We start from the raw sequence: 115,343 nt of genomic DNA on the forward strand, positions 1-115,343 counted from the left end.
GTAATCCCTTCTTTTTTTCTTGTGCTCATTATGTGCAGGGGCTTGTAAGAAGTTTCCTAGGAAAGCCCGTTCTTGCAGCCGGCCCAGCCAAGGCGGGGCTTTCAGCCATGTCGCTCAAGATCCTGAAATACTACGCGCTCAACTGTTTCAAATAACTACAAAAACTTAAGTGTTAGCATTTCAGCGTCTATTAATTAATGAAGAGTGATCGTGCGTCCGCCATTCGTGGCCGCGCGATATAAAACCTTTGATACCGGGTGAAGTACTGATGAGCACGATCCATGATCAAGCAATGAATTATGTCTACCAGCAAGTTTTGCAACGCCTGCTGAGTTTTTTTTCCCGAGCCGAGCGCACGGCTTTGCAACTATTGATACAGCGACTGGCGGTGGCTGCCGGCGGTATGGACCGCATCGGCGAATTCAAGGTCATGGTGACTCAATCCGGCACACGTGACTGTTGCTACAGCCTGGCCCTGTTGCGTGCGGCGCAATTGAGCATCGCAGGACGCGCTCCGGCCACTTTCCAGTTGCGTGTCGCCACCCTGCGCTGGAGCGGCGCACCGACGTCGGCGCTGCACAACATGCATCGTAGCTTCGGCGCACTGTTCCTGTATGACGATCCAAGGGTGGAGCTACTGATGGTGGATCATCGCGAGGTTCTGCCCTTCAACCATGAGGTTTGCGTCAGCGAAGAAGGGCGCGAGTCCGGTCGCCTCAACCTGCTGATGCTGGGGCATCGTCGCACATGGAATGAGAGCCTGGCATTGTGGGATGAGTTGTACCTGAGCACAGCCGAGTTCTACGGTCAGGTTGCACGTTGGGGCAATGGTGTCGATGCGTTGATAGCCAGTGACAGCGTGTACCAGCAGGAGCAATTCATCGCAGGCCTGGATCGGGCGGCGCGCAAGGCAAGCATCGGCGCGTTGCCACGAACGGCCGGTGGATTCGCCGATTTGTTCCGTCTGCTCGACAACATGGGCGGCGATTATTACCGCGAACTCTACCCCGAAAAGGAACTGACTCAGTGGCGGCCGCTTGGCGAGTTTGAAGCCTGTCGGCGAACCAGCTACATCGGCATCGACGATATGGTCGTTGGCAAGATGGAGGAGCGATGGCCGTTGCTCAGCGATTTCCTGGGCTTTCAGGCCGACGAGCTGATGTTCGAACCACGCCCCGGTGAATGTGCCGATCCTTTGGTCGGCGCTTATCTGAGCGGGCTGCAGGCCAGCTACGTAGAAGGTCGCAACTACGAGGTCGGTGTCACGGAATACCTGCAGCAGTGCCTGGCAACGATGCGTCGCAAAGGTACCCCCGAGCAGCTTTGTGACCGTTTCCTTTCGACATTCGGCAATCTGTCCAACCTCACCGAGCAGCGCGCGCACGCTACCTCTTCCCTGCAGCGGAACTTTGGCCTCAGTGAGGCGCAATTGATATGCCTGATATTTGCCCCTTTCATCGATGGAGCCGCTGGTCTTGAGCGGTTTTTGCGCACCTGCCACCCCGGCATGCTGGTCGCGATGCCGGAGTTGCACCGGGCGATGCAGGGACTGCACGCTCCGGAGCAGGTTCTGCAATGGATGACCGATGTCAGTGGACTGCCCGTAAGACTGATCAACCGATTGTATGCAATGGATGGCATCCGGATGGACGAACAGGCAGCGAGTACCGCTGAAGTATCAGGTCATGAGACTTCACATGTTGACCGCAAGGCGGAAGGCTGAGTGTGAACGTATTGCCCGGACAAGGAAAAATGCCTGCGGACCCTGGCTCATGAGTGCATCACGAGAATCGGGTTTCGCCTATCAGGCTGTCTATCGTTATCTGACTCAGTTGATCGATGAACCAGGCAATCAAGGAGCGATCAGGTTGCCGTCACTAAGGCAGTTGTCCGAGCGACTGAACGTGTCCATCTCGACCATTCAGTACGCTTATGCCTTGCTGGAGAAGGAAGGCCGGGTCTACTCCGTAGCCAAATCAGGTTATTTTGCACAAGCAACGCCATCGTTCATGCCGCCGGGAGGTGGCAACGATCTGCTGGAAACGGTCTGCGTAAGTGCCAGGTGCAACGGCATGCGCGTATTGAGCGGTGATGACCCGGCGGCGGCCCAGCCTCTGGACAGCCCGTTGTTGATGGTGGAGCGAGAACTGTTGCGTCAGTATCCACGGTATCTGCAGACAGCCGCGCAGCCTTGCGGCGAGCTGGAACTGCGCACGCTTCTGGCTGCCCGCTATACCGCCTCGGCGACACATTGCTGGCATCCCGAAGACGTCTACATCGGCGCCGACTTGCGGGGGGTGCTGGAAATCCTGATTGCAGTTCTTGAACTGCGACATGCAACGGTGCTGATCGAATCCCCCTGCAACTGGGCGGTCCTGCGTCTGCTTCAGTCTTTTGACGTACAAGTCATTGAACTGCCACTGCAGCCTGATGGCACATTTGATACAGAGCAACTTGAAACACTGCTCAAGATCGAACCTGTTCGGCTGATCCTGTTGTCTTCCAGATTGAGCATGCCCCACGGCAGCCGTTTTCCTCAGGACAACCGGCATGCTGTCGCGCAGTTGCTCATCGGTCATGGCATCTGGGTACTGGAAAACGACTGTCATGGCGAGTTGCTGGACGATGCTGGAGGTCAACCTCTGCGCGAGTTGCTGGATCCCGACCGCTTGTTGGTGTTTTCCAGCTTCGAAAAACACATTGGTGTCGAAGCCCCCTATGGTTTTGTGCTGTCACGCCAATGGCGCAATGCTCTGCAGCGTCACTTCCTGCTGCGTTCGTTCCGGCTCTCGCCGATCCGCCAGAAAGCCATTGCGCGTCTCTATGCCAGCGGTCGAGTCGATCAGCATCTGGTGATACTGAAACGACTGCTCAGGGAGCGGCGTTCGCAATGGGTGCAGCTCATTCGCGAGCGCCTGGGCGATGTGCTGGATGTCGTCGAGCCACAGGGCGGCGCAACGATCTGGTTGCAATCCCGGCATGCGGTAGCGATGGACGCCGTGTTTCAACGGCTGCTGAAACAAAACGTATTGATTGCACCTGGGGAGTTGTTCAGTATCCAGGGCCTGCATGCGCAGAACCTGCGTCTCGGCGTGATCGGCGGGGACGAGGAGGCGTTGTTAATACTTGTCGGACTGCTCGGGGATGCGTTACGACTGGCTCCGCGCACGAATTCACCCAAACACTCGGTTTGTACCGGATAGCCCCCATCGCACTCTGGTCAAACTGCCAGTAAACTCCGCTGTAATTTCCTGAACCACTCTATTTCAGAGGTTTTGCATGACACTCAGTCCTTTTGCGGGCAAACCGGCACCGGCAGAACTGTTGGTCGACATCCCGCGACTGGTTACGGCGTATTACACCGGTCAACCCGACGCCTCGGTTTCCACCCAGCGCGTGGCGTTCGGCACCTCCGGGCACCGGGGCAGTTCCTTTGATTTGAGTTTCAACGAGTGGCACGTTCTGGCTATCAGCCAGGCGATCTGCCTGTATCGCGAAGCCCAGGGCATCACCGGGCCGCTGTTCGTCGGCATCGACACCCATGCGTTGTCGACCCCGGCCGGGGCGAGCGCCCTGGAAGTGCTGGCGGCCAACGGCGTGACCGTGATGATCGCCGAAGGCGACGAATACACCCCGACACCGGCCGTGTCCCACGCCATTCTTTGCTACAACCGTGGTCGCACCACGGGCCTTGCCGACGGCATCGTGATTACCCCGTCGCACAATCCGCCTCAAAGCGGCGGCTACAAGTACAACCCAACCAACGGCGGCCCGGCCGACACCCACATCACCAAGTGGATCGAAGCCAAGGCCAACGAACTGCTGGCCAACAAACTGGCCGGCGTCAAACGCATCAGCTACGAGCAGGCGCTCAAGGCCGAAACCACCCACCGTCACGACTACGTCAACACATACGTCGCTGACCTGATCAACGTCATCGATTTCGATGCCATCCGCGGTGCCAAACTGCGCCTGGGCGTCGATCCGCTGGGCGGAGCAGGGGTGCGCTACTGGTCGGCGATTGCCGAGCACTATCGTCTGGACCTGGACGTGGTGAACAAGGAAGTCGATTCGACGTTCCGCTTCATGACCGTCGACTGGGACGGGCAGATCCGCATGGACCCATCGTCCAGCCATGCCATGCAAGGTCTGATCGGCCTGAAAGAACGCTTTGACGTGGCCTTCGCCTGCGACCCGGATCATGACCGTCACGGTATCGTCACGCCGTCCGGTGGCCTGCTGGCACCGAACAACTACCTGGCGGTGTCGATCGACTACCTGTTCCAGAACCGTCCGCAATGGCGTGCCGACGCGGCCGTGGGTAAAACCGTGGTCAGCAGCGGTCTGATCGATCGCGTGGCCAAGCGTCTGGGCCGTCGCCTGTACGAAGTGCCGGTCGGCTTCAAATGGTTTGCCGATGGTCTGTTCGACGGCTCACTGGGTTTTGGCGGCGAAGAAAGCGCCGGCGCCTCGTTCCTGCGCAAGGACGGCGGTGTCTGGAGCACCGACAAGGACGGTCTGATTCCGGCCCTGTTGGCTGCTGAAATGACTGCCCGTACCGGCCGCGACCCAAGTCAGGCCTACCGCGCGCTGACCGACGAACTGGGCGAACCGTTCTCGGTGCGTGTCGACGCCAAGGCCAATCCTGAGCAGAAAGCCCTGCTGAGCAAGCTGTCGCCGGAACAGGTCACCTCGACCGAACTGGCGGGCGAGAAGATCGAGAGTATCCTCAGCAAGGCGCCGGGCAACGATCAGGCCATTGGCGGTCTGAAAGTAATGACCGAAAACGGCTGGTTTGCTGCACGTCCGTCGGGCACCGAAGACATCTACAAAATCTACGCCGAAAGCTTCATCGGCGACGACCACCTCAAGCAACTGGTGGCTGAAGCGCAAACACTGGTAGACGGTGCGATCAGCATCCAGTAAATCCAGGCAACGGAAAAGGGCGACCCTGAGGCCGCCCTTTTTTGTACCCGCGATTCGCCGATCAGGCCAGATCCACCAACACGATTTCACTGTCTTCCAGCGCAGTGACGGTCAACACCTGTTCATCGGCCACCGCCACACCGTCTCGAGCTTGTGCGCGCAAGCCGTTGACTTCAATGACACCCGTAGCGGGAACCAGATACGCCCGACGTCCGGCATCGAGACGGTATTCAGCGGTTTCCCCGGCCTTGATATTGGCCGCCACCAAACGTGCGTCGGCGCGGATGCGCAGGCTTTGATCGTCACCGTCCTTGCCGCTGGCGAGGGTCACGAAACCTTCGCGGTTGCCTTTCGGGAACGGTTTGGCGCCCCAGGACGGCGGTGCGCCGGTTTCGGTCGGCAGAATCCAGATCTGGAAGATCTTGGTGTCCGTGGCTTCCAGGTTGTATTCGCTGTGGGCGATTCCGGTGCCGGCGCTCATGACCTGCACGTCGCCAGCCTCGGTGCGGCCCTTGTTGCCCAGGTTGTCCTGGTGGCTGATCGCACCTTCACGCACGTACGTGATGATTTCCATGTCGCGGTGCGGGTGAGTAGGGAAGCCCGTGCCGGCGGCAATGATGTCGTCGTTCCACACGCGCAGGTTGCCCCAGCTCATGCGTTGCGGATCGTAGTACTCGGCGAACGAAAAATGGTGATGGGCATCCAACCAGCCGTGATGGGCGCCGCCCAGCGAGCTGAAGGGTCTGAGTTCAAGCATGATCGTCTCCTCAAAAGGTTCGTCATGGGGCGCGATGCCTGAGCCACGAAGCGAGACCGGTGATTGATGGCAGCCATCATCTATCAGTCAACCATCGAGAAAAAGCGTAAAAACTGCGGCATTCCAATCGAATCGGTTGATATGAAAAAGGCTCGAAACCGTCTCATCCCACCTTCAATTCATCGCCTAAACCAATGACCTGTAAGCATTTCGCTAGAACAAAAAAGCAAATGCAGACACCATAGCTCTCAACAGCCTCACATCCGGAGTCCGTCAGCGTGGCGCAACACACCCCCGATCTTCCTCCCGAACTTCGTCCCTTGGCCGAGATGCCCTGGTTCAAACGCCTGGCGGCGCGTTTCCTTGGTCACGGTCTGACGCAACTGCGCGCCCAGCACCGGGCTTCGTGGTTGCACGGCCAGGCCGACGGCTTTCGCAGCGGGCATACCGCCGGCGTGGATTACGGGTACAAGGAAGGCAAGGCTGACGGCCTGGAAGAGGGTCGTCAGGTTTTGTTGATCCGCGACAGTCGCAATACCGAGCATCGCCCGCCGGGTATCGATAATCACTTGTTCGACGACTGGCGTCTGCCGCTCAGCGCAGAACTGAAGAAGCGCATGAAAGCCGATGTCGCGCGCCTGCTGCCAGCCCACGCCCAGCCAAGCGTGGCGCAATGGAAAATGATTTTCAGCGATACCCCGTCAACCTCGGTGATTGCCGGCGCCGGAGCCGGCAAGTCCACCACGCTGGTGCTGCGGATCCTGCTGCTGACTCACTACCTGGGCTTCGAGCTCGATTCGATGACCGTGGTGACCTTCACCCGCGAGTCGCGCAAGGACTTCATCAACAAACTGATCGAACTGTTCGCATTGTGGGGCCGGGCACTGAGTCAGAAAGACGCGCGGGATCTGGTGCGCACCTTCCACTCGCGGATCTTGCCGATGGTTCGCAGCCTGCCGGGGTTCGAGCGCTTGCAGGCATTCGAAAACCTCAGCCACCGCGCGCCGGGTGCGGATGAAGACGTCGACAGCAATCCGTTCGATCTGCGCATCAACGACGCGCAGCGCCAGCAGCTCAACGCCTGTTACCACCGTCTCTACAAAGAAGACCCGCGCTTTGCGCAACTGATCCAGCCGCTGTCCCGGCACGCCTTGCAGCTCAAGGAGCTGGAACGCGATCACCCGGACGTGCAAAAGCGCGTCGCTGTAACGGAGCTGGCGGCTCGCCGCGATGAAGAGCTGTGCGACATGATCGAGGACATGTGGCTCCGCGCCGGTGCCTGGCCGATCAAGGGTATCGAACCGAGTCGCCAGGCATTCGAAATCAATGGCGCATCTTTCCATGGCCACGGCTACATTCCGAGCCTGGACGCCTGGGTGGTATTGGGTTTCGACCCTCGGGAAAACCCGCAGGTCTGCCGTCCCAACGCCAAGCTGACGGTGCGTGCAGAGTGGGCAGTCAAGCGCACCTTGTTTCAAGCTTTCTGTCGTAAGCCACTGATTTGGCTGGATAGTTACGAATCGTCAAAACGTTTATTGGCCACGCTGGCAGGCGATGTCAGCGCCGGTCCCGGCTTCGATTACAAGGTCAAGGGCGAGCTGGCTTCCGCGCCGTTGCTCGACTGTTTTGTCGCCGCCGCCGGCTTCATCGAAAATCTGGGGCTGGATGTGCCGGACGCTGTTGGCCGCATGAGTTTCGCCAAGGATGATCCGGACCGGTTTTTCTTCGAGGCTTTAAGTCTGTTCTGGCGCGCGCTGGAAGATCATCTGCTGGATCAGAAGCCGCCGGTCATGACCTACAACCGCATGTTTGCACTGTTCAGCGAGCACTCACCGGAAAACTTCAAACTGCTCAGTGATGAGCTGTTGCGGCCGATGTCGCACCTGATGATCGATGAGTTTCAGGACGTTTCACCGCAGATCGTCTCGTGGATTCGCGCCAGCCTCTCGGAAATCCGCAGTCGCGGCCCCGCGATGCACGTTGGACGAGGCGCACAGCGATCGTCGCTGCTTTGCGTAGGCGATGACTGGCAATCGATCTACGGCTGGCGCGGCAGTTCGCCGAGCTACTTCATGGAATTCAACAAGGAATTCCCGTCGCCGAGTACGACCCGGGTGATGCTCAGCGATAACTATCGCAGCCATCAGCACATCATCGACGCGGCGGAACACATCGTCCGGGCAGCGCCGGCGATCCCGGGCAAGAAGGCCAAGGCCAGCGGCGAGGAGAGGCCGTTGCAGCCAGTCAACGTGCTGGAGCGCGACGATCAGGCACTCGGCCAGCGCCTGTCGGAACACTATCGAAACGGCGATTCGATCCTGATGCTCTATCGAAAAAGCAGCGATAAGTTATTGATAGAACAGCATATTCAGCATGTAGTTAATGTGGATTCGAGCTTGCCTTATGAGTCCCGTCGCCTGAAACAGCTGACCTATCACAGTGCCAAAGGTCTGCAGGCCGACGCGGTGTTCCTGCTGGGCGATTGCCAGCACCTGACCAGTTCGCCATACAAGAATCAGGTGTATCGCATGGCCGGACTGGGCAAGGCCGGCGACAGCGAGCCTTATGACAGTGCGCAAAAAGACGAAATCCTGCGCCTGGCCTACGTCGGCATCACTCGCGCAGTCAGCCATTGCTACTGGTACGTCGAGCCGCAAGACACCCAGGCAGTCAATATGCCTCGAGCTTCCGACCGGGTTGCCAAAGGCAAACCGTTCTTCGTCGATCATCGTCCGGAAAAGAAAACGGCCTGAATCCAATGCCCATGAAAAAGCCCGCACAAAGCGGGCTTTTTATTTTAAATCAGCTAGTTACGCATAACTCTTGAGGGATTCAGGAGGAATGAATGCCTCCAGCTCGTCCTCAACGGCTTCGATTATTCGCTCCACATCCGCCGCGTTCATCACTGTGGCACAGGGGATGCCGGCGATCGCGATCAGGGTTTCGCCGCTGGCCCGATCGAACAGACGCGCGACCAGACTGCCCGGCGCATCCATGGTCGCCTCGAAACCCATGGGATGAAAATGCCAGCGCATCAGCTGGCAGGCATTGGGAAACGTGACCTTGCTTGACCCTTTATTCATGTGTTGCCCGCCTTCTTCATCGAGCGCTTCCGTTCGCTCATGGTAGGTGGGAAGAGCCGTCATTGGCCCAACCGTTGATTGCCTTTAAAAGTAGCATCTGGATGTGAAGTTCCCGTGAGAATTTTCAGTCGATTTAGCGATTGCCGAGATTTTTTTGATGTAAGTCACTGTCCATCGCGACCTTCGGCAAAGTGCTATCACTGTCGGTTGTTGAAGCAACACCAGAAGTTGGGCAAGCTCGATTCTTTTTCCATGAGTCTCTTATGCACGCCGACGATGACGGCCCGGAACAGAGCCGGGCCACGGCCGAAACGGTCATGCGCTATCACCTGTGCTGGAAACACCGGGACCTGGATGGCGTGATGGCGCTGTACCACCCGGACATCCAGTACAACGATTTCTTCCAGAATCGTGTGCTCGGCCTCGACGAGTTGCGCGAGTACGTCCGGGTCAGCATGCCGCGCGAGTCCGACGAAGCGCTGGAGCATTGCGACCGCATCCGTATCGACGGCAACACCGCCTTCATTCAATACGAAGTGACGTTGCGCGGCGGTAACGGCCTGGTGTCGTTTCGCTCCAGTGAAGCGATCACGGTCAAGGAAGGACAGATCTGGCGGGTCAACGAATATGCTTCGCTGGTGCGCGAACAGGCCGATAGCTTGACGGCAACCCGCCAGCGACCGGCGACGAGTCGCCTGGGCCTGTCGCCCCGTCAGCTGAGTTTCATGGCCGATGACTTGCAACAATACTTCCAGCGTCAGCAACCTTATCTCGATCCGGAGCTCGATCTGCAACGGGTGGCGAAGGAGTGCGGGTACAGCCGTAACCAGATTTCCTACCTGTTGAATCAGGTGCTGGGGCAAAGCTTCTACCGCTACGTCAATCAGGCGCGCCTGCAACATCTGTTGCAGTCGCTGGATAACGCCACGTCGCCGTTGCGCATCGATGAACTGGCCTTCGCCGCCGGGTTCAATTCGCTGTCGGCTTTCTATAGCTGCTTTCGCCAGCACACTGGCCAGTCGCCCAAGGCCTATGCGAAGCAAATTTCTTTGCGGACACGCGCGCAAGACAATCCCTGAGTTCTGCCTCTAGGATCGACGCCATCGAAACCTGGATTGGCGGAGTCTTGCATGCCGGCGTGGCGCACTATCAGTTTGTGGATGGATCAACTCGACGAGCCGCTGACCGCGCGCCCGTCGCTTGCGCAGGACCTGGACGTCGACGTGGCGATCATCGGCGCCGGTTATACCGGGCTGTGGACTGCGTACTACCTGAAGCAACAGGCGCCGAGCCTTAACATCGCGATCATCGAAGCGCAAACCGCCGGGTTCGGCGCTTCCGGTCGCAATGGCGGCTGGTTGATGGGCAATCTGCTGGGTGAGGATCGCCTGCTGGCGGGCCTGTCCGCACAACAACGTCGCGCTTCGTTCGATCTGTTGCACAGCATTCCTGATGAAGTAGAAGTCGTCCTCGAACGCGAAGGCATCGACTGTGATTACCGCAAAGGCGGGGTGCTGTACTGCGCCGCGCGCTATCCCGAGCAGGAAGTCAGTCTTCGCGACTACCTGAAAAAACTCCACGCCCAGGGACTGACCGACGACGATTACCGCTGGCTAAGCCCGGAGCAACTGGCGCAGCAGTTGCGCATCGCCAAACCCTACGGGGGCATCTTCGCCCCGCATGTGGCGACCATTCACCCGGCGAAACTGGTGCGCGGCCTGGCGCGAACCGTCGAAAGCATGGGGGTGAAGATTTACGAAAACAGCCCGGTGACCCATTGGCAGGCCGGCAGCCTGCGTACCGACAAGGCCGGCGTGCGTAGCCGCTGGATTGTCCCGGCCATCGAAGGTTATTCCGTCACGCTGCCACCGCTGGGGCGTTATCAATTACCGGTGCAGAGCCTGATCGTCGCCACCGAGCCGTTGTCCGCCGCGACCTGGGACACAATCGGCCTCAGTCGAGGCCAGGCTTTCAGCGAATTCAGCCGTCAGGTCACTTACGGCCAGCGCAGCGCCGACAACCGGCTGATTTTCGGCGCCCGTGGCGGTTATCAGTTCGCCGGCAAGCTGCGCCACAACTTCGACCTGACCCGCGATGAAGTCGAGCTGCGCCGCTACCTGTTCGGCGAATTGTTCCCGCAACTGAAAAACGTCCAGATCACCCACGCCTGGGGCGGGAATCTCGGCATGTCCCGGCATTTCAAACCGCACATGCTCTGTGACCGGGCCAACGGCATCGCGCTGTCCGGCGGCTATGGCGGGGAGGGTGTCGGCGCTTCCAATCTGGGTGGGCGCACGCTTGCGGATCTGATTCTCGAGCGCAACACCGAGCTGACGCATCAGCCGTGGGTGCTGCCCGACGGCGGGATCCACGCGCTGCGGGCCTGGGAGCCGGAACCGTGCCGCTGGCTCGGCTACAACGCGATCATCAAGAGCTTCGTCCACGAAGACCAGACCCTGGCTAACCCGGCGACCGCGCCCTGGCGGCGCAAGCTTGCCAGCCAGGTCGCCGGGTTCATGGAAGGTTTCATGCACTAAACGTTTGTTTACTACGAGACAGGTAACGCCATGAGCATCACCCAATTCAAGAACACCGCCACGTTGCAACTGGATGAGTCCAACCCGGTGGCCGTGCCGCTCGGCACGCCGGTGGCGATTGCCTCGACCACCAGCGTCGAGCGCGACGACGGCGTCGAAACCGGCGTCTGGGAATGCACCCCCGGTCGCTGGCGCCGGCAGATCACCGCTCAGGAGTTCTGCCATTTCATTTCCGGTCGCTGCACGTTCACCCCGGACGACGGCGGCGAAACCCTGCACATACAAGGTGGCGACGCACTGATGTTGCCGGCCAATACGCTCGGAATCTGGGACATCGAAGAAACCGTGCGCAAGACCTATGTCCTGATTTTCTGACGTTTTGATCCTTTTGATTGCCTGCCAACAACAATAGCCAATACAGGAATCGATCCATGATCCGAAAGACCCTCGCGCTCGCACCCTTGATGCTCGCCGTCTCCTTCGCTCAGGCGGCGGATACGGTCAAGGTTTACAACTGGTCCGACTACATCGCGCCGGACACCGCCAAGAACTTCGAAAAGGCCAGCGGCATCGGCGTCACCTATGACGTCTACGACAGCAACGAAACCCTCGACGGCAAGCTGATGACCGGCAAATCCGGTTACGACGTGGTGTTTCCCTCCAACCACTTCATGGCGCGGCAGATCGAGGGCGGGGCACTGAAGAAACTCGACAAGAGCCAGTTGCCGAACTGGAAGAACCTCAACCCGGTATTGCTCAAGGCCTTGCAGACCAACGATCCGGGTAACGAACACGGTTTTCCGTACCTGTGGGGCAGCACTGGCATCGGCTACAACGTCGCCAAGGTCAAGGCCGTGCTGGGTGACAACGCGCCGGTGGATTCCTGGGATCTGATCTTCAAACCCGAATACATGGAAAAACTGCAGAAGTGCGGCGTGGCCATCCTCGACAACGGCCCGGAACTGCTGCCGGCGGCGCTCAACTACCTGGGTTTGCCGCATCACAGCAAGAACCCCGAGGACTACAAGAAAGCTGAAGCACTGCTGATGAAAGTGCGGCCGTACGTCAGCTATTTCCATTCCTCGAAGTACACCAGCGATCTGGCCAATGGCGACATTTGCGTGGCCGTCGGTTTCTCCGGCGACATCCTGCAAGCGGAAAACCGCGCCAAAGAAGCGAAGAACGGCATCGACATCGGCTACGAGATTCCCAAGGAAGGCGCCGCCATCTGGTTCGACATGGTCGCCATGCCGGCCGACGCGCCGGACGAGAAGGCCGGCTACGCGTTCATGAACTACCTGCTGCAGCCCGACGTGATGGCCGGCATCAGCAACTACGTGCATTACGCCAATGGCAACGAACAGGCTGACAGCCTGATCGACCCGGCGATCAAGAACGACACCAAGGTGTATCCGAGCCCGGAAATGATGGGCAAGCTGTTCGCACTGGAAGCGATGCCGCTGAACATCGACCGGATCCGCACGCGGGTGTGGAACAAGATTCGTACTGGCAGCTGAAGAAAAACAGGCGAGGGCGGCACCACAGCCTTCGCCTGATTATGTTCTGTCGGAATTACTTGATATCAATACACTGGCATCGCACTGATAAAGTGCAGCAAAGTGAGACGTTGCTAACAAAAAACAACTTACCGATATTTAATATTTAAATAAGAAATCGTCAGACAATTAGGCAGGCTCACCAAACTTACAACATTCTTTCGGCGGCACGCGCTTTGTTTACGGGAGTTTCCCGGAACAGTTCAATTTGATCTCGAAAAAACGCTAGACGACAGATTTCAAATTGTGTCAGGTTTCTTACGCCTTCATTGGGCGAGTGATAGGACAATCTCGCCAGAGGTTGTCGCTATCGGACAAAAACTGTTCCATTGCTAAACAAGGAAGTGTGTTTATGTCGAAAGTAAAAGCTAATGCTGTTGATACCGCCGAGCAGGCTTTCCAGCTGAACGCGGCTCCCCTGGCTGCGTCGAGCTCGGCGTTCAACCAGATCAACAGCTTCAGCCATCAGTACGATCGTGGCGGCAACCTCACGGTCAATGGCAAACCCTCCTTTTCCGTCGACCAGGCCGCCACCCAGTTGCTGCGCGACGGCGCTGCCTACCAGGACAAGGATGGCAGCGGCAAGATCGAACTCACCTACACGTTCCTGACTTCGGCATCGTCCAGCACGATGTACAAACACGGGATCAGCGGGTTCAGTCAGTTCAGTACCCAACAAAAAGCCCAGGCCGTGCTCGCCATGCAATCCTGGGCCGATGTGGCCAATGTGACCTTCACCGAGAAAGCCTCGGGCGGTGACGGCCACATGACCTTCGGCAACTACAGCGGCGGCCAGGACGGCGCGGCAGCGTTCGCTTATCTGCCAGGCACCGGCGCCGGTTACGACGGCACGTCGTGGTACCTGATCAACAGTGGCTACACGCAAAACAAAAACCCGGATCTGAACAACTACGGTCGTCAGACCCTGACCCACGAAATCGGCCACACCCTTGGCCTGGCGCACCCGGGCGACTACAACGCCGGCAACGGCAACCCGACCTACAACGACGCCACCTACGGGCAAGACACCCGCGGCTACAGCGTCATGAGCTACTGGAGCGAAAGCAACACCAGTCAGAACTTCAGCAAGGGTGGCGTGGAAGCTTATTCCTCCGGCCCGCTGATGGATGACATCGCGGCGATCCAGAAGCTCTACGGCGCCAACCTGACCACCCGTACCGGTGACACCACCTACGGCTTCAACTCCAACGCCGGTCGCGATTTCCTCAGCGCCTCGTCGTCGGCCGACAAGCTGGTGTTCTCGGTATGGGATGCGGGCGGCAAGGACACCTTCGACTTCTCGGGTTTCACCCAGAACCAGAAGATCAACCTCAATGAAGCCTCGTTCTCCGACGTTGGCGGCCTGGTGGGCAACGTGTCCATCGCCAAGGGCGTCACCATCGAGAACGCCATCGGCGGTTCGGGCAACGACCTGCTGATCGGCAACAGCGCGGCCAACGAGCTCAAGGGCGGTGCCGGCAACGACATCATCTGGGGCGCAGGCGGTGCTGACAAGCTGTGGGGCGGCGCGGGTTCGGACACCTTTGTGTTCGCGGCCAGCTCCGACTCCAAACCGGGTGCGATCGATCAGATCCTCGATTTCGTCAGCGGTCTGGACAAAATCGACCTGACCGGCATCACCAACGGTGCAGGCCTGCACTTCGTCAGTGCCTTCACCGGCGCAGCGGGTGACGCGGTTCTGACGTCATCGGGCGGCAACAGCCTGTTGTCGGTGGACTTCTCCGGACACGGCGTGGCTGATTTCCAGGTCAGCACCGTTGGCCAGGCAGCCACCAGCGACATCGTGGCGTGATGTAACACGGGAAGCGGCGCGTGATGCGCCGCTTTCTTCACTTGCATCGCCATGGCCGGTAAGCAAGGCTACGTGCCGGAGTGAAATTTCCTATGATCCAATTCGCTATTACCCGCAAAGCGGCGGCGTATCTGTTGCCGATGCTGATGATGATTTCTGGAGAAACAACCATGGCAAGCAGCCTCAGACTCGAAGACCCATCGGTATTTGCCGGGCAGTGGCAGGCGACCCTGAGCGCCCGCAGTGACAGCCCCGAAGCGCAAGCCCTGCAAGACAAGCCGTCGAACACCTGCCAGATCGACCTCGAGGCGAACCAGACCTTGGGCAAGGGCGCCGATTGCCTGAGCGCGTGGTTGCAGGACGCCGCCATCGGCTGGTTTCCCGATCCGGACGGTCTGTCGATCACCGGCAAGGAAGGCTCAAGAATCCAGTTTTTCAGCCGACAACGTGACGGGCTTTATCTGAGCACTTTGAAGTCGGGCCTGGTGATTACACTCAAGCGTTCCTCGCAGCAGCCGTAATGACCGGAACCGACTGACCGTTTAAATATAAAGCGCCCCGTTACAGTTATAAGCGACAGTGCAATAACTTGCAGTCCGGTTTTAATCGCCGAAGTTGTTGTTGAAGTGTAAGTAGGTACTGGCGGTGGATGTCCCGCACGCCATGCGGACAATTAATTGAATTCTCGCCAAGCAGGGCGGGAAATATCATTTCAGGAATAATCAATGAAGATGGCGAAGGCCCCAGCCACCGCTCCCTTATTCAAGGCATTAGGTGACTATAAAAGCATTCTGATCAGCGTCGGATGCTTTACCGCACTGATTAACGTGCTGATGCTGGTGCCCTCCATATATATGCTTCAGGTCTACGACCGGGTGCTGTCTTCGCAAAACGAAACCACCCTGGCGATGCTGTCGCTGATGGTCGTCGGTTTCTTCGCCTTCATTGGTCTGCTGGAGGTGGTGCGCAGCTTTATCGTGATCCGCATCGGCAGCCAGCTCGAGCGCCGTTTCAATCTGCGGGTCTATCAGGCGGCGTTCGAGCGCAACCTGTTCAAGGGCGAGGGTAACGCCGGGCAGTCCCTGGGTGACCTGACCCACATTCGCCAATTCGTCACCGGGCCTGCGCTGTTCGCATTCTTCGATGCACCGTGGTTTCCGGTTTATCTGTTCGTGATTTACCTGTTCAACGTCTGGCTCGGCGTGCTGGCCACGGCGGGAGCGCTGCTGCTGATCGCGCTGGCATGCCTGAACGAATACATGACCAAGAAGCCACTGGGCGAAGCCGCCGGCTTCTCGCAGAAATCCAGCCAATTGGCCACCAGCCACCTGCACAACGCCGAAACCATTCAAGCCATGGGCATGCTCGGCGCCTTGCGCAAGCGTTGGTTCCAGGTGCATTCGCGCTTTCTCGGCCTGCAAAATCAGGCCAGCGACACCGGCGCGGTGATCAGCTCGCTGAGCAAGACCCTGCGTCTATGCCTGCAATCGTTGGTGTTGGGCCTCGGCGCACTGCTGGTGATCAAGGGCGACATGACCGCCGGGATGATGATCGCCGGCTCCATCCTGATGGGCCGGGTGCTGAGCCCGATCGATCAGTTGATTGCCGTGTGGAAGCAGTGGAGCGGGGCGAAGCTGGCTTACCGTCGCCTCGATGCGTTGCTGCAAGCCTTCCCGCCGAGCGATGACGCCATGGCGCTGCCGGCGCCGAAAGGCCAGATCACCTTTGAACAAGTCAGCGCCGGCCCTCCGGGTCAGCGTGCCGCGACCTTGCATATGGTCAACTTCAACCTGGCGGCCGGTGAAGTGCTCGGCGTGCTCGGAGCTTCCGGCTCCGGCAAATCGACCCTGGCACGTGTGTTGGTCGGCGTATGGCCGGCCCTTGGCGGCACGGTGCGTCTGGACGGCGCCGACATCCACCGTTGGAACCGCGATCAGCTCGGCCCGTACATCGGCTACCTGCCGCAGGACATCGAACTGTTCAGCGGCAGCATCGCCGAGAACATCGCCCGCTTCAGTGAAGCCGATCCGCAAAAGGTCGTGGCTGCCGCGCAACAGGCCGGCGTGCACGAACTGATCCTGCGCATGCCGCAAGGCTACGACACGCAATTGGGCGAGGACGGCAGCGGTTTGTCCGGCGGCCAGAAACAGCGCGTGGCACTGGCCCGTGCGTTGTACGGCAACCCGAGCCTGGTGGTGCTGGATGAACCTAACTCCAACCTCGACACCGTCGGCGAAGCCGCGCTGTCCAGCGCGATCGTGCAGCTCAAGGCCCAAGGCACGACTGTAGTGCTGGTGACCCACCGTTCTTCGGTGCTGGCCCAGGCCGACAAGCTGCTGGTGCTCAACGACGGTCGCCTGCAAGCCTTCGGCCCGAGCCACGATGTGCTCAAGGCACTGTCCGGCAATCAGCCCGGCAACCAGCCACAACAAAATGAAAAACCTGCGCAAGCACCGGCCGGGCTCAGCATGAGCCGCCAGTATCAGCCGACGACAAGGAATTCGGGTGTATGAGCAGCGCGAGCATGAACACGCAAAACGAAGCCACGATGGAAAACGACTACATCACCGAACGCCCGGAGCGCGATGCGAAGTTCTTCGCCCGCATGGGCTGGATTCTGGCGCTGGTCGGTGCCGGCAGTTTCTTTACCTGGGCGGCATTGGCGCCGCTGGATCAAGGCATTCCGGTGCAAGGCACGGTGGTGGTGTCGGGCAAGCGCAAGGCCGTGCAGTCGATGAGCAGCGGCGTGGTCAGCCGGATTCTGGTGCGCGAAGGCGAAATCGTGAAGCAGGGCCAGCCGCTGTTCCGCCTCGACCAGACTCAGGTCGCCGCCGACGTGCAGTCGTTGCAGGCGCAATACCGCATGGCCTGGGCCAGCCTGGCGCGCTGGCAGGCCGAGCGTGACAACCTCAAGCAAGTGACCTTTCCGGCAGAACTGAGCGATAACGCCGATCCGCGCCTGGCGCTGGTGCTGGAAGGCCAGCGGCAACTGTTCAGCAGCCGCCGTGAAGCGTTTTCCCGCGAGCAGGCCGCCCTGCGTGCCAGCATCGAAGGTGCCACTGCGCAACTGGCGGGCATGCGCCGCGCCCGTACTGACCTCAACGCGCAGGCCGACTCGCTGCAACAGCAGTTGAGCAATCTGCAACCGCTGGCCGACAACGGCTACATCCCGCGCAACCGCTTGATGGAATACCAGCGTCAGCTGTCGCAGGTTCAGCAGCAACTGGCCGAGAACACGGGCGAAAGTGGCCGGGTAGAGCAGGGCATTCTCGAGTCCCGCCTGAAGCTGCAACAGCACGGCGAGGAGTACCAGAAGGAAGTCCGCACTCAACTGGCCGACGCGCAACTGAAAAGCGTCACGCTGTCGGAGCAACTCACCTCCGCCGGTTTCGACCTGCAACACAGCGAAATCCTTGCCACCGCCGACGGCGTGGCAGTCAACCTCGGCGTACACACCGAAGGCGCCGTGGTGCGTCAGGGCGAAACCCTGCTGGAAATCGTCCCGCAAGGCACGCGCCTGGAAGTCGAAGGCCACCTGCCGATCAACCTGATCGACAAGGTCGGCACGCACTTGCCGGTCGACATCCTGTTCACCGCCTTCAACCAGAGCAAGACGCCACGGGTGCCCGGCGAAGTCAGCCTGATTTCCGCCGACCAGATGGTCGACGAGAAAACCGGCGTGCCGTACTACGTGTTGCGCAGCAGCGTCAGCGATCAGGCCATGGAAAAGCTCAATGGCCTGGTGATCAAACCCGGCATGCCGGCGGAAATGTTCGTGCGCACTGGCGAACGTTCACTCCTCAACTACCTGTTCAAGCCGCTGCTCGACCGCGCCGGTTCCGCGTTGACCGAAGAATAAGGATGTTCGGCTGTATGAATAAGCTTTCCATGCTGGCTGCAGCGCTCGCGCTGCTTGCGGGCAACAGTGCAGTGGCGGCCATGGGGCCGTTCGAGATCTACGAACAGGCGTTGCGCAATGACCCGGTGTTCCTCGGCGCGATCAAGGAGCGCGACGCCGGCCTTGAAAACCGCGCCATCGGCCGCGCCGGCCTGTTGCCGAAACTGGGTTACAACTACAACAAGGGTCGCAACTCGTCGAAGGCCACGTCCCTCGACGAACGCGCGCGCAATCGCACCGATGAGCGTAATTACAACAGCTACGGCTCGAGCCTGACCCTGCAACAACCGTTGCTCGACTACGAAGCCTACGCGGCCTATCGCAAGGGCGTGGCCCAGTCACTGTTTGCCGACGAAAACTTTCGCGGCAAGAGCCAGGAGCTTCTGGTTCGAGTACTGGATAACTACACCAAGGCCTTGTTTGCCCAGGATCAGATCGACATCGCGCAGGCCAAGAAGAAAGCGTACGAGCAGCAGTTCCAGCAGAACGAGCACATGTTCAAGCAGGGCGAGGGTACTCGTACGGACATCCTTGAAGCCGAGTCGCGTTACGAACTGGCGACCGCCGAGGAAATCGAGGCCCGCGACGAGCAGGATGCCGCGCTACGGGAGCTGGGCGCATTGGTAGGCGTGCCGGCGATGGACATCAGTGACCTGGCCCCGTTGGATCAGAACTTCCAGACCTTTGCCTTGATGCCGGCCAACTACGACACCTGGCACGAGCTGGCGGTCAGCAATAACCCGAACCTTGCGTCCCAGCGTCAGGCGGTTGAAGTGGCGCGGTACGAAGTCGAGCGCAACCGCGCCGGGCACCTGCCGAAAGTCAGCGCTTACGCCACGATGCGCCAGAACGAGTCGGAAAGCGGCAACACCTACAACCAGCGTTACGAAACCAACACCATCGGTTTCGAAGTCAGCGTGCCGTTGTATGCCGGTGGCGGCGTGTCGGCTTCGACCCGTCAGGCCAGCCGCACCATGGAACAGGCCGAATACGAACTGGACGGCAAGACCCGCGAGACGCTGATCGAATTGCGCCGGCAGTTCAGTGCGTGCCTGTCCGGGGTCAATAAATTGCGCGCCTATCAAAAGGCCCTGGCCTCGGCCGAAGCGCTGGTGGTGTCGACCAAACAGAGCATTCTCGGCGGCGAGCGCACCAACCTCGACGCCCTGAACGCCGAACAACAGCTGTTTACCACCCGCCGTGATCTGGCCCAGGCCCGCTACGACTACCTTATGGCTTGGACCAAATTGCATTACTACGCGGGCACCTTGAGCGAACAGGATTTGGCGCGGGTGGATGAGGCGTTCGGACAGGGTCCACGGATGCAATAACACCGTAGCTTCAACGCAAAAAGCTTCGACCCAAAACAACAAAAAGAGTGGTGAACATGGACGTACGCATCAAGCCGATTTCGGTCGGCACCCTGCTGCTTGTGATTTCTGCAACCCAGGCTCAGGCCCAATACCTCGAAACCGGCAAACCCGGCGATCCCGCCAGTTGGCGCAGCGCTGAATTTCTGCGGGACTGGGGCCTGGACCGGATGCAGGCCGATCAGGCCTATGCCGCCGGCATCACCGGCAAAGGCGTGAAAATCGGCGCGCTGGACTCCGGTTTCGACGCCGCCCATCCCGAGTTCGCCCATGACCGTTATCACCCGGTACTGGCCAGCGGCAGTTACATCGACGGCTCGCTGTTCAACGTCAATGGCACCCTCAACCCGAACAACGATTCCCACGGCACCCACGTGGTCGGCACCATGGGCGCGTCTCGCGATGGCACCGGCATGCATGGTGTCGCGTACAACGCGCAGATCTACGTCGGCAACACCAACAAGAACGACAGTTTCCTGTTCGGCCCCAATCCTGACCCGCGCTACTTCAAAGCGGTGTACGACGCCCTGGCCGATGCCGGTGTGCGAGCGATCAACAACAGCTGGGGCAGCCAGCCGCCGGATGTCAGCTACCGAACCCTCGCGGATCTGCACGCCGCGTACGCCCAGCACTGGAACAAAGGCACCTGGCTGGATGCGGCGGCGGAGGTCTCCCGTCGTGGCGTGATCAACGTGTTCAGCGCCGGCAACAGCGGCTACCCGAATGCCAGCGTGCGTTCGGCGCTGCCGTACTTCCAGCCGGATCTGGAAGGCCATTGGCTGGCGGTTTCCGGACTCGACCAAAGCAATCAGCAGAAGTACAACCAGTGCGGCATCGCCAAATACTGGTGCATCACCACGCCCGGGGCGAAGATCGACAGCACCATTCCCGACGGCGGTTACGCGATCAAATCCGGCACCTCGATGGCCGCCCCGCACGCCACCGGCGCACTGGCGTTGGTGATGGAGCGCTATCCGTACATGAACAACCAGCAGGCTCTCGAAGTGCTGCTGACCACCGCCACTCAACTCGACGGCTCGGTGACCGACGCGCCGACCGAGCGAGTCGGCTGGGGCGTGGCCAACCTGTACCGGGCGATGCGCGGGCCGGGGCAGTTGCTCGGGGCGTTCGACGCCCATCTGGCGGCCGGACAGAGCGATGTCTGGAGCAATGACATCAGCGACAAAGCACTGATCCAGCGCCAGAGCGAAGACCTTGCCGAGCACAACGCCTGGCAGCAAACCCTGCAGAACAGGGGCTGGCAGAACGGCGTGCCGGCCGGTGCCAGCCAGCAGGATCAGACCGATTACGCCGTGGGCATGGCTCGCGATGCAGCGGCGGCCGGTCGGGTTTATCAAGGCAGTCTGATCAAGTCCGGTGACGGTCGACTGATTTTGACCGGTGAAAACACTTATCGCGGGCCGACCACGGTCAATGGCGGTCTGCTGACGGTGAACGGTTCGCTGACCTCGACCGTGACCGTCAATGACGGTGGTACCCTCGGCGGCTCCGGACGGATCGGCGCACTGACCGCCAACAGCGGCGGCCGCGTGGCGCCGGGCAATTCCATCGGCACCTTGAATGTCGCCGGTGACGTGACCTTCGCGTCGGGCTCGACCTACGCCGTGGAGTTGTCTCCCACCAGCAGCGACCGCATCGTCGCCGGCGGTACCGCCTCCATCAACGGCGCCACCGTGAGCCTGTCGCTGGAAAACAGCCCGACGTTGCTCAGCACCACCGAGGCCAGAAGTCTGCTCGGCCAGCAGTACGACATTCTGCAAGCGGCAGGCGGCATTCAGGGCCGGTTCGGTGCGGTGCTGCCGGATTATCTGTTCATCGGTGGCAGCCTGGCCTACAGCGACAACGGCATTGGTCTCAATGTCGAGCGCAACGCAACATCCCTCGCCAGCGTCGGCCAGACCCCGAATCAGCGCTCCGTGGCCACTGCCGTCGAAGGTCTGGGCGTGGGCAGTTCGGTTTACGAAAGCCTGCTGTTGTCGGCCACCGCCAGTGATGCGCAACAAGCCTTTCAACAGTTGAACGGTGAAATCTACCCGGCCCTCGGCTCGGTGCTGATCAACGACAGCCGGCAACTGCGCGATGCCATCGGCGAACGCCTGCATGACGCCCAAGCCACGCAAAGCAATGGCTGGATCAAGGCCCTCGGCGCCTGGGGCACAACCGACTCGCGCCACGACACCGCCGGTTACAGCACCTCCATCGGTGGCTTGCTGGCCGGTGTCGACGGCGCGGTCGACGAGCAGACCCGCATCGGTCTGGTCACCGGTTACAGCGACAGCTCGCTGAGCATGGGGTCAGGCACGCATTCCTCGGCCAAGGTCGACAGCTATCACCTCGGCGCCTACGCCGGTCACGAGATTGGTGCCTGGCGCCTGAGCACCGGCGCGGCCTACAGCTGGCATCGCGCCGATGTGAAACGCGATTTGCAGTATGGCAACGTCAGCGCCAAGCAGAAAGCCAAAGTCGATGCCGCCACCACCCAGGTGTTCGGCGAAGCGGCTTATCGACTGAACCTGCAACCACTGGCTCTGGAGCCGTTCGCCAACCTGGCCTACGTGCACCTCGACACCGACGGTTTCACCGAGAAGGGCGACGCCGCCGCGCTGAAAAGTGGTGACGACCAGCGCGACGCGGTGTTGAGCACCCTCGGCGCGCGGGCGATCAAGACCTTCGACCTGCCGTCCGCACAGAAGCTGGAAGTGAGCGGACACCTGGGCTGGCAGCACAGCCTGACCGACATCGACTCCGAACAGCATTTGCGTTTCGCCAGCGGCAGCGCGCCGTACACAGTCGAAAGCTCGCCACTGGTGCGCGACGCTGCGCTGGTCGGCGTGCAGGCCAGTCTGGCACTGGCCCGCGACGTGCGGGTGAACCTCGATTACACCGGACAACTGGCCAGCCGCGAGAAGCAGCACGGCGTGGGCCTGAGCCTGAACTGGCAGTTCTGACTGATCGTTCCCACGCTCTCGCGTGGGAACACCTCAATAGACGGATTTTTCGCAACATCACTAAGGAAGGTCGCTGGATGAAAAACAACAATACCCCCGCGCAATCGGGTGGAGGCTTTCGCCTGAAAACTCTCAACGTCGCCTTGCTCTGCGCGATGGCCACCTGGGGCAGCGCGCACGCGGCGCCCTACGTGGAAAGCGGCCGGGCAGGAGATCCGGGCAGTTGGCGCAGCGCCGAATTCCAGGCTGACTGGGGCCTGGGCGCCATCGGTGCGGATCACGCCTACGCCGCCGGTTACACCGGCAAGGGCGTGAAGCTCGGGATCTTCGACCAGCCGGTCTACGCCGCGCACCCGGAGTTTTCCGGCAGCAACAAGGTCATCACCCTGGTGACTTCGGGGATCCGCGAATACACCGACCCGTACATCCCGGTCAAAGCCGGGGACGCATTCCGTTATGACGGTTCGCCCTCGGTCGGTTCCGACGGCAAGCTCGGCGCCCACGGCACTCACGTTGGCGGTATCGCCGCCGGCAGTCGTGACGGCGGGCCGATGCACGGCGTGGCGTTCGGCGCGCAGATCATCAGCGCCGACAACGGCGACCCAGGCCCGGAAGACGGCATCGTGCGCGGCAACGACGGCGCGGTGTACAAGGCCGGCTGGGATGCGCTGATCGCCAGCGGCGCGCGGATCATCAACAACAGCTGGGGCATCGGCATCACCGACCGTTTTGACCTCGGCGGCCGTGACCCTGCGTACCCGCACTTCACCGTCAACGACGCGCAATTGCAGTTCAACGAAATCCGCACACTGCTGGGCACCAAACCCGGCGGCGCCTACGATGGCGCAATCGCCGCTGCACGTAGCGGGATCGTGACGATCTTCGCGGCGGGTAACGACTACAACCTGAACAACCCGGATGCCATCGCCGGCCTCGGTTACTTCGTCCCGGACATCGCGCCGAACTGGATCACCGTTGCCGCCCTGCAAAAGAACCCGGATCTGGCCAGCGCCAATCCGTACATCATGAGTACGTTCTCTTCGCGCTGCGGCTACACCGCGAGTTTCTGCGTCTCGGCACCGGGCACGAAAATCTTCAGTTCGATCATCGAAGGCACCAACGCCGACAACCTGACCACGGGTTACAAGAACTACAACGGCACCTCGATGGCCGCACCGCACGTGGCCGGCTCCATGGCAGTACTGATGGAGCGCTTCCCGTACATGACCGGCGATCAGGTCGCCAGCGTGTTGCGCACCTCTGCCACCGACCTCGGCGCACCGGGCATCGACGCCCTGTACGGCTGGGGCATGATCAACCTGCGCAAGGGCATCGACGGCCCGGCGATGTTCGTCACCGAGCAGGACATTCCCGAAGAGTTCCGCATCCAGGGCGCCTACGGCTCCGGCCAGTTCGTGGCCGATCTACCTGGCATCGGTGCGATCATCGATGCGGGAAAACCCACCGAGCGCGTGTGCAACGACATCACCTGCGGGCTCGACACCTGGCGCAACGACATTTCCGGCCATGGCGGTTTGACCAAGCAGGGCATCGGCACCCTGGTGCTGACCGGTAACAACACCTACAGCGGCCCGACCCTGGTCAATCAGGGGCGACTGGCAATCAATGGCTCGCTGCAATCGGCGGTGACAGTCAATGACGGTGGCATCCTCGGCGGTAACGGCCGGATCGCGGCGCTGACCGCCAACCGCGGCGGTACCGTGGCACCGGGCAACTCCATCGGCACCTTGAATGTGGCCGGTGACGTGACCTTCGCACCGGGTTCGACCTATGCGGTGGAAGTGTCCCCGACCAGCAGCGACCGGATCGTCGCCGGCGGCAAAGCGCTGATCGAAGGCGCAACCGTGACCCTGTCGCTGGAAAACAGCCCGACGCTGCTGACCACGGGCGAAGTGAAAAGCTTGCTCGGCACCCAGTTCAACATCTTGCAGGCAGCGGGCGGCATTGAAGGGCAGTTCGGCCAAGTGCTGCCCGACTACGCGTTCCTCGGCGGCACCCTGGCGTACTCGGCAAGCGGTGTGCAACTGGACGTCGGCCGTAATGGCGCCTCGTTCGCCAGTGTCGGCCTGACCCCGAACCAGCGCGCGGTCGGCACTGCTGCCGAACGTCTCGGCGCCGGCAATGCGTTGTTCGAAACCCTGTTGCTGTCGCCGTCGGCCGCCGCTGCGCAGGATGCCTTCCAGCAACTGTCCGGCGAGATTCACCCGGCCATCGGCACGCTGCTGATCAACGACAGCCGCTACCTGCGCGATGCCGTGGGCGAGCGTCTGCGTGAGCGCGATCTGTTCGATGCCGGCGCGCCGACCGATGACCGCAGCAACGCCTGGCTCAAAGTGTTGGGCGCCTGGGGCAAGAGCGATGGCGGGTCGAAATACGCCGATTCCACCAGTTCCATCGGCGGCCTGCTGGCCGGGGTCGACGGCTTGATCGCTGAAGATACCCGTCTGGGTTTCGTTACCGGTTATAGCGACAGCTCGTTGAGCATGGGCGAGGGGACGCATTCGTCCGCCTCGATCGACAGCTATCACCTGGGCGCCTACCTGGGGCATCAGATAGATGCACTGCGTCTGACCGCCGGTGCGGCTTACAGCTGGCATCGCATCGACGTCAAACGCGACCTGCAGTTCGGTGGCGTCAGCGGCAAACAGAAAACCAAGCGCGATGCGACCACCGCGCAACTGTTCACCGAAGCGGCCTACGACCTGGGCCTGCAACCGATGAACCTGGAGCCGTTCGCCAATCTGGCCTACGTGCACCTCAACAGCGACAGCTTCACCGAGAAGGGTGATGCCGCCGCGCTGAAGGGCGGTGAAGACAACCGCGATGTGGTGTTGTCGACCCTCGGTGTGCGGGCCAAACGCACGTTTGCCCTGTCGGAGAAACACCAGCTGGAACTGGGCGCAAGCCTGGGCTGGCAGCACAATCTGAGCAGCGTGGATTCTGACAGTCACCTGGCGTTCGCCAATGGCAATAGTGCATTCACCGTGCAAAGTGTGTCGATGGATCGAGATGCAGCGGTGGTCGGCGTGCGCGCCGGGCTGGCGCTCAATCGCGATGTCCGGGTCAACCTGGACTACAACGGGCTGATCGGTTCCAACGAAAAGGACCACGGTGTGGGCTTGACGCTGGACTGGCAGTTCTAAGGGGTAACGGCAGTTCTTTCGAGAACTGCCGTTTTTAAAAGGAAGAGAGAGCACAACATGGGACTGTTCGATTACAAAAATGCCGACGGCAAAGCGCTGTACAGCGATGCCATCGCCCTGACGCTGTATGCCTACACGCCGACCGGGCAGGCCTTGCCCGGCACTGGCTGGAAGCCGATCGGCGCCACGGCGCTGGGCTATCAGGGCAAGGTCGGGGTGCAGGGCACGTTCTTCGGCGAGAAGGACGGCTTCACCAGCGCCGAAGCCGAAGTGCTCGGCAAGTACGACGCCGCGGGTAAGCTGATCGGCATCGGCGTGGCCTTCCGCGGCACCGGCGGGCTGGGTTACAGCGACACCTTCGGCGACATGAAAAACAACCTGCTGGCTGCCATTGGCCCGTCGGACTACGCCACTCAGTACGCGAAAAACGCCTTCGACAACCTGCTCAAATCGGTGGCCGCGTTCGCTGTCGCCCACGGCATTGCGGCCAAGGACGTACTTGTCAGCGGCCACAGCCTCGGCGGTCTCGGGGTCAACAGCGTGGCGGAGTTGAGCGCGAGCAACTGGGGCGGGTTTTTCAAGGACGCCAACTACATTTCGTTCGCCTCGCCGACCCAGAGCAGCACCGGCACGAACGTGCTGAACATCGGCTACGAAAACGACCCGGTGTTCCGCGTGCTCGACGGCACCACGTTCAGTACCGCGTCGATGGGCAAGCACGACAAACCGCACGATTCGACCACTGACAACATCGTCAACTTCAACGACAACTACGCGTCCACCGCGCAGAATCTGGTGCCGTTCAGCATCGCCAACCCGCTGAACTGGTCGGCCCACAGCTCGCTGGGGTATGCCGACGGCCTGAATCGGGTGATCGCGTCGAAGTTCTACGGCCTGACGCACAAGGACTCGACGATCATCGTCTCCAACCTTGAGGACGCGTCGCGGGGCAAGACCTGGGTCGAGGATCTGGGCCGCAGCGGCGAGCCGCACACCGGCAGCACGTTCATCATCGGCACCGACAGCGGCGACTGGCTCAAGGGCGGGGCGGGCAACGACTTCCTCGAAGGCCTGGGCGGCGATGACCGTTTCCGTGATGACGGCGGTTTCAACATCCTGCTCGGTGGCCAGGGCCACAATACCTTCGAGCTGCAAAAGCCGTTGCAGAACTTCAGCTTCGCCAACGACGGCGACGGCACGCTGTACGTGCGTGACGCCTACGGCGGCATCAGCATGACCCGCGACATCGGCGCGCTAGTGAGCAAGGAGTCGGGTTCGTGGTGGGGCAGCAAGGAAATCACCTGGACCGTCACCGCCAAAGGCCTGGCCAACGGTGCCGAACTGACCCAGTACAACCATTCGCTCAGCGGCGGCGCCATGGGCGACACCCTCAAAGCCACCGCCGACGGCGACTGGCTGTTCGGCCTGGGCGGTAACGATCACCTGCAAAGCGACAAGGCCCACGTGACCTTCGTCGGCGGTGCCGGCAATGACGTGATGAGCGCGGTGGGTGGCAACAACACCTTCCTGTTCAGCGGCGCCTTCGGTTTTGACGCGATCAATGGCTACCAGGGCAGCGACAAACTGGTGTTCATGGGCGTCGAAGGCGCGGGGCAGGGCTACGACTACAAGCAACACGCGTCGCAGTCCGGAAGCGATACCGTGCTGAAGATTGGCGACTTTGCCGTGACGCTGATCGGGGTCGGTGTGGCTAACCTGTCGGATTCGAGTTTCGTCTTCGCCTGACAAACGAAAGTTGTACTGAAATGCTCCGGGGCGCCTCGGGAGGGGCGTTCTGGTTGTGAGCTATCTCTGAACAATTCCAACAAAAAGAGAGGCAACAGCAATGGGTGTGTATGACTACAAGAACTTCGGTACGGCGGAATCCAAGGCGCTGTTCAGCGATGCCATGGCCATTACGCTGTATTCCTACCACAACCTCGATAACGGCTTTGCCGTCGGTTATCAGCACAACGGCTTCGGCCTCGGTTTGCCGGCCACGCTGGTGACCGCGCTGATCGGCGGTACGGATTCCCAGGGGGTGATCCCCGGCATTCCGTGGAACCCCGATTCGGAAAAAGCCGCACTCGACGCGGTGAAAAAAGCCGGCTGGACCCCGATCACCGCCGCGCAACTGGGTTACGAGGGCAAGACCGATGCGCGCGGCACCTTTTTCGGCGAAAAAGCCGGCTACACCAGCGCTCAGGTAGAAATCCTCGGCAAATACGACGCTCAGGGCCATCTGACGGAAATCGGCATTGCCTTTCGCGGCACCAGTGGCCCACGGGAAATCCTGATTGGCGACTCCATCGGTGACGTGATCAACGACTTGCTCGCCGCATTCGGGCCCAAGGATTACGCCAAGAACTACGTCGGCGAGGCCTTTGGCAACCTGATGAACGATGTGGTGGCGTTCGCCAAGGCCAACGGCCTGAGCGGCAAGGACGTGCTGGTCAGCGGTCACAGCCTCGGCGGGCTGGCGGTCAACAGCATGGCGGACTTGAGCACCAGCAAATGGAGCGGGTTCTTCCAGGATTCCAACTACATCGCCTACGCCTCGCCGACCCAGAGCAGCACCGACAAGGTGCTCAACGTCGGCTATGAAAACGATCCGGTGTTCCGCGCCCTCGACGGCTCGAACTTCACCGGCGCCTCGCTCGGTGTGCACGACGCGCCGAAGGAGTCGGCGACCGACAACATCGTCAGCTTCAACGACCACTACGCCTCGGCGGCGTGGAACGTGCTGCCGTTCTCGATCGTCAACATTCCGACCTGGATCTCGCATCTGCCGACCGCTTATGGCGAAGGCATGAACCGGGTGATCGAGTCGAAGTTCTACGACCTGACCAGCAAGGATTCGACGATCATCGTCGCCAACCTGTCGGATCCGGCGCGGGCCAACACCTGGGTGCAGGACCTGAACCGCAACGCCGAAACCCACAAGGGCAGCACGTTCATCATCGGCAGCGACGGCAACGACTTGATCCAGGGCGGCAGCGGCAACGATTATCTGGAGGGCCGCGCCGGCAACGACACGTTCCGCGACGGTGGGGGCTACAACATCCTGCTCGGCGGCTCGGGCAACAACACCCTGGAGTTGCAGAAGTCGGTCAATAGCTTCGACTTCGCCAACGACGGCGCCGGCAACCTGTACATCCGCGATGCCAACGGCGGAATCAGCATCACCCGCGACATCGGCAGCATCGTCACCAAGGAGCCGGGCTTTCTCTGGGGCCTGTTCAAGGACGACGTGACCCACAGCGTCACAGCGACCGGTTTGAAGGTCGGCAACAACGTCACTCAGTACGAATCGAGCGTGAAGGGCACCGGCGGCGCCGACACGCTCAAGGCCAAGGCCAGCGGTGACTGGCTGTTCGGGCTGGACGGCAACGACCATCTGATCGGCGGGGCGGGCAACGACGTGTTCGTCGGCGGCGCCGGCAATGATCTGATGGAGTCGGGCGGCGGGGCGGATACCTTCCTGTTCAACGGCGCATTCGGCCAGGATCGCGTGGTGGGTTACACCGCCAACGACAAACTGGTGTTCCTCGGCGTGCAGGGGGTGTTGCCGGGCGACGACTTGCGCGCACACGCCACGGCGGTGGGGCAGGATACGGTGCTGAAGTTTGGCGCTGATTCGGTAACGCTGGTCGGGGTTGCCTTGAACAGCCTGAGTGCCGACGGGATCGTGATCGCCTGACGACAAGGGTGGGGAGGGAGCGTATTCCCTCCCCATAGCAAAAGTGACTCACCAGCCATTCCCTGACTCCAATCCCTGCACCAACAGGAAATGCGGCCTAAAGCCATGACGGCAACGTTCGTCATCTAAAGGTCGCCAACGAGTACAGGAGATTCACACGTGAAAGGTTTCAAGGGGTATATCGGTGTTGCGGGGCTTGTGCTGCTGTCGGCCAATGCCTGGGCCGATCTGCCTCACAGCTCGATTCTGAGCCGCTATGGCGTGACACCCGATCAACTGCCAGAGCCGGCCAAAAGCGAAGACGCCAAACCCGTCGAAAAAAAAAGCCGCTTTCATATCCAGCCCGAACAACCGTTCGTGACCGTTCGCATCGGCGAAGACAAAACGCCGGAGATGACCGGCAACCTGAGCATCGACCGCATGGCGCAGCAGGAGCGACAGCGTTGCCAGCGCTTGCAGGAAGAACTGGTTCGTCGGGGCGAGCGGCCCTTCAGTTGCGACGACTCCCTCCCGGGCATGGCATTACCCCGCTGATGAATGCAAAAAAGGCTGCGATCCCATAGGGTCGCAGCCTTTTTTGATGTTTTATCCGTCAGTCTTCTTTGCGCACCGTGGCCACTTCGTCGGCACGTACGCGGACTTTGGCGCCGGAAATATCCTTGAACTCGTAGAAGCCGTCCTCGTTTTTGGTATCGGGCATGTCTTCGGTCAGGTACTGGGTGCCGTTCTGCAGGGTGACCACCGTCGGGGTCGAGCAACCGGCCAGGGTCAGCAGCGCCGCAACAGCCAACGGGATCCCGAGAGTCTTGATTTTCATAAGCAGCATTCCTGTTCATTTCGACCATTGTCGGCCTCTAACGCGGTTGGTGCCATTACGCCGGGAAAAGTTCGATGGCCACCTGAAAAAAACCGCATTCAAGGTGCCATTGATCTTTTTCCGTTTGCGCCCGCCGGGGCGGGCTGGTATCTGTACGCATAACCAGTACTCGCTTGCCATGGCCCCGAAACCACCGTGACTGCCAATCCCCTCGACGACCCGTTCTATTACCTCAACAACTTCCGCCAGGTGCTTGATTGGCTTGAGCTTCGTTACGCCGATGTCATGAGCGAAGCGGAGCACGCCTTCATCCGCGACTTCAAGACACTGCCGCGCGGATCCCAGGGATTGCTGGTGCGGATGGTGATGCGCAAGGGCGTGCATTTTCGCGCCGGCAAGCTGAATTATCCGGAAATCGGCGACATCGCCGAGGCGGCGCAACCGCTGCTGGATCACGGCTGGCTCGATGAACAGGCGCCGTTGTCGATGGCGGATCTGTTCGAGGTGTTGCTCAAGGCCGAGATCCTGCAAGCCTTCGGCCCGGCCATCGACCAGCCCCGAGGCAAGAAAGTCGACTGGCTGCCGCTGCTGCACGACCGATTTCCCGAGCCCCGCAGTTTCCGGCAATGGTGCCCGGCGCTGGCGGACCGGCTGCTCAGCCTGACATTGATGGACCTGTGCGATCGTTTTCGCCTGATGTTCTTCGGCAACCTCTATCAGGACTGGTCGGAGTTCGTGCTCGCCGATCTCGGCATCTTCACTTATGAGAAAGTCGAATTCAGCGCCGATTCCCGGGGCTTGCGCAGCCGCGCGGACGTCGACGCCTGCCTGTTTCTGCACGACTGCCAGCTGTATTTCGAAGCCGGCGAGCCGCTGGAGCCGATCGTCGAACAGGTCGCGGCGCTGCATTTCGACAACCCGTGGCTGCAACGCCGGCGCGGCAAGCTGTTGTTCCAGATCGGCCAATACTGCGAGCGCCTCGGCGAATTCGCCCTGGCCCTGAAGATCTATCGCGACTGCGCCTATCCCGGCGCTCGATTGCGGATGATCCGCGTGCTGGAGCGCAGCGCCGAATATGCGCTTGCCCTGGAACTGGCGTTCATTGCCGAACAGGCGCCGGAAACCGCCACCGAACAGCAAGGCTTGCAACGGATATTGCCGCGTTTGCGGCGCAAGCTCGGGGGGCCGCCGATCAAACGTACGGCGCCGGGCATGGTGGAACGACTGGATCTGCACCTGCCGCGTCTCGATCCGGCATTGTCGGTGGAATATCACGTTCAGGCGCACCTGCACGAAGAAACGGGGCCGGTGCATTACGTGGAAAACAGCCTGATCAATTCACTGTTCGGCCTGCTGTGCTGGCCGGCGATCTTCGCGCCATTGCCGGGCGCGTTCTTTCACCCGTTCCAGCGCGGACCAGTGGATCTGCTCAATGAAGACTTCCAGCCGCGCCGCGCCGAGCTGTTCCAGGCCTGTCTGGCCGAACTTGACGATGGCCGTTATGCCGACACCATCCGCGCGCGGTTCGCCGCCAAATGGGGCGTGCAGTCGCCGTTCGTCTTCTGGGGCGCGCTCAATGAAGAACTGCTGGAGCAGGCTTTGGCCTGCCTGCCGGCCGAACACCTCAAGCACTGGTTCAGCCGTCTGCTGCTGGACATCAAGGCCAATCGCGCCGGCATGCCCGACCTGATCCAGTTCTGGCCGCAGCACAAGACCTACCGGATGATCGAAGTCAAAGGCCCGGGCGATCGGCTGCAAGACAATCAATTGCGCTGGCTGGAGTTCTGCCACACGCACCGGATGCCGATCGCCGTATGTTACGTGCAATGGGCGGAGCAGGGCGCTTGAGCTACAGCATCGCGGTGCGGGCGCTGTGCGAATTCACCGCGAAAACCGGTGACCTCGACCTGCGCTTCACCCCGTCACCGACTGCGCTGGAGGGCATCGCCGGGCATCGCACCGTGGCGTCCCGGCGCAACGAGGCCTACCAAAGCGAAGTGGCGCTGGAGGGCGCATTCGGGCCATTGAAGGTCAAGGGTAGGGCGGATGGCTACGACCCGAAGCAGAACTGCCTGGAAGAAGTCAAAACCTACCGCGGCGACCTGAGCAAGCAACCGGCCAATCACCGTTCGTTGCATTGGGCCCAGGCAAAAATTTACGGCTGGTTGATGTGCTGTCGATTGCAGCTTGAGCAGATCAATCTGGCGCTGGTGTATTTCGACATCGTCACGGAAAAGGAAACCTGTCTGGTCGAAGCGTTCAGCGCCGAAGCGCTGCGGCAGTTCTTCGAACAACAGTGCGGTTTGTTCCTGGCGTGGGCCGAACAGGAAATGGCCCACCGCGAAACGCGCAACCGGGCGGCGCAGCAGCTGGGTTTTCCTCATGCTGCCTTTCGCCCCGGCCAGCGTCACCTCGCCGAATCGGTGTTCAAGGCCGTCAGCACCGGCCGCTGCCTGATGGCCCAAGCTCCCACCGGCATCGGCAAGACCCTCGGCACCCTGTTTCCGATGCTCAAGGCGATGGCGCCGCAGCAACTGGACAAGGTCTACTTCCTCACCGCCAAGACACCCGGACGCAAACTGGCGCTGGATGCGGCGCAAGTGCTGTTCGATCACAGCGAAACCTTGCCCCTGCGGGTGCTGGAAATGGTCGCCCGGGACAAGGCCTGCGAACACCCGGAAAAGGCCTGTCACGGCGAATCCTGCCCGTTGGCCCAGGGCTTTTACGACCGTTTGCCCGCTGCCCGCGAAGCCGCCAGCCAATTGCGCCTGCTGAATCAGGCCGCGCTGCGTGAGGTCGCCTTGCAACATGCGGTATGTCCGTATTACCTGAGCCAGGAAATGGCCCGCTGGGCCGACGTGGTGGTGGCGGACTATAACTATTACTTCGATTTCAGCGCGCTGCTGTTCGGTCTGGCCCAGTTCAATCAATGGAACGTTGCGGTGCTGGTGGACGAGTCGCACAACCTGGTCGAGCGCGGGCGGCAGATGTACAGCGCCACCCTCGATCAGGCGACATTGGGCAGCGTGCGCAAAACCGCGCCCGACGTCCTGAAAAAGTCGTTGCAACGGGTCAATCGTGAATGGAACGCGCTGCACAATGACCAGTTGGCGCCGTATCAGGCCTACGACAAGGCGCCGGAAAAACTGCTGCAGGCGCTCTCATCCTGCACGGCGAGCATCGGCGACTACCTCAACGATCACCCGCAAGGGCTCGACAGCGGATTGCAGAACTTCTACTTCGAGATGCTGCAGTTCGGTCGGGTGGCGGAACTGTTCGACGCGCATTACCTGTTCGACATCAGCAAACGCGATCTCGAACGCAAACGCCCGCTATCGCAACTGTGTCTGCGCAACGTGGTGCCGGCGGCGTTCATCGGCCCGCGCCTGACCGCGGCGCGTGGCAGCGTGCTGTTTTCCGCCACCCTCAGTCCGCGCCACTATTACGCGGATTTGCTCGGCACGCCGGCCGACACGGTCTGGATCGACGTCGAGTCGCCGTTCAGCGCCGAACAATTGCAGGTGCAGATCGTCAGCCGGATTTCCACGCGTTTCACGCACCGGCAAGCATCGCTGGAACCGATTGTCGAGCTGATCGCCCGCCAGTTCAGTGAACGTCCGGGCAACTACCTGGCGTTCTTCAGCAGTTTCGATTACCTGCAACAGGTCGCGCAGTTGCTGGCCGAGCGCCACCCTCACATCACCCGGTGGCAGCAATCCCGGGGCATGGACGAAGGGGCGCGTCAGGCGTTTCTCGATCAATTCACCGCCGACAGCCAGGGCGTCGGTTTTGCCGTGCTCGGCGGCGCATTCGGTGAAGGCATCGATCTGCCCGGCGCACGGCTGATCGGCGCGTTCATCGCCACCCTCGGACTGGCCCAGCTCAACCCGGTCAATGAACAGATGAAGCGGCGCATGGCCGCAATTTTTGGAGCCGGCTACGACTACACCTACCTGTTCCCCGGCGTGCAGAAAGTGGTGCAGGCCGCCGGACGTGTGATCCGTACCCAGCAGGATCGCGGCGTGGTGATGCTGATCGATGATCGCTTTGCCGAAAGCCGGATCAAACAACTGCTGCCGCGCTGGTGGCAAATCGATCAAGCAGAAGCGGCTGTCCATTCCACCGGTTTGACGCATACTCCTGTCATTGAGAATTTGCTTTGAGCCAAGCCTGATGAGCGAGAACAAGAAGTCCGCTGCAATCGAAGACATGCGTTTTCGTTTGCTGATCGATGCGGTGGTCGATTATGCGATCTACATGATCGACCCCGAGGGGATCATTACCAGCTGGAACTCCGGCGCCAAGCGCTTCAAGGGATATGAAGAGGCGGAGATCCTCGGCGAACACTTTTCCCGGTTCTACACCGATGAAGACCGTGCCAACGGTTTGCCACAGCGGGCACTCGACACGGCAATTCGTGAAGGCCGGTTCGAGGGGGAAGGCTGGCGGGTACGCAAGGACGGCACGCATTTCTGGTGCCACGTGGTGATCGACCCGATTTTCAGCCCGAGCGGGCAACTGCTCGGGTTTGCCAAGATTACCCGCGACCTGACCGACCGCAAGATGGCCGAAGAAACCCTCAAACAGAGCGAACAGCAGTTTCGCCTGCTGGTGCAGGGCGTCACCGACTATGCGATCTACATGCTGAGCCCCGAAGGCCGGGTGACCAACTGGAACCCCGGCGCGCAGCGGATCAAGGGTTACAAGCCGGATGAGGTCATCGGCCAGCACTTCTCGATGTTCTACACCCCGGAAGACCGTGAGGCCGGTGAGCCCCAACGGGCCCTGGAAACCGCGGTGCGTGAGGGCCGTTTCGAGAACAAGAGCTGGCGCCTGCGCAAGGACGGTACGCGGTTTCTGGCGCATGTGGTGGTCGATGCGATCCGTGGCGAGACCGGCACCTTGCTGGGTTTCGCCAAGATCACCAGGGACGTGACCGAAGCCACCGAGGCGCAACAGGCACTGGAGAAAACCCGTGAAGCGCTGTTCCAGGCGCAGAAAATGCAGGCTATCGGCCAACTCAGCGGCGGCATTGCTCACGACTTCAACAATTTGCTGACGGTGATCCTCGGTAATCTGGAGATCGTGCGCAAACGCGTAGGCGACGACCCGAAAGTCAGCCGTCTGCTGGAGAACGCCACCCAGGGCGCATTGCGCGGCGTGTCGCTGACCCAACGCATGCTGGCCTTCGCCCGGCGTCAGGAGCTCAAGACCGAACCGATCGAAATCCCGAAACTGGTGCAGGGCATCACCGGGCTGCTGCGCAGCTCACTGGGGCCGGGGATCCGCATCGAAACGCAGTTTCCCGAAGACCTGCAAGCGGTGCTGGCCGACAGCAATCAGCTGGAGCTTGCGGTACTCAATCTGGCGACCAATGCCCGTGATGCCATGCCCGAAGGAGGCAACGTCACGATCAGTGCCGAACCCGAAGTGGTGCTCGAACAGAACGACACAAGCCTGGCGGCTGGGCGCTACGTGTGCCTGAGGGTCACCGATACCGGTGAAGGCATGGACGCCGCCACTCTGGCGTCGGCGAGCGATCCGTTTTTCACCACCAAAGGCTTGGGCAAGGGCACCGGGCTGGGGTTGTCGATGGTCCATGGCTTCATCGAACAACTGGGCGGCCGCTTCATTCTGAAAAGTACAAAGGGGCAGGGCACCACCGCTGAACTGTGGTTGCCGGTGGCCGTCGACGGTGTTGTCGCCAAACCGCTTGGTCCGATGGTGTCCACCGATACGGTGCCGCGCCTCAGCGTGTTGGTGGTGGACGATGACAGTCTGGTGCGCACCAGCACGGTCCTGCTGCTGGAAGACCTCGGCCACCGGGTGGTCAGCGCCACCTCCGGTGCTCAGGCGCTTGAGCTGTTCGATCAGGGCGAGGTCATCGACCTGATGATCACCGACATGGCCATGCCGCAGATGAGCGGTGCACAACTGGCTCACGCCGTGCGCCTGCTCAAGCCGGATCTGCCGATCATCCTCGCCACCGGCTATGCCGAACGCCTCGAGGGTTTTGCAGCAGGGCTGCCGAGACTGTCGAAACCGTTCAATCAGCTGAATCTGGTGGAGATAATCGCCCAGTCGATGAAGTGAACCAGGGGGCACAATCGGTCTGAACTTGTCCGGGGCGTGGCGCCTCCAAACGCTTTGTTTACGGAGCGTTTCCCGTGCCACGCATACTGACCCAACCGACCGCCGAAGAAGTCTTGACCGAGCACAACGCCAAGATGTTCGGTTCTCCCAAAGAACGGCTGGATTTCTACCGACGGGAAATCCAGTACGAAACCAGTATCCTGGCCAACCGCACCGACGCTTACCTGGCGGCGCAATCGTTTCTGGTGATTGCCTTCGCGTCCTGCATGGCCAACCTCAACCCCGAGTGGGGCAAGCTGTTCACCCTGGTGGTGCCACCGTTCCTGGCCTTGCTCGGCCTGCTCAGTTCGCTCAATGCCTGGCCGGGGATACGTGCCGCCTATGACATCATTGATCATTGGCATTTCAAGCAGAGTGAATTGCTGCGCAGCGAACCCCTGATGGGCCTGGCTTATGACGAATCGCCGCTGTTCAGCGAAATGGAGTCGAGCCACAAGGGGTATCGCAAGTCACTGCTGTTTTCCATTCGTACGCCGTGGATCTTTGCCACGTTCTGGATGTTGCTCGGCAGTTATGCCTTCTACATTCAGGTGACCAACCCGGGAAGCTGAAGCACCACCGTGCTCAAAGGTGGTCGTGTTTGGGTTTGCCCGGTTTTTTACGCCGCTCGTAGCGGGCGAGAATCGGCTGGGTGCTGACGCCGTGCAGCAGAATGCTCAGCGCCACCACCGACAGGGTCAGGTCGGTACACAGCGTACCCACGCTGTCGCCCAGCCCATGGTTCAGCGCATAAAAGAGGTAGAACAGACTGCCGATACCACGAATGCCGAACCAGCCGATCAGCAATCTTTGGCGTCCCGCCAATGGCGATCCCCACGGCATCAACGCCACGCACACGGGACGAATGACACAGAACAGCACGCCGCCGACCAGCAACGCCCGCCAGTCCCAGTGACTGACCAGCACCACACCCAGCAGCGTGACCAGAAACACTTCCATCGCCCGCTCGACCAGACCGCCGAAGGCGAGCATGTCGCCCATCATGATGCCGGCCGCCACCTGGCTGTCTTCCAGTCGTTCGGTATCGCCGTGCACCGCCTGCTGCGGCTCGACGTTCTGATGACCGACAACCGGTTGCACCATGTGCTCGGCGGGCGGCTGGTGGGCGCCGGTGGATTTGACTTCCTCCTGCCGCAACCCCAGGCCGGCGGCGAACACCGACAGAAATCCGTAGCCACCGATGGATTCAGCCACCACATACGCCAGCGCAATCAACGCCAGGGCCAGATAGTCGTTCGGGCTCAGGGTGCTGTCATCGTTGCGGATACGCAGCGAGAGGGTCAGTCGACCAATGCCACGGCCCATCCAGTAGCCGCAAAGCAACCCGGTCGGAACCGCCCACAAAAGGCTGTGCAGTACCCAATCCGGCCACTCGGTGGCAAAACCTTCACCGTGCAGCAGCAACAGACCGAGGATCACGAAGGGAAAGGCAATCCCGTCATTGAGCCCGGCCTCGCCGGACAGGCCAAAACGCACGCTGTCGACGTCCCGCGCATCGTTGACCTGCACCAGCGCCGCCAGCACCGGGTCTGTAGGCGCCAGAATCGCGCCGATCAACAGCGAAGGGCCCCAATTCAGGTTCAGGCCAAAATGCAGCAACAGGCAAACGCCAATGATCGTCAGCACCATCACCGGGCCCGCCAGACCGAATGCAATCCGCCAGCGTTTGTCGCGCAACGGCAACCGCAACTTCAAACCGCAGACGAACAGGGAAAACAGCACCGCGACTTCGGTCAGGTGCTCCATCCACAACGAGGCTTCATTCAACGGCAGTTTCAGCAGATCGAGCCCTGCCGGCCCGATGCCGACGCCCAGCAGCAGGCAAACAGCCGAGGTAGTCACCGGCATCCAGCGCAGGTACGACGATGTCAGCGCCAGGGTCAGCAGCACGGCACCGAGCACCGCCACCCAGATGATGAAGCTCATGACGCGCGGCCCGTAAGGTCAGTTCGATGCCGCCCCGACATGATCGGCCTAACCTGCAGTCGTGCGCAGGTATTCCGGCGTCAGCACGTTGAACCACAGCAGAATCATCGACACCAACAGCGTCACCAGCACCAGCAGCCCGACACCCCAGACACTGGCCGAGTACAACAGGCCCTGTTCCTTGCGCTCGTGCATGAAGGTCGGCAGGCCGACGAACAGCAGAAACGTCGAATAGATCGAAGCTGCGCCAAGCACCAGCACCGCCAGCCAGCGGCTGGGGTACAGGCCGGCGAGACCGGCGATGAAAAACGGGGTGACTGTATATGCCGCGAAACCGATGCACTGGTTGAGTGTCGGCCGAGCATCGAAGGTACGCGACATCCAGCGGATGAAACCACCGATGATCGCCACGCCAACGACGATGGTGATGTAAAGCAAGATACTCAGCTGCAAGGCGCTGGCACTGCTGAGCCTGACCGTTTCACCCACCGCCAGGCTCCAGCCGACGTAGGTGGTGCCGATGAACAGGCACACCGCCGGGACAAGGGCCAGCAACAGCAAGTGGGCCAGGTAATGACGCGGATGCGCCTCTTCTTCGCGGCGGATGTCGGTCCAGGCGAAGTTCGGCTGATTGAAGAGTTTGACGATAGGTGCGGACATGACGACCTCCTGATCTCTCGCAACCCGAACGGGCCATGAAGGTATGGAGAGGTCGCCTTGTCCAGCGGTTCACTTTTTTCGGCGGATGGTTCAGAGCATCGGCTTGCCGCCGGTCACACCATAGCGCTGGCCGGTGATGTAGCTGGCTTCGTCAGACGCCAGCAGCACGTAGATCGGCGCGACTTCCACCGGTTGGCCGGGCCGCCCGAGTGGTGTTTGCTCGCCAAAGTTCTGCACCTCTTCATCGGGCATGGTCGAGACGATCAGGGGCGTCCAGATCGGCCCCGGTGCCACGCAATTCACGCGGATCTCCCTCGGACCGAGCATTTGCGCCAGTCCGCCGGTGAAATTGGCGATGGCGCCTTTTGTGGTGGCGTAGGCGAGCAGGGTGGGCTTGGGCATGTCCGAGTTGATCGAACTGGTGTTGATGATGGAGGAGCCAGGTCCCATGTGTTTGATGGCGGCCTGACACAGACGGAAGATCGCGGTGATGTTGACGTCGAAGGTCATCACCCATTCGTCATCGGGAATCTCTTCAAAGGTTTCGTGGGTCATCTGGAAAGCCGCGTTGTTGACCAGCACGTCGATGCGGCCGAAGCGCTCAACGGTTTGATCCACCAACGCCTGGCACTGGGCCTTCTGCGCAATGTCACCGGGCAGCAACAGGCACTGGCGACCGGCCTGTTCGACCCAGCGCGCGGTTTCCTTGGCATCTTCATGTTCATTTAGATAGGCGACCGCTACATCGGCACCTTCGCGGGCGAAGGCAATGGCCACCGCACGGCCGATGCCACTGTCGGCACCGGTGATCAGGGCGATCTTGCCGGCCAACCGGCCGGAGCCGGTGTAGCTCTGTTCGCCGCAATCAGGATACGGCTCCATTTTGCGCTGCGAACCGGGAACCGGCTGCGCCTGTTTAGGGAACGGGGGTTTTGGATAGTCGGTCATCGTCAATCTCCGGGTCTCATGGCAGGTAGGCCGGTTGACCCGACCCGTTTGCGCTGAGTTCGATCGGATTGACGCTTGGGTTTGCCCTGACTTGATTACCGGGACTTGAGGGCTCGCTCCATCCGGGCAATGCCTTCTTCCAGCATCGAACGCGGGCAGCCGAAGTTCAGGCGCACGAATTGCTGGCTGTGGTCGCCAAAGTCCAGACCCGGGCTGAGGCCGACACGAGCGTGGTCCAGGAAGAACTTCTGCGGATCGTCCAGATCCAGCGCCGAGCAATCGAGCCAGGCCAGGTACGTGCCTTGCGGCACATTGATGGTCACGCCAGGCAAGCGGTTGCGCACGGCGTCCACCAGCCAGTCACGATTGGCTTGCAGGTACTGCTTGAGTTCTTTGAGCCACGGACCGGCTTCGCTGTAGGCCACGCGGGTGGCTTCCATGCCCAACGGATTGACGCTGTCGACCATGCCGCAACGGGCGTGGTTGACGCGTTCGCGCAGGGCGGCGTCCTGGATGATCATGAACGAAGTCTTGAGACCGGCGATGTTGTAGGCCTTGCTCGCCGACATCAGGGTGATGGTGCGGCGGGCGATTTCCGGGCTCAGGGAGGCGGTCGGAATGTGTACGCGACCGTCGTAGCACAGCTCGGCGTGGATTTCGTCGGAGATGATCCAGGCGTCCTGGGCCACGCAGATGTCCGCCACCGCTTGCAGTTCTTCACGGCCGAAGACCTTGCCGATCGGGTTGTGCGGGTTGCTCAGGAGCAGGGCGCCGCCGCCGTGCAGGGATTCACGCAGTGCGTCCAGCGGGGTGGCGTAGGTGCCGTCGGCCTGGGCGTTGAATTCCAGCTCGACCTTGTTCAGGCCCCAATGGCCCGGTGCATGGCGCAGCGGTGGGTAGTTCGGGGTTTGCACCACGACGTTCTGCTGCGGTTGCACCAGCGCCTTGAGCGCCATGTTGAAACCCGACTCCACACCCGGCAGGAAGATCAGCTCTTGCGGTTTGACCCGCCAGGCGAACTTGTTCCAGAGGTCGGCGACGATCGCCTCACGCAAATTGTCCTGGGCCACGCTGTAGCCCACCAATGGGTGCAGCAGGCGTTGTTGCAGCGCCTCGATGACCACCGGCGGCGCGGCGAAATCCATGTCAGCGACCCACATCGGCAACACGTCGGCCGGATAGCGGCTCCACTTGGTGCTGCCGGTGTCGTGGCGGTCGAATACCTGATCAAAATCGAAAGTCATGCGCGGTCTCTGAAGGCGGAGATGGGTCGTGCCGGCGATGATAAACCCCCATCCCCTGTGGGCGCGAACTTGTGACCGATGAATGGCCGACGGTCGGTTTTCACACAGGCGGCGGGGGCGTTGTCTACAGTGAAAAAGTCGGCACTCGTGTGCCGCCACCGTGATTGTCCAGAACAAACCCGGCACCAGTACCGGGTTCCACCTGATCAGGAGTGCACGATGGATCTCAGCCGTCGTCAGTTCTTCAAGGTCGCCGGTATCGGCCTTGCAGGCTCTAGCCTGGGCGCGTTGGGCATGGCCCCGACGCTGGCCTTCGCCGAGCAGGTGCGCCACTTCAAGCTTGCCCACACCCATGAAACCCGCAACACCTGCCCGTATTGCTCGGTCGGTTGCGGCTTGATCATGTACAGCCAGGGCGATGCCGCGAAGAATGTTGCGCAAAACATCATCCATATCGAGGGCGACGCCGACCACCCGGTCAACCGCGGCACCCTGTGCCCCAAAGGCGCCGGCCTGCTGGATTTCATTCACAGCCCCGGCCGCTTGCAGTACCCGCAGGTGCGCAAGCCCGGCAGCAGCGAATGGACCCGGATCACCTGGGACGAAGCCCTCGACCGCGTCGCCGACCTGATGAAGGCCGACCGCGATGCCAATTTCGTCGAGCAGAACGCCCAGGGCCAAACGGTCAATCGCTGGCTGACCACCGGATTCCTCGCGGCGTCGGCGGCGTCCAACGAAGCGGGTTACATCACCCACAAGGTGGTGCGCAGTCTCGGCATGCTGGGGTTCGATAACCAGGCGCGTGTCTGACACGGCCCGACGGTGGCAAGTCTTGCCCCGACGTACGGCCGTGGAGCCATGACCAACACCTGGACCGATATCGCCAATGCGAATCTGATCCTGGTGATGGGCGGCAACGCAGCAGAAGCCCACCCTTGTGGCTTCAAATGGGTGACCGAAGCCAAGGCGCACAACGCCGCGCGGCTGATTGTGGTCGATCCGAGGTTTACCCGGACCGCATCCGTGGCCGATTACTACGCGCCGATTCGCACCGGCAGCGACATCGCGTTCATGGGCGGGCTGATCAATTACCTGCTGACCGAGGACAAGATCCAGCACGAATACGTGCGCAACTACACCGACGTATCGTTCATTGTCAGAGCCGGATTCGGCTTCGAGGACGGGCTGTTCACCGGTTACGACGCGGCCAAGCGCAGCTACACCGACAAATCCACCTGGGGTTACGAACTGGGCGAGGACGGCTTCGTCAAAGTCGACCCGACCCTGCAGGACCCGCGCTGCGTCTATCAACTGATGAAGCAGCATTACAGCCGCTACAACATCGACCTGGCGAGCCAGATCTGCGGCATGCCGGTCGATGCGATGAAAAAGATCTGGGAGGAAATCGCCACTTGCTCGGCGCCGGGCAAGACCATGACGATTCTTTATGCACTGGGCTGGACCCAGCACTCGATCGGCTCGCAGATCATTCGCAGCGCGGCGATGGTGCAACTGCTGCTGGGTAACGTCGGCATGCCCGGCGGCGGGGTCAATGCTTTGCGCGGGCACTCGAACATTCAGGGCCTGACCGACCTTGGTCTGCTGTCCAACGCGCTGCCGGGTTACCTGACCTTGCCGACCGACGCCGAGCAGGATTACGCGGCCTTCATCCATAAACGCACGCAAGTCCCGCTGCGGCCGGGGCAATTGTCCTACTGGCAGAACTACAGCAAATTCCACGTCAGCCTGATGAAAGCCTGGTACGGCGCCAATGCCACCGCCGAGAATCAGTGGGCCTACCACTACTTGCCGAAACTCGACATCCCCAACTACGACATCCTCAAGGTGTTCGACCTGATGGGGCAGGGCAAGGTCAACGGCTACATGTGTCAGGGCTTCAACCCGATTGCCGCGCTGCCGGACAAGAACCGGGTGATGGCGGCACTGGCCAAACTGAAATGGCTGGTGGTGATGGACCCGCTGGCCACCGAAACTTCGCAGTTCTGGGAACACGTCGGGCCATTCAACGATGTGAAGAGCGCCGACATCCAGACCGAAGTCATCCGCCTGCCAACCACCTGTTTTGCCGAAGAGGACGGCTCGCTGGTCAACAGCAGCCGCTGGCTGCAATGGCATTGGAAAGGCGCCGACGGCCCCGGCGAGGCGCGCACCGACGTGCAAATCATGAGTGCGCTGTTCCTGCGTCTGCGTGAGCGATATCAGGCGGAGGGCGGCAAATTCGCCGACCCGCTGTTGAAACTGTCGTGGCCGTACAAGATCGCCGAAGAACCCTCGCCGGAAGAGATCGCCAAAGAGGTCAACGGCTACGCCACCACCGATTTCACCGACGCCACGGGTGCGGCGATCAAGGGCAATTCGCAACTGGCCGGGTTCGCCCAGCTCAAGGATGACGGCAGTACCGCGTCCGGCTGCTGGATTTTCTGCGGCAGCTGGACCGAAGCCGGCAACCAGATGGCCCGCCGCGACAACAACGACCCTTACGGCATGCATCAGCATCAAGGCTGGGCATGGGCCTGGCCGGCCAACCGGCGGATTCTCTATAACCGCGCTTCGGCGGACGTCGCCGGCAAGCCGTGGGATCCGAAAAAGCGCCTGGTCTGGTGGAACGGCAAGGCCTGGGGCGGCACCGATGTGCCGGATTACAAGGCCGACGTGCCGCCGGAAGCCGGGATGAACCCGTTCATCATGAACCCCGAAGGCGTGGCGCGGTTCTTCGCCGTCGACAAGATGAACGAAGGGCCATTTCCCGAGCATTACGAGCCGTTCGAAACGCCGATCGGCATCAACCCGCTGCACCCGGACAACAAGAAAGCCACCAGCAACCCGGCGGCACGGATCTTCGATTCGGTGTGGGACAGCCTCGGCGTGGCCAAGGATTACCCGTACGCCGCCACCAGCTACCGGTTGACCGAGCACTTCCACTTCTGGAGCAAGCACTGCAAGTTGAACGCGATTGCTCAACCCGAGCAATTCGTGGAAATCGGCGAGGTGTTGGCCAAGGAGAAGGGCATCGCTGCCGGCGACCGGGTGCGGGTCAGCAGCAAGCGCGGGTTCATTGAAGCGGTGGCGGTGGTGACCAAAAGGATCCGGCCGTTGCAGGTCAACAACCAGGTGGTGCACCAGATCGGCATTCCGCTGCACTGGGGTTTCACCGGCCTGACTCGCCACGGTTACCTGACCAACACCCTGGTGCCGTTTCTCGGCGATGGCAATACACAGACCCCGGAATCCAAGTCATTCCTGGTCAACGTGGAGAAGCTCTGATGGAGAATCTTTAGATGGCCAGCCAAGACATCATTGCCCGCTCGGCCACCACCACGCCGGCGCCTTCGATACGCGGCCAGGAACAGGTGGCCAAGCTGATCGACACCACCAAATGCATCGGCTGCAAGGCCTGCCAGGTCGCGTGCTCGGAATGGAACGAGCTGCGCGACGAGGTCGGCCATAACCACGGCACCTACGACAATCCGCAGGATCTGAGCGCCGATTCATGGACGCTAATGCGCTTCACCGAGCACGAAACCGACGCCGGCAACCTCGAATGGCTGATCCGCAAAGACGGCTGCATGCACTGCGCCGAGCCCGGATGCCTGGCGGCGTGCCCCAGCCCTGGGGCGATCATCAAGCACGCCAACGGCATCGTCGATTTCGATCAGGACCACTGCATCGGCTGCGGTTATTGCATCACCGGTTGTCCGTTCAATATCCCGCGCATTTCGCAGAAGGATCACAAGGCCTACAAATGCACGCTGTGTTCGGACCGGGTGGCGGTAGGGCTGGAACCGGCCTGCGTGAAAACCTGCCCGACCGGCGCCATCGTGTTCGGCACCAAGGACGACATGAAGACCCACGCCGCCGAGCGCATCGTCGACCTGAAAAGCCGTGGCTTCGACAACGCCGGCCTGTATGACCCGCAAGGCGTCGGCGGCACCCACGTCATGTACGTGCTGCACCACGCCGACACCCCGAAAATCTACGCCGGCCTGCCGGACAACCCGGCCATCAGCCCGTTGGTGGGCCTGTGGAAGGGCATCAGCAAACCCTTGGGCCTGCTGGCCATGGGCGCGGCGGTGCTGGCCGGGTTCTTCCATTACGTGCGGATCGGCCCGAACCGGGTCGAGGAAGATGAACATCCCGAGCCGCCCGACAACTCGGTGCACGTCGTCGATCCGGCGGTGCACACCTTCGACCCACGCGGGGAGGGCCGGCCATGAGCAACAAGACGATCCTGCGCTACACCGCCAACCAGCGCACCAATCACTGGCTGGTGGCGATCCTGTTCTTCATGGCCGGCCTGTCGGGGCTGGCGCTGTTTCATCCGTCGATGTTCTGGCTGACCCATCTGTTCGGCGGCGGGCCGTGGACGCGGATCCTGCACCCGTTCATGGGCGTGCTGATGTTCGTGTTCTTCCTGGGCCTGGTGTTTCGCTTCTGGCACACGAACTTTTTCATCGACAACGACTGGAAATGGCTGCGGCGCATCGACCGGGTGCTGGTCAACGACGAGGAAACCGTGCCGGCGGTGGGCAAATACAACGCCGGGCAAAAGCTGCTGTTCTGGACTTTACTGCTGTGCATGCTCGGATTGCTGTTCACGGGGCTGGTGATCTGGCGCGCGTATTTCAGTCATTACTTCGGCATCACCACGATCCGCTGGGCGATGCTGCTGCACGCTCTGGCGGGGTTTGTGCTGATCCTGAGCATCATCGTGCACATCTACGCCGGAATCTGGATCAAGGGTTCGGTGGACGCGATGATGCACGGCTGGGTCAGCCGCGCCTGGGCCAGGAAACACCATGCACTCTGGTATCGCGAGGTGGAGAGCAAGGATCCGCCAGAGCGACCGGTCTCAAAAAAGGGCTGACAGTTGCCAACCATCCTTGAACCCGGAGAAATCGAAGCGGCGGCCAGTTCGCCGCCGTTTCTGCACCTGCCGCCGCACAACCTGTTCATGTTGCGGGCCCAGCGTCTTGAGCGTTTGGCCGACGGGCATCCGCTGGCCGAATACTTGCATTTGATTGCTGGTTTGTGCCGTGTCCAGCAGCAGATCCTCGACGCCCCTCCGTCGACCGCGCCCCTTGATGAACAGCGGCTGGAGGTCTGCCGACAACACGGCATGCCGCCGTTCGCCGCCGACACCTTGGTTCGCGAAGACAGCTGGCAGCTGTATCTCGAGGCCTTGCTCCGGCGTTATGTCGCCCCCGAGCAACCGGCCGTGATCGAAGCCGTGACCACGCTGCGCATCGCCAGTCCCGGCCAGTTGCGCGCCTGGGCGGTGGCGCTGGTCAGCGGCCAGTATTCGCTGGTGCCGGCGGCGTTGGTGCCGTTTCTCGGGGCGGCGCTGCAAGCGGCGTGGAGTCATTGGTTGCTCAGTGCGCAAAATCTGCAACTGACGCCCGGCGACAGCCTCAGCCAGTGCCCGGCCTGTGGCTCCCCGGCCATGGCCGGGGTGATCCGCCATCGCGGCAAGCACAACGGCCTGCGTTATCTGGTGTGTTCGCTGTGCGCCTGCGAATGGCATGTGGTGCGGGTCAAGTGCGTGTATTGCGAGCAGAGCAAAGGGCTTGAATACCTGAGCCTCGAGGATGACCGCCACGCCGCCAATCAGGCGCCGTTGCGCGCCGAGGTCTGTCCGGGCTGCAACAGCTATTTGAAGTTGCTGTATCTGGAGAACGACGGGGAGGGCGAGGCGCTGTCGGCGGACCTGGCCAGTCTGCTGCTCGACATGCGCCTGGCTCAGGACGGTTATCAGCGCCTGGCGCCGAATCTGTTGCTGGCGCCCGGCGACGAATAAGCCTCAGCGATGCGGCAATTCAACCCGGGCGCGTAAGCCGCCGCTGCGGCGGTTACGCAAACTGAGTTCGCCACCCTGTTCACGAATGATTCCCCGTGCCGCCGAAAGACCGAGCCCGACCCCGCCGGTGTCGCGGTTGCGCGAGGTCTCGAGTCGGAAGAACGGATCGAATACCCGCTCCAGTGCGTCCTCAGGAATTCCCGGCCCCTCGTCTATCACCTCGATGCGGATCGACGTGTCATCGCTGCTCAGCGCCACGCTGGGGCGCTGTGCGTATTTCACCGCGTTATCCAACAGATTGACGATGACCCGTTTGATGCCCAGCGGCCGGCCGTCGTACACCACATGTGCCGGACCGCTGAAGTCGATGTCGATGTGCTGATCGCGGTAGTCATCGACGATGGTTTGCAGCAACTCCGACAGATCGAACGCGGTGGATTGCTCCAGGTGGGTGTCTTCCCGGAAGAACGCCAGGGCGGCGTTGATCATCGATTGCATTTCCTCGATGTCGCGGATCAGTTTGCCCTGATGGTCCAGATCCTCCATGAACTCGCTGCGCAGGCGCATCCGGGTCAGCGGGGCGCGCAAGTCGTGGGAGATGGCGGCGAGCATGTGGGTGCGCTCGCCGATGAAATGCTGGATCTGCGCCTGCATCGTGTTGAACGCGACGATGGCCTGACGGATTTCGTGCGGGCCTTCGAGATGAATCGGCGGCGCTTTCAGATCCCCGCCGAAACGCCGCGCCGCATGGGCAAAGCGCTGCAACGGCTGAGCCAGTTGCCGTGTGGCGAGCCAGGCGACCAACAGGGTGGCGACCAGCCCCAGGGCAACGATGACGGCAATCCGCACGTTCAGGCTCAAGCCCCAACTGCGCTCCGGCGGCGTGAACGACAGCCAGCTGTCATCGGCCAGCCGTACCAGCGCCATGTAGTGCGCGCGAGGGCTACCGGCTGGCCAGTCATCGGGGTTGAACACGTCGATCTGCCGGTCATCGCCGAGCAATTGCCGCAGCGCCGGCACTTTTCCGGCCTCGACCTGTTCGCCTTCCCCCGGCAGGCCGAAGTCGACCCGACGAGGTTTCCACAGCACTTCAAGCATCGGGCTGCTGGCGGCACTGGCCAGTTGCGGGCGCAAGGTCGCCGGCGCTGCCTCGATCACTCGGGTGGTGGCGGCGATCTGTTCCAGCAGCCCGGTGCGCTCGATCGGCGGTCGGGCCCAGATCCCCGCGACCTGAACGAACAGCGCATTGAGCAGCAGCGAAGCGAGCATCGCCGCGACGATTGTCAGGGCAATCCGCCGGCTGAGGGTGTCGCGCCGCAGCATCCGGCCGATCATGAGCGGCTGACCTTGGCGGTGAACATGTAGCCGCCGTTGCGCACCGTGCGGATCAGGTCCGGGCGTTTGCTGTCCGGTTCGATCTTGCGCCGCAGCCGGCTGATCTGCACGTCGATGCTGCGGTCATAGGCGTCGTGGCCCTGGCCGTGGGTCAGGTCGATCAGTTGTTCGCGGGTCAGGATGCGTTGCGGATGTTCAAGCAACACCAGCAGCAGGTCGAATTCGCCGGCGGACATCGGAATCATCACGCCTTCGGGCGAGCGCAGTTCGCGGCAGGTGATGTCCAGATGCCAACCGGCGAAGGCCATGACCGGCCGTGAAGGCTCGGCGCCGGACGGAGCGTTCTCACCGACCCGACGTTGCAGCGCGCGCACCCGGGCCAGCAATTCCTGCGGGGCAAAGGGTTTGGTCAGGTAGTCGTCGGCGCCCAGTTCCAGGCCGACAATGCGGTCGCTCAACTCTGCCATCGCCGTGAGCATGATGATCGGAATGCCCATCTGCGCCCGGACCTTCTGGCACAGGCTCAGGCCGCCCTCGCCGGGCAGCATCAGGTCGAGGATGATCGTGTCCGGCCGCGCCTGGGCAATGGCCGCCCACATGGCCTCGCCATGGGCGGCGACATCGACCTGATAGCCGTGCTGAACGAAGAACTTCTTCAGCAAGGACAGAATTTCCCCGTCGTCATCGACGATCAGCAATCTGCTCACGTTTGCGCAATCCATGAACCTAAAAGAAGCGCATCTAAAACCATTTCGATGCGCCGGTCATATATTTCAATCCTGCAACATTCCTTCAGCGCGGACATCAGCCGGACATCGTCGGGCAAACATCCGCAGGCACTCTGCAGGCCTTCCAACCAAGGGGGCTCAACATGAAGGACATGAACAGCGGCTACATCACCCGGGACCATGGCGCCGTGCGCCCGTTGATCCTGACCCAGCGCACCACCGCACCGGGCCCGGACACGCCGATCCTGTTCCAGGAGACGTGCCTGGGGCTGGCCAACGATCAGAGTCAGTTGATCCTGCGCCGCTATTTCGAACGGTTCAGCCCGACCGAGGCCCATTGGGTCGAATACCTGCACACGATTCCTACCGCCGAATTCATTCAATGGATCATGACTCACGGCCAGTTGCGCATCGAGTGCTCCGACAACACCCCGCACAGCCACGTCCACGCTTGAACAAGGAAACACCATTGATGAGTAGCCATCGCTCACTGGCCGTGTTGTTTGCCGCCACCCTCAGCCTGTCGGGGTGCAGCAGCAAGAAGCTTCCGACCGAGCCGCAGGCCGGGTTTTTACGGGATTACAGCGTGCTCAAGGAAGGGCAGACCGCTTCGGGGCAGACGATCCTGAGCTGGGTCAGCCCGGCATTGGCGAGGGGCCGTTACACCCGGGTTTACCTGGCGCCGAGCGAGTTTTATCCACGGCCCCAGCCTTCGCCGCGCATTCCCCAAAGTACTTTGTCGGGCGTAACCCATTATTACGACGCAGCCCTCAGGCTGGAGCTGGGCAAAGTGCTGCCGCTGGCGTCGAAACCCGGCCCGAACACACTGATCGTCAAACCGGCCATCACCCAGGTCGCGGCCAGCACTCAGGGCCTGCGTTTTTATGAATGGCTGCCGGTGACGCTGGTTGCGGCCGGCGTGAGCAGCGCCACCGGCATTCGTGACCGCGACAGTGAAATCGCCACGGAAGTGTCCTTCGAGGACGGCTCGACCGGGGAAGTCGTGGCCGAAGTGGTGCGCAAGGGCAAGGGCGTGCCGCTGGAAAACGACAAACAGGTCATGACGCCCGATAACGTGAAAGCCGTCCTCGATGGCTGGGCCACGGACTTGAGTCAAACCTATGTGCCGATTCAGCGGGCCGCGCTGCGCTAGAAGCAGGGTGGTCTAACATCATCAGGCGTAGTTCGATTTCGGGAGTGCCTGATGTCCGTGAGTGTTGCCCTGCGGTTACCGTCGATTGACAGCCTGTTACGCCACCCCGCGTGCCAGCCATTGGCCGAGCGTTACGGACGCGAGGCGCTGTTGACGGGGTTTCGCCAGTTACTGGATGACTTGCGCGAAGCGGTGGTGGCGGGGCAACTGACCGCCGTTGAAATCAGCCCTGAAGCGCTGGCCGGAAGAGTTGCCGAACGTCTGGCATTGAAGCAGCGCAGCCAGGTGCGCCGGGTGTTCAACCTGACCGGCACCGTGCTGCACACCAACCTCGGCCGGGCTTTGTTGCCCGAAGAAGCCATTGACGCCGTGCAACTGGCGGCGCGCTATCCCTTGAACCTGGAATTCGATCTGGCCAGCGGCAAGCGCGGTGACCGCGACGACTTGATCGAAGGCCTGATCCGCGAGCTGACCGGCGCCGAAGCCGTGACCGTGGTCAACAACAATGCCGCCGCCGTGCTGCTGACGCTCAACAGCCTCGGCGCTCGCAAGGAAGGCATCATTTCCCGGGGCGAGCTGATCGAGATCGGCGGCGCGTTTCGCATTCCCGACATCATGAGCCGCGCCGGCGTGCGCCTGCACGAGGTCGGCACCACCAATCGCACCCATGCCCGCGACTACGAGGCGGCAATCAGCCCACGCAGCGGCCTGATCATGCGCGTGCACGCGAGCAACTACAGCATCGAAGGCTTCACCGCCCGGGTGCCGACCTCCGAACTGGCGGCGTTGGCCCATCGGCATGACCTGCCGCTGCTGGAAGATCTTGGGAGCGGCAGTCTGCTGGACCTGACCCGCTGGGGTTTGCCGGCGGAACCGACGGTGCGTCAAGCGTTGCTTGATGGCGCCGACATCGTCACCTTCAGCGGCGACAAACTGCTTGGCGGGCCGCAGGCGGGGGTGATCGTCGGGCGCAAGGACCTGATCGCGAAGATCAAGAAGAACCCGCTGAAACGCGCGTTGCGGGTCGACAAACTGACGCTGGCCGCACTCGAAGCGGTACTCGGGCTCTATCGCGACCCGGATCGTCTGGCCGAGCGTTTGCCGAGCCTGCGCCTGTTGACCCGACCGCAAGCCGACATTCTGGCCCAGGCCGAACGCCTGCAACCGGCCTTGGCCGAACTGCTGGGCGAGGGCTGGATCGTCACGGCGCAGCCAGCGCTGGGCATGATCGGTAGCGGCAGCCAACCGGTGGCGCGCCTGCCGAGCGCAGCGCTGTGTCTGCGCCCACAGGTATCGAAACGCCTGCGCGGACGTTGCCTGTTGAATCTGGAAGCCGCGCTGCGCGCCTTGCCGATCCCGGTGCTCGGGCGCATCGATGACGACGCGCTGTGGCTGGATCTGCGGCAGCTCGACGATGAACCGGCGTGGCTGGCACAACTCGGGCAGTTGCAAACGTGATCGTCGGCACGGCAGGGCACATCGACCACGGCAAGACGTCACTGCTGCAAGCGCTGACCGGGCAAACCGGCGACCGCCGCCCGCAGGAACGTGAGCGCGGGATGACCATCGACCTCGGTTATCTGTACGCAGAACTGGCGCCCGACGCGGGGCTGACCGGTTTCATCGACGTACCGGGGCACGAGAAATTCACCCACAACATGCTCGCCGGCGCGCAGGGCATCGATCTGGTGTTGCTGGTGGTGGCGGCGGATGACGGCGTGATGCCGCAGACCCGCGAGCATCTGGCGATCGTCGAACTGCTGGGCATTCCACGGGCGCTGGTGGCGATCACCAAGTGCGACCGGGTCGAGGCGGGCAGAGTGGAGGAAGTTCGCCGACAGGTTGAAAGCCTGCTAGCAACCGGGCCCTATGCCGAAGCGCCACTGCTGACGGTTTCCAGCGTGACAGGTGAGGGCGTCGATGCGCTGCGCGAAGCGTTGCGGCAGATAGAAGGCGAGGAGCGCAGTCGCGAAGGCGGTTTTCGCCTGGCCATCGACCGGGCGTTCAGTGTCGCCGGCGCCGGGATCGTGGTGACGGGGACGGCGCTTTCGGGCTCGGTCGCCGTGGGTGACAAGCTGAGTCTCGGGCCGGCGTGCAAAACCGTGCGGGTCAGGGGCCTGCACGCGCAGAATCAAGCCGCCGAACAAGCCTTCGCCGGCCAGCGCGTGGCCCTGAACATCAGCGCGGATCGTCTGGAACTCGGGCAGATCCATCGCGGCCAATGGTTGCTCGCCGAATGGCTGCACGCACCGACCCAGCGGCTGGATATCGAATTCCGGTTGTTGCCGGGCGAGCGGGTTTTCGAGCATTTCCAGCCGGTGCATCTGCATCTCGGCACTCAGGACGTGATCGCCCGAGTCGCCTTGCTGGAGGGTTCAAGCCTGTCGCCTGGCGAGCGCATGTTTGCACAACTGCTGACGAACGTCCCGGTGCACGGCGTCCACGGTGATCCGCTGATCCTGCGTGACGCCAGCGCCCAGCGCACGCTCGGTGGCGGGCGCGTCCTTGATCCCTTCGCCCCGGCCCGCCAGCGGCGCAGCCCGGAACGGCTGGCGCAACTGCGTGTGCTGGCGATCAGCTGCGAGCTGGAACAGGCCTTGCCGACGTTGCTGGAATACAGCGCAAGCGGCCTCGACCCGCAACGCCTGGAACGTCAGTTCAATCGTCCGCGTGACGGCTGGACGCTGCCGGACAACGTCCGCCTGATCGAAACCCGTCAGGGGCCGGTGCTGTTCAATGCGCAGCGCTGGGGGATGCTCAAGTTCAACTTGCTGGAACAACTGGCGCGCTTTCATGAACTGGAACCCGATCAGATGGGCCCGGATCGTGACCGTCTGCGGCGTTTCAGCGGTTTGAGCCTCGAACGCGCAACGTTTATCAGCCTGCTGGAAGAACTGCTCGGCGCCGGTTCACTGGTCGCCAGTGGCCCGTGGCTGCATTTGCCCGACCATCAAGTGCGCCTGAGTGCCGACGACGAAACCCTGTGGCAGGCGCTGCAGCCATTGTTCGAGCAGGCCGGTTTCGATCCTCCGTGGGTTCGTGACGTGGCGAAAGTCGTCGGTCAGGAAGACGCGACCGTGCGTTTGCTGCTGCGCAAACTGGCGCGCCTCGGCGTGATGCATCAAGTGGTGCGCGACCTGTTTGTCAGCGACATCACGCTGCGGCAAATGGTGGCGGTGCTGCTGCGTCTGGCCGAAGAAAATCCGCAGATCGAAGTCACGGCCTTCCGCGATGCGCTAGGCTTGGGACGCAAGCGCAGTATTCAGATCCTCGAATACTTCGACCGGCTGGGCCTGACCCGGCGCGTCGGCGAAGGCCGGCAAATCCGCACCGACAGTGCGCTGGCCAACCCCGGCGCGGACTGAGTTCAAGGAAGGCAATCGCGCCCGGTGGCGCGGCCGGGCTTCAAACCCGGTTGGGGACGGCATCCGTTCCCGGGCAGGTTCGACTCCGGCTGCCTTCCGCCAATTTCCCTCAAAAGCCCAACGGGTACTGGATCACCACATAGATCCGGTCAATGTCATCCCCGGCCTGGGCGCTGTTGGCCCGGTGCGAAACGTGAGACAGCTGCACCGACAGATCCTTGGCCGCGCCGGACTGGACGATGTAGCGCAGATCGATGTCGCGTTCCCAGTGTTTGCCGCCGTCCCCTTGCTGAGGCTGATATTCACCGGAGTCCGCGTCGAACGGGTTGTAGGCGCCGCCCTTGGGCGCGTGAGTGCCGTCGATTTGGCTGCCGGAAACGTAACGGGTCATGAAGTTCAGCCCGGGAATGCCGAAGGCGCCGAGATCCAAGTCATAACGCGCTTGCCAGGAGCGCTCGTGAGCGCCGTTGAAGTCGGCGTATTTGATCGAGTTGGCCAGGTAGATGGAATCGCCACCGACAAAATCGAACGGCGTGTCGCCATTGATGCGTTGCCAGCCGAGCATCACCGCGTGGGCGCCGAAGGTGTATTTGCCCGAGAGGCTGAACGCGGTGTTGTCGATGTCGCCGGCCAGTGCCTGCCCGGTGTCGCGGGTGTGGTAGACGTTGGCGTCGAGCAATAGACCGGACTGTTTGAAATGCAGGTTGGCGTAGTACTGGCGCCAAGTGTCGCTCAGATCGGACGCATACAGCGCGCCGCCGACCGGGCTGTCGCTGAACAGATCGGTGCCGACAAAACTGATGCTTTCGCCTTGGGTGCTGGCGCCATAGCCTTGAAAGTCGCCTTTGCCGGAGGAACGGTCCTGGTTCTTGAACGCCGTGAAGCGCCCGGCCACGACGCGTGCGTTTTCGATCTCGTGGCTGTCGAGCAGCAACCCCGTGGCGTATTCCGGTTGCAGGCGTTTGTCCGAGGTGTCGAAGACCGGCGTTTCCACGGTCATTTCACCGAAGGCGAGGGTGGTTTTCGAAGTCTTCAACTTCAGCGCACCACCGGCGCTGGAGTATTCGCTTTCGCTACGGCCATCACTGTCCACCGGCAAAAGTCCGGTGCCGGAGTGCCCCTTGCCGCCATCGAGTTTCAGCCCATAAAAGGCGTGGGCATCGAGACCAACCCCGACGATTCCTTCAGTGAAACCGGATGCGAAAGTGCCGATAAACCCCTGAGCCCACTCCTGTTTGTAGTTTTTCCCGGCGGGTGAGGGCGAGCGGTAGTCGTTGCTCAGGTAGAAGTTGCGGCTGAGCACTTCGGCCTTGGCGTCGTCGAGAAATCCGCTGGCAAATGCCGAGTCGGCCATTGCGCAATACAACAGTGCCAGGGCGAAACGCGGTTGCATGAAACCTTTCATGTGTCAGTGACCGGCCGTGATGGAAGTTGCCGGATACTGAAGCAAACCGTCGTGCTGCGATTGAGCGGATGTGCTGAGTCAGCGTCCTCAGGTCACCCGGCCTTTTCGTTGCCTGGAAGGATCGACAGCGGCGGCTCTTGATGCCTGCAAAAGACTGGCGAAGGCCGCCCTGTCGATCGGGCGACTCATGTAATAACCCTGGACTTCGTTGCATTGATCCTTGCCCAGAATGTCCAGTTGTTCCTCGGTTTCAACGCCTTCAGCGGTCACGGTCAGCCCCATCGCTTTACCCAGTCCGATGATGGCCTGCACCACCGCCCGATCATTGGCGCCGGTGCTGATTGAAGCAATGAAACGTTTGTCGATCTTGATGCCATCGAACGGGTAGGCACGCAGATAGCCAAGGGAGGAATAACCGGTGCCGAAGTCATCCATGTTCAGGCGCACGCCCAGTTCCTTGAGCGCGGTCATGGTGGTCAACGCGCCGTCCGTGTCGTTGAGCATTACGTTCTCGGTGATTTCCAGCTCCAGCCGGCTGGCCGGGAAGCGAGTACCCACCAGCACTTCGCGTACATCTTCGACCACATCGCTGATCGCAAACTGCGCAGGTGACAGGTTGACCGACAGGAGAATATCCGCCGGCCAGGTCAGTGCCGTTTCACAAGCCTCACGCAGGACCCAGCGACCGAGGGGAACAATCAGGTCGGTCTGTTCGGCCAGCGGAATGAATAAATCCGGTCCGAGCAACCCTTTTACCGGATGCTGCCAGCGCACCAGAGCCTCGACCGAAACGATTTCCTTGCCATCGACCTTGTATCGGGGTTGAAAGTGCAGCACGAACTCATTGTTCGTCAGGGCCCTTCGAAGGTCGTCCTCCATCTGCCGACGGGTTTGGATCTGATCGCTCATGTGCGCTTCGAAATAGCACCAGGTGTTTTTGCCTTCGGATTTGGCCTGGTACAGCGCAATGTCTGCGCAACGGATCAGCTCACTGGCGACGTACCCGTGACGCCGGCTCAGAGCGATGCCGACACTGGCGCCGATGTGCAACGGTTGCTGTTCGAAGAGGATGGGTTGATGCAGGCTGCCGATCAGGCGTGTGCAGAACCTGTCGATCTCCTGATGCGTGTCCATGCCGCAGAGCACCACGACGAACTCGTCACCGCCCAGACGGGCGACGATATCGTGGTCGCGCGTGCATTCGCGCAGTCGGCCGGCAACCTCTTGCAACACAGCATCGCCGGCGGGGTGCCCGAGCGAATCGTTGATCGGCTTGAAATTGTCCAGGTCAATCATCAGCACCGATAAAGGCGGGGCGTGCTCCTTGAGCAGCAGAGCGTCGTCCAGATAGCGCGACAGTTTGTTGCGGTTGGGCAGGCCCGTCAGCGCGTCATGCAAGGACAGGTGCTGGATCTGCGCATGGGCGGCGACCTCATCGGTGATGTCGCTGGCCGTGCCGCGATAGCCGACCACTGCCGTACTTTCCACGATCGGCCTGGCCGAGAGACGGCAGTGGCGCTGTTGCCCCTCGCGGTCACGGTAGGTGCAACGCAGGTCGCTGGCGTTGCTTTCCTCATCGAGTTTCTTCAGCCACAGATCCAGCGGAGTGGTGTCGCAGACAAGCAAGTGTCCGATGTGTTTCCCGATCCACTGGGCCTGCGGATAACCGGTGACAGCACTGAACCGGGTCGACAGATAGGTGATGGACAACGCTTCATCCACCTCCCAGATCCAGTCGGACGCCGCTTCGGCCACCGCCCGAAAGCGCTCCTCGCTGGCTTCCAGTGCGCGGTTGGACGCCAGCAATGCCTGATTCGACGCCTGCATCGCTTCAAAACTGTCGTCGACATACCGCGAGGAACGTAACGCATGGCGAAAGAACCAGACCGTCAGGGCCATCAACACGAGCAAAGCGGGGCCGAGCGTTGGCAGCAACGACCAGAGCAGATGCTGGCCCGGTCGCTCCAGATCGGCAACGAGGCTGTATCCGGTGCTGTCCAGCGGGACGCGAGGCTGGCCCGGGTCGATGGTGCCGTCCGGTGCCAGCGACAGATTGTTCAGCCCATACCCGCTGCCGATCTTGCGCAACTTGGTGGGTGTCAGATTGTCGACGAATACCAGTACCGAAGTCTTTTGTGGATCGCCTACCGGGCGCTCATCGTTGGGAAGGATCGCCGCCGCGGTGACCAGCGCCGGCCAGTCTTCGAACAATGAATAAGTACTGACGGGCCTGGTCAGGTCAGGCTGACTCTGCACTTGCTCCACCAGACTGTTCGCCGAAAGCTGAAGGAACTGGGGCAGTTGCGCATCGAGCATTTGCCCGCGAACGACGGCGTATTTGGTGCGTTCTCGATCCAGCACGAACAGACCGTCATAGCCGTCGCTGGTAAACAGGGTCTTGCCCATGTTCTGCTCGGTGTAGGCCCAGTTCGTGTCGACCGTACCGCTCAAACGCTCATAGGCTGTCGTCCAGTAGGCGTAACTAGTGATGTAGTTCTTCGATGCCGTGATTCGGTTCTCCAGCGCCCGGGCCGAATAGAACCGGACGTCATTGACGTCATCCTCATCCAGTTGAGTGGCAATGCCGAGCAACGCAGCGGTCGCCGCCATCACTCCGGCAATGAACAGCGCACCCACCGCGACGGCCAGACGCCGGGTGACAGAGCCCTGCAGGGTGGGTAACGACGTCGCACGGCTGGAGATGTCCATTTGCTCGTCCTTGATCCGGTATTTCTTCAATCTAGAACATCTTCGGCTTCGAGATGTTCAGAAGTTGCGCCAAGCGTGTCTGCCCGCTCAGGTCCCCTTGCGCAAAAGCACAAGACTTCACGCTCAAAAGCCGGATAATGGCGGCCAATTTGTTTAGCCCGCTATTCTGGTAACCCGCATGGAAATCAAGGTCAATTTTCTCGACAACCTCCGACTCGAAGCCAAGTTCGATGACTTCACGGTGGTGGCCGACCAACCGATCCGTTACAAGGGCGATGGCTCTGCTCCGGGTCCGTTCGACTATTTCCTGGCGTCTTCGGCCTTGTGCGCGGCTTACTTCGTAAAGTTGTACTGCAGCACCCGCAATATCCCGACCGAAAACATTCGTCTGTCGCAGAACAACATTGTCGATCCGGAAAACCGCTACAACCAGATCTTCAAAATCCAGGTCGAGCTGCCGGCGGACATTTCCGAAAAGGATCGCCAGGGCATCCTGCGCTCGATCGACCGTTGCACGGTGAAGAAGGTGGTGCAGGCCGGGCCGGAGTTCGTGATCGAGGAAGTCGAGAACCTCGACGCCGATGCCCAGGCCCTGCTGATGCCGGCTTCCACGTCCGGCGCGGGCACCTGCATTGCCGGCAAGGACCTGCCGCTGGAACAGACCATCGCCAATATGTCGGGGATTCTGGCCGACCTGGGCATGAAGATCGAAATCGCTTCGTGGCGCAACATCGTGCCCAACGTCTGGTCGCTGCACATCCGCGATGCGCAGTCGCCGATGTGCTTCACCAACGGCAAGGGTGCGACCAAAGAGGGCGCGCTGGCCTCGGCGCTGGGCGAGTTCATCGAGCGGCTGAACTGCAACTTCTTCTACAACGATCAGTTCTGGGGCGAAGAGATCGCCAATGCCGAGTTCGTGCATTACCCGGACGAGCGCTGGTTCAAGCCCGGCGCCAAAGACGAGTTGCCTGCGGAAATCCTCGACGAATATTGCCTGGGCATTTACAACCGCGACGGCGAACTGCGCGGCTCGCACCTGTACGACACCAACTCCGGCAACACCCAGCGCGGTATCTGCTCGCTGCCGTTCGTGCGTCAGTCTGACGGCGAGGTGGTGTACTTTCCGTCCAACCTGATCGAAAACCTGTTTCTCAGCAACGGCATGAGCGCCGGCAACACCCTGGCTGAAGCCCAGGTGCAGTGCCTGTCGGAAATCTTCGAGCGGGCGGTCAAACGCGAAATCCTCGAAGGCGAAATGGCCCTGCCGGATGTACCGCAAGAGGTGCTGGCGAAGTACCCGGGCATCCTCGCCGGGATCAAGGCGCTGGAAGAGCAGGGTTTCCCGGTGCTGGTCAAGGACGCGTCGCTGGGCGGTGAGTTCCCGGTGATGTGCGTGACGCTGATGAACCCGCGCACCGGCGGCGTGTTCGCCTCGTTCGGCGCCCATCCGAGCTTCGAAGTGGCGCTGGAACGCAGCCTCACCGAGTTGCTGCAGGGCCGCAGCTTCGAAGGCCTCAACGATCTGCCACAGCCGACCTTCTCGGGCCAGGCTGTGACGGAGCCGAACAACTTCGTGGAGCACTTCATCGATTCCAGCGGCGTGGTGTCGTGGCGCTTCTTCAGCGCCAAAGCCGACTTCGAATTCGTCGAGTGGGACTTCTCCGGCAACGGCGAAAACTCCAACGCCGAAGAGGCCGCGACGTTGTTCGGCATCCTTGAAGACATGGGCAAGGAAGTCTACATGGCGGTCTACGAGCACATCGGCGCCAAGGCGTGCCGCATTCTGGTGCCGGACTATTCGGAGATCTATCCGGTAGAAGACCTGATCTGGGACAACACCAACAAAGCGCTGCAATTCCGTGCGGATATCCTCAACCTGCACAACCTGAGCAAAGTCGGCCTGCGCAACCTCGCCAAAGGCCTGGAACACAGTGAACTGGACGATTACACCGACATCACCACGCTGATCGGCATCGAGTTTGACGACAACACCCCATGGGGCAAGTTGACCATTCTCGAACTGCGCCTGCTGATCTACCTCGCCTTGCAGAAGTACGAGCAGGCCAAGGATCTGGTCGAAGCCTTCCTGCAATACAACGACAACACCGTCGAGCGCGGCTTGTTCTATCAAGCGGTCAACGTTGTGCTGGAAATGGAGCTGGACGAGGATCTGCAGTTGGAAGACTACGAAGCCAACTTCCGCCGCATGTTCGGCGACGAGCGCATGGATGCGGCGATCGGTTCGGTCAATGGTAGCGTGCGCTTCTACGGTCTGACGCCGACCAGCATGAAGCTGGAAGGGCTGGATCGGCACCTGCGCCTGATCGAGAGCTACAAGAAACTGCACGCGGCGCGGGCCAACTTCGCGGGTTGATTCGGTTGGCGGCACGTACAAAAAAAGCACCTTTGCGGGTGCTTTTTTTGTGGTCGGCAAAGGATGCTGTCAGAGCGCGGCTTTCACCTGCAATCCAAACACCAATGCATTGTCGATGTCCTGCCCGGAGAACGCGCCTGGCTCGATGATGTACTGCACATTCGGACGCAGCGTCAGCCATGGAGTGGCTTGATAGCCGTAGCCGAGTTCGATCAATTGCTCGGCGCTGTCCAGATTGGGGAACGCGGCGCCATTGGCAGTGGCGGTGTCCTGCAGCACATCGCGGCTGCGCGGGTTCGGCACTGCGCGGCCGTAACCGAGCGCCACGGTGTCGCGAGGGCGGCCTTCAAAGGGTTTGTACAGAACCAGGCCGGTGCCGTACCACTTGCTGAATGGCGAGGCCGCTTCGCTGGCCGCCGAGTATTGGCCGAAGGCGTGCAGGCTGCGGCCTTCGGAGACGTCCGAAGCCCACACGGCCTGGTCGATCAGGACGTAATGGCCGCCGCGCCCGGACACTTCCTTGTCACTGCCGATGCGTTTGACGTCGGAGCTGTCGTAGTAATAACCGAGCTTGTACTCGCCGGGCAGTTTGCCGGCCTGCTTGTAGACCAGCTCAATCGGCACCACGGTACCGGTGGTGTGTTTCGGGCCCAAGTGCCAGGCACGGCTGGAGTTGCCGTTACTTTCCGGATCGACATTGAACGCGGCTACGCGTAGTTGCCAGGCCGGGGAGAGGTCATATTTCACCCGCACACCGAGGTGGGCGTTGGGGTAGTTGGTCCAGCCGCTGCCACCGGACATGTTCAGCGGATGGCCGCAGAAGCCGGCGTTCATGAAATTGCAGAGAATGCCGCTGTCGAGGCCGCCGAGGTCGTTGCCCATGGCCATGTAGCCGAGTTTGACGTTCAGCGCCGGGGTAAACAGGCTGCGCTCGTAGCTCAGCTCGGTCAGGCGGGTGTAGAGGCCGCCGTAGTTTTCCTGGATGGGCAAACGGTTGCCGACCAGATCTTCAGAAGCACTGTTGCCGCGACGGTCGTTGATGGTCAGTTGGATCTTGCCGGCGTTATCGACGCCGTACAGTTTGCTCAGGTCGAACTGCGCGCCGAGCTTGATGTTCTGCGAATAGCGCGCCGAGCGATGCAGACCGCCGTCGGCGTTGTAGGCGGTTTCGCCGGTGTAATCGCCGGTGAACTTGATGCCGTCTTTATCGAGCTGGTGGCGCAGGCCGCCCCAGTCGCCGGTCAGGGTATTGCGGGTGAACACGTTCGAATCGGTATCGGCGAGAGCGGGCAGGGCAGCGCCGCAGGTGAGACCGAACAGCATGCCGGTGAAGACCCCGGCGTGGGAAAAGCGAACAGCCAATGACATTGCTGAAATCCAGAGCGAAGGACATGAAACGACGCGGCACCCGAAGGTGCCGCGCACAAGTGAAGTGAAGGAGGGCGCTGCGGTTTACGGCAGGGCGTACGCCATCACGTAGTCGCCACGGTCGGTCGACTGGCGAGCACCACCGGCGGTGATGACCACGTATTGCTTGCCGGTTTTCGGCGACACATACGTCATCGGGCCGCCCTGGCTGCCGACCGGCAGACGCGCTTTCCAGATTTCTTCACCGTTGCCGCTGTTGAACGCGCGCAGGTAGAAGTCCTGGGTGCCGGCGATGAAGATCAGGCCACCTTGGGTCGACAGGGTGCCGCCGAGGGTTGGCAGACCGATCTTGATCGGCAGGTGCATGCGGATGCCCAGGGGACCTGTGTCTTCAACGGTGCCGACCGGAACTTGCCAGGCGACTTTCTGGGTTTTCATGTCGATGGCGGTCAGCGTACCGAACGGTGGGGCCTGGCACGGAATGCCGGCAACCGACAGGAAGCGGTTCTTGTTCACTGCGTAAGGCGTGCCTTTCAGCGGAACGGCGCCCATGCCGGTGTTCAACGCTTCGCCACCGGAAGTTGCCTGGCCTTTGTTCTGCGACGGAATCATCTGAATCCACAGGCCCAGACGCATGTCGTTGACGAAGATGAAGCCGTGCACCGGGTCAGTGGAGATGCTGCCCCAGTTCATGCCGCCCAGCGAACCCGGGAAGCTCAGGGATTTGTCAGTGCCCGGCGCGGTGTACAAGCCGTCGTAACGCATCGACTTGAAATCGATCCGGCACAGCAGCTGGTCGTAAGGCGTGGCGCCCCACATGTCCGATTCGGTCAGGTGCTGGGCACCGATTTGCGGCATACCGACCGATTTAGGCTGGGTAGGCGAGTACGGCTCGTTGGGGATATTGGCTGCCTTGACCGGCACTTCTTTTACTTCGGTCAACGGTTTGCCGGTGGCGCGGTCGAGCACGTAAATCTGCCCGGCCTTGGTGCCGATGACCAGCGCCGGCACGGTTTTACCGTCCTTGGTGAAGTCGATCAAGCTTGGCTGCATCGGCAGGTCGAAGTCCCAGAGGTCGTTGTGGACGGTCTGGTAGACCCACTTTTCTTCGCCACTGTTGGCGTCCAGCGCCAGGATGGAGGCACCGTAGGTGTGATCGAGTTTGCTGCGCTCGACACCATAGATGTCGGTGGACGAACTGCCCATCGGCAGGAATACGGTGTTGGTCGCCGGGTCGTAGGACATCGGCGCCCAGCTGTTCGGCGTGCTGCGCACATAAGTGCTGCCGTCTGCGGGTGCCTTGCGATCGGTTGGATTGCCCGGGTCGAATGCCCAGCGCATGGCACCGGTCATCACGTCGAAACCACGGATCACGCCGCCCGGCATGTCGGTCTGCACGTTGTCGGCCACACGACCGCCAACCACCACAGTGGTGCCGGCCATCAGCGGCGCGGAGGACAGTTGATAGTAGCTGTCCGGAACATCACCCAGACCGGCCTTCAGATCCACTTGGCCGTTGTTGCCGAAACCCCGGCAGAACTCGCCGGTGTCCGCATCGACCGCGATCAGGCGGGCGTCGATAGTGTTGGTGAGCAAGCGACGTGTGCAGTTGGCGATTGGAGCGGTCGGGGTTTCGCTCACTGGCGCGCTGGCCGGTTTGGCGACGGCGGTGCTGGCGTCGAAATACGCCATGCCCCGGCAGCGCTGCCAGACTTTGGACTGAGCGTTGATCGCGTTTTTCCAGAGTTCTTTACCGGTGTCGGCATCCAGCGCAATCAGGTTGTTGTGCGGGGTGCAGATGAAGACTTTATTGCCGATCTGCAGCGGAGTCAGCTGGTCTTCGGCACCATTGCCATCGCTCTCGGCGATGTCGCCGGTGTGGTAGGTCCACGCGACTTTCAATTTGTCGACGTTGCTGCGGTTGATCTGGTCCAGCGCGGCGAAGCGGCTGCCACCCTCGGTATTACCGTAGTGGGCCCAGTCTTTCTGCGCCTTTTCCGGCTCGACCGGCGTCAGGCCCGGGCCAGTGCCGGTAGGGGCGACGGTCGGGTGCGCGACGAACATGTTGCCGGCAGCTACCGCGAGTCCAACCGCCAGAACAGCCGCAACGCCGTAAGCGCCGCGACCTGCAACGTCACCATTGGCGCGTTTGAGCAGCGGATAGACCAGCGCAACCACCAGACCCACGGCGCTGAACATGAACAGGCGCGAGAACACCGGCCAGAACACCAGCCCTGCATCGATCACGGCCCAGATAGCGGTTCCAACCAGAAACGCCGCGAACAGCCAGGCACCGGCAGGCTTGCGCCGCGCGATCAGCAGACCGGAGACGGCCATCACCAGACCACCCACCAGGAAGTACCAGGAGCCTCCCAGGCTGACCAATTTCACACCGCCAGCGGCCAGTGCCAGGCCGAGCAGGGCGATGATCACGCCCAGCCCGACCAGAATGAATGTTGATATGCCCGAGAGGCGCTGACTCTGCTTCACGTTGAATGTCCCGTTGAAATGAGGCGAGCATTATATAGTTAGGTAACTACCTAGTTAAATCACTAAATCAGAATGAAGTGTAGTTTGCTGCTCAGCGGAGCGTCGGATCAGAGAACGGTTTGCGCCTGTTAGGCTGCAAGCGATATTGAAATGCGGTTGAAAGTCGCTTTTCTGTCAGGGGAAGTGGGATTTGTGACAGGCATGGCTCGCGCAGTGATTACGCCGGTGCCTGGGCTGATTAGACTAATGGCTAACAGCCCCGACGTCTGAGCGACGGCTGGGCAATGATCATTTTTCTTATTACGCTGAAAAACTTCGTCCGCACCCTACAGAATTTCGTGATCGTGAAGAAAATAGTCCGCGTAGATGACCTTCAGGTATTCGTCACCACGGCTGCGGCCGGCAGTTTCTCCGCCGCTGCCCGATTGCTGGACATTTCTCCAGCCTTGGCCAGCGGAGCGGTTCAGCGTCTTGAGGGCAGTCTTGGAGCAAGGTTGTTCGTTCGCTCGACCCGGCGCTTGAGATTATCGGACGATGGCGAACGCTACCTTTCCCATGCCCGGCAGGCACTCGAAGCGCTTGAAAATGGCGAGATCGCACTAAGTGAAGGTCGCGATGAAAGCCGGCACGATTCGCTTGTCGATACCGTCGGATATCGGCCGAAACGTGCTGTTGCGATGGCTCGACGAGTTTCAGCAACTGCATCCGAAGGTGCTGTTGCAGTTACGGGTCAGCGATCAGATTGCCGACCTGGTCGGCGAGCAACTGGATGCCAGTATCCGCTATGGTTTGCTGGCCGATTCCAGCCTCGTCTCTCTGGCCCTGGCGCCGACGAACAGAAGAACGGTCTGCGCCTCGCCGGACTATCTGGCCCGCCACGGCCGGCCTGCCGCACCGGAAGAATTGGGCAACCATAATTGCCTTCGGTTTGTGATGGGGGAGCAGACCTACGAACGCTGGAGCTTTCATTCGGCCGACGGTGTCAGGACCGTTCAGGTGACGGGCGACCGGGTCAGTGATGATGCCGATATCGTCCGGCGCTGGGCGGTTGCCGGTTTCGGAATCGTCTACAGGTCGAAAATCGATGTGCTGGATGACTTGCGCAGCGGTCGACTGGTGGAGCTTTTCCCGGCAGACGTCGGACAGCCGGCGCCGCTTCAGCTCGTGTGTCCCCATCGCACCTCACTCACACCGGCTGTACAGGCCTTGAGAACTTTCCTGGCGCAACGATTCGAACGTTACGTAGCTGAATGAGAACCTGACGAGGCTGGGGCGCCGCGTCAGGTTCAGGCCTTTGAGCCAGACCTCAATGCTCTGACGTTTCTCTAGTACGTCGCTGCAGGCTTGGCGCCGATCTTCACACGCATCAGGCTGTACGGTTTGACGCGTTTGTCCTGACCGTCATTAAAACCTGCCGAGCGATGAAGCTGGTTGGCGGTGAAATACAGGTAGCCGTCAGGGCCGATCGACAACGTATCGGGCCAAAGCACTCGCGAGTCTTCGACCAGCGTCTGCCAGCGACCGTCCGGCAGGCGTTTGCGAATCGCGTTGTGCTCGTAGTCACCAGCGTACACGGCACCGTCGGCATCGGCTTCAAGACCGTCGGAAGCACCTTTTTCACCGAGGTCGACGACCGCTTTTTCCAGTTCGGCATCGCTCACACCCGGATCACGCAGCAGGGCAGTCGGCACGGCGTACAGATGCCTGCTCGATAACGGGCAGAAGTAGAGCGTCTTGCCATCACTGGACAGGGCAATACCGTCAGATGCCACCGTCAACAGGCCGGTTTTGCCTTGAGCATTGCGCGTCACCAAGGCGGGCTTGCCTTCAACCTTCGGGATAAAGGACGGGTCGGCCGAGGTGGATTGGGCGCCAGTCAGTTTGCGGCTTGCCTGGCCACTCGCGAGATCGACCACGATGATGCCGCCAGGGCCGCTGACCGAAGAGTCGGTAATGTAGGCGGTCCCTTCCTTGCCTGTACGGAAGTCAAAGCGCACGTCATTGACATAGGTGGTCGGCAGGATGACGTCGTCAGGGAACACAATCGTTTTTGTGATCTTGTTGGAGGTCAGGTCGATCGCCACCAGCTTGGCTCCGCCCGCCTGAGGCGCGGAAAACTTCGGTGCTGCCGTGTCGAGCACCCAGACGCGGCCTTTGCCGTCGGCAACCACACTTTGCACGCTGATGAATCCCTTGGCCGGGTTCTGCGGATCCGCGACATTGGTTCTCAGATCAGGGTAGGGCACAAGCTGACCGTTGGAAATTTCCGCAACGGTGTAGGGCACGTCATCACCCCACCGGGGGAAGTTCACGAAGATACGGCCGGTTTCGGTTACCGTCACGCCTGTCGGCATGGCCCCGTTGAACGCGTAAACACGTTCGATGGCGGCGCCTTTGCCCGTATCACTTTGCGCGACGGCCAGGCCGCTTACGGATACCGCAAGGGCCAGGCCTGCGATTTTAAATAATCTGTTCATGTTCAAGTCCTTGAGCGCCAGTGATGTGAGGAGCCTTCAAGCACGAGTCGCGATAAATCAGTGAGCACGAGAAGGCAGTGACAGGCTATGCGCGACGACCTTCTCCAGACAGAAGCAAATCGCAGGAAGACTTTCCGCATTTTGCGGAAAATACAAAGCTGCCAGCCCTCCATCAGGGAGGGCTGGCGGCTTGACGACAGATGGCTTTAGCGATCAGTTGGCGTTGTAGCGCGGCGCGAGCCGGTTGCTCGAAAGCTCGGAGAACAAGGCCTGGCGGCTCGCTTCGTAACGCTCGTAACCTTGCAGGTCGTGCATTGAGGGGATGGAGATCAGCACGCCGTTGTCGAAATCCTGCAGAGCGCCGGCGACCAGGTCCTGGGCCGACATCACGATGCCCGGATCCAGATGCTCGACAGGCAATCCACCGATCTGCCAGAAGTCTGTTGCGGTCGCGCCGGGCAGGACGGCCTGAATCCGGATGCCTTTATCCGAGAGTTCCTTGTGCAGGGACTGGGTGAACGCGGTGACGTAGGCCTTACTCCCGCCATACACGCCGTTGAGCAGCTCCGGCGCCAGGCTGACGATCGAGGAGATATTGATCACGGCGCCTTGTTCGCGGGCGACAAAACCTGGAATCGCGGCGTAGGTCAGGCGGGTAAGGGCGGTGACGTTCAGCGTGATCATCTCGGCCATCCGCTCGACATCACTCTCCAGCAGGCCGGTATGGGTGCCGATGCCGGCGTTGTTGACCAGCAAAGTGATGCTGGCGTCCTCACGCAACTTGCGTTCTACCTTGGCGAGGTCCTCGGGGCGGCCAAGATCGGCCTGCAACACTTCGATGTTCTGCCGGGTTTCGCTGGTCAGGCGGCTGGCCAGTGCGTTCAGACGTTCGCGGTTGCGCGCCACCAGCACCAAGTCGTAACCCCGGCGGGCAAGGTGTTCGGCGTAAATCGAGCCGATGCCGGTGGACGCGCCGGTGATGAGCGCAGTGCCTTTGTATTGTTGCGTCATGATCAAGCTCCGTGGGTTGTGTGTGGAGCCATGATGAAGGAGGGGACTGATGTCTTAAACGACGTATATGGTAGTGTTTAAGGACATTCAAAAAGGAGTTCAGTCATGCATCGTGTCGGCTATCTGATTACCGAGGGTTTTCAGGTGATGTCCCTGGCAACCCAGGCTGTATTCGAGTTCGCCAACATCGTCGCGGGGGAAGAGATCTACAAGGTCCAGAACTTCTCGATCGGCGGTGGGACCGTGCGTTCTTCATTGGGCATGTACATCGACACGCTCCCTCTGGGCGCCCCGGGATTGGCCGACACATGGATGATTACCGGTACGCTGACCCCCTTGAACCCGCCAGGTGAAGAGGTGCTGGCCAGCGTGCGCGCCTTCGTCGATGGAGCCCGACGCACAGCAGGTCTGTGCACCGGCTCTTTCGTTCTGGCACAGGCTGGGGTTCTGGACGATCGAAGGGCGACCACCCACTGGTCCTATGCGAACAAGCTCCGTGAGCTGCATCCAAGAATCGAGGTCGAGGAAGACCGGATCTTCATCGTCGACGGTCCCGTCTGGACCTCGGCGGGCATGACGGCCGCGCTGGACATGGCGCTGGGCATGGTGGAAAAGGATCTGGGCACGGACATGGCCCGGTCGGTGGCGCACAAACTGGTCATGCATCAACGGCGCTCGGGTGGGCAGTCCCAGCATTCGGAACTGCTCACGCTTGCTCCAAAGTCGGACCGTATTCAGAGTGCGCTGGAGTATGCGCGTACGCACCTGAGCCGCCCGCTCAGCGTGGAGGAACTTGCCGATGTCGTGCACTTGAGTCCCAGACAATTCACCCGGGTATTTACCGCCGAGACGGGCCAGTCACCGGCCAAAGCCGTGGAAAGCCTGCGTCTGGAGGCCGCTCGCGTGATGATCGAGCAAAGTCGTCACAGCCTTGATCGCGTGGCGAAGGAAACGGGGTTTCGAGACCGTCGCCACATGCGCGAAGTATTCATGCGAGGGTTTGGCGTTCCGCCACAGGCGGTTCGACGAGATGCCAGGCGGATTGGCTAAGGCAATACGTCTGATCGGAGCGCTTGTCCCTATGCACCCCGATCAGCCAGCAGTCAAAGCCAGGACTTGATTTGCGCGCAGACGGCGTCGGTGGAAATGCCGTAGCGATCATGCAGTGTCGGCAGTGCGCCGGCGTCGAGGAACGCGTCGGGCAACGCGATCTGCCTGAACGTCGGCGTCACTCCGTTGCGCAGCAGTACCCCGGCAACCGCTTCACCCAGCCCGCCAATAATCGAGCTGTTTTCTGCGGTAACCACCAGCCGGCCAGACTTGCGGGCCTCGGCGAGAATGGTCTGTTCATCCAGCGGTTTGATCGTCGGCACATGCAGCACCGCGACATCGACGCCATCGGTCTGCAACGCCTTGGCGGCCTCCAATGCACGCATGGTCATCAAACCGGTCGAGATGATCAGGACATCGTTACCGGTGCGCAGGGTCTTGGCCTTGCCGATCTCGAATTGATACCCGTATTCATCCAGCACCAGCGGCACGTTGCCGCGCAGCAGGCGCATGTAGACCGGGCCCTGATGCGCGGCAATGGCAGGCACGGCCTGTTCGATTTCCAGCGCGTCACAAGGGTCGACGATCATCAGGTTGGGCATCGCCCGGAAGATCGCCAGGTCATCGGTGGCCTGGTGGCTGGGGCCGTAGCCGGTGGTGAGGCCGGGCAATCCGCAAACGATTTTGACGTTGAGGTTTTCCTCGGCAATCGCCATGCAGATGAAGTCGTAGGCGCGACGCGAGGCGAACACCGCATACGTGGTGGCGAACGGCACGAAGCCTTCGCGGGCCATGCCTGCGGCAGCACTCATCAACAGTTGTTCGGCCATGCCCATCTGATAGAAACGATCCGGGTGGGCCTTGGCGAAAATGTGCAGGTCGGTGTACTTGGACAGGTCAGCGGAGAGGCCGACGATGTCCGGACGCTGATCCGCCAGTGCAGCCAATGCATGTCCGAAAGGTGCTGAGCGGGTGGCTTGGCCTTCAGAGGCAATCGAGGCAATCATCGCCGAGGTGGTCAGACGCTTCTTGATCGGTTCGCCAGTCGAGGTCGGTGTGTTGGCGGCGTTGCTCATTGGTTTTTTCCTTCTTCAAGCGTGGTCAGTGCCAGATCCCATTCGTGTTCATCCACGCGGATGAAATGGGTCTTTTCGCGGTTTTCGAGGAAGGGCACACCTTTGCCCATGGTGGTGTCGCAGATGATCACCCGTGGCTGAGTACCGGGGTGGTGGCGGGCGGCATCGAAGGCTTTGACCAGTGCGTCCAGGTCGTTGCCGTCGACGCGCTGGGTGTACCAGCCAAACGCTTGCCAGCGATCCACGATGGGTTCGAACGACAGGATCTCGCTGGAATGGCCGTCCGCTTGCTGATTGTTGACGTCGACGATGGCGATCAGGTTGTCGAGCTTCCAGTGCGAGGCCGACATCACGGCTTCCCAGGTCGAGCCTTCGTTCAGCTCGCCGTCCGACAGCAGGTTGTAGACGAACGATGTCGAGCCCTTGCGCTTCAGACCCAGGCAAGCCCCGACGGCGATACCCAGCCCCTGACCCAGCGAGCCACCGGTGATTTCCATGCCCGGCGTGTAGGCGGCCATGCCCGACATCGGCAATCGGCTGTCATCCGAGCCGTAGGTTTCAAGCTCATCGAGCGGAATGATCTCGGCTTCGATCAGCGCCGCGTACAGCGCAATCGCGTAGTGACCGATCGACAGATAGAACCGATCGCGCGGCTCCCACGCCGGGTCTTCGGGGCGATAGCTCAGCGCATGGAAGTAGGCGACCGCGAGCAGGTCCGCCGCACCGAGGGCCTGGCCGACGTAGCCCTGGCCTTGCACCTGCCCCATGCGCAAGGCATGGCGGCGAATGTTGTGGGCGCGCTCGGCCAGCGTCTGGGGTGTTGTGAATGAAAGGTTGGCAGTCATGGTGAATTCTCCTGTGAATCAACGATTGACCAAGGCAGCGGGAATGCGCAGGACCAGCGAGGCGCCGACCAGCAATACGCCAGTGATCAGATACATGCCGATAGCGCTGGAGCCAGTGAGTGTGGTTATCCAGCCAATCAGGTAGGGCGAGCAGAAGCCGGCAAGGTTGGCGAAGCTGTTGACGGCGGCGATGCCGGCCGCAGCGGAGACACCGCCGAGCAGCGTGGTCGGGAGCATCCAGAACAGCGAGGTCGCGGACAGGATGCCGGAAGCCGCCAGGCACAGACTGAGAATGGACAGCATCACGTTGCCTCCCATCAGCGCCGCGAGGGTCAGGCCGATGGCCCCGGCGATCATCGGGACGATGAGATGCCAGCGGCGTTCGCGATGTTTGTCGCCACTGCGTCCGACCAGCAACATGGCGGCGATGGCACAGAGGTAGGGCAGGCTGGTCAGCAAACCGATCTTCATCGGATCGGAGACCCCGGCATTACGCACAAGGGTCGGCAGCCAGAAGGTAATTGCGTACTGCCCCATCACCACACAGAAATAGATCCCCGCGAGCAGCCAGAGGCGACGATCACGAATGAATTCGCCCACGGACGCATGCGTCACTTTCTGCTGGTCATCCTCCGCCAGCTCACGAGCGATCAAGGCTTTTTCGTCGTCGTTGAGCCAACTGGCCTGATGCACGCCATCCTTGAGATAGCTGAGCACCAACAGTCCGACAACCACCGTAGGCACAGCCTCCAGCACAAACATCCATTGCCAGCCGGCCCAGCCGTGCATGCCGGCGAAGTGGTTCATGATCCACCCGGAGAGCGGACCGCCGACCATGCCCGACAACGGGATGGCGATGAACCACAACACCGTCATGCGCGCACGCCGGTAGGACGGAAACCAGTAGGTGAGGTACAACAGCAGACCCGGCGCCAGGCCGGCTTCGGCAATGCCCAGCAGAAAGCGCAGGGCGTAGAACTGCCAGGCGGTTTCGACGAAGGCGAAGAGGGCGGAGACAATGCCCCAGGTGATCATGATGCGCGCGATCCAGACCCGCGCGCCGACCTTGTGCAGGATGATGTTGCTGGGCACTTCGCAGAGAAAGTAGCCGATGAAGAACATGCCGGCGCCCAGCCCGTAGACTGTTTCGCTGAGCGCCAGATCGTTCATCATTTGCAGTTTGGCAAAGCCGACGTTGACGCGATCGAGGTAGGCGCACAGGTAGCACAGCATCAGGAACGGCATCAGGCGCCAGGCGGTTTTACGGTAGGCGTTGGAACGCACCGCCGAAACGGCTTCGAGCGACAGGGTAGTCATGGTCTGATCTCTTGTTTTTATTGACCGCCGGGCAAGTCTGCCCGGCCGTATCATCGATCCAGAACCGCACGGGCCGCGAGGCCCGCCACGTGTGTCAGTGAATCAGCATGCCGCCGTTCACATCCAGGGTGATGCCAGTCAGATAGGAGGACAGGTCGCTGGCCAGGAACAGCGCCGCATTGGCCACATCCTGCGCCTCGCCCAGACGCCCCAGCGGAATGCCGTCGATGATCGCGTGGCGGCGTTCGTCCTGCATCAGGCCGCCCGTAATGTCGGTGTGAATCAGGCCGGGGGCGATGGAGTTGACGCGCACGTTGTCCGGCCCCAGCTCACGCGCCATGGCCTTGGCCAGGCCCAGCACACCGGCCTTGGCGGCGCTGTAATGAGGCCCGCCAAAAATGCCGCCGCCGCGCTGCGCGGAAACCGAAGACATGCACACAATGCTGCCGCTGGCTTGCTGGCGCATCAGCGGAATCACCGCCTGGGACATCAGCAACGTACCGCGCAGGCTGACGTCCAGCACCTTGTCGTAATCACCGGGGCGGATATCGAGGGTCTTGAGGGGTTGGGTGATGCCGGCATTGTTGACCAGTATGTCGATACGGCCAAAGTGTTCGATGACGGTCGCGACAGCCTGCTGCACCTGAGACTCGTCGGCGACGTTGGCAGCCAGGCCGAGATGACCCTCGCCCAAAGAGGCAGCGGCATCGCGGGCAGCGGATGCGTCCAGATCCAGAATCACCACCCGGGCGCCATGTTGAGCGAAGGTCGTAGCTGTCGCGCGGCCGATACCACGTGCGGAGGCAGCACCTGTGATGATCGCGACTTTGCCTTGAAGAAGCATGGGAGAAACCTCTGATTGTTGTTATTGAGTCGGTCCGTGCAGAACCGATGACTCAGCTTGTCTCCCATAACGAGCCTGAGCAATAACGCAAACTTCACTGGATGCTGAAAAAAATTCAGCACTCGCCAACATGCGATTGCGGTGTTTGAATAGCCGAACGCCCGGCCTCAGCCACTTGCAGCGGAACAACCCTCATCATGAGTTCATCTGGCGAAACACCGCCAATCCTGCCACCCCTGAAAGCCATTCAGGCCTTTGAGCAAACTGCGCGCTTTGGCAACGTCGCGCGAGCGGCCGAAGTGCTGGACCTGACGCCCTCGGCAGTCAGTCACCAATTGGCCAAACTCGAGGCGATGATCGGGCGGCAGTTGTTCCTCAGAACGGCCAGAGGGGTGACGTTGACGCCGGTAGGCGAGCAATACCTCTCCGAGATTTCCGGCATCCTGCACAGCCTGGCGGTGGCAACAGAGCGCGCGACCAGTGATGTCAGCCTCGACTGCCTGCGACTACATTCGTCACCCAGCTTCGGCCTGCTGTGGCTGATGCCGCGCCTGGAACAGTTTCGCGAGAGCCATCCCGACATTCAGCTCAATCTCTCATGCTCCTATGAGTCGCTGCACTTCAGTCGGGACAAGATCGATGTGGACATCCGCCACGGCATGCCGAACTGGCCAAGTTTCGAAGTGCGTACGCTGCGCAACGAAAAAATCGCGGTCCTCGCATCGCCCAAGCTTCTGGAAAAACGCCCCATCCGCGCCGTCGCTGACTTGCTGGACTGCAACCTGATCCTGTCGGAGGCGACGCTGATCAAGTGGCCGCAACTGTTTGCTCAACACGGGCTGTCGCGCCCTGAAAGCCCGTATACCTTGAGCTTTGACCGCTCCTACATGACCCTCGAAGCCGCCAGCCACGGGCTTGGTTTTGCATTGGAAAGCACGCTGCTGGCGCAGGACTACCTGACGCGCGGCGAGTTGGTCGAAGTCATTCCCGGGCTGAGTGCCCCGATTACCGCGCACCACCTGGTTTTTCCGAGGGCGCATGCGGGGTTTCCCCGGGTGAGGCGTTTTCTGGAATGGATGCAGCGTGAGTTGGGGCATGACTTCAGTTACTGAAGCACATCCATATTGATCTTGCGCCAACACGCTTCCGAGAAACTGTAAACCGAGAACGCAATCAGCCCCAGGGCCATCACCATCAACACAAGCCATCCAGCGGGTAGATTCTGCAGCGCGTCCAGCGCTTCCTTCATGCCAGGCGGGTCCATGGCTTGATAAGCGGAACCGCTGACGGCCAGCAGCAAAGCAATTTCCATAAACACGATGCCGCGGGCGATCAGGCCGAATCGAGATACCGGACGGACATAGCGCATGACCTCTTCGTCGGCCTCGAAATACTTCTCGAACGAGGCCTGCCAGCCCTTGATGATGTGAGCAATGCCAACGCCCAGCGGTATGAGCGCAATCAGGTACAACAACAGATTCGAGTGTTCCCACGACAAAAGATGCGCCAGCCAGTCTTTGGTTTGCTCTGCGGAATGGCTCGAACGGCGGCTACCGCTCACAAGCAGTCCCAATGCAAAAAACGCCAGAGCACCGTTGACCAGACCTCCTGCAAACAGGCCTGCACGAATCACCAGACCTTTGAGCTGCGTGCCGTGATGATCGACATCGCGTATCGCTTGCAGGACACGCCAGGCTGCAAACGCAAGCAGACCCGCCACCACAAGGCCCACCAGAAAATAGCCGAACGGCTGGCTTAGCAACGCCTCCAGGCTCTTGTGACTGTCTTTGGGTTTTGTCGAATCATGGGCTGCCAATAACGCGAATATGCCGATAATCAAATAAAGCACTCCGCGAGCGGCGTATCCGCCCCGAGCGAGTATGACGAGACTGCGTTGAGCGGACATTGGATAGATTCCCGAGGACTGTTAAGAGAGCAGACCCTTGTTGTTGAAAGGGGTTCTGTTACGAATCGGAGTCCGGACATTTACCCGGAGTGCGATAGATGAAGGGGACGAGCTGACGTTGCGAGCCGGACGATCCTGACCCATCATTCAAATTCATATTGATGCCGTGATGAAAATGGACAAGCAACTGGCTGGTTACTCGATTGTATTGACCATCATCTGGGTTTCAGCGGTTATCGCGGTCATGTACTGGATGTCTAATTGAACGTATTGGGTGGCAATGTGGAAGGCGTGGTGCTGGGCGACAAGATTCAGCGAGAAGCGGATCGACTGCTGGCGCAGATTGTCCGGGCAGACTCGATGATCATTGCTGTCAAGGCAGGAGCGCGGGCGGATGGTTTCGTGCTGGGACTGGAAACCGGCGGGGCCTTGCGTGCCGGCGATGCCGAGAGGCTGTACATCATTTTCGAAGCCGCGCTGGTGGAGCGTTTGAAGTCATTGTCGCGAGGCTGATCAGATCGGCTGATCAGATCGGCTGATTGAATCGATATTCATGAACAGCCATCTACTTGAACTATAAGCTGACCACTCAATGTTCATTTGTACGGGGCGAGGGCATGGACTGGAGTGACATGCGGATCTTCCTGGCGATTGCCCGCAGCGGCTCGCTGGGCGGAGCCGCCAGGGAGTTGGGGGTCAGTCACCCGACGGTCGGGCGGCGCTTGCAGGTGCTTGAACAAACCAGTGGGCAAGCCTTTTTCCTGCGGACCGCTCAAGGGCTGGTGCTCACGGACAGTGGCGAGAGGATTCTCGGTCTGGCGCAGGACATGGAACACAGCGCGTTGGCCATCGAGCGGCGTCTGGCGGGGCATGGTGATCAGCCTGAAGGCCTGTTGCGGATATCCTCAGCCGACTGGTTCGCCTGTCATGTGTTGTCGCCGGTCCTCAGCGAACTGGTTCAGCGCTATCCGTTGATCGTGCCCGAAGTCATAGCCGGTCATCGGCTGTTCGACCTTGCCCGGCGGGATGCCGACATCGCCTTCCGGATCGTGCCTTTCACCGAACCTGACATCGTCCACCGCAAGCTGACGACCCTGCCATACGGGCTCTACGCCGCATTGCATGCCCCGGCGCCGCAGCCGGACGGCGAGGGGTTGGGCCTGATTCTGATGAACATCGCCCAGGCCCATTACCCGGACGTGCAATGGCTGCAGCAACGCTATCCGTTGGCCCGCACCGTGTTCACCAGCAGCAGCCGTACGGTTCAGGCACAGATGTGCGCAAAGGGGCTGGGCGTTGCCGTTTTGCCCCGCGTCCTCGGTGACTCCGTGTCGGGACTGCGACTGCTGGATGAGGACGAGCCACCGCCAGGGCGGGACATCTGGATGGGGTATCACCAGGACATGCGCCAGATGGACCGGCTACGCGCACTGGCTGACCTTGCCTCCAACATGATCGGTGCGGGGTAGCGCGCCTCAGGTCGGGCGAACAGCCGAGGCTTGCGCTACCGTCGCTGGCTCGCGCGCTAACGTCAGGCTTATCGCTGCCCCTACGGCCAGGCAAACGGCGATGCACAGAACAGCGATCGTGAACGCATGAGTGATGCTGACCGCCGTCGCCGGTTCACCCAGCAAGGTATAAAACACACCGCCAATCAGTGCGACGCTCAGCGATGTGCTGATCTGCAGCGTGGCGCTGGTAATGCCTGCAATCATCCCGGCATACGCTGGCGCTACCCGGCCCGTGACCATGCGCATCAACGTCGGCAGGCCGAGCCCCTGTCCCAGACCGATCAGGAACAGGATGACCGTCATGGAAGTGAAGGGCGGGGCGAGGGTAGTCGGTGTCACTGACACGAGCCAGCCCAGCCATAGTAATCCGACGACTTCCAGCCCCATGCCTACCGGGTTCACGTAACCCCCGAGGACGCGCCAGAGGAGCGGAACCGACAGGGGGCCGAGCAGAAATCCTGCACCAAACGGCAGAAAAATCAGGCCGGCGTGCAGTGCGCTCATATGCAATGCGCTTTGCATGTACATCGAAAACATCAGAAAAAACACACCGATTGAATAGAAGCAAAGCGCGACCAGAAGCGCTCGCCCCAGGCCCGGTGCATTCAGTGCGGCCGGGGCGAGGATGGGAGTTCCTCCGGCCCGGTGCAAGCGGCTCTCGTAGCGCCAGAACACTACCGCCAGCACAGGGCTGGCGGCCAGCGACAGCCATGCCCACCACGGCCATCCCGCCTCGCGGCCTTCAATCAACGGCACCACAAGGGTGGTCAGGGTCAGCATCGACAACGCGGTGCCCACCAGATCCAGCTTGCTCGCGTGCTGCGCACGGGTTTCTTTGAGCACACGGATGCCGAACGCAATCACCAGCAACGCGATCGGCAGGTTGACCAGGAAGATCGCGCGCCATCCCATGCCCAGCACATCAACTTCAATCAAAAAGCCGCCCAGTGCCTGACCGATCACAGACGCCAGTCCAAATACGGCCCCGTAAATGCTCAATGCCAATGGTCTTTCCGACACTGAGAAAATCGCCTGCACCGATGCAAGTGCCTGAGGGGCCATGACGGCGGCGGTCACACCCTGCAAGGCGCGTCCGAGGATGAGGATCCACGGCGAAACCGCCAGGCCGCACATCAGCGACGCGGCAGCGAAGCCCAGCAGGCCAAGGAAAAACATCCGCCCGCGGCCGTACAGATCGCCGAGTCGTCCGCCGGTAATCAGCGTCACGGCATAGAGCGTTGCATAGGAGGAAATCACCATTTGCTCGGCAGAGGAGCCTGTCCCCAGATCCTCCTGTATCGAGGGCAGGGCAACGTTGACGATAAAAAAATCCAGGGGCGGCAGAAACGCTCCGACGAGCAATATGGCAAACATCAACCAGCGCCGGGGTTCGGGCACTTCGATTTCGATTCGAGACATGACAGGCATCCTGTAGGGAACTCAGGTTTGACGACGACTGAAGGGCAAGGCTTCGCGCCTGCTTGGACCAGGTCGCCGGGTCCCAATTTAGGGAATCGCTCCTGCGTTTTCGCCTTACAAAACTGCACGGCCAACGTTCATTCCTGTCAGTGCCGCTCCGCTGCGATGGCGCTCACCATGGGCAGGTCGCTTCAGACATTCCCTTCATCAACGACCGAGGAGTCAGACATGTCAGGTAAATTCAGTGATCAGGTTGCCGTCGTGACCGGCGGTTCCACAGGGATCGGGTTTTCCATCGCGCAAGCCTTGATCGCCGAGGGCGCCAAACGCGTTTACATCACTGGACGGGCAGCGGACAGGCTGGAGGCGGCAGTTGCCAGACTCGGCGACAAAGCTGTCGCGGTGGTTTCCGATGTCTCGCTTCAGGCCGATCTCGACACGCTCAAAGCGACCATCCAAACGCGCGACGACCGGCTGGACGCGGTGTTCGCAAATGCCGGGATCTGTGAGAAAAATCCGCTCGGAGAGACCAGCGAGGCTGCTTACTACGCCATGTTCGACGTGAACGTCAAAGGCGTTTTCTTCAGCGTTCAAACGCTTCTTCCCTTGATGAATGACGCTTCGTCCATCGTTTTGACCGCCTCGATCTGTTCGAGCAACGGCATGGAAGGATTGAGTCTGTACAACGCGTCGAAGGCGGCGGTGCGATCGTTTGCACGCACGTGGGCCAATGAGCTCAAGGACCGCAAAATCCGCGCAAACGTGTTGAGCCCTGGCTTCACCCGCACACCGCTGATGGACAACGGGCTGAAAATGAGCGAGAGCGACATCGCCGCGCTGCGCCAGCACGTCGAGCAAATCACGCCATTGGGCTACATGGCGCAACCCGAAGAAATCGCCAGCGCGGCACTGTTTCTCGCCTCGGACGACGCCAGATACGTGAACGGCGTGGAGCTGATGGTCGATGGTGGTTTATCGCAAATCTGAAGCAGGGGATTGGTAAAGCTTCGGGCAGGCGTAAGGCGACTTGTTCCATCTGCATTGACCTCAAAGCGTGGTGGTCTGCCCGTTGCGATCCAGTTCATACACCTTGTTGCCCTGCAACTTCTCCTTCAGCCATCGCTCCGCCTTACCCAGCGGCCGCTGCCGCGCCCAGAGCAAATCCACACCAATCTGCCAGTCCGTATGCGGATACGCCGAGAGCTGCAGTTCCACCAGCTCACCCTTGGCCAGTTCACGCTGAATGAGTTGGCGGGGCAGGGTGGCCCAGCCGAGTCCGGCGCGGACCATCTCCAATAACGCCAGATAACTTTCCGCCTGCCACAGCTGGGTCGAACGCAGGTATTCGCTGCTCGGCAGTTTGCTCGCGTGGGCGCTGAAGGCCAGGCGGCGATGGACGTGCAGGTCCTCGAACGTAACGTTTTCGAGTTGCGCCAATGGGTGCTGGGGATGGCAGACGTGCAGCATGATCAGTTTGCCCAGTTGCTGAAACGCCAGCTCCTTGGGGTAGCCGGGCTGCGAGAACGCCACACCGAGTACCGCTTCGCCGCTGCTGACCAGTTCGCTGACGTCGCCATGGACCGGATGACGGATGATCAGGTCGACGAAGGGAAACGCTGCCTCGAAGGCTTTGAGCACCGACATGATCGGGCCGTACGGCGTTTCAATGGCCAGTGTCAGGCTGGGTTCTACGTTGTCCGAGAGGCAGTCGGCGTGGGCTTCGAAGGTCATGCAGCGTTCGAGCACGGCGTCGGCCTGCAACAGCAATTTGTGGCCGCTGGCGGTGAGGGCAGGGCTGCGGTTGCTGCGGTCGAACAGGTCGACGCCAAGATCGGTTTCCAGGTTGGCAATCGCTGCGCTGATGGTTGATTGGGTCTTGCCCAGTTTGCGCCCGGCGGCGGAAAACGATCCGCTTTTGACCACTTGGACGAACATCAGCAGTTGATCGAGTGAGAAGCGCAAGCGTAGAACTCCCGGTTCGAAAATGAAGGTTTGGAGCGGCTAACGGAAGCCAGATTCGTGCCATCGGAAAAAGCGATGGTTGCTAATTTGTTTCATCGCAATAAACGTTCAAATATGGCCGCGCTTCAAACGATCTCCGGGGCGGATGCACCTTTCAAACGCCTTGGGCATGCCCGCAATCTCAAGAGATGCCGCACCTTCAGGAGCGTGTGAAATGACCACACAACGCATTCATCCGGTGGACGAGGTTTTGCCACTGCGACAGTTGTTCACGTTTGGCCTGCAGCATGTTCTGGTGATGTACGCGGGAGCGGTGGCGGTACCGCTGATTCTTGGCAGTGCGATGGGGCTGACCTCGGCGCAGGTGGTGTTGCTGATCAACGCGAACCTGTTGACCTCTGGTGTGGCTACGCTGATTCAAACCCTCGGTTTCTGGAAGTTCGGCGCCCGCCTGCCGCTGATTCAGGGCTGCTCGTTCATTGCCCTGGCGCCGATGATCATGATTGGCAAGGAGTTCGGCCTCAGTCAGATTTTCGGTGCGGTGATCGCGGCGGGATTTATCACCGTTGCGCTGGCACCGGTGTTCAGCCGCTTGCTGCGGTTTTTTCCGCCGGTGGTGATTGGCAGCCTGATCACCATTATCGGCATCTCGCTGATGCCGGCGGCGGCGATCTGGCTGGGCGGTGGCAATCCCGATGCGGCAGATTTTGGCAATCCCGCCAACCTGTTGCTCGGTTTGGCCACGGTCAGCGTGACGCTGGTGATCTACGCCAAATTCAAGGGCTTCATCGGCAACCTCAGCGTGCTGATTGGCCTCTTTGTCGGCAGCCTGATCGCAGCGGCTTGCGGCATGACTCACTTCAATCGGGTCAGCGAAGCGGCATGGTTTGAGCTGAGTGCGCCGATGGCTTTCGGCGCGCCGGAGTTCGCGCCGGTGCCGATTCTGATCATGACCCTGGCGATGCTGGTCATCATGGCCGAGACCACCGGCAACTGTCTGGCGATCGGCAAATTGACCGGCAAACCGACCACGCAACAGACCCTCGGCAATGCATTTCGCGCCGATGGCTTGTCGACCATGCTCGGCGGCTTGTTCAACAGCTTTCCTTACAACGCCTTCACCCAGAACACCGGTTTGATTGCGCTTTCCAACGTTAAAAGCCGCTTCGTCGTGGCCGCTGCCGGGGCAATCATGGTGCTGATGGGCCTGTTCCCGAAACTCGGCGCATTGATCGCCGCGGTGCCGACGCCGGTGCTCGGTGGCTGCGCGATTGTGATGTTCGGCATGACCACGGTGGCGGGGATTCAGGAACTGTCACGGGTGCAATTCGAGGGCACGCGCAACGGCATTATCGTCGCCGTGTCAGTGAGTGTCGGGGTGCTGCCGATGTCCTTTCCGGCGCTGTTCGAACACGTCGGCCCTACCCTGAAACTGGTGCTCGACAGCGGGATTTTCCTCGGAGCGATCACCGCCATCGTCCTCAACGTTCTGCTCAACGATGAAAAAAAATCGACCGAAACCATCGGCGCTACATCGGTTGAACTGGCCGACTGAATGTTGTTTTCCACTGCCCTGGAGTTACCCATGAATCAATTGACTGAACTCATCCCGGCTGGCATCAGCGCGCTTGATCTGAAATTACTGCGCCAGACCATTGCCTTGTCCGAGGCATCGAAACAACGCGGTCGCCATCCGTTCGCGGCATTGGTGGCCGACCGCAACGGCAAGGTGATTGTCGAAGCGGGGAACAACTCGATGCCCCCGGAAGGTGATCCAACGCAGCATGCCGAGTTGGTGGCAGCGGCGGCAGCGGCAAAACTGCTGTCGCCGCAGGAGTTGGAACTGTGCACGCTGTACACCAGCGCCGAGCCTTGCTGCATGTGCGCCGGCGCGGTGTATTGGACGGGGATCGGACGTGTGGTCTATGCCTTGTCGGAGCATGCCTTGCTGGGACTGACGGGGGGCCATCCGGAGAATCCGACGTTCTCGCTGCCGTGCCGCGAAGTGTTCGCCAAGGGGCAACGCAGGGTCAGCGTGTTGGGGCCGATGCTGGAGGGGGAGGCGGCTGAACCGCACAGGGGGTTTTGGTCGTAACAGGTTTTGAAACGAAGCTCGAGTGATGTGAGGCCGCGCACTCGCATGCGACGTCTGCAATAATGACGCCCCACTGAGGCGCGAAGGCATCGAGTGCTCGTCTCGGCATCCGGAATCAGGCTTTGGAGGACTTTATGCGTGACATTATTGATGGCTTTCTGCGGTTTCAGCGCGAGGTGTATCCACAACGCGTAGAGCTTTTCAGGCAGCTCGCGACCGAGCAAAACCCAAAGGCGTTGTTTGTCACGTGCTCGGATAGTCGTGTAGTGCCTGAACTGCTCACACAGCGGGAGCCGGGTGAGCTGTTCGTGATCCGCAACGCCGGCAACATTGTGCCATCGTATGGCCCTGAACCCGGTGGTGTTTCGGCCACCGTCGAATATGCGGTTGCAGTGCTTGGCGTACGGGACATCGTGATCTGCGGCCACTCGGATTGCGGAGCGATGGGCGCGATTTCACGCTGCACGTGTCTGGATCATCTTCCGGCCGTTGCCAACTGGCTTCGCCACTCGGACGCCGCGAAAGCGATCAACGCGGCGCATGAGTTCGATACGCCACGCGACAAGCTCGATGGCCTCGTTCGTGAAAACGTGATCGCCCAACTGGCGAACCTGCGGACTCATCCATCGGTGGCGCTTGCACTTGAGCAAGGACGCTTGAATTTGCATGGCTGGGTCTATGACATCGAAGCGGGTTGCATCGATGCGCTGGATGGAGCCACTCGACGCTTCGTTCCACTGTCCGATTCACCGACCACCGTTGCCGTCGCTGCGCGCAATGGTGGTCAGATATAACGGCGACAGACAGGTCGGGACGGGGAAAATTTCGTCCCGGCCGATCAGTCCCTGGCCCGAATCAAAGACCCACCGATGACTCATAAACAGATCCATTGCGCAGAAGAAACAGCTGCCGCAGGCAATAACGAAGGGAATGACAACCCGATCGCCCGGCTGCACGGCGGTCACCGCTGAACCTGCCTCCTCGACGATCCCCGTGAACTCATGACCGAAAATATCGCCATGCTCGACGGTTGGAATCTTTCCTCGATAAAGGTGAAGGTCAGATCCGCAAATCGCGGTTGCCGTCACTCGAAGAATGATGTCATCGCTGTCCTGGATGACTGGATCCGGAACGTTGTCGACTTTGACGCTGTGCGCGCCGTGATACGTAAGTGCTCTCATGGCGTCCTACCTGTGACTTTCACTGGATGTAAGTGGGAGAGGGCACACGGAGAGCGTAAGTTCATAATGAAAGGCGGGGGAAGTGACTGGCGGTGGTGGGCGCTTGCATCCTCACAATGAAGAACGCCATATAACTCTGTCTTGCGTCTCCGTCGTGATCCGCAATTAATCGAAACTTCGCTGTCCGCCGGGCGGTCCAGACCTTTACATCTCCCGAGCGTGCTGTGGATGTCGGTGCACCGGGATGTCATACGCAATGAAAAGATGAGGTCGGACATGACGGTGACAGTGGGTGATTTTCTGGTCGAACGCCTGAGCCAATGGGGTGTGACGCGAATTTTTGGTTATCCCGGCGACGGTATCAACGGCGTCTTCGGTGCGTTGAGCCGGGCGGGCGGCAAGATCGAATTCGTCCAGTCGCGTCACGAGGAAATGGCGGCGTTCATGGCGTCCGCCCATGCCAAATTCACTGGTGAACTGGGTGTGTGCATCGCGACATCCGGCCCCGGCGCCTCGCACCTGATCACCGGACTGTACGACGCTCGGCTGGACCACATGCCGGTGCTGGCGATTGTCGGGCAGCAGGCGTTAGCTTCCGAAGTACCGGTCGTCATTGAATTCAAGACCGACCCGAATGTGCCGCCGTTGCCGCCGCATATCAAGCTGGAACAGGCAAAGAAATTCGCCAGCACGTTGCTCAAGGGTGATCCGGACGAAGCGGGCGTCATCGTGCAAACGGCTAAACAGGTATTGGGGACGGTATTGCCCGGGAAGCGCAAGTAGTGACGGTAAGACCCGCGAAGAGTTTCGTGACGATGGCTTGGTTTTCAATCTGCATATCACCAGGACGCCGGGGAGCCAGGGCGTTCTGGCGGCAAAGGTGAACCGAGGAAGTTCCGATCAGAAACACTATTTAACATAATATACATTACACGTAACAAAGTATTACGGAGCCAGCCCGGTTGCGCACGCCATTTCGATCTCCAGCATCGCTTTCAAACGACCTGATCTTTGTTGGCTGTAGATCCCTCTATTTAAAATGTGCCGCTCTCAATCCTCGGCACGCGTCAGCTTTTCAATCAGCGCTCGATGCTGCGGATACCGCGCTGTGAGTTTCTGCCAGTTCCCCATTTCCATATCCGCGAAATCGAATCCTGGTGAAACCGCTTCGCTGATCAAACCAAATCCGTTCTCGCCATTCAGCAGTCTGGAGGCTTTCCAGATTCCGCCCGGTACGTGCAATTGCAAATGTTGTCCGGCTAGAACATCGCTGCCCATCACCAACGTCTGCAGTGAACCGTCTTCAAGGATCAAGCTGTACTCAATGGCATCGCCCAGATGGAAATAATGCAGGATGTCCGAATGGTTGAAATGAAACTGGCCGACCGGTGAATCTTCGGTCAGCAGGTAGTAAATCGACGTCATCAGAAAGCGTGAGCCGCTCGTGGTTTCAAGCATGTCCCGGTGATCAGCCTGGTATGTCCTGCGGAAATAGCCGCCCTCAACATGAGGTTCAAGGTCCAGTGATGCAATCAGGTTCGACGCACTGATCTGACTCGGATTCATGGCCTGCTCCATTGATTTTCAATACATTCTGTAATAACTCGACTAAACGGTCATTTAGTCGAGTTAGTTTCTATTAAAGCTGAGGCATGCTTCCTCTCTGCCTAAAACATAACTATCCGTGTACATCATTAATGCTTAACTTTCCCGTTGCGCATGAGCTTTCAATGATCGCTTACGCTCCTCAGTCCGGATTAGAACTGCGTTTTCAGGCATAACTTTCACGGCATTAAGTAACTCGACCGTGGGGCGAGTACACATGAAGATCAAGCTTCCATTCGCGGCTGCTCACGTCCGCTTTCCGGGAAGATTAGCGCGGGGGCTCGGGATTCCCAGTCTGCCCCTAACATATAGAGCGGCCCTCCTGCATTTTATACATCCGCGTTTCTATTTCGTGTGAATTTTTTTACCGTGCACGAGAACGTCGCGGTATCACTGGCAGTCAGTGTGATATTTTTTAATAAGTATGTTTTAACTGGCTCTCCTGTTATCAGCACGTCCTTTTTCATACTTATCTATGCCTCCCAAGCAAACGGATTAAAAAGGTAGCCCCTGCCCCAGATCGTCTTGATGAGCTCTGGATTTCGAGGGTTGTCATTGAGCTTTCCGCGCAATTTACTGATGTGAACATCGACGCTGCGGTTGATCCCGTCGAAAGGAATACCGCGGATACGGTTGAGGATTTCGTCGCGAGAAAAAAGTGTGCCCGCCGCACTGGCCAGCAAGGACAGTAGTTCGAACTCCATTGTTGTCAGATCGATTCTCTGATCGGCCAGGCTCACTACCCGGCCACTGCGATCGATCGACAGCTGACCGAATTCGAGGATGTCGAGCGCTGTCGGTTGCTTCGTGGGGATATGGCGTCGCAGTAAAGCGCGCAACCGAGCCAGGAATACCGATGGTTTGACAGGTTTGACTACATAGTCGTCGGCACCGGATTCCAGGCCGAGAACCTGATCCCTGTCATCTCCCTTGGCAGTCAAGATGATGATGGGGATATCGAAACCATCACGAATCCGACGGCACAGGTGCAGTCCGTTCTGATCTGGCAGCAGGAGCTCAAGTACGACGATTTGTGGCTTGAGTTCAGCGATGGCCGCCAATGCCTGGTCACCCCGGCGAACCACTTGCACCGCAAAACCATGCCGGGCCAGGAATTTAGTGATGAGTTTCGCCAGCCTCTGATCGTCCTCAACTAGCAGTGTTTTAACGAGACCTGGGTTTTCCATAAAAGCTCAGCATTAGGACCTTGATTAAGTGTGTGCAGCCTCAGACCCACGGTGCGGTTGAGCGACCGATCATCAGCGAGTGATCACCGGGGCCCCGCCGCAGAGCATCTGCTTAGGCCTCCATTGATGATAACATTATTAAGATAACGACTGTTGTGTTTAATCTTATCGCCTGCTAGCATCGAAATCGCCAAGTGGCATTTTCGAGGAGAAAGCTCTCATGCAACTCTCTGTGCGAAAGGCGTTCCTGGAAGACGGGGCCGTCCTGATCAAAGGTTTTCTGAGCAAAAATCAATTGGCCGAGTGCCGTGCAGCCTACGACTGGGCTGTTGAGAATCATGGCCCTCATGCGACTCGAATGTTCGACGGAACGGAGCAACAGTCGCACGTCGACAACGCCAATCCCGTTGCAAAGGCCCGTCTCGAAGAACTGGTGGCTTCCCTCCCCTTTGGCGAGCTATTTGCCGAGCTCTGGGGTTCGGAGAATGTGTGGTACTTCGCCGAAGAAGTGTTTCTCAAAGCAGGTGGACGCGGTTCTCGCACGCTTTGGCATCAGGACACGTCCTATCTGCCTTGGGCCGGAAACCATTGGGCGAATGCCTGGATCAGCTTTGAATCAGTGCCGAAGAAAAACGCTTTGGAAGTCGTGCGAGGTTCGCACAAAGGACTACGCTACGACGGCACCACGTTTCGCGATCCGAATGATCCGACTCAACCGCTGCATGGCGGCGATGCATTGCCACGCCTGCCGGACATCGAGGCTTTGCGGCAAAACGATCCTGAGGCATTCGAGATCATTTCGTGGGCCACCGAGCCTGGCGATATCCTCCTGCTGCATCCGGGTTCGCTGCATGGCGGCGCTCCGGTGGATGAAGCCTTCCCGGACCGTCACACCTTCGTTTTCCGTTTCTTTGGCGACGACGCCACCTTCCATCCCTTGCCAGAACACAGCGCCGGCGGTTATCCGCAGCAAGGCGTGCTGTTCACTGAAGAGCTGTCGACGCTGAAAGCGGGAGACGCCTTCCGCCACCCAACGTTCCGCCAATTAATATAAGAGGAGCACCGCCATGAGCACTCAAGACCTGCAGCGTCAGTCCTTCAACCCTGGTCACACCCAGGCGATCTACGACAACTTCCACTTTTCCCAGGCTACACGCGTCGGCAACATGATCTGGGTGTCCGGTCAGGTCGGTATCGACGAGGCCATGGTTCCGGCCGACGGCATCCAGGCGCAATCCCATCTGGCATTTCAATCCTTGCGGACCATCCTCGAAGCTGCGGGCGCAAGCCTGGCCGACGTGGTCGAGCTGATGACGTTTCATACCGACCTGCAGGCCGAAGTGCACGCCTTTGGACAGGTAAAGGACGAATATTTCCCTGAACGTTATCCAGCCTGGACCGCTGTCGGCATTTCCCAACTGGCAATGCCGGGCTTGCGCGTGGAAGTCCGGGCCGTCGCGGTGATTGGCAGCGGTCGAATCTGAACGATTGCATGATCGCGACGTGCCAAGCCAAAATGGCGTTCGCAGCCACTGTCGACTCAACGCCTTCAACCAACGGAATCACTTTCTCTCATGCATGATGCTCAAGCGCCTTCCACGGATAGTCAGCACTCCATTGACAGTGATTCCGCGCCCGCTCCACGTCGCGGTCGTCCGGTAGGTAATCGTCTGGAAAAACGCGGTGAACTGTTGACCGCAGCCATCGAAGTCATTGCCCAGGAAGGTTATGCCGGGACGTCTCTGCGCAAGGTCGCCAGTCATGCCGGGTGCACCACTGGGGCCGTGACCTATTACTTTGCCAACAAAGAAGAAATGATCACGGCGGCGGCGCAGAGTCTGTTCGACGAGTTCGACCATTTGCTGGATGCCGGTCAGGAAAAAGTCGATGTCAGGGCAATGATCGAGCAGTGGTTGAACCTGACTCAAGCCAACGACTCGGCGCGCTGGCTGGCCTTGTTTCAGATGCTTGCCCACGCTCGGCACGAACCGGTATTTGCCGACGTGATCCAGAAACGTTATTCGCGCTTCCGCGAGGATCTCGCCAGCATTCTGCGCAAGGGACAAAGCCAAGGCATCATCCGCAAGGACATTGCTGCCGATCTGCTTGCCGATCAGCTCAGCGCGCTGAGTGACGGCTGGATGATGATGCTGCCAATCGAGCCAGAGCGATTTGAAGCCAAGCGCAGCAAGGCCTTGATGGATGCGGTCATCACGCTGATCAGCCCCGCTCGCTAAACCCTGCCCTCCAGCATCAACAAGGTTCGCTTCATTTACGCAGCGAACCCTGCTTGGTCACGCCCGCGTTACGCTCATACCCACGGTTAACCGACATCGCGCCGATTTCACTTTGCTGAATTCCTGATCCGCCATATATTCACATAACATCTGTGATTATAAATAGAAAACGGAGGTGAAGATGAGTGCGGATCTCGATCAACTGTCGACGCAATCACGACAGCGACGGTTGTTATTGCAAGCGATCGGAGGCGCAGCCCTCGCCGGAGGGCTGGGTGTCACCGGGCGTGCGATGGCGCAAATCGAACCTGTAGATACCTCGATACTGGATGTGGTGATCATTGGCGCAGGGCTTTCCGGGCTAACCTCCGCCAGAGACCTCCAGGCCGCTGGCTGCGAGTCGTTTGCCGTGCTTGAAGCCCGCGACCGCGTCGGTGGTCGCACGCTTAACCATGATCTGGGCAATGGCGTGATCTCCGAAGCCGGTGGCCAATGGATCGGCCCGGGGCAAACGTCGATCGCCGACCTGGCCAGACAGCTCGATGTCGCCACCTTCCCCACCTACTACAAGGGCAAGGCGGTGTATCTGATGGACGAGGTCAACATCCAGGAAGATCTCAGCGACGGGCCGAATTCCAATACAGAAGTCGTCGCAAAACTGAACAAGCTCGCCGAAGGCGTCCCCAGCAAAGCGCCGTGGAAAGCCAAGGACGCGGCTGAGCTGGACAAACTGTCGATCGGCCAGTGGCTGGCCGGTCAAGGCATCAGCAACGTCGACAAGATCGGCTTCAACATGTCCGTGAGCCTCACCTTCGGTACCACGCCGGCCGGCATGGGACTCCTGCATTACCTGGCGATGATCAACTCGTCGGACTGCCGCCTCGAAAAGCTCGAAGGGGTCCAGGGCGGTGCGCAGGAATCTCGCCTGGCTGGCGGCTCGCAAATTCTCAGTTTGAAGATGGCTCAGGCGCTGGGAGATAAAATCCGGTTGGCGTGCCCGGTGCGCAAGATTGTCGGTTGGGATCGTGATGTCGTCGAGTTGCACACCGATCAGGGCATCATCCGCACGCGGCAGGTAATTGCTGCGCTGAGCCCGGCGTTGTGCAATCAGATCCTCTTCGATCCGCCCCTGCCGTCCGGGCGTGCCGAGCTGCAGCGGCATTGGCCGGCCCATGCACCGATGCGCAAGACCGTGCACGTCTATGAGCGCCCGTTCTGGCGCGACCAAGGCCTCAACGGGCAGATTGTGCCAGTGGAAGGTCCGCTGATCTGGGCCTTTGACAACTCCCCGGCGGACGGCAGCCTGGGTGTGCTCAGCGGCTTCGTCAGGACCGGCCAATTACCCCATGACCCGAAAACGGCGCAGGACATCCTGTCGGCGATTTACGCCAGCGCCATGGGCGAACAAGCCCTGCACCCGATTCAGTTTCATGATCTGGACTGGGGCAAGATCGACCCGTGGAGTTTGAGTTGTATTTCCCCTATGCCCCCCGGTTTCTGGACGCAATGGGGCGAGTACCTGACGCCGGCGGTCGGTCGCCTGATCTGGTCGGGTACCGAGACTGCGGAAATCTGGGCCGGGGCAATGGACGGTGCGGTCCGCGCCGGACATCGCGCGGCAATGGAAGCGCTGCAGGCGTTGCTTCAACCACGGAGGAGCGCCTGATGAAGCGGACTATGGTGTTTGGAGTCATCACCGTGAGCGCGGCGTTGGCTGGATCAATAGCGATTTACGGGCCGGAACTGTGGGCGGGCTATCGTTTCATGCAGGCCGTGGATCAGCACGACGCTGCATATCAGGCCAACGGCGGTGCGTGGCCACAGCTGCAGGACACCTGCGCACTTTGCCATGGCGCCAACGGTCAACCCCGCGATGCTCAATACGCAGCGCTTGCAGGGCAGCCTGCGGCATACATCGAAAACCAGTTGCGCGCGTTTGCCGAAGGGCGTCGCCACAGTGCCCAGATGCAGCCGCTGGCGGCCAATCTGACCGACGAGCAGATCAAGCGCCTGGCCAGTTATTTTGCCGAACAGCGACCAGGCGTGACTGAAGTCCCGGCCAACGATGATGCGCTGGACCAGCGCGGTCAGCGTGTGGTCGCCGCCAATGGGTGTGCAGCCTGCCACGGTGAAAAACTCTCTGGCGGCCCCCAGGCTCCGCGTATCGCCGGACAAGGGCAGCTTTATCTGATCGATCAACTGAGCGCTTTCAAACGTGGCCAACGCATCGATCCGACGCAGGCCATGAATGCCATGGCGGGCACCCTGTCAGATGAGGACATCAAGGCCGTGGCGCAGTATCTGGCCAAGCTGAACCCTTGATCCTGCCCGGGCAAGGATGCCCACCGCCCTACCCTGCATTACGCAAAAAAGCCGCCAAAACGGCGGCTTCGAGCACTTCAACTATCCTCCTCAGCGCGTTTGCAGAACTGCCATTGCGCCCTTCGCGCGCTCCAGCGCGCAATACGCGTAATACAGGTGCACCAGCAGATAAGCCCAGGTCGTCAGTGCTAGCACGTAGAAGTTGAGCAGCACATTGCTGTCGTCGCCGGGGATCTTGTAGAAATCGTAGATGCACGCAATGGTCAGTGAGGCGAGCATGCCAATCATCACACCGATCGCGTGTAGCGACTCTCCGACATTTGCAAGGCGTACTGCGAAATACACCAGGTAGACCGAAAACATCACCCACATCAGCACGTAGAAATACGGCAGGAGCGTGACCAGAACCTTGGTCGAGATCAACGCGAGTGTGCCCAGCAGAGCGCCGGCAAACATCATGAGCTCCTTGCCCATCGAGGGCTTGTAGGCATGCGTTACCGCCATCAGCCCGAGCACCGTAATAATCGGAATCCCGAAGGCTCTGGAGAACGCGTCGCAGAAGTATGAAATCAGGTACGCATGCTCCGATCCTGTCAGGAAAAAGATCAGGAAGTTTGTCGCGGAAAAGGCAACCACAAACCACTCCAGAGCCAGTAGCAGGTTTCTCTTCTTCAGAAACCTGATGCCAAAGGTCAGACCATTGGCAAGCAGCAAGAAACAGGCAAGGCACAGCACAATATTTCTCGGTTCCATAACGATAGCCTCGGTACAGCTGACAGAAAATTTGATGGGTTAACGGGATTGAGGAACCAGTGCAGCCAGGTAAGCAGCAATCGCCTGGCGCTCCTGCGCAGACAGCGCCGCTGCCATGGCTTGCATCGCGCCACTTGGCTCAATGCGCTCGCTGCTGGCAAAAGCGTTGAGCTGGGCCAAAAGGTAGTCCTGACCTTGTGCAGCCAGGCGCGGGAAGGTGTCGTGGCCCATCAGTTGGGCACCATGACAGGCGGTGCAACCTCGGGTTTGCACCAGTTGTTTGCCCTGGTCCTTCAGCCCCTCGTCAGGGCTGACAGCCGCATGAGCAACGACCGATTGCCGGGCGTAGAACTTCGCCAGCAGATCAACTTCATCCGGGCTCAGGGTCATCGCCAGCGGCCCCATGTTGGGAGCGAGCCGTTGCCCACTTGCAAAGTTGCGCAACTGGGCAGACAGGTACGCGGCGGGTTGCCCGGCCAAGCTCGGATACGTCGGGTTCAGCGAGTTACCGTGGCTGCCATGGCAACCGGTGCAGGCATCGGTCAGGTGTGGCCAGTTTCCGCGTTCGGCCTGATAGGCCTCCGTGGAGGTCGTGATGTAAGTCTGCAGCCGATATAAGTCGAGCAGATCACGGCCGAAAACCACCACCAGCACCGCAATGAGCGCGATGACGCCAAGCGCTATGTTTTTTTTCATTGCCGCCTCCTATGCCCGACGTAACGCGTTGAGCACCTGCAAGGCGCTATGGCGTCCGGCGCGCACGGCGCCGTCCATGTAACCTGCCCAGATGTCAGCGGTTTCGGTGCCCGACCAGAACAGATTGCCGCACGGCGGACGCAGTGCCTCGCCATGTGTCGACCAGAAACCGGGAGGAATCGGCGACACGCACGTGATGGTCCACGGGTCGAAATGCGCCCAGTCGTGATCGTGGTAGGAAACCGGCTCAAGCGCTGCGTCCCCCAGGGCGCGTGCATAGATTTCGGTCTGCACACGCTTCGCGGCTTCGGGGTCGGTGGGGGCTGCGGCATTCAAAATGAATGCATTGATCACGCCGATTTCGCCGTTTGGCGGCGAGTTGTCGTAAGCCCAGATGACTGGCCCACCGACCTGAATGATGTGGCCGTTCAAGCCCTTGTCACGCCAGAAAGGCCGCGGGTAAACCATTGCGGTCTTGCGTGCCGGCGAGTGCGCTGGCCAGGCCCGCTGCAGGGCGGCGCGAGCTTCGGGCAGCGGTGGATCGAATTGCAGGCGTTGGCACAGCGCGGGATGAATCGCCATGATCACCCGGCGGGCGCGGATCTCGCCCTGATCCGTTTGCAGTCTGACGATGTCGCGGTTCCAGTCAGCAATTTTGCGCACTGGGCACGACAAGCGAACCTTGTCGCCCAACAATTGCGCCATTTTGCTGCTGAGAACCTGTGAACCGCCGACGATCCGCGTGCCTTGCGCGCTATCCTTGATCGAATCGAGCCGCATGTATTCGCTGCCGGCCGAATTGATCATCGACAGAAAATGCAAGAAGCCCATCTTCGCCGGCGTGACACCGCAGGTCAGGAGGAAGCTGGCATTCCACCCTGCGCGATCTTCCGGCTTGATGTTTTGCTGAGCGAGCCAGTCGCCCGCCGAGAGCTTGTCCAGTTCGGCCACCTTGGGGGATTTCCATGGCGCACCGCACGGCACATCACGCGACAGCTCGCTGAGTTTTGCCGAGACGCTTTCGTCGGTACCGAAGGTGCCTTTCAAATCGACAGCGACACGTCCATCGCCCCCGAGGATCACGGTTTCCCCGTCATAGAAACTGGGAAAGGTGCCGACCTCAAGCTCACGGGCCAGATCCGCTACGGCGGTTTGTCCTGGACCGATCCACTGACCTCCGGCTTCGGAGATGTAGCCGGAGCCCAAGTCATGATTGAGGGTGCGGCCGCCGACACGATCACGCGCTTCAAGCACCAGCAGCGACTCACAGCCTGCCAGATGCAGATCACGGGCGGCGGTCAAACCAGCCAGGCCGGCACCAATGATCACCACATCAAATACATCGTCCGAGCTGTCCTTTTGCAGCGCATCGGCGGCATTGGCCAGGCCAAGGTTCAAACCGATCGATCCTACGGCGGCGGTTACACCGGCCAGTTTGAGTAATTGTCTTCGCTTCAGATCGGGAGGGGCGTCAGTACTCATGTTCGATGCCTCACATCACGTTATTGTTGGATTGAACGCCCGTGGCCGAGCGTGGGTGCGGCAGTAAAAAAGTGGTGACGAGAACGCAAACATTCGTTTGTCTTTCTGCAGGCGAACGCCTGCCGGCCCCAGGACTCCAAGGTCAGCTTCACCACGGAAAATCAGCGTGTTGGTTCTATAACCTCAACCGTCAGACATGAGGGTGCACAACTTTGCGGTTGGTGTATTCGTCCAGCAGATGTGCTCCCTCCAGCGCCACATTCACGGCGCACCACTGCAGCGGTTCGGGCAGGGTTTTCGGAGTTTTATGCCGCAGCGCGGCGAGCAGCGGATGCTCGATGCCGCCGATTCTTTCTGCCAGCAAATGGCCGATCAGCGACTGCGAGGCGACACCGTGTCCGGAGCAACCCGCGGTGTAGAGAATGTTGTGGTGGGACCCGGTTTCGCCCACCACCGGCAACGCGTCGTAGGCCATGCTGACGTAACCACTCCAGCACGCTTGAATGCCGACACCGCGTAACGTCGGGAAACGCACGCCAAGGTTGTCTTGCAACGCGCGGTAGGTCACCTCATCGGGAATGTTCGGGGTTTTCGAGCCGTAGGCATAACCCAGCCGTTTGGTGGTCATCAGCAGTGTATTGCGTGCGGTCAGGCGATGGCTTTCCATCACCAGGTGCGGCGTGGTCAACCCTTCCCGCCCTGCCCAGCCCAGCGATGCCAACTGCTGTGGTGTCAATGGCTCGGTTTCGACCGCCGAAACCCGAAACGGTACGACTTTGTCGCGCAAAAGACCGAGCTGCGGCGTATAGGCATTGGTGGCCAGCACCACTATTGGCGCGCTCGCCCGCCCGCGTGGCGTCCGGCAGGTGATCGTCGGCCCGTCGGAGTACGACTCAAGCGTGGTGTTTTCATACAGCCTCACACCCGCCTGGAGTGCAGCGCGGCGCAGGCCCATTACGTATTTGCCAGGGTCAAGGGTACCGCCGTGGCGTTGCAGACAGCCAAACAGAAAGGCCGGTGGAATCCCCCGCGCGCGCATTTGTGCCTGATCCAGAAACTCGGTTTGCGAACCCAATTCGTGGCCCACGGCCATGCTTTTGCGCAGCCTCTTTTCTTGCGACGGATGGATCCCCGCCCTGATGATGCCCGAGGCGTTGTAGTCGCAGTCGATCCCCAGTTCGCGCAGTCGACCTTCGACGTAGGCGACCGCTTCGTCATAGAACCTGACGATATTTTGCGCTTTTTCCTTGCCGACACGTTTCAAGAACAACTCGAACTCAATGCCGATGCTCCCGCCCAGATAACCGGCATTCCGACCGCTGGCACCGAAACCGGCAAACTCCTGCTCGAGAATAATTACCTTCGCTCCCAGCGCCGTAAGCTCCAGGGCGGTGGACAGCCCGGCGAAACCGGCACCGATCACGATGACGTCCGCGCTTACATCGCCTTCGAGCTCTGGCTGCAGATCAACCGGACTTTCGACCCAGCCACCCAACCGACGGAAATGTCCGCCTGCAAAATGGCGTTCCAACTCTTGTGCTTGATAGGCCATGGACATGTGATGCGCTCCTATCGACTCAGGATGTGAATAGCGACTGCTGCTTCCTCGACACCTTGAAGACCGCCACCGTTTTCCTGGATGGCATGCCGCGCGCCGTGGACTTGACGCGGCCCGGCCTCCCCGCGCAATTGGGTGACCAACTCGTACAACTGCCCGATCCCCGTCGCGCCAAGTGGATGACCTTTGGATTCCAGGCCGCCGGAGGTATTGATCGGAAGACGGCCACCGAGAGTGAAATCGCCCCGTTCTGCACAAACCCCACCCTCTCCCAGCGGTGCAAGTCCGAGATTTTCCGACTGGATGATTTCCCCCATTGCCGAGGCGTCGTGTACCTCGGCCACGTGCATGTCCTGCGGGCCGAGGCCGGCGATTTCGTAGGCTTCACGCGCCGCCAGCAGGCTGACGTGCTTGTGCGGCTCGTCGAGCCCGCGCAGGGTGAAGCTGCGGATCACGCTGGCGGCGATTCGCACACAACGTTTTGGATCGGCACCAATGCGTTTGAGTCCCGCCTCGGTGCAAAGGATCGCGGCGGCCGCACCGTCGGACAACGGCGCGCACATGGGCAATGTGATCGGATAGGTAATTGGAGGCGCCGCCAGAACTTCTTCTATGGTGAAGGTCTTGCGAAATTGCGAATAAGGGTTGTGCACCGAGTGTTGATGGTTCTTGGCACACACCGCCGCAATCTGCCGCTGAGTGGTGCCATAGGTCTTCATATGCCAGCGACACATGGCAGCATAAATGGCCATGAATTTACTGTACGGACGATCGGATTCCGAGCCTGGCGGCACCACGATGCCCTCGCCCATTTTCACCAGCGTCGCGTAGTTTTCCTCGGCGGTGGAAACGTCCCAGCCGGTTTCGAACAGGGCCAGCGCCCGCGCCTTGTCCGGCACGTTCATTTTCTCCGCGCCCAACGCCAGGGCCACGTCGGTAGCCCCCGAGCGCAAGCTCTGCACTGCCAGATGAACCGCAGTACTGCCCGAGGCGCAGGCGTTTTCGACGTTGTACACCGGCACCCCTTCGAGGCCGATCTTGCTGCACAGCACCTGCCCGGGAATCGACAGTTGTCCTTGCAGATGACCGTTGGTGATGCCGGCGTAGAACACCGCACCGATATCAGCGCGCAAGGCGCCGGAGTCAGCGAGTGCGCCCTGCAAAGCTTCCAGCGCTAGATCCTGGAGACTGCGTTCCAGGTGGCGACCGAACTCGGTCATGGCAATGCCGGCGATGTAAATAGGTTCCATCAGATCGTTCCCCTCAGATACGCCGGTCAACGTATTGCCAGTAATGGGCACGCAGATCTTTCTTCAGCACCTTGCCGACCGGGCTGCGCGGCAATGCATCAATGAAATCCACGGTTTTCGGCGACTTGACCGAGCCGAGCCGGCTCTTGCACAGCTCGATCAACTCCTCGGCGGTGACGGTAAGCCCGGCGCTCAACTCAACCACGGCTTTCACGCCCTCGCCCCATTGCTCATCCGGCACACCGATGACCGCGCAGTCCTGCACCGCAGGATGACTCCACAGCACTTGCTCGACTTCGCTGGGATAAACGTTGAATCCGCCGGAGATGATCATGTCTTTCTTGCGGTCGGTAATGTGCAGGTAGCCGTGCGCATCCACGTGGCCGATGTCGCCGGTGTGCAGCCAGCCATCAATGATGGTTTCTGCAGTTTTCTGCGGGTCCTTGTAGTACCCCTTCATTACCAGATCGCCGCGCACACAGATTTCGCCGGTTTGCCCCTGGCCGAGGATGTCCCCGGCGTCGCTGAGGATTTCCACGCGCACCAGCGGATTGGGCCGGCCCACCGAAGACAGACGCTCGTCCGATGCCAGGCGTCCACCGTGCAGATGCTCGGCGGGCGGCAGGTTGGAGATCGAGGCTGGGGCTTCAGTCTGGCCGTAACCACCGGCCATGACCGGGCCGAAGGTCTCGATGGCTTGCTTGAGTTTGTCCACCGACATCGGCGCCGCGCCGTACAGGAAATACTTCAGCGAACTGAAATCGACCTTCTGCGCCAGATCCGGCACATCCAGCAGTCGATAGATCACGGTCGGCGGCAAAAAGGTTTCGGTGACCTTGTACTTCGGGATCATTGCCAGCATCAGCGCCGGATCCGGTTTGGTAATGATCACCACCGTGCCGCCCCGCGAGGTGCACGGCAGCGACAGCGTGCCAGCGGTGTGGGTCATCGGCGCCGCCGCCAGGTTGACTGGCGGATGGTCATCCCCGTAAGGGAAATTGATCATGAAGTGTGCGCAGAACGTCTGGATGCTGCGATGAGTGTTCATCACCCCCTTCGGCAGCCCGGTGGTGCCGCCGGTTGGCGAGAGTGCCACGACATCGTCCAGTTGATACTCGACCTCCGGTGCCGTGACCGGCTGACCATCGATCCAGGACTTGAGCGACGGTGCCCCCGGCAGGTGCTCGTCGATACAGATCCACAGACGAATTTTCGGCAGGCCAGGACGCAACGCGTCGATGATCGGCGCGAACTCTTTCTGGAAAAACAGCACTTCGCAGTCGAACGCGTCGAGCACGTGACGGTTCTCTTCGGCGCTGTTGCGTGCACCAACAGGAATCCAGCAAAGGTTGGCGCGCCATAACCCCAAGGTGCAGGTCCACGCCACTGCATCATTGGCAGACCAGATGGCGCCCTTGGTGCCGCTGGGCAAACCGGCTGCCAACAGTGCGTTGGCGATCCGGCATGACAGGTTGCGGACTTCGGTAAAAGTGAACACCCGATCGTCCTGGATATACGCCGCGCCATGCGGATTGATCCGCCAGCCACGGTCAAAGAAATCAATAATCGCCATGTCAGTCACTTCACAGTTGAGTAACGGTTGCGCGGGCCAGACCACGTTGCTCGAGGAAGCCCAGCAGATAGCGATGACCGAAGGCTTTGGAGGCCGAAGCGAAACCTGTCTTGGCGGTGTCGTTATTCAACAGCTTGACCACGGCCGCAGCGTGCAAGGCGCCAGTGGCGATGTAAGGCGTGATGCCATGCACGGTTGCACGCACGGCCGTCAGTTGACCGCGACCGATAGCGAAGTCGACGGTGCGTTGCAAGGTGCTGCGTTCACGCGGTGGCATGCTTGGAGTGGTCGATTGAACGAGGCTTTGAATCACCGCGTCCTGCTGCTCCTTAGGCAAGTGCTTGTATTCCGCTTCCCACTTCTCACCCAGGCCGTGGACCATTTTCATTACCGGGTTGTCGTAGAAGCCGACACAGGACATGCAACTGCGGACACGGCCATCATCCTCAAAGAACACCGGCAATGAGGTGCCGCCCCAAGGCAGGCAAAACACCGCTTCCAGCAGATCGGGACAAACCACATTGAAGCTGGCGTTCGGTGCATAAGGCACGAGTTCCTTTTCCCACAGGTAGGCCCCGGGATAGCGGACGCCTTCGAAGATGGTCGCCGTTGAACCGACGGTCACCCCGGCGGCACCGGTGCGTGGGCCACGAGTCAGTGTGGCGGTTTCCAGCGAATCGACGCCCGGAGTTTCCAGGGCCAGCTCGGCGGCTATTTCGGCGTAGGTGTACATATATGCCAGCGATGGCGACAGCAGCAGACCGGCCTGGCGATACAGCTCGCCGAACTGATCGCGCAAGGCGCGAATGTGCGCCTGCTCTCCGGCCGGATCCAGATAATGGCAGCCAGCCTTCAAGGCCGCCTCAACGGCGGTCAGGCCAAAATTGATGAATGGGCCGACTGTGTTGCAAACCACGCGCGCGCCTTTGAATACCGAAACCAAAGCCTCGACCTCATGTGGGCACTCGATGATTTCGTAGGTCGCCGACTCCAGACCGACAACGCGTTGCGCCATCATTTCCTGAGCACGAGCAGCGTTACGAGCTACGGCGGTGAACGGGATGTGCTGGTCGATCAACCAATCCATGATCAGCATGCCGGTGTAACCACTGGCGCCGTAGACAACTACTGGATATTTGGCCATCGGGATTTACCTCATTTGTTGTTTTTGGATGAGTGATGTCGGGTGAATCTGCAGAGTCAGTTGTTCGCCCAGCCTTCGGCATACAGCTGCTGGGCAAGCAGCCCCAGTCGCATGGTCAGGACCCGGTTTTCGCCGTCCTCGATCAATGACGACTGGGTGTCGCGCAGCAGTTTTTCGATCGGGTATTCGCGCGTGGTGCCATTGCCGCCGAACAGGCGGAAAGCCTCTTGCACAACGGCCATTGCCTCTTCGGTCACCGTGACCTTGGCGGAGGCTGTGGCGTACGGGTGGGTTTGCGGCGACAGGCGCGCGAAGCTCAACGAACGTCGGGCAACCGCACGCGCTGCCTCGACCCGACGCAACATTTCGCCGAGGCGCAGACGGGTCATCTGGTGATCGATCAATGGATGACCGCCCTGGCGGCGCTCATGGCAGTACTGCAGCGCCATCTCGAAGGCGGCACGTGCGACACCGGTGAACACCTGACTCATGTGGGTGCCGGCGAAGGACCAGGAGGAGCTGACAGCACCGTAGTACTGGTCGCGCTCGGCAATAGCGAAGCGACGTGGCACTCGTACACTGTCGAAGTAGATTTCGCCTTGGGGCAAGGAACGCTGCCCGATCTTGTCCAGGGGCTTGCCTTTGGACACGCCTTTGAGGTCGAGGGGGATAATCAGCGCAATACCGTGCGGCCGGCCGTTCTCATCGTAGAAACCGTCGCCGTAATCAGCGCACATCAAGCCCAGTGCAACCTGTGCAATGGCTCCGTTGGAGACCCACGCGGAGCTTTGGCCATTGAGGATCACTTCATCGCCGACCACTTTAGCGGTCAGATTGCCGATATTGCCGAGCTTACCTGCCGGCCAGTCTCGCGCCATGTCGAAGATCTGGTTGTCGCTGCCACGATCAGGTTGAGTGGCCATCCAGCAGCCGATCCGGCCTTGGCAGAGTTCGACCAACTCGGCATTGCCAGCGGCGATGGCCATTTGCAGAGGGAAGTCGGCGCAACCCAGCGAGACAGCCAGGCCTGCATCGCCCCAGCCGAGTTCTTCGCCTATCAGAGATTCGATCCGCACTGCCATTTCCGGCGGTAACTGCGCCAACAGTGCCGGGTCAAGACCGAGCTTGGCGAATTCGCCGAACAACGAATAGTAAGGCGAGCCCGGGGCAACGACTTCTTCCGGGGTCATCCGGTCCAGCTCTCGACCCAGCGGGCGTAACACCTCTTTGGCGAAGCGGTGGACGGAGGCCTGTATTGCAGCCTCCTCTTCTGTCAGCGGTGTTTCGAATCCGGAGAGTCCGGCGGCTGGCAGGGTAAGTGTCGACTTGAGCGAGATCATCAGAGTACCTCCATCGAAATCGCAGGTCGCTGCGCTTTGCAGCGTTCTGCGTCTTGTTATTTGCAATCGACTCTAACAAGCAAAATTATTTAACGCAACACTTGTTATGTTTATTGTTCGAAACGTAAATGGCAGCCTTCCAGGCACGGAAAATCCGGCCGAAAATCAGCAGGGTTCTAGATGTTTTTTCGCGCTGAAATGCCGGAAAGCGGGCTGGCACCTATCTTCCGACATATCGATGGCATCAGCGTTGAGGGACGACGCCTCGCCGTGAAAACAGAATCGGTGAAGTGTCACTGTTGAGCAGGATCGCGGTGAGAGAAACACCGTCGCTGCTGGGTTGCTCGTGAAAACTGCTCCCACCGTCGTCACTGCGAACCATCAAACCGTCGAGTCCTACCGCAATCACTGCTCGCCCGGAAACATCTATGGCTGTGACTGAACTCTTGCTTTGCAACGGTACGCGCTGCCAGTTCGAACCGTCTGCAGAGCTGTGCAACAAGGTGCCGCGTTGCCCGCCCACCAGCAGTGAACCGTCGCCAAGCACGGCCCCTGTCCACAACGTGCCGCTGTAGCCCGTATCCAGATAGCGCCAGTGTTTGCCCTGGTCATCGGAGCGCAATACCTGGCCGCGTTCCGCAGTTGCGTACAAATGCCCTGCTCCATCGGCAAACAGTCCCATCAGATTCAAGTCGGCACGACTCGCTCCGGGAGGCGCATCGATTTTTTGCTCGATCCAGGTCTTTCCGCCGTCATCGGTTGTCAGCACCAGCGACCACAGCCCTACCGCGACACCTTGGGTCGGGTTGAAAAAGTGCACCGCAAACAATGGCCGATCTTCTGCACTGGACAAGCGTTGAACTTGCCAATTCTCACCTCCGTCCCTGGTGGCGAGAATTGCACCCCAGTGACCGACAGCCCAGCCCTGTCTGGCATCGACGAAGGACACACCGGTCAAAGGCGTGGACACCGGTACGGATGTCGCTTGACGGAAATGCTGGCCTCGGTCGTCCGACAGCAACACCACCCCGTGATCGCCGACGGCAACGGTCCGCTCCCCAGCCCAGGCAACACTCAACAGCGTGGCGGCACTGGCGTTGGCAGTTTTTGCTGCAGGTACGGTCGGCAAGGGCGAAGCCTGCGATAACGCCGATAACATTAGAACGAGTAAAGCAATCAGATTTCGCATCGGGATCTCCTCAATGCACCAGAGAGCCAATCAAGCGCACTGGACGACGCCGTGGGAACATTCGTTCAAGCCAGACGGCGAATGCAGGCAGAACTGTCATGGCCATGATCATGTTGACCAGGAACATGAAGGCCAGCAGCTTGCCCATGTCGGCCTGGAACTTAAGATCGGAAAACGCCCAGGTGGCGACGCCCACCGCCAAGGTGATGGCGGTAAAGATCGTAGCGACGCCTACCTCCAGCAACGCGTGCTCGACCGCTTTGGTAATTGGCTGCCCGAGAGCCTGGTGCAGTTGCAGACGGTTGTAGATATAAAAGGCGTAATCCACGCCGATGCCGACGGCCAGCACCATGACTGGCAAGGTGGCGATGGTCAGACCGATTTGCAGCTCTTTCATGAACCAGTAGCCGATGAAGGTGCCCAGTGTCAGCGGTAGGCAACAGACCAACACCGCGCGCCAGTCTCGATAGACGACAAACACCAACAGAGCGATCGCTGCATAGACATAAAGCATCATGGGCAGCTCGCTGCGTTCCACCTCTTCGTTGATCGCCGCAATCACGCCAGCGTTACCGGAAGCCAGGCGTATGCTCACGCCCGGCTGAATGAACTGAGAACGGAATGCCTTGGCGGCGGCAATCACGCGGTGAGTGGTCGTCGCTTTATGATCGGCTAGGAACAGATGCACCGCCGTCATGCTGCAATCGGGACGCATCATCCCTGGCACTCGAGCTACTTCGGCGGCCATCGACGAGTAGTTGGTCGGGTCGATGGGCACTGCGTTCATTTTCGGGTTGCCCTCGTTATAGCCCTCGTTAAACTGCCGCAGGCTGTTAGAGAACGAGGTGACCGACACCACACCTGGTACACCTTGCATAGCCCATACAAATCGATCCTGATACTGACCAAGGGCAACGTCTTCACAAGCGTTTGCGCCGGCGTCAGTTTGGGCTTCGAAGACCACACTGAGCCAATCCAGCCCGATGTCGTAATTGCCGGCAATGGATACCGCATCACGATTGAAGCGCGCATCCTCGCGCAGTTCAGGCGCCCCGGCCTGCAGGGAGCCAACCACCCGATCGTGGCTTTGCCAGGCCGCGGTGACAAATATCAGCACGGCCATACCCAGCACCCACCGGACGTTGTGCCATTCGGTCAATCGGGCAAAACCGCGTAACCAACGAGCCCGGCGCTGGCGAGAAATTTCCTCGGCAGCGGCGTAACCGGCATCTACCCGTAGCATTGATGCCACGATCGGCAGCATCACCAGGTTGGTGACGATCTTGAACGCCACCCCGAGCGAGGCAGTGATTGCCAGCTCCCGAACCATTGGAATCGGGATCAACAATAGCGTTACGAACGAAACAAATGCAGTGACTAACGCCAGCGTGCCGGGAATCAGCAAGCCGCTGAAACTGGCGCGTGCCGCTCCTTCCACCGACTTGCCGCAGGCGATCTCGCGAATGATGAAGTTGATTTGCTGTACGCCATGGGAGACCCCGATGGCAAACACCAGAAAGGGCACCAGCACTGCCAGCGGATCCAGTCCATAGCCGAGCAAACGCAAGGCGCCGAACTGCCAGATCAGTGACACCAGCGAGCAACCCACCGCCAGCAAGGTGAAACGAAGCGAATGGCAATACCAGTACACCGCAGCGGCCGTCAGCAGCAATGCCAATAGGCAGAACTCCAGCACCGCCGAGGCACCTACTGCAATGTCACCGATCTGCTTGGCGAAACCGATGATTTGGATCTCGAAGTCCTTATCCTTGAACTGATTGCGAATTTTCTCCTCAAGCACATGGTTGTAGGCCACATAGTCGAGGCGCTGGCCGTCAGCATCGAATTCGTTGAGATCGACAGTGATCATTGCGCTGCTTTGGTCGCGAGCGACCAGCGTTCCGATAAAGCCACCCTGCGCCGTCGAGTTGGCGATCATCGCCATGCTCGTTTCATCGAGACTTTCGGGCGTCACCGTACCCGGCACCAGCGGATCGGCACGAAAACCTTCTTCGGTGATTTCGTTGACGAACGCGTTAGGCGTCCACAACGAACGCACACTGCTGCGCGATACGTTCGGCAGGAAAATCAGCGCCTGAGTGACGTCATAAAGGCGCTTGAGCCCTGCCTGGCTCCAGATCGTCCCCTGACGAGCCTTTACCACCACGGTCAGCCGGTTCGCACCGAGCAAGTCGTTGCGATACGTCTCAAAGGTTGAGATGTACTCGTGGCCAATGGGTAGCTGCTTTTCGAATCCTGCTTCCATGCGTAACTGGACGGCAAACCAGGCCATGCCCGCTGTGAACACCGCCAAACTCAACAACGTCAGCAGGCGATGAGTGAACAACCACTGTTCGATGCGCGGCAATACACCGCGCACTTTGGTTTCCTTCATTTTCAGAGAACTATTCACGGCGTGCCTCATAGGGTTCGGGAGACCACAAGGCCGACGTAATCGCGATCACGCAGCAGTTGATCGTAAGGGGTCTTGCCGCCCATGAACTTGGCGTAGTTGGCCGAGATCTGCCAGCTCGCAGGATTGCGCACGAAGTTGAGGTACAGGTTCATACTGCTGGCATCCTCGGTGAACGTCGCCGACAGGTTGGGTGTGCGTCCCTTGATGGATTGCGAATAGAACACTCCCGGCGTCACCTGCCAGCCAGGGATCAGCGTGTTGTCATACGTCAGGCTGAAATCGAGGCTGATTCCGGAAGAGGTTTTGTTGCCCTTGGCGCTCGGCGGGATGGACGGATCCAGTTGCCAGGTATTGAGACCGGCGGCAATCGGTTCACCGGCGTACTCGTTATGCAGCCCCGGGTATTTCACGACCACGAGTTCGCTCAGCAGCGTACCGGTGCTGGCACCGGTGAGGTCGAGCAACGTCGGCGAGTTGGACGGGGTCATGCTGTAAATGCCGGTCAGGTGCCATTGCAGTTTCTTTTCATCCGTCCAGCACTTGCCACCGTTGCTGGCACAGGCGTCGATGACTGGATTAAGCGGCACCGCATCCTTTGGGCGATATGAAAGCTCCGTACCCAATGCCCAGTCGCCGACCGGCATGTTGGCACTGATGCCGTACATCATGCGGTCCTCCGGATACTTCCAGGTTTGCGCCAAAGCGAAGGTTTCCGGATCCAGTACCTGCATGCTCAACGACGGCAGTTTGTCGTGATAACGCATCACGTACAGGCCGAGGTTGAGATCGGTGTTGTCAGGCTGCCAGCGCAGCGACACCCCCCATTGGCCTCCATTGCGTGCGTCCTTTTCGTCGTAACCGTAAGCTCCCCTGCCCTCGCCCAGTGCATGGGTCGTGGACCAATAACTGCCCACGGGAGGCAGCTCGCTTTTGTTCCAGTTGAACTGCCAGTACGCCTCGATGTTGACGCCGGCACCAAGCCCTGACGCGAGGCTCAACATCGGCGCTGGCAACAGGGCTTCCTTGAGCTGGGTGCCGGGACGCGACAACGCCATGACATCGTAGGCGTTGGTATTGTTGATGCCGCCGGCAGCGAACAGGCTCTCGCCCCAGTTGATGACCTGATTACCCAGACGAGCACGAACACGCTGTTCACCGACATCGAAACTCTTGCTCACCCACAGGTCCAGCAGGCGCGCTTTGAACTCCAGATCGTCCCGGGCGCTGCTGGTGAGGCCGTCGCTCCCGACACCTTCAGGCCGGTTGGCCGATAGCGCACCGCTGGTGTCGGTCGCGGCAAAGTCGCGTATCCAACTCCCGCGTGCCATGAACGTGTAGTCCTCGGGAAATTTAAGCACCAGTTCATGGGTGCCTTTTATGTAGTTGGTGAACAGATCCCCCCGGTCGTAGTCCAAGTCGCCCTGGTCACCAATATTGGCGCTGGGAGCCAGACAACCGCTGGGAGGATTGTGACCGCCTGGACTGCTGGTGATGAGATTGCATCCGCGAGATTCGGTCCGTAACCCCATGCCCACAGCGAGAGTGGAATCGAATGAGCCTCGGATGTTTTCGGTTTCAAAAGTGAACGCCATGGCAAATGGGGTTGCACACGCGATGACAAGACCTGAGGTTTTACTGATTATTTTTTTCATGTCTGTTCCCGAAAGCCGCTGTTAGCGTTCGCTGGTGGCGCGCAGATTGTCTGAGGTGTAGAAGTCGCGTTTCAAACGAGGGTTGTTGGCGCTATCGGTGAGCCAGCGATGGTCGTTCTTGCCGGTACCAATGGAGGTCATGTCGTAGAGGTAGCGACCATCAACGAGGTTGTATTGCGCCTGGGCTTCCATATCGCAGGTGCCAGTCTCGTAGACCGGGATTGTGTAGCCTTCGCGGACTTTCCAGATTTGCCCTTGTTTGTCGTAGTCCACCGCCATCAGCGCGTTCCAGCTGTCCTCATCGATGTAAAACAGACGTTTCGGAGCCTGATGACGCATGCCCTGGCGAACGGTTGCTTCAACCACCCAGACGCGGTGCAACTCATAGCGACGCGATTCGGGGGCGATGAAGTCGCGCTTGGCCACATCCTCAATCTTCGCCGAGTTGTCGTAGGCGCCGAACGAGTTGTAGGGCACAAGCATTTCCTGCTTGCCGACCAACTTCCAGTCGAAGCGATCCATCGGACCAAAGAACACGTTGGACTCATCAATGGTGTACTGATTGTCCAGACCGATTTGCGGTGCGTCGTAGGAGTACGCCGGCATGCGACGTACCCGGCGCTGGCCCGGGAAGTAATAGAACGTAGTGGCTTGCTCGCCAGCTTTGGTCGTCACCACGCCGGCCTGCCCGGCAAGGGCTGCGGGGTCGGAGTAGCTGAAGTAGGTCGCAACTTCGAGTCGATCGAATGAAGAAAACAACGCACTGCCCTTCACGCCCCATGGTGTGTACATGAACCAGTCCGTGGAGGTTCGCAGCCAGTCTTCACTCCCTTTTCGCGGCGAAATTCCGGAAACGGTTTTCGACATATCGAAGCCGACGCCGCGATAACGCATTTTCATGTTCCACATAACCTCGGCACCCGAGGTTGGAAACGGAAATGGGATACCGGGGACGTAAGCCTCCTGCAGTGCCAGACCGTCGCCGTCGAGTTTCGCGAAACCGACATTCTTCTTCGTGTTTTCCGCGACGAAATCCGGTACGCCACAGCTGCGCCGTGTCGGATACACATCCATCCGGTACCCCGGAATCTTCTTGAACATTTCCACTTGGCCAGGGGAAAGCTTGCCGGTGTACTTCGCGACGTTGCCTGAGTCGATACTGAACAGCGGTTTATCATCCTTGAACTTCCACTGCTGACCTCGCACCTGGCCGTGGCTCCAACCGCCGCCTTGTGGTCCGGGTGGTGTCCAGGCAGGAATGACACCATCGGCGCTGGCCGCCGCCTCACCTCCCAGCGGGGTCAGTTTTGTGCCGAGCAATGCAGGATCCTTATCTGCCGCCTGCGCCGTGCAGATGAAGGTTGATGCGACGAAGGCCGCGATCAAACATCTGCGTACGACGCCTTTAGAAAGATTGTTATTGGGGCGCTCAATCACTGTGTTCATTGGAGGATCCTCGTGGGTCTTGATCGGCACCGTGGCCACTTTGACGGCAGTAACACGTTGCCTGCGCTAACCTAATCAACTGACTTGATCAATTGACCAAGTCGCTTGATCAAAGCAAGGCTGGTGCCAATGTCTGAAGCGCGGGAAATAGTCACGTTTAATCAATCGATTACAGAGACGCGGGATATATTCGAGCCACGAGAGTTTCGTTAAACATTTCCGAGTGTTTCTTCGGTTCGCACCAAATCGGGAATTTGCGAAACAGTCGTTACCAATAATGGTGCGACAGTTTCAGACCACCGTTTCTTCCCTGACGCAAGGCGATTCGTTGCTGTAGCATCCGCAAGCGTCGACAGCGCCCTTACCGATAAAGGGCGCCAGGAATATTGGAGATTGCTGACCTATGGCCAGAATGGGCGCTGAATTACGCCGGCAGGATTTCGTCGAGGCAACGATCAAAGTGATTGCCGAGCACGGTGTCGCCAATTCAACGACCCGACGGATTGCGGCGGCGGCCGGTTGTCCGTTGGCATCGTTGCATTACGTGTTCCATACCAAGAACGACCTCTTCTATGCCGTCTATGAGTCACTGTTTAACCTGCCTCATCAAGCGTTGGAACACGTCCCTGCCGGGACAACTGCCGCTGATACGACTGCCGAAGTCCTGCGACAGTTGATCACTTGGTTCATCGATCATCCGGACGCGGCCAAGGCGCAGAGTGAGTTGTTTTTTTGGGCACTGCGCAATGACCCCGAAATGGCAAGCAAGATTTACTCAGTAGCCATTGAAGCGACTGAGCAGGCACTGGAGCGAGCTGTAGGCGCAGAGCTGGGGGAAAAGTTTTTAAAGGCCGCAAGTCGGCTTCTGGTCCAACTGGTTGACGGGTTGACTATCGCGTGGTCCGCCCATGGAGACCTGCATAGATTGAGAGCCGAAACCGAGACGGCTTGCGCCGCACTGGCCCTGCTGGTGGCCAGTCACTGAGCCGATCACATGCTGCTGACCAGATGGCCTCCATCCACGGTCAGTACGCTGCCAGTCATGAATGCACCGGCGTCACTCGCTAACAGCAAAAAGGGACCGGCCAGTTCGTGTAACTGACCCAGTCGACGCATGGGCACCCTATCGCGGATGTAGCTGTTGCCCTTGTCACCCTCAAAAAAAGCTTCGTTCATTTCAGTCTTGAAATAACCTGGCGCGATGGCGTTGACCCTGATGTTGTACCGCGCCAGCTCCAGCGCCAGTGACTTGGTCAGCTGAACCACCCCGGCTTTTGCAGCGCAGTAATGGCTGTAACCGGTGCTAACGCGCAGTCCGAGTATCGAGGCCACGTTGACGATGCTGCCCTTACGTCCGGCCTTTGCCAGCCTTTGTGCAGCAACCTGGGCGACACGCCAGACGCCATCCAGATTGGTTGAAAGCATCTCACGCCACTGCTCTTCACTGATTTCGAGTGGACGCTGGCCGTTACCGATACCTGCGTTGTTGAGTACCACGTCAACCACGCCAAAATGTGCTTCGGCCGCATCGAACGCCGCTTCGACACTGTTCCGGTCAGTCACATCGAGTTCGACGGACAGCGCTTGCCCGCAATCCCATTCAATGTCCTTTGCCACCTGTGCGAGTCTTTCGACGCGTCGTGCAGTCAGCACAACCCGGGCGCCGGCATGCCCAGCGACCCTTGCCAGGTGAGCTCCAATGCCGCTGGAGGCGCCGGTGATCAATACAGTTCGGCCGGCAAGCGAAAAATTCTGAATGAAATCTTGAGTCATCAACACACCTCGAAATGAATCGCGCTGGCGCGCTCTACGGGTAACAGGTCCCTTTCTCCGAAATCGGGCGAGCATGAGGCAGATGCGTGGTCGTCCTCATGACTCGCTCTCGTCCGGAGAAAGGGAATTTTCAGAATATTTCGATGCGAGATCTGCCGGCGGCTACCAGACGTTCCAGAAGCGCCGCTGGGCGAAACCACATCTCACCGTATTCGCCAAGCGCGCTGCGATAGTGATGGATGCGGCTGAGCACCGTTTCCAGGCCCAACTGCTCGGCGTAATGCATGGGGCCTCCGAGATGCGCGGGAAAGCCATAGCCGTTGATCCACACCAGATCGATGTCGCTGGCACGCAGCGCAATACCTTCGTCCAGCAAGCGAATGCCTTCGTTGATCATTACAAACAGGCAGCGATCGTGAATTTCCAGATCTTCGATGTTGCGACGCGTAACGTTGTGTTCACGGGCAAGCTGCTCTGCCAGCATGATGACTTCCCGGTCTTCCCTTGGACTACGTCCCTCGTAGAGGTAAAAGCCACGTCCGGTCTTTTGCCCGTACCGTCCCAAGGCATACAGTTCCTCGGCAAGGCAGCAGTAGCTCTGGTCATGGGCGATGGCTTCACGATTGGCGTCGCGCATTAGAAAGCTCACATCGATACCTGCCAGATCCAGCATGCTGAATACGCCCATATTCAAATCCAGACTGGTCAGCACTGCATCAACCTGGACCGGCGTCGCCCCCTCCAGTACCAGACGGTGAGCTTCGCGGGCATAGGGTTCGAGCATGCGATTACCGATGGAGCCGGCGCTGTTACCGGAGATGACCGGAAGTTTGCCGATACGTCTGGCGATGTCCATGACAGCGGTTACGACGTCCGGCGCTGTCGTCTGACAAAGCACAATTTCCACCAATCGCATGACGTTGGCCGGACTAAAGAAATGCATGCCAATGACATCCTGCGGACGAGAGACCATCTTCGCGAGCGCATCGATATCCAGCGACGACGTATTGGTCGCAAGAATGGCACCTGGCTTACACACGCTCTCCAGAGCGAGGAACACCTGATGCTTGCTCTCCATCTTTTCGCATACCGCCTCAATGATCAGGTCGGCATCTGAAAGGTCTGCGTAGTCGAGCGTGCCAAACAGCAGTTCCATCCGCTGCTGCATTTGCACGGCACTGAGTTTTCCGCGCTTGACGCTGAGTTGATAGTTTTCACGAACACGTTTGAGACCGCGATCCAGCGTGCGCCCATCAAGATCCATCAGCGCAACGGGAATCCCTACATCGGCAAAGCTCATCGCGATGCCTCCACCCAAGGTGCCTGCACCGATCACGGCAACCTTGTTGATCTTGCGCGACGGATCAGCCGTATCGATCCGGGGCGTTCGCCGCGCGTCTTGTTCTGCGAAGAAAACATGCCGCAATGCTTTCGACTGACGTGATGCTTCAGCCTGCTTGAACAGCGTCAATTCCCGCACCAGTCCCTCTTCCAACGGCAACAGGCAGGCGGCCTCCAGCGCAGAAAGCACCAACCTGGGCGCCAGTCGACTTTTCCAGCGCGGCTCATGCTCCACGCGATAACGCGCCAGGAAATCATCGGGCAAGTCCTCGGCGGGGTTTGGCCATGCTTCGGCTGGCCGCGCAGGAGCACAACATTCGATCAACTCATTGGCATAAGCGCGCGCCTCTTCCAGCAACTGTTCGGTGCTGGAGGAGATACGGTCAAGAATGCCGAGCATTCGAGCACGCTCGGCATCGATCTGCTCACCTGAAAGAATGAGGTTCAAAGCCGATTCGGCGCCTATCAGCCTGGGCAAGCGTTGCGTACCGCCGGCGCCAGGCATCAGACCAAGATTGATTTCCGACAACCCTAGCCGTGCATCTGGCGCACCAATCCGGTATCCGCAGGCCAGGGCCAGCTCTAGCCCTCCTCCTAACGCAAACGTACCGATCGCCGCAATCAGTGGTTTATGAAGCGCGCTCAAGCGAGTCAGGATGCCAGGCAAGTCAGGTTCAGCGAAGCACGCTTCGGTCCCGAATTCTTTGATGTCGGTACCAGCACTGAACAGTCCCTGCACCCCATAGAGAATGACGGCACCCACCGCTATGTCCGTAGCGGCACGCTCACAGGCATCAATGAGGGCTGCACGTAGGGTCTGGTCGAGTGCGTTGACCGGCGCACGGTCAAGACCGATCAGCGCCAGGCCATCTACGACGCGGTAATGGATCAGGTCACACATGGAGTGTCCCTTACTGACGTATTCAGGGTGTTGAGAGGGCGTGATTGAAGATCGAATATCCGCGGCGTTTTAAAATTTCCGGAAAACATCACCGATGCTGGCAACGGGATAGGCTGGCTGCGACTGTGCTGTCGGGTTCCAGCTGACCGGGCTGAACACACCGTATGAGCCCACTGAGTAGAAGCTATGAATCGAGTAGATGGCGAGGGAGACGAGAGTCAGGGCCAGGCAGGAAAATAGAATCGGGCGCATCGCAAACCTCCGTCATCTGGCGGGAGCCAAATGCAGTGTCTTTTGTTATTGAGGGTTTCGATTCTGGATAACGACCGATGCAAAAGCTTGGCAGATCACGCCAGGTATTTTGCAGTTCATGACATGCAAATACCCCGAAATCCGTTCAGCTTTGTGAGCCGGGCGTTGAGCTTATTTCGTCTCAGATGAAGTAAGTTGCTCAAGTTCTGTGGTTTTCATTGCAGTAATGAGCTTTTCCTGCACAATTCCGAGGACTGAAATACGATTCGAGACCGACTGATGTCCCTGACTCCTCAAGACGAACGACTCATCAAGGCGCTTGCCCTGGCCATCGTTGATCGCCCCCGTGCGACGCTCAAGGAACTGGCTGAAGCGGCAGGCGTGAGCAAGGCTACGCTGCATCGCTTTTGCGGCACCCGCGACAACTTGGTGCAGATAATGGAAAGCCACGGTGAGACGGTGCTGAACCAGATCACCACCACAACCGACCTGCTGCACGGAGAGCCGGTGCAGGCGTTGCGCAGTTTGATCAATGAGCATTTGGCGCATCGTGAAATGCTGGTTTTCCTGCTCTTTCAGTACCGACCCGACACTTTTCCAGTCAACGGTGAGGGCGACCGTTGGCAATCTTATGCCGATGCCCTGGATGCTTTTTTTCTGCGCGGCCAGCAATTGGGCGCATTTCGCATCGATATCACGGCAGCCGTTTTCACAGAGCTGTTCCTGACCATGATCTTCGGAATGGTCGATGCCGAGCGCCGTGGGCGCGCGGCCAGCGCCAACTCGGCCAATGTGCTGGAACAGATGTTCCTGCACGGTGCCGCTAACGTAAAACCCCAATAATCCACACTCTATCCTCCTGCAAAAAAGCCCCGTGACCTCTCGGTCTACGGGGCAAAAGGTTGGATGCGCCAACCCAAAGGAGCTCTTGCCAGGATTTATCTGACGTTTGTTTGTGATGACCATCCTCCACCCAGCGAACGGAACAGATCGACCAGGGCAATCTGGCGCTGAGTGCTGACTTCGATAAACGCCGTTTCGTTGACGAAACTGGTGCGCTGGGCATCGAGATAACGCAGGTGGCTGTCGATACCGCCTTCATAACGGGCCTTGGCCAGACTCAGGGTTTCAGTGCTGGTGTTGGCCAGTGCGCGGCGCGCGGCTTCCTCCCGGCGCAAGGTGTCGGTGGCGGCCAATGCATCGGCGACCTCGCGGAACGCCGTCTGAATCGTGCCTTCATAGGCCGCCACGGCTGAATCCTTGCGGGCTTCGGCCAGACTCAGCCCGGCACTGTTGCGACCGGCATCGAACAACGGCAGCGAAAGGTTCGGCACGAAACTCCAGGAGCGCGAGCCACCGTCGAACAGACCGGACATCTGCGCGCTGGAAGTACCAAAGCTGCCGGTCAGGCTGATACGCGGAAAGAACGCCGCCCGTGCCGCGCCGATGTCGGCATTGCGCGCTTGCAGTCGATGCTCGGCCGCAAGAATGTCCGGCCGGCGCTCGATCAGCGTCGAGGTGGTATCCGGGGCGATGTCCTGCACCAGCATCGGCTGCGTCGTCAGCCGCTCGGGAATCACTTTCCCTGCATCCTTTGTCCCCAGCAGCAAAACCAGCGCGTTGAACGCCTGCTGCTTCTCGCGCAGATTGCGTTCCTGCTCGGCCCGCGCCTGCTCCACCAGCCCCAGTGCTTCCTGATAATCCAGCGCAGTCGCCGTGCCGCTGGAGCGGCGCTGGCTGATCAGCGCGAACGAGTATTCGCGGCTGCTCAGGGTTTGTTGAGTCAAATCCAGACGACGCTGGGCGCCGTCATGAACCAGATAGGCCTGACTGACTTCGGCGATCAGCGCGATCTGCGCGGCGCGGGCGGCTTCTTCGGTAGCCAGATATTCCTGCAGCGCAGAGTCGCTGAGGCTTTTGACCCGGCCAAACAGATCCAGCTCGTATTCGGGCAGCGACAGGCCGACTTGATACTGGCTGGCCACCCCTGCCCGGCCGTCGCTGGCCAAGTCCGACGGCAAGCGCTGGCGATTGCCGGACGCGCTTGCATTCAGCCCGGGAACCCGATCAGCCCGCTGAATTCGGTACTGCGCCCGAGCCTGCTCGATGTCCAGAAGGGTCTGGCGCAATGAGCGATTGTTATCCAGCGCAACCTCCACCAGACGGCGCAGATCGGGATCGACGATGAACGCCTGCCACGCCAATTGGTTGATCGGAGCGCCTTGTTTCAGCGACTCGCCCGCCCAGTTGTCCGCGACCGGTGCAACGGGCCGCTCATAGGTCGGCGCCAACGAGCAACCGGCCAGCAGCATGGCGATCACCAGCGTAGAAAATCCTGAAATACGCATGTGTCACTCCTGAGTCAAAGCGGGTTGTTCAATGGGCGCAGGTTTACTGCGCAGCATCGACAGCACCCAGACAAAACAGATCGGTACAAACAACACCCCCAGCAGCGTCGCGCTGAGCATGCCGCCGATCACCCCGGTACCGATCGCCCGCTGACTTGCGGCACCTGCCCCGGTCGCCAGTGCCAGCGGCACTACGCCGAGAATGAACGCCATAGACGTCATCACGATTGGCCGGAAGCGCAGCCGTGCGGCCTCGATCGCGGCGTCGCGCAGGCTGTAACCTTTCTCCCAAAGCTCCTTGGCGAACTCGACGATCAGAATCGCGTTTTTCGCCGCCAGACCGATGATGGTGATCAAACCGACCTTGAAGTACACGTCGTTGGGCATGCCGGCGACCATCACCGCGAGCACCGCACCGATGGCGCCGATCGGCACGATCAGCATTACGGTCAGCGGAATCGCCCAGCTCTCGTACAGCGCCACCAGCAGCAGGAACACCACCAGAATGGCCAGCGCGAACAGCTGCGTGGCCTGACCGCTGGAGACCTTCTCCTGATAGGACAGACCGGTCCACTCGTAGCTGAAGCCGGCCGGCAATTGCGCAGCGATACGCTCCATTTCCGCCATGGCTTCACCGGTGCTGTAGCCCGGCCCCGCATCACCGACGATGCGCACCGACGGATAACCGTTGTAGCGCACCACCTGCACCGGACCTTCCTCCCAATGCGTGGTGACGAAAGCACTGAGCGGCACCAGATCACCCGCGGTGTTGTGTACATAAAGCTTGAGCACGCTTTCCGGAGTCATCCGGTCGCCCTGCTCGGCCTGCACCACCACGCGCTGCTGGCGGCCGGCGTTGGTGAAGTCGTTGATCACCTCCGAACCAAACGCGGCAGACAACGCACTGCTGATTGATTCAAAACTCACCCCCAGGGTGCGTGCCTTGTCACGGTCGATCACCACGCGCAATTGCGGCGACTCGGCCAGGCCTTCCATCATGGCGTAGAGGATTTTCGGGTTGCCGTTGGCCTGACCGAGCACCTGGTCACGGGCAGCGAGCAATGCTTCGCGGCCCAGACCGGCACGATCCTGCAGGCGCAAGGCGAAACCACCGGAGTTGCCCAGCCCGTCAATCGGCGGCGGTGGCACGGCCATCACCGCACCGTCGTTGGTCACGGCAAATTGCTCGTTCAGCGCATTGACTTCCGCCATGGCCGATTGATCTTCGCCACGCTCCGACCAGTCCTTGAACACCGGGAATGCCAGCGCTGCGTTATCGCCCATCCCGGAAAAGCTGAAGCCGGACACCAGGAACGTCGACTGAACCCCGTCGCGGGTAGCCAGGTAGCGCTCCAGTTGTTCGCCGGTCGCTTCGGTACGGGTGCGAGTCGCGCCCGGTGGCAACTGGACGTCGACGATCATGTAGCCCTGATCCTCCACCGGCACGAAGGATTCCGGCAGGCGCAGGTAGAAGAAGCCGAGCATGGCGATAATGCCCAAATACACCAACATCATCCGGCCGGCGCGCGCCACCAGCCCGTTGTTCAGCACCGAATAGCGATCGGTGAGCTTGGCGAAGCCACGGTTGAAGGCGCCGAAGAAGCCGCGCTTTTCATGGTGCCCTTGTGGAATCGGCTTGAGCAGCGTGGCGCATAGCGCCGGGGTGAACGTCAGGGCAAGGAAACCGGAGAACAGAATCGACACCGCCAGCGATACCGAGAACTGCTGGTAGATCACACCGACCGAGCCGGACATGAACGCCAGCGGCATGAACACCGCCGATAACACCAGGGTGATACCGATGATCGCGCCCGATACCTGCCCCATGGCTTTCACCGTGGCATCGACCGGCGACAAGCCCTCCTCGGCCATGATCCGCTCGACGTTCTCCACCACAACAATTGCGTCGTCCACCAGAATG

The 115,343-nt window shown here is 60.3% G+C and carries 86 protein-coding genes, 1 tRNA gene and 3 pseudogenes (1 of these 90 only partly in view); 49 read left to right on the top strand and 41 right to left on the bottom strand.

Going from position 1 to position 115,343, the window contains the following annotated elements; all coding sequences use genetic code 11:
• The first annotated feature begins 268 nt into the window (after positions 1–268).
• The 3 genes from QRN46_RS15785 (at position 269) to pgm (ending at position 4,926) form a co-directional block, all read left to right on the top strand.
• On the top strand, positions 269–1,723 hold the full coding sequence (locus QRN46_RS15785) for a hypothetical protein (RefSeq protein ID WP_011334081.1): 1,455 nt from the start codon (positions 269–271) through the stop codon (positions 1,721–1,723).
• Between the two features lie 49 nt (positions 1,724–1,772).
• Complete coding sequence (locus QRN46_RS15790) at positions 1,773–3,203, top strand: aminotransferase-like domain-containing protein (protein ID WP_285355775.1); 1,431 nt, start codon at positions 1,773–1,775, stop codon at positions 3,201–3,203.
• A gap of 76 nt (positions 3,204–3,279) precedes the next feature.
• The gene (pgm, locus tag QRN46_RS15795; RefSeq protein ID WP_285355776.1) at positions 3,280–4,926 is read left to right on the top strand and encodes a phosphoglucomutase (alpha-D-glucose-1,6-bisphosphate-dependent); all 1,647 of its coding nucleotides are present in this window, start codon (positions 3,280–3,282) and stop codon (positions 4,924–4,926) included.
• 61 nt (positions 4,927–4,987) lie between these two features.
• On the opposite strand, the gene QRN46_RS15800 is transcribed toward pgm, so the two are convergent.
• Positions 4,988–5,683 (bottom strand): pirin family protein, encoded by a 696-nt coding sequence (locus QRN46_RS15800; protein ID WP_011334084.1) that lies wholly within the window; start codon positions 5,681–5,683, stop codon positions 4,988–4,990.
• A 278-nt stretch (positions 5,684–5,961) separates the two neighbouring features.
• Between QRN46_RS15800 and QRN46_RS15805 the strand changes: the two genes are divergently transcribed.
• Entirely contained in the window at positions 5,962–8,436 is a 2,475-nt protein-coding gene (locus tag QRN46_RS15805) for a UvrD-helicase domain-containing protein (protein WP_201818654.1), read from the top strand.
• Between the two features lie 57 nt (positions 8,437–8,493).
• Here the strand turns inward: QRN46_RS15805 and QRN46_RS15810 are convergent, their stop codons facing one another.
• Entirely contained in the window at positions 8,494–8,766 is a 273-nt protein-coding gene (locus tag QRN46_RS15810; protein WP_011334086.1) for a DUF1652 domain-containing protein, read from the bottom strand.
• Between the two features lie 263 nt (positions 8,767–9,029).
• Here QRN46_RS15810 and QRN46_RS15815 point away from each other — a divergent pair, with 263 nt between their 5' ends.
• From QRN46_RS15815 to QRN46_RS15880, 14 genes are all read left to right on the top strand, one after another.
• Positions 9,030–9,845, top strand: coding sequence for a helix-turn-helix domain-containing protein (locus tag QRN46_RS15815; protein ID WP_285355778.1), 816 nt, complete (start codon positions 9,030–9,032; stop codon positions 9,843–9,845).
• Between the two features lie 51 nt (positions 9,846–9,896).
• Positions 9,897–11,303 (top strand): NAD(P)/FAD-dependent oxidoreductase, encoded by a 1,407-nt coding sequence (locus QRN46_RS15820; RefSeq protein ID WP_285355780.1) that lies wholly within the window; start codon positions 9,897–9,899, stop codon positions 11,301–11,303.
• Between the two features lie 30 nt (positions 11,304–11,333).
• Positions 11,334–11,678: a cupin domain-containing protein gene (locus tag QRN46_RS15825; RefSeq protein ID WP_011334089.1), complete on the top strand. Its 345-nt coding sequence runs from the start codon at positions 11,334–11,336 to the stop codon at positions 11,676–11,678.
• Between the two features lie 56 nt (positions 11,679–11,734).
• Positions 11,735–12,820, top strand: coding sequence for a polyamine ABC transporter substrate-binding protein (locus QRN46_RS15830; protein WP_011334090.1), 1,086 nt, complete (start codon positions 11,735–11,737; stop codon positions 12,818–12,820).
• Positions 12,821–13,211: 391 nt separating this feature from the next.
• Positions 13,212–14,672 carry a serralysin family metalloprotease gene (locus QRN46_RS15835; RefSeq protein WP_011334091.1) on the top strand — a complete coding sequence of 487 codons (1,461 nt, stop codon included), beginning with the start codon at positions 13,212–13,214 and terminating at the stop codon, positions 14,670–14,672.
• 92 nt (positions 14,673–14,764) lie between these two features.
• Positions 14,765–15,193 carry an AprI/Inh family metalloprotease inhibitor gene (locus tag QRN46_RS15840; protein WP_181457859.1) on the top strand — a complete coding sequence of 143 codons (429 nt, stop codon included), beginning with the start codon at positions 14,765–14,767 and terminating at the stop codon, positions 15,191–15,193.
• Between the two features lie 204 nt (positions 15,194–15,397).
• Positions 15,398–17,185 (top strand): type I secretion system permease/ATPase, encoded by a 1,788-nt coding sequence (locus QRN46_RS15845; protein ID WP_011334093.1) that lies wholly within the window; start codon positions 15,398–15,400, stop codon positions 17,183–17,185.
• Entirely contained in the window at positions 17,182–18,531 is a 1,350-nt protein-coding gene (locus tag QRN46_RS15850; protein WP_011334094.1) for an HlyD family type I secretion periplasmic adaptor subunit, read from the top strand. Before QRN46_RS15845 ends, QRN46_RS15850 begins: the two co-directional genes overlap by 4 nt.
• A gap of 2 nt (positions 18,532–18,533) precedes the next feature.
• Positions 18,534–19,901: a TolC family outer membrane protein gene (locus tag QRN46_RS15855; protein ID WP_041475268.1), complete on the top strand. Its 1,368-nt coding sequence runs from the start codon at positions 18,534–18,536 to the stop codon at positions 19,899–19,901.
• Between the two features lie 56 nt (positions 19,902–19,957).
• Complete coding sequence (gene eprS, locus QRN46_RS15860; protein ID WP_285355786.1) at positions 19,958–22,909, top strand: autotransporter serine peptidase EprS; 2,952 nt, start codon at positions 19,958–19,960, stop codon at positions 22,907–22,909.
• A 77-nt stretch (positions 22,910–22,986) separates the two neighbouring features.
• Complete coding sequence (locus QRN46_RS15865) at positions 22,987–26,073, top strand: autotransporter serine protease (RefSeq protein ID WP_285355788.1); 3,087 nt, start codon at positions 22,987–22,989, stop codon at positions 26,071–26,073.
• A 57-nt stretch (positions 26,074–26,130) separates the two neighbouring features.
• Complete coding sequence (locus QRN46_RS15870) at positions 26,131–27,819, top strand: polyurethane esterase (RefSeq protein ID WP_011334098.1); 1,689 nt, start codon at positions 26,131–26,133, stop codon at positions 27,817–27,819.
• Between the two features lie 100 nt (positions 27,820–27,919).
• On the top strand, positions 27,920–29,773 hold the full coding sequence (locus tag QRN46_RS15875) for a polyurethane esterase (protein ID WP_285355792.1): 1,854 nt from the start codon (positions 27,920–27,922) through the stop codon (positions 29,771–29,773).
• Positions 29,774–29,932: 159 nt separating this feature from the next.
• On the top strand, positions 29,933–30,307 hold the full coding sequence (locus QRN46_RS15880; RefSeq protein ID WP_011334100.1) for a hypothetical protein: 375 nt from the start codon (positions 29,933–29,935) through the stop codon (positions 30,305–30,307).
• A gap of 58 nt (positions 30,308–30,365) precedes the next feature.
• Here QRN46_RS15880 and QRN46_RS15885 read toward each other — a convergent pair whose 3' ends face one another.
• Positions 30,366–30,590, bottom strand: a complete 225-nt coding sequence (locus QRN46_RS15885; RefSeq protein ID WP_011334101.1) for a YgdI/YgdR family lipoprotein — start codon at positions 30,588–30,590, stop codon at positions 30,366–30,368.
• 195 nt (positions 30,591–30,785) lie between these two features.
• Between QRN46_RS15885 and QRN46_RS15890 the strand changes: the two genes are divergently transcribed.
• The 4 genes from QRN46_RS15890 (at position 30,786) to QRN46_RS15905 (ending at position 37,294) form a co-directional block, all read left to right on the top strand.
• Positions 30,786–32,438 carry a VRR-NUC domain-containing protein gene (locus tag QRN46_RS15890; RefSeq protein WP_011334102.1) on the top strand — a complete coding sequence of 551 codons (1,653 nt, stop codon included), beginning with the start codon at positions 30,786–30,788 and terminating at the stop codon, positions 32,436–32,438.
• The gene (locus QRN46_RS15895) at positions 32,435–34,753 is read left to right on the top strand and encodes an ATP-dependent DNA helicase (RefSeq protein ID WP_285355796.1); all 2,319 of its coding nucleotides are present in this window, start codon (positions 32,435–32,437) and stop codon (positions 34,751–34,753) included. The genes QRN46_RS15890 and QRN46_RS15895 overlap by 4 nt, the downstream gene beginning before the upstream one ends.
• A 10-nt stretch (positions 34,754–34,763) precedes the next feature.
• Positions 34,764–36,683, top strand: coding sequence for a hybrid sensor histidine kinase/response regulator (locus QRN46_RS15900; protein WP_285355798.1), 1,920 nt, complete (start codon positions 34,764–34,766; stop codon positions 36,681–36,683).
• A 74-nt stretch (positions 36,684–36,757) separates the two neighbouring features.
• Positions 36,758–37,294, top strand: coding sequence for a hypothetical protein (locus QRN46_RS15905; protein WP_201818638.1), 537 nt, complete (start codon positions 36,758–36,760; stop codon positions 37,292–37,294).
• A 13-nt stretch (positions 37,295–37,307) separates the two neighbouring features.
• Here QRN46_RS15905 and QRN46_RS15910 read toward each other — a convergent pair whose 3' ends face one another.
• The 4 genes from QRN46_RS15910 to QRN46_RS15925 all read right to left on the bottom strand — a co-directional run bounded on the left by QRN46_RS15910 (position 37,308) and on the right by QRN46_RS15925 (position 41,521).
• Positions 37,308–38,669 (bottom strand): cation:proton antiporter, encoded by a 1,362-nt coding sequence (locus QRN46_RS15910; RefSeq protein WP_285355801.1) that lies wholly within the window; start codon positions 38,667–38,669, stop codon positions 37,308–37,310.
• A 48-nt stretch (positions 38,670–38,717) separates the two neighbouring features.
• Complete coding sequence (locus QRN46_RS15915; protein WP_285355803.1) at positions 38,718–39,329, bottom strand: Yip1 family protein; 612 nt, start codon at positions 39,327–39,329, stop codon at positions 38,718–38,720.
• 90 nt (positions 39,330–39,419) lie between these two features.
• On the bottom strand, positions 39,420–40,277 hold the full coding sequence (locus QRN46_RS15920; protein WP_285355805.1) for a glucose 1-dehydrogenase: 858 nt from the start codon (positions 40,275–40,277) through the stop codon (positions 39,420–39,422).
• A 95-nt stretch (positions 40,278–40,372) separates the two neighbouring features.
• Positions 40,373–41,521 (bottom strand): MalY/PatB family protein, encoded by a 1,149-nt coding sequence (locus QRN46_RS15925; protein WP_285355807.1) that lies wholly within the window; start codon positions 41,519–41,521, stop codon positions 40,373–40,375.
• A gap of 219 nt (positions 41,522–41,740) precedes the next feature.
• Between QRN46_RS15925 and fdnG the strand changes: the two genes are divergently transcribed.
• The 4 genes from fdnG to fdhE are packed head-to-tail and all read left to right on the top strand — an operon-like array spanning position 41,741 to position 47,336.
• Positions 41,741–44,806, top strand: a complete 3,066-nt coding sequence (gene fdnG / locus QRN46_RS15930; protein WP_285355809.1) for a formate dehydrogenase-N subunit alpha — start codon at positions 41,741–41,743, stop codon at positions 44,804–44,806.
• A gap of 14 nt (positions 44,807–44,820) precedes the next feature.
• A complete protein-coding gene (gene fdxH, locus QRN46_RS15935) occupies positions 44,821–45,756 on the top strand; it encodes a formate dehydrogenase subunit beta (protein WP_285355811.1) in 936 nt (311 codons plus the stop codon).
• The gene (locus QRN46_RS15940) at positions 45,753–46,406 is read left to right on the top strand and encodes a formate dehydrogenase subunit gamma (RefSeq protein ID WP_285355813.1); all 654 of its coding nucleotides are present in this window, start codon (positions 45,753–45,755) and stop codon (positions 46,404–46,406) included. Before fdxH ends, QRN46_RS15940 begins: the two co-directional genes overlap by 4 nt.
• Positions 46,407–46,409: 3 nt before the next feature.
• Entirely contained in the window at positions 46,410–47,336 is a 927-nt protein-coding gene (fdhE, locus tag QRN46_RS15945; RefSeq protein WP_285355815.1) for a formate dehydrogenase accessory protein FdhE, read from the top strand.
• 3 nt (positions 47,337–47,339) lie between these two features.
• On the opposite strand, the gene QRN46_RS15950 is transcribed toward fdhE, so the two are convergent.
• Together QRN46_RS15950 and QRN46_RS15955 are read right to left on the bottom strand one after the other, a co-directional pair.
• Positions 47,340–48,671, bottom strand: coding sequence for an ATP-binding protein (locus tag QRN46_RS15950; RefSeq protein ID WP_011334115.1), 1,332 nt, complete (start codon positions 48,669–48,671; stop codon positions 47,340–47,342).
• Positions 48,668–49,378 carry a response regulator gene (locus QRN46_RS15955; protein ID WP_502942402.1) on the bottom strand — a complete coding sequence of 237 codons (711 nt, stop codon included), beginning with the start codon at positions 49,376–49,378 and terminating at the stop codon, positions 48,668–48,670. The genes QRN46_RS15950 and QRN46_RS15955 overlap by 4 nt, the downstream gene beginning before the upstream one ends.
• A gap of 164 nt (positions 49,379–49,542) precedes the next feature.
• Here QRN46_RS15955 and QRN46_RS15960 point away from each other — a divergent pair, with 164 nt between their 5' ends.
• The 5 genes from QRN46_RS15960 (at position 49,543) to QRN46_RS15980 (ending at position 54,019) form a co-directional block, all read left to right on the top strand.
• Positions 49,543–49,854 carry a hypothetical protein gene (locus QRN46_RS15960; protein WP_011334117.1) on the top strand — a complete coding sequence of 104 codons (312 nt, stop codon included), beginning with the start codon at positions 49,543–49,545 and terminating at the stop codon, positions 49,852–49,854.
• 17 nt (positions 49,855–49,871) lie between these two features.
• Positions 49,872–50,552: a DUF3313 domain-containing protein gene (locus QRN46_RS15965; RefSeq protein WP_011334118.1), complete on the top strand. Its 681-nt coding sequence runs from the start codon at positions 49,872–49,874 to the stop codon at positions 50,550–50,552.
• A gap of 51 nt (positions 50,553–50,603) precedes the next feature.
• Positions 50,604–52,010 carry an L-seryl-tRNA(Sec) selenium transferase gene (gene selA / locus QRN46_RS15970; protein ID WP_011334119.1) on the top strand — a complete coding sequence of 469 codons (1,407 nt, stop codon included), beginning with the start codon at positions 50,604–50,606 and terminating at the stop codon, positions 52,008–52,010.
• Positions 52,007–53,917 carry a selenocysteine-specific translation elongation factor gene (gene selB, locus QRN46_RS15975; protein ID WP_011334120.1) on the top strand — a complete coding sequence of 637 codons (1,911 nt, stop codon included), beginning with the start codon at positions 52,007–52,009 and terminating at the stop codon, positions 53,915–53,917. The genes selA and selB overlap by 4 nt, the downstream gene beginning before the upstream one ends.
• Positions 53,918–53,923: 6 nt before the next feature.
• Positions 53,924–54,019, top strand: a tRNA-Sec gene (locus QRN46_RS15980).
• Positions 54,020–54,026: 7 nt separating this feature from the next.
• Here the strand turns inward: QRN46_RS15980 and QRN46_RS15985 are convergent.
• Both QRN46_RS15985 and QRN46_RS15990 read right to left on the bottom strand, forming a co-directional pair.
• Complete coding sequence (locus QRN46_RS15985; protein WP_041475271.1) at positions 54,027–55,310, bottom strand: OprD family porin; 1,284 nt, start codon at positions 55,308–55,310, stop codon at positions 54,027–54,029.
• Between the two features lie 99 nt (positions 55,311–55,409).
• Positions 55,410–58,031 (bottom strand): bifunctional diguanylate cyclase/phosphodiesterase, encoded by a 2,622-nt coding sequence (locus tag QRN46_RS15990; RefSeq protein ID WP_285355818.1) that lies wholly within the window; start codon positions 58,029–58,031, stop codon positions 55,410–55,412.
• A 178-nt stretch (positions 58,032–58,209) separates the two neighbouring features.
• Here QRN46_RS15990 and QRN46_RS15995 point away from each other — a divergent pair, with 178 nt between their 5' ends.
• Positions 58,210–60,405, top strand: a complete 2,196-nt coding sequence (locus QRN46_RS15995) for an OsmC domain/YcaO domain-containing protein (protein ID WP_011334123.1) — start codon at positions 58,210–58,212, stop codon at positions 60,403–60,405.
• A gap of 69 nt (positions 60,406–60,474) precedes the next feature.
• On the opposite strand, the gene QRN46_RS16000 is transcribed toward QRN46_RS15995, so the two are convergent.
• Together QRN46_RS16000 and QRN46_RS16005 are read right to left on the bottom strand one after the other, a co-directional pair.
• Positions 60,475–61,773 carry a carbohydrate porin gene (locus tag QRN46_RS16000; protein WP_201818618.1) on the bottom strand — a complete coding sequence of 433 codons (1,299 nt, stop codon included), beginning with the start codon at positions 61,771–61,773 and terminating at the stop codon, positions 60,475–60,477.
• Between the two features lie 84 nt (positions 61,774–61,857).
• On the bottom strand, positions 61,858–64,263 hold the full coding sequence (locus tag QRN46_RS16005) for a glucose/quinate/shikimate family membrane-bound PQQ-dependent dehydrogenase (protein ID WP_201818616.1): 2,406 nt from the start codon (positions 64,261–64,263) through the stop codon (positions 61,858–61,860).
• Between the two features lie 353 nt (positions 64,264–64,616).
• Between QRN46_RS16005 and QRN46_RS16010 the strand changes: the two are divergent.
• Positions 64,617–65,517: pseudogene (locus QRN46_RS16010) on the top strand (LysR family transcriptional regulator).
• A 71-nt stretch (positions 65,518–65,588) separates the two neighbouring features.
• Here QRN46_RS16010 and QRN46_RS16015 read toward each other — a convergent pair.
• Positions 65,589–66,740: an L-dopachrome tautomerase-related protein gene (locus tag QRN46_RS16015; protein WP_285356107.1), complete on the bottom strand. Its 1,152-nt coding sequence runs from the start codon at positions 66,738–66,740 to the stop codon at positions 65,589–65,591.
• A gap of 213 nt (positions 66,741–66,953) precedes the next feature.
• On the bottom strand, positions 66,954–67,751 hold the full coding sequence (locus QRN46_RS16020; protein ID WP_064381600.1) for an SDR family NAD(P)-dependent oxidoreductase: 798 nt from the start codon (positions 67,749–67,751) through the stop codon (positions 66,954–66,956).
• Between the two features lie 105 nt (positions 67,752–67,856).
• Here QRN46_RS16020 and QRN46_RS16025 point away from each other — a divergent pair, with 105 nt between their 5' ends.
• Positions 67,857–68,801, top strand: a complete 945-nt coding sequence (locus tag QRN46_RS16025) for a GlxA family transcriptional regulator (protein ID WP_201818614.1) — start codon at positions 67,857–67,859, stop codon at positions 68,799–68,801.
• A 53-nt stretch (positions 68,802–68,854) separates the two neighbouring features.
• On the opposite strand, the gene QRN46_RS16030 is transcribed toward QRN46_RS16025, so the two are convergent.
• The 4 genes from QRN46_RS16030 to QRN46_RS16045 form a co-directional block, all read right to left on the bottom strand.
• Entirely contained in the window at positions 68,855–69,877 is a 1,023-nt protein-coding gene (locus tag QRN46_RS16030) for a transketolase family protein (protein ID WP_011334131.1), read from the bottom strand.
• The gene (locus QRN46_RS16035; RefSeq protein ID WP_285355826.1) at positions 69,874–70,722 is read right to left on the bottom strand and encodes a transketolase; all 849 of its coding nucleotides are present in this window, start codon (positions 70,720–70,722) and stop codon (positions 69,874–69,876) included. Before QRN46_RS16035 ends, QRN46_RS16030 begins: the two co-directional genes overlap by 4 nt.
• Positions 70,723–70,740: 18 nt before the next feature.
• Positions 70,741–72,039, bottom strand: a complete 1,299-nt coding sequence (locus QRN46_RS16040) for an MFS transporter (RefSeq protein ID WP_236188526.1) — start codon at positions 72,037–72,039, stop codon at positions 70,741–70,743.
• 94 nt (positions 72,040–72,133) lie between these two features.
• Positions 72,134–72,883 carry an SDR family NAD(P)-dependent oxidoreductase gene (locus tag QRN46_RS16045; protein ID WP_064381592.1) on the bottom strand — a complete coding sequence of 250 codons (750 nt, stop codon included), beginning with the start codon at positions 72,881–72,883 and terminating at the stop codon, positions 72,134–72,136.
• 197 nt (positions 72,884–73,080) lie between these two features.
• Between QRN46_RS16045 and QRN46_RS16050 the strand changes: the two genes are divergently transcribed.
• Positions 73,081–73,995 carry a LysR substrate-binding domain-containing protein gene (locus tag QRN46_RS16050; protein ID WP_285355830.1) on the top strand — a complete coding sequence of 305 codons (915 nt, stop codon included), beginning with the start codon at positions 73,081–73,083 and terminating at the stop codon, positions 73,993–73,995.
• Here QRN46_RS16050 and QRN46_RS16055 read toward each other — a convergent pair.
• Positions 73,989–74,789 carry a DUF1206 domain-containing protein gene (locus QRN46_RS16055; RefSeq protein ID WP_285355832.1) on the bottom strand — a complete coding sequence of 267 codons (801 nt, stop codon included), beginning with the start codon at positions 74,787–74,789 and terminating at the stop codon, positions 73,989–73,991. The two genes, QRN46_RS16050 and QRN46_RS16055, sit on opposite strands and share 7 nt — an antisense overlap.
• A 282-nt stretch (positions 74,790–75,071) precedes the next feature.
• Here QRN46_RS16055 and QRN46_RS16060 point away from each other — a divergent pair, with 282 nt between their 5' ends.
• Positions 75,072–75,302, top strand: coding sequence for a hypothetical protein (locus QRN46_RS16060; RefSeq protein ID WP_011334137.1), 231 nt, complete (start codon positions 75,072–75,074; stop codon positions 75,300–75,302).
• Between the two features lie 104 nt (positions 75,303–75,406).
• The gene (locus QRN46_RS16065; protein ID WP_285355836.1) at positions 75,407–76,258 is read left to right on the top strand and encodes a LysR family transcriptional regulator; all 852 of its coding nucleotides are present in this window, start codon (positions 75,407–75,409) and stop codon (positions 76,256–76,258) included.
• A 6-nt stretch (positions 76,259–76,264) separates the two neighbouring features.
• On the opposite strand, the gene QRN46_RS16070 is transcribed toward QRN46_RS16065, so the two are convergent.
• Positions 76,265–77,719, bottom strand: coding sequence for an MFS transporter (locus QRN46_RS16070; protein WP_221614656.1), 1,455 nt, complete (start codon positions 77,717–77,719; stop codon positions 76,265–76,267).
• 228 nt (positions 77,720–77,947) lie between these two features.
• On the opposite strand from QRN46_RS16070, the gene QRN46_RS16075 reads away from it, so the two are divergent.
• Positions 77,948–78,706: an SDR family NAD(P)-dependent oxidoreductase gene (locus tag QRN46_RS16075; RefSeq protein WP_221614655.1), complete on the top strand. Its 759-nt coding sequence runs from the start codon at positions 77,948–77,950 to the stop codon at positions 78,704–78,706.
• Between the two features lie 60 nt (positions 78,707–78,766).
• On the opposite strand, the gene QRN46_RS16080 is transcribed toward QRN46_RS16075, so the two are convergent.
• Positions 78,767–79,681, bottom strand: a complete 915-nt coding sequence (locus QRN46_RS16080; protein ID WP_221614654.1) for a LysR family transcriptional regulator — start codon at positions 79,679–79,681, stop codon at positions 78,767–78,769.
• A 214-nt stretch (positions 79,682–79,895) separates the two neighbouring features.
• Here QRN46_RS16080 and QRN46_RS16085 point away from each other — a divergent pair, with 214 nt between their 5' ends.
• From QRN46_RS16085 to QRN46_RS16095, 3 genes are all read left to right on the top strand, one after another.
• Positions 79,896–81,236, top strand: a complete 1,341-nt coding sequence (locus QRN46_RS16085) for a nucleobase:cation symporter-2 family protein (RefSeq protein WP_285355840.1) — start codon at positions 79,896–79,898, stop codon at positions 81,234–81,236.
• Between the two features lie 30 nt (positions 81,237–81,266).
• Positions 81,267–81,776, top strand: a complete 510-nt coding sequence (locus QRN46_RS16090; protein WP_285355842.1) for a nucleoside deaminase — start codon at positions 81,267–81,269, stop codon at positions 81,774–81,776.
• A 134-nt stretch (positions 81,777–81,910) separates the two neighbouring features.
• Entirely contained in the window at positions 81,911–82,570 is a 660-nt protein-coding gene (locus tag QRN46_RS16095; protein WP_011334144.1) for a carbonic anhydrase, read from the top strand.
• 21 nt (positions 82,571–82,591) lie between these two features.
• Here the strand turns inward: QRN46_RS16095 and QRN46_RS16100 are convergent.
• Positions 82,592–82,957 (bottom strand): annotated as a pseudogene (locus QRN46_RS16100) (alcohol dehydrogenase catalytic domain-containing protein); the annotation flags it as partial.
• Between the two features lie 276 nt (positions 82,958–83,233).
• Between QRN46_RS16100 and QRN46_RS16105 the strand changes: the two are divergent.
• Positions 83,234–83,554: pseudogene (locus QRN46_RS16105) on the top strand (thiamine pyrophosphate-binding protein); the annotation flags it as partial.
• Positions 83,555–84,007: 453 nt separating this feature from the next.
• Here the strand turns inward: QRN46_RS16105 and QRN46_RS16110 are convergent.
• Positions 84,008–84,523 (bottom strand): cupin domain-containing protein, encoded by a 516-nt coding sequence (locus QRN46_RS16110; RefSeq protein ID WP_285355846.1) that lies wholly within the window; start codon positions 84,521–84,523, stop codon positions 84,008–84,010.
• Positions 84,524–85,035: 512 nt separating this feature from the next.
• Entirely contained in the window at positions 85,036–85,749 is a 714-nt protein-coding gene (locus tag QRN46_RS16115; RefSeq protein WP_011334147.1) for a winged helix-turn-helix domain-containing protein, read from the bottom strand.
• A 220-nt stretch (positions 85,750–85,969) separates the two neighbouring features.
• Between QRN46_RS16115 and QRN46_RS16120 the strand changes: the two genes are divergently transcribed.
• The 5 genes from QRN46_RS16120 (at position 85,970) to QRN46_RS16140 (ending at position 90,308) form a co-directional block, all read left to right on the top strand.
• A complete protein-coding gene (locus QRN46_RS16120) occupies positions 85,970–86,803 on the top strand; it encodes a phytanoyl-CoA dioxygenase family protein (protein WP_285355849.1) in 834 nt (277 codons plus the stop codon).
• 13 nt (positions 86,804–86,816) lie between these two features.
• Complete coding sequence (locus QRN46_RS16125) at positions 86,817–87,233, top strand: RidA family protein (protein ID WP_011334149.1); 417 nt, start codon at positions 86,817–86,819, stop codon at positions 87,231–87,233.
• Positions 87,234–87,323: 90 nt separating this feature from the next.
• On the top strand, positions 87,324–87,986 hold the full coding sequence (locus QRN46_RS16130) for a TetR/AcrR family transcriptional regulator (RefSeq protein WP_011334150.1): 663 nt from the start codon (positions 87,324–87,326) through the stop codon (positions 87,984–87,986).
• Between the two features lie 181 nt (positions 87,987–88,167).
• Positions 88,168–89,652 (top strand): flavin monoamine oxidase family protein, encoded by a 1,485-nt coding sequence (locus tag QRN46_RS16135; protein WP_285355850.1) that lies wholly within the window; start codon positions 88,168–88,170, stop codon positions 89,650–89,652.
• Positions 89,652–90,308, top strand: a complete 657-nt coding sequence (locus tag QRN46_RS16140; RefSeq protein ID WP_011334152.1) for a c-type cytochrome — start codon at positions 89,652–89,654, stop codon at positions 90,306–90,308. The genes QRN46_RS16135 and QRN46_RS16140 overlap by 1 nt, the downstream gene beginning before the upstream one ends.
• A gap of 90 nt (positions 90,309–90,398) precedes the next feature.
• On the opposite strand, the gene QRN46_RS16145 is transcribed toward QRN46_RS16140, so the two are convergent.
• The 12 genes from QRN46_RS16145 to QRN46_RS16200 form a co-directional block, all read right to left on the bottom strand.
• Positions 90,399–91,061 (bottom strand): hypothetical protein, encoded by a 663-nt coding sequence (locus QRN46_RS16145; protein WP_011334153.1) that lies wholly within the window; start codon positions 91,059–91,061, stop codon positions 90,399–90,401.
• Positions 91,062–91,100: 39 nt separating this feature from the next.
• Positions 91,101–91,757: a c-type cytochrome gene (locus tag QRN46_RS16150; protein ID WP_103385266.1), complete on the bottom strand. Its 657-nt coding sequence runs from the start codon at positions 91,755–91,757 to the stop codon at positions 91,101–91,103.
• A 9-nt stretch (positions 91,758–91,766) separates the two neighbouring features.
• Complete coding sequence (locus QRN46_RS16155) at positions 91,767–93,239, bottom strand: flavin monoamine oxidase family protein (RefSeq protein ID WP_285355854.1); 1,473 nt, start codon at positions 93,237–93,239, stop codon at positions 91,767–91,769.
• Positions 93,240–93,429: 190 nt separating this feature from the next.
• A complete protein-coding gene (locus tag QRN46_RS16160) occupies positions 93,430–94,797 on the bottom strand; it encodes an NAD(P)/FAD-dependent oxidoreductase (protein WP_074690584.1) in 1,368 nt (455 codons plus the stop codon).
• Between the two features lie 11 nt (positions 94,798–94,808).
• Positions 94,809–96,047, bottom strand: coding sequence for a thiolase family protein (locus tag QRN46_RS16165; RefSeq protein WP_074690583.1), 1,239 nt, complete (start codon positions 96,045–96,047; stop codon positions 94,809–94,811).
• A 13-nt stretch (positions 96,048–96,060) separates the two neighbouring features.
• Positions 96,061–97,620 (bottom strand): AMP-binding protein, encoded by a 1,560-nt coding sequence (locus QRN46_RS16170; protein WP_285355858.1) that lies wholly within the window; start codon positions 97,618–97,620, stop codon positions 96,061–96,063.
• Positions 97,621–97,630: 10 nt separating this feature from the next.
• On the bottom strand, positions 97,631–98,764 hold the full coding sequence (locus tag QRN46_RS16175; protein WP_011334159.1) for a saccharopine dehydrogenase family protein: 1,134 nt from the start codon (positions 98,762–98,764) through the stop codon (positions 97,631–97,633).
• Positions 98,765–98,820: 56 nt separating this feature from the next.
• On the bottom strand, positions 98,821–100,104 hold the full coding sequence (locus QRN46_RS16180) for an acyl-CoA dehydrogenase family protein (protein WP_011334160.1): 1,284 nt from the start codon (positions 100,102–100,104) through the stop codon (positions 98,821–98,823).
• A gap of 244 nt (positions 100,105–100,348) precedes the next feature.
• Positions 100,349–101,293 carry a WD40/YVTN/BNR-like repeat-containing protein gene (locus QRN46_RS16185; RefSeq protein WP_201818591.1) on the bottom strand — a complete coding sequence of 315 codons (945 nt, stop codon included), beginning with the start codon at positions 101,291–101,293 and terminating at the stop codon, positions 100,349–100,351.
• A gap of 10 nt (positions 101,294–101,303) precedes the next feature.
• The gene (locus tag QRN46_RS16190; RefSeq protein ID WP_285355862.1) at positions 101,304–103,706 is read right to left on the bottom strand and encodes an efflux RND transporter permease subunit; all 2,403 of its coding nucleotides are present in this window, start codon (positions 103,704–103,706) and stop codon (positions 101,304–101,306) included.
• 8 nt (positions 103,707–103,714) lie between these two features.
• The gene (locus tag QRN46_RS16195) at positions 103,715–105,361 is read right to left on the bottom strand and encodes a DUF1302 domain-containing protein (RefSeq protein ID WP_330932832.1); all 1,647 of its coding nucleotides are present in this window, start codon (positions 105,359–105,361) and stop codon (positions 103,715–103,717) included.
• Positions 105,362–105,382: 21 nt separating this feature from the next.
• Entirely contained in the window at positions 105,383–106,807 is a 1,425-nt protein-coding gene (locus tag QRN46_RS16200; protein WP_201818587.1) for a DUF1329 domain-containing protein, read from the bottom strand.
• Between the two features lie 403 nt (positions 106,808–107,210).
• Here QRN46_RS16200 and QRN46_RS16205 point away from each other — a divergent pair, with 403 nt between their 5' ends.
• A complete protein-coding gene (locus QRN46_RS16205; RefSeq protein ID WP_201818584.1) occupies positions 107,211–107,792 on the top strand; it encodes a TetR/AcrR family transcriptional regulator in 582 nt (193 codons plus the stop codon).
• A 5-nt stretch (positions 107,793–107,797) separates the two neighbouring features.
• Here the strand turns inward: QRN46_RS16205 and QRN46_RS16210 are convergent, their stop codons facing one another.
• Together QRN46_RS16210 and QRN46_RS16215 are read right to left on the bottom strand one after the other, a co-directional pair.
• Entirely contained in the window at positions 107,798–108,580 is a 783-nt protein-coding gene (locus tag QRN46_RS16210; RefSeq protein WP_011334166.1) for an SDR family NAD(P)-dependent oxidoreductase, read from the bottom strand.
• Positions 108,581–108,710: 130 nt separating this feature from the next.
• Positions 108,711–110,822, bottom strand: coding sequence for a 3-hydroxyacyl-CoA dehydrogenase NAD-binding domain-containing protein (locus QRN46_RS16215; protein WP_011334167.1), 2,112 nt, complete (start codon positions 110,820–110,822; stop codon positions 108,711–108,713).
• Positions 110,823–111,353: 531 nt separating this feature from the next.
• Here QRN46_RS16215 and QRN46_RS16220 point away from each other — a divergent pair.
• Complete coding sequence (locus QRN46_RS16220) at positions 111,354–111,917, top strand: TetR/AcrR family transcriptional regulator (RefSeq protein ID WP_011334168.1); 564 nt, start codon at positions 111,354–111,356, stop codon at positions 111,915–111,917.
• Between the two features lie 95 nt (positions 111,918–112,012).
• On the opposite strand, the gene QRN46_RS16225 is transcribed toward QRN46_RS16220, so the two are convergent.
• Both QRN46_RS16225 and QRN46_RS16230 read right to left on the bottom strand, forming a co-directional pair.
• Positions 112,013–113,422, bottom strand: coding sequence for an efflux transporter outer membrane subunit (locus QRN46_RS16225; RefSeq protein WP_011334169.1), 1,410 nt, complete (start codon positions 113,420–113,422; stop codon positions 112,013–112,015).
• A gap of 3 nt (positions 113,423–113,425) precedes the next feature.
• Positions 113,426–115,343, bottom strand: partial view of a multidrug efflux RND transporter permease subunit gene (locus tag QRN46_RS16230; protein ID WP_011334170.1) — the 3' portion only. It continues 1,214 nt past the right edge of the window; the window shows 1,918 of its 3,132 coding nt (coding positions 1,215–3,132); the start codon falls outside the window, past its right edge; the stop codon is at positions 113,426–113,428.

The organism is Pseudomonas sp. lyk4-R2A-10, assembly GCF_030209075.1.
GTDB lineage: Bacteria > Pseudomonadota > Gammaproteobacteria > Pseudomonadales > Pseudomonadaceae > Aquipseudomonas > Aquipseudomonas glycinae.

Coding starts and splice junctions, on each gene's coding strand:
- QRN46_RS15785 (WP_011334081.1), top strand. CDS start 269: ATGAGCACGATCCATGATCAAGCAATGAATTATGTCTACCAGCAAGTT.
- QRN46_RS15790 (WP_285355775.1), top strand. CDS start 1,773: ATGAGTGCATCACGAGAATCGGGTTTCGCCTATCAGGCTGTCTATCGT.
- pgm (WP_285355776.1), top strand. CDS start 3,280: ATGACACTCAGTCCTTTTGCGGGCAAACCGGCACCGGCAGAACTGTTG.
- QRN46_RS15800 (WP_011334084.1), bottom strand. CDS start 5,683: ATGCTTGAACTCAGACCCTTCAGCTCGCTGGGCGGCGCCCATCACGGC.
- QRN46_RS15810 (WP_011334086.1), bottom strand. CDS start 8,766: ATGAATAAAGGGTCAAGCAAGGTCACGTTTCCCAATGCCTGCCAGCTG.
- QRN46_RS15815 (WP_285355778.1), top strand. CDS start 9,030: ATGCACGCCGACGATGACGGCCCGGAACAGAGCCGGGCCACGGCCGAA.
- QRN46_RS15820 (WP_285355780.1), top strand. CDS start 9,897: ATGCCGGCGTGGCGCACTATCAGTTTGTGGATGGATCAACTCGACGAG.
- QRN46_RS15825 (WP_011334089.1), top strand. CDS start 11,334: ATGAGCATCACCCAATTCAAGAACACCGCCACGTTGCAACTGGATGAG.
- QRN46_RS15830 (WP_011334090.1), top strand. CDS start 11,735: ATGATCCGAAAGACCCTCGCGCTCGCACCCTTGATGCTCGCCGTCTCC.
- QRN46_RS15835 (WP_011334091.1), top strand. CDS start 13,212: ATGTCGAAAGTAAAAGCTAATGCTGTTGATACCGCCGAGCAGGCTTTC.
- QRN46_RS15840 (WP_181457859.1), top strand. CDS start 14,765: ATGATCCAATTCGCTATTACCCGCAAAGCGGCGGCGTATCTGTTGCCG.
- QRN46_RS15845 (WP_011334093.1), top strand. CDS start 15,398: ATGAAGATGGCGAAGGCCCCAGCCACCGCTCCCTTATTCAAGGCATTA.
- QRN46_RS15850 (WP_011334094.1), top strand. CDS start 17,182: ATGAGCAGCGCGAGCATGAACACGCAAAACGAAGCCACGATGGAAAAC.
- QRN46_RS15855 (WP_041475268.1), top strand. CDS start 18,534: ATGTTCGGCTGTATGAATAAGCTTTCCATGCTGGCTGCAGCGCTCGCG.
- eprS (WP_285355786.1), top strand. CDS start 19,958: ATGGACGTACGCATCAAGCCGATTTCGGTCGGCACCCTGCTGCTTGTG.
- QRN46_RS15865 (WP_285355788.1), top strand. CDS start 22,987: ATGAAAAACAACAATACCCCCGCGCAATCGGGTGGAGGCTTTCGCCTG.
- QRN46_RS15870 (WP_011334098.1), top strand. CDS start 26,131: ATGGGACTGTTCGATTACAAAAATGCCGACGGCAAAGCGCTGTACAGC.
- QRN46_RS15875 (WP_285355792.1), top strand. CDS start 27,920: ATGGGTGTGTATGACTACAAGAACTTCGGTACGGCGGAATCCAAGGCG.
- QRN46_RS15885 (WP_011334101.1), bottom strand. CDS start 30,590: ATGAAAATCAAGACTCTCGGGATCCCGTTGGCTGTTGCGGCGCTGCTG.
- QRN46_RS15900 (WP_285355798.1), top strand. CDS start 34,764: ATGAGCGAGAACAAGAAGTCCGCTGCAATCGAAGACATGCGTTTTCGT.
- QRN46_RS15910 (WP_285355801.1), bottom strand. CDS start 38,669: ATGAGCTTCATCATCTGGGTGGCGGTGCTCGGTGCCGTGCTGCTGACC.
- QRN46_RS15915 (WP_285355803.1), bottom strand. CDS start 39,329: ATGTCCGCACCTATCGTCAAACTCTTCAATCAGCCGAACTTCGCCTGG.
- QRN46_RS15920 (WP_285355805.1), bottom strand. CDS start 40,277: ATGACCGACTATCCAAAACCCCCGTTCCCTAAACAGGCGCAGCCGGTT.
- QRN46_RS15925 (WP_285355807.1), bottom strand. CDS start 41,521: ATGACTTTCGATTTTGATCAGGTATTCGACCGCCACGACACCGGCAGC.
- fdxH (WP_285355811.1), top strand. CDS start 44,821: ATGGCCAGCCAAGACATCATTGCCCGCTCGGCCACCACCACGCCGGCG.
- QRN46_RS15940 (WP_285355813.1), top strand. CDS start 45,753: ATGAGCAACAAGACGATCCTGCGCTACACCGCCAACCAGCGCACCAAT.
- QRN46_RS15950 (WP_011334115.1), bottom strand. CDS start 48,671: ATGATCGGCCGGATGCTGCGGCGCGACACCCTCAGCCGGCGGATTGCC.
- QRN46_RS15960 (WP_011334117.1), top strand. CDS start 49,543: ATGAAGGACATGAACAGCGGCTACATCACCCGGGACCATGGCGCCGTG.
- QRN46_RS15965 (WP_011334118.1), top strand. CDS start 49,872: ATGAGTAGCCATCGCTCACTGGCCGTGTTGTTTGCCGCCACCCTCAGC.
- selA (WP_011334119.1), top strand. CDS start 50,604: ATGTCCGTGAGTGTTGCCCTGCGGTTACCGTCGATTGACAGCCTGTTA.
- QRN46_RS15985 (WP_041475271.1), bottom strand. CDS start 55,310: ATGCAACCGCGTTTCGCCCTGGCACTGTTGTATTGCGCAATGGCCGAC.
- QRN46_RS15990 (WP_285355818.1), bottom strand. CDS start 58,031: ATGGACATCTCCAGCCGTGCGACGTCGTTACCCACCCTGCAGGGCTCT.
- QRN46_RS15995 (WP_011334123.1), top strand. CDS start 58,210: ATGGAAATCAAGGTCAATTTTCTCGACAACCTCCGACTCGAAGCCAAG.
- QRN46_RS16000 (WP_201818618.1), bottom strand. CDS start 61,773: ATGTCATTGGCTGTTCGCTTTTCCCACGCCGGGGTCTTCACCGGCATG.
- QRN46_RS16015 (WP_285356107.1), bottom strand. CDS start 66,740: ATGAACAGATTATTTAAAATCGCAGGCCTGGCCCTTGCGGTATCCGTA.
- QRN46_RS16020 (WP_064381600.1), bottom strand. CDS start 67,751: ATGACGCAACAATACAAAGGCACTGCGCTCATCACCGGCGCGTCCACC.
- QRN46_RS16025 (WP_201818614.1), top strand. CDS start 67,857: ATGCATCGTGTCGGCTATCTGATTACCGAGGGTTTTCAGGTGATGTCC.
- QRN46_RS16030 (WP_011334131.1), bottom strand. CDS start 69,877: ATGAGCAACGCCGCCAACACACCGACCTCGACTGGCGAACCGATCAAG.
- QRN46_RS16035 (WP_285355826.1), bottom strand. CDS start 70,722: ATGACTGCCAACCTTTCATTCACAACACCCCAGACGCTGGCCGAGCGC.
- QRN46_RS16040 (WP_236188526.1), bottom strand. CDS start 72,039: ATGACTACCCTGTCGCTCGAAGCCGTTTCGGCGGTGCGTTCCAACGCC.
- QRN46_RS16045 (WP_064381592.1), bottom strand. CDS start 72,883: ATGCTTCTTCAAGGCAAAGTCGCGATCATCACAGGTGCTGCCTCCGCA.
- QRN46_RS16050 (WP_285355830.1), top strand. CDS start 73,081: ATGAGTTCATCTGGCGAAACACCGCCAATCCTGCCACCCCTGAAAGCC.
- QRN46_RS16055 (WP_285355832.1), bottom strand. CDS start 74,789: ATGTCCGCTCAACGCAGTCTCGTCATACTCGCTCGGGGCGGATACGCC.
- QRN46_RS16065 (WP_285355836.1), top strand. CDS start 75,407: ATGGACTGGAGTGACATGCGGATCTTCCTGGCGATTGCCCGCAGCGGC.
- QRN46_RS16070 (WP_221614656.1), bottom strand. CDS start 77,719: ATGTCTCGAATCGAAATCGAAGTGCCCGAACCCCGGCGCTGGTTGATG.
- QRN46_RS16075 (WP_221614655.1), top strand. CDS start 77,948: ATGTCAGGTAAATTCAGTGATCAGGTTGCCGTCGTGACCGGCGGTTCC.
- QRN46_RS16085 (WP_285355840.1), top strand. CDS start 79,896: ATGACCACACAACGCATTCATCCGGTGGACGAGGTTTTGCCACTGCGA.
- QRN46_RS16090 (WP_285355842.1), top strand. CDS start 81,267: ATGAATCAATTGACTGAACTCATCCCGGCTGGCATCAGCGCGCTTGAT.
- QRN46_RS16095 (WP_011334144.1), top strand. CDS start 81,911: ATGCGTGACATTATTGATGGCTTTCTGCGGTTTCAGCGCGAGGTGTAT.
- QRN46_RS16110 (WP_285355846.1), bottom strand. CDS start 84,523: ATGAATCCGAGTCAGATCAGTGCGTCGAACCTGATTGCATCACTGGAC.
- QRN46_RS16115 (WP_011334147.1), bottom strand. CDS start 85,749: ATGGAAAACCCAGGTCTCGTTAAAACACTGCTAGTTGAGGACGATCAG.
- QRN46_RS16120 (WP_285355849.1), top strand. CDS start 85,970: ATGCAACTCTCTGTGCGAAAGGCGTTCCTGGAAGACGGGGCCGTCCTG.
- QRN46_RS16125 (WP_011334149.1), top strand. CDS start 86,817: ATGAGCACTCAAGACCTGCAGCGTCAGTCCTTCAACCCTGGTCACACC.
- QRN46_RS16130 (WP_011334150.1), top strand. CDS start 87,324: ATGCATGATGCTCAAGCGCCTTCCACGGATAGTCAGCACTCCATTGAC.
- QRN46_RS16135 (WP_285355850.1), top strand. CDS start 88,168: ATGAGTGCGGATCTCGATCAACTGTCGACGCAATCACGACAGCGACGG.
- QRN46_RS16140 (WP_011334152.1), top strand. CDS start 89,652: ATGAAGCGGACTATGGTGTTTGGAGTCATCACCGTGAGCGCGGCGTTG.
- QRN46_RS16145 (WP_011334153.1), bottom strand. CDS start 91,061: ATGGAACCGAGAAATATTGTGCTGTGCCTTGCCTGTTTCTTGCTGCTT.
- QRN46_RS16150 (WP_103385266.1), bottom strand. CDS start 91,757: ATGAAAAAAAACATAGCGCTTGGCGTCATCGCGCTCATTGCGGTGCTG.
- QRN46_RS16155 (WP_285355854.1), bottom strand. CDS start 93,239: ATGAGTACTGACGCCCCTCCCGATCTGAAGCGAAGACAATTACTCAAA.
- QRN46_RS16160 (WP_074690584.1), bottom strand. CDS start 94,797: ATGTCCATGGCCTATCAAGCACAAGAGTTGGAACGCCATTTTGCAGGC.
- QRN46_RS16165 (WP_074690583.1), bottom strand. CDS start 96,047: ATGGAACCTATTTACATCGCCGGCATTGCCATGACCGAGTTCGGTCGC.
- QRN46_RS16170 (WP_285355858.1), bottom strand. CDS start 97,620: ATGGCGATTATTGATTTCTTTGACCGTGGCTGGCGGATCAATCCGCAT.
- QRN46_RS16175 (WP_011334159.1), bottom strand. CDS start 98,764: ATGGCCAAATATCCAGTAGTTGTCTACGGCGCCAGTGGTTACACCGGC.
- QRN46_RS16180 (WP_011334160.1), bottom strand. CDS start 100,104: ATGATCTCGCTCAAGTCGACACTTACCCTGCCAGCCGCCGGACTCTCC.
- QRN46_RS16185 (WP_201818591.1), bottom strand. CDS start 101,293: ATGCGAAATCTGATTGCTTTACTCGTTCTAATGTTATCGGCGTTATCG.
- QRN46_RS16195 (WP_330932832.1), bottom strand. CDS start 105,361: ATGAAAAAAATAATCAGTAAAACCTCAGGTCTTGTCATCGCGTGTGCA.
- QRN46_RS16200 (WP_201818587.1), bottom strand. CDS start 106,807: ATGAACACAGTGATTGAGCGCCCCAATAACAATCTTTCTAAAGGCGTC.
- QRN46_RS16205 (WP_201818584.1), top strand. CDS start 107,211: ATGGCCAGAATGGGCGCTGAATTACGCCGGCAGGATTTCGTCGAGGCA.
- QRN46_RS16210 (WP_011334166.1), bottom strand. CDS start 108,580: ATGACTCAAGATTTCATTCAGAATTTTTCGCTTGCCGGCCGAACTGTA.
- QRN46_RS16215 (WP_011334167.1), bottom strand. CDS start 110,822: ATGTGTGACCTGATCCATTACCGCGTCGTAGATGGCCTGGCGCTGATC.
- QRN46_RS16220 (WP_011334168.1), top strand. CDS start 111,354: ATGTCCCTGACTCCTCAAGACGAACGACTCATCAAGGCGCTTGCCCTG.
- QRN46_RS16225 (WP_011334169.1), bottom strand. CDS start 113,422: ATGCGTATTTCAGGATTTTCTACGCTGGTGATCGCCATGCTGCTGGCC.